The sequence below is a fragment of the Pseudomonas sp. LAMO17WK12:I1 genome, from assembly GCF_900177315.1.
GTDB classification, from domain to species: domain Bacteria; phylum Pseudomonadota; class Gammaproteobacteria; order Pseudomonadales; family Pseudomonadaceae; genus Aquipseudomonas; species Aquipseudomonas marginalis.
The window spans coordinates 1-111039 of record NZ_FWZV01000001.1 but is presented as its reverse complement, the minus strand read 5'-3'; the positions used below and the strand labels follow the sequence as shown (position 1 = coordinate 111039).

Sequence of the window (111039 nt, the reverse complement as noted above, 5' to 3'; positions counted from 1 at the left end):
ACGCCCCAACCGTTCATGTACGGGTTGAATCGAGCCAGACCGTGACACTCAGTCCGCGTTGTTGCGCGGTATCGGTAAACGACAATTGGACGCGTGCCCCGGTACGCTCGGTGATCGCCTTGACGATGGACAAACCGAGCCCCGAGCCCGCCTCATCGGTTCCCAGGCCGCGATAGAACGGATCGAATACCCGTGCCTGTTCCTCGAGGGGGATTCCAGGCCCTGAGTCCTGGATCAGCAGTTTGACCGCACCGGGCACCGACGCCACCGACAGATCGACGCGGCCGCCCGCTGGGGTATAGCGGATCGCGTTATCCACCAGGTTCTTGACCAGGGTAAACAGGTCCATCCGGTTGAAGGTGAGGTGCACATCCTGGGTGCTTTCGACGCCAATATCGAGCTGTTTGCATTCAGCCAATGGCAACAGGTCTTCCAGGACCTGTCGGTAGATTTCATGCACTGACACCACGCTTTGATCCCGGGCTGCCTCCGATTGCGCCGCGGCCAGGCTCAGCAGTTGGTCGATCAATTGGCGTCCGCGCTCGATACCCCGTGAAAGAGGCAGCAAGCGCTCGCGGGTCTGGGATGACATGTGCGTGGCGGCCAGTCGTTCGGCCTGCAGGGACAGGGCGGTCATGGGCGAGCGCAATTCATGGGCCGCGTCGGCAACGAAACGGCGTTGGTTGTCCATGGACCGGGCAACCCGTGCCAGCAAGCGATTGATGGCCACCACAAACGGGCGGATTTCGGTGGGCAGATGCTGTTCATGTATCGGGTGCAGTTCCTGTTCGGCGCGCTGATCTATTTCCGCCGACAGGCTGGCGATGGGGCGAAACAGCTTGCGCACCAGGTCGCCGACGACCAGCAACAGCACGGGAAACAGGATCAGGAACGGCAGCAGGCTGCGCCAGGCGCTTTCTCGTGCATCGTTGTCGCGGGCGTCGGACTCCTGGGCCACCGCAATACGCTCGCCGTTGGCGGTGGTCCTGACCAGTACACGGAAAGCCTCGCCCGCCACCTCGACCGTGGACAACCCTTCGGCCAAGTTGGCCGGGAATGGCAGTGGAATGACCTCATCGGTGAGACCCGAGGGATCGATACCGTCGCCAAGGTGTTGAATGATCAACCGGGACTCTTCGTCGTCGCCGTCGATGGTGGTGCCTTGCGGGTACTGCAGGGTCATGTGCTGGCGATCAAACAGGATCGCCACCTGGCGCAGGGTGTCGTCCTGCTGTTCGTGGGCTTCTTCGAAGGCTGAGACGAATGCAAACCCGCTGGCAATCAAGGCGACCAGCAAAATGGCCAGCGACAGGGCCACCGAAAGCCGCAGTTGTACCGATTCACTCAAGCGTTTCTTGACACCATCCATCCCATGCCCCTGACGTTCTTGATCACATGACTGCCCAACTTGCGCCGCAAGGCGTGAATCAGGAACTCGATGGCGTTGCTTTCAACTTCATTGCCCCAACCATACAGGCGCTCTTCCAGTTCGCAGCGCGAGAGGATCGCACCGGGACGGATCAACAGGGCTTGCAGCAGCGCGAACTCGCGGCTGGATAGCGCTATATCGCTGAGTTCGACGGTTGTCGCTTGCTTGGACAGCAAGTCCAGCGAGACCACGCCATTACTGAGCACGGGTAATGCATTGCCGCCCTTGCGGCGCAGCACGGCACGCATGCGCGCGAGCAATTCCGCCATGTTGAACGGCTTGAGCAGGAAGTCGTCGGCGCCGCCATCCAGGCCGCGCAGGCGATCATCCAGGCTGTCTCGGGCGGTAATGATCAGCAAGGGCACCGGGTTGTTACGCTCGCGGATGGTCGCCAGCACGTCGAGGCCGTCCTTGCCGGGCAGGCCAAGGTCCAGCAGCACCAGGTCATAGTGATGGGTGTCGAGTGCGGCCAGGCCGCTGAGGCCGTTCTTGACCCAGTCCGCGGCATAGCTGGCGTCGCTGAGTGCGCGCTGGATAGCATCGCCAATCATCGAATCGTCTTCGACCAACAGTATCCGCATGTCCCTCTCCGCAAAAAAACAGGCGCGGCAGGGCTGACTGTCGCGCCTGTATTGAAGCACCTGCGCGGGTATTTGTCCGCACCGGACGGTATCAGCCTTTCATCGCGTCGAATGCCTTGAGCAGGTCGTCCATAGCAGCCTTGCAATCAGCCTGTTTCGGGCTGCTGTCACGCAGTGCCGACAGGGCACGGTCGATGGCTTTGTCCAGTACATGCCAGTCACTGGCCGCGCGCGGCTTGATGCCGGCTTCGGCCGAGTCCCAGGTGGACTCCAGGTCTTTGATCCGGGCTTTCGCGCCAGGCAGGTCGTTTTTGTCGACCAGGCCGGCCACTTCGACGGCGATGCTGCGGAACTCGGACAGGTCGCCCAGTTTCGAGGCGGCCTTGCCCTGGCTGTTGGTCGAACCTGGCGTGACGGGGGCCTGGGGTTTATCGGCAGGTTTCGAGCAGCCGGCAGCGATACCCAACAACAGGATCGAAGCGGCGATTGCGGCGCGGCGAATAAGGTTTTGAACAGGGCGCATGATGAGGTCCTTGAGGGTAATTGAGTTATGGGCGCAGGGTTCTGCGGTTGCCGACGCCGATTTGTGCGACGGCCACCAACAGGACAATCACGCAGAGGAAGATCGCGCTGGTCCAGCTGGCGCCCATGCCCAGGCCGCCGTAGGTCTTGGCCTGGGTCAGCAAGTCGCCGAGGGAGGCACCGAAGGGGCGAGTCAGGATGTAAGTGATCCAGAAGGTCAGGACCACATTGGCACCCAGGCGCCAGGCGAGCAGGGTTGCGCCGATCATCAGCGCAAAAATCACCGCGCCCAGGGTGAAGCCCAGGCCCAGCGCTTCGGTGGCCAGGTCGCCGGCGGCGGTGCCGAGCGCGAAGGTGCACAACACGGTGGCCCAGTAGAACACCTCGCGCCGTGGGGTCACGATGGCCCGGATCGACAGGCTGCGTTCGGTGCGGTACCAGACCAGGAAGTTGAGGGCGAGCAGGACCGAGAAGATCACCGTGCTGGTATACAGGCTGATGTCGAGTTTATCGGTGAGGATGTCGGTGATCTGCGTCCCGACAATGCTCACCAGCACCACGGTCAGCCAGTAGATCCAGGGGGTGTAGGCTTTGGTGCGCAGCTGGAAAAACAGCGCAATGGCCAACAGGGCGGCCATGCCGATGCTGGTCCAGCCGGCACCCAGGCCCGCATCGACGGCGAGATAGTCCGCGCCGGTTTCGCCCACGGTGGTGGACAGGATCTTGATCACCCAGAATGACAGGGTCACCTCGGGTACTTTGTTCAGCCAGCGGGCTGCTGTGGCATTCATCGGGTTTACCTCTCCTGTGCGCGGTGGTGGCGCAGGGGAGAAGGTACGGCACGAAACTTAGCCGGGACTGAGGGCCGGCGACCTATGCGGAAAATACATGCGCCACGCCGATTGTCGTCAGCTGCACCGTGCTGCCGGTCAAGGGCGCCTGCAGGCCCGAACTGCGTACCAGGATCGCGCGCCCCGGTGCGCCATCGTCAGGCTGCAGCGCCACGGTCAGGGTGCAGGTGTTCCCGCCAAAATCACGCTCGGTCACCACGCCCTGGCAGCCGGCGCCTGACCCCGTGCTGACCTGCAACTGCTCGGGGCGCAGCATGATCTGTGCAACGGGACAATTGTCCAGGCTGTTGACCGCGATACGGCCCAGTTCGCAATGGGCCCATCCGGCTTCGAGCCTGGCAGGCAGGATCACTGCATCGCCCAGGAACAAGGCGGTCTGTTGGTCGCCGGGGGACTGGTACAGGTCCATCGGATGGCCGGACTGCACCAGGCGTCCCTGACGCATCACGGCCAGTTGATCGGCAAACGACAGCGCCTCACTCTGGTCGTGCGTCACCAGAATCGTGGTAATACCGGCGTCGCTCAGCAGCCGTGCGACCATCTTGCGCATCGCCGCACGCAGGCCGGTGTCCAGCGCCGAAAAGGGTTCGTCCAGCAGCATCAGGCGTGGTTGTTGCGCCAGTGCACGGGCCAGGGCCACCCGTTGTTGCTGCCCGCCGGACAGTTCGTGGGGCCAGCGCCGCGCCATGCTGGCGTCAAGGGCCACGCTGTCCATCAGTTCGGCGATGCGTGATTCGCGTTGCGGGCCCTTGGCGGCCAGGCCAAAGGCGATATTGTCGGCCACGCTCATATGCGGGAACAGCGCACCGTCCTGCGGCACATAACCGATCTGGCGTTGATGGGCCGGGACGGCGTGCGTGGCGTCGACCAGCAGTTGGCCATTGAGCGCAAGGCTGCCGCTATCGGGAAACTCGAATCCGGCGATCATCCGCAGCAGCGTGGTCTTGCCTGAACCTGACGGCCCGACGATCACCGTTCGGCTGCCGGTGGGCACCGACAGGTTGACGTCGGCCAAGGCGCGCTGGCTGCCGAAGGACTTACAGATTGCATTGAGTTCGAGGGCGTTCATCGGCCAGCCGTGCGTTTGGATTGGTGATAGAGGAGGCCGGTCAACGGCAGGGACAACAGGATCATGATCAGCGCGTAGGGGGCTGCGGCGGCGTAGTCAATTTCACTGGTCATTGCCCAGAAGCCGGTGGCCAGGGTGCGGGTGCCGTTGGGGGCCAGCAGCAATGTGGCGGTCAGCTCATTGGTGATCGCCAGGAACACCAGTGCGGCACCGGCCGCTGCACCTGGTGCGGCCAGGCGCAGGGTGATCAGCCAGAGTGCACGGGCGGGCGAGCGGCCGAGGCTGCGTGCCATGTGTTCCAGCTCCACCGGCGCCTGGGCGATCCCGGCCCGCAAGCTCACCAGCGCCCTGGGCAAAAACATCAGCAGGTAGGCGAGCAGCACGGTGATCGTGGTCTGGTAGATCGGTCGCGCGAAGTGAATGGTCACGGTCACCAGTGCCAGGGCGACGACGATGCCGGGCAAAGAGCTGGTGATGTAGTTGCAGCTCTCCAGGATGCGCTGCAAGCGCCCTGGCGCACGTATCGACAGCCAGGCAATCGGCACCGCCGCGCAGGTGGTCAGCAGCGCTCCGGCAGCGCCGAGCAACAGGGTTTGCTCGAGGGCCGGCAGCAGTTCATTCATCTGCCACACGGCCACGCCGCCGGCGACCAACCATTTGCCCAGGGTAATCAGCGGCACACCCAGGGCCAGCGCGCAGGTGAACGCTTGCAGACCAAGGGCGGCGATGCGGATGGGAGTGCCCAGGCGCAGGGTGCGCTGGTCCCGGGCACTGCCCGAGCCGACCCGTGCATAACGCGCGGCACCGCGGGCCGCCGATTCGATCGTCAGCATCGCCAGGCTGCACAGTGCCAATACCGCCGCCAGCATGTTGGCGGCCGGGCCATTGAAGGTCGACTTGAACTGGTCGAAGATCGCCGTGGTGAAGGTGTCGAAGCGGATCATCGCGTACAGGCCGTATTCGGCCAGCAGGTGCAGGCCCACCAGCAGCGCGCCGCCGCAGATCGCCAGGCGCAACTGCGGCACCACCACCCTGAAGAACACCGCCCAGGGTTTGAGCCCCAGGGATTCGGCTACGTCTTCGATAGCAGGATCGAGTCGCCGCAACGTGGCCGCCACCGGGAGGTACAGAAACGGAAAGTAGGCGATGACCGAGACCAGCACGCCCGCCGGCAAGCCATGGATCGACGGCACCAGGCTGACCCAGGCATAGCTGTGCACAAAGGCCGGCACCGCGAGGGGAGCCACTGCCAGCAATGACCACAGACGGCGTCCCGGCAGGTCGGTGCGTTCGGTCAACCAGGCCAGCGCGACGCCCAGCGCCACGCACAAGGGCAGGGTGATGACCACCAGCAATACGGTGTTGACCAGCAACTCGGCAACCCGAGGCCGGAACACCAAGGCCTCGATCTGTGCCCAGCCGATTTGCCAGGACACACCGATCACGAAGGCGATGGGCAACAGGGCCAGCAGCGAAACCAGCACCGATAAACCGGTGACCCATGCGCCGCCACGCCTGAAAAAAAGCGCGTGGCTGCGCTGTGAAGGTCGCGCGGGTATCGACCGGGCGGCAGCCGCCTCCAGGGTTTCAGGCAACAATCAGAGGAGTCCGGCCTGGGTCATCAATGCGACGGCTTTTTTGCTGTCGAGTTTGGACGCATCAACCTTGGGAGCATCGAGCTGCGTCAGCGGTACCAGTTTGGGGTTCGACTCGGCGTTCCGGCCCACGGCGTACTCGAACGAATTGCCGCTCTTGAGAATCGCCTGGCCGTCCGGGCCGGTGATCCACGCCAGGAAAGCCTGGGCCTGCTCCTTGTGTGTGCTGGAGGCCAGCACGCCGGCACCGGAGATGCTGACGAACGCGCCCGGGTCCTGGTGCTTGAAGTAGTGCAGCGCGGTGTTCTTGCTGTTTTCGCCGGTCTTGGACTGATCGACGAAGCTGTAGTAGTGGTAGATCACGCCACTGTCGACCTGGCCGGCATTGACGGCCTTGAGTACCGCACTGTTGCCGCGGTAAATGCTCGCGTTGGCTTTCATTGCCTTGAGCCAGTCGAGGGTGGCGGCCTCGCCCTTGAGTTCGAGCACGGCAGCGACGATCGCCTGGAAGTCGGCCCCGGCCGGGGAGGCGGCCCAGCGGCCTTTCCAGTGGGGAGAGGCAAGGTCCATCAGGGATTTGGGCAGGTCGGCTTCCTTGAGCGCGCCCGGGTTATACACAAACACCGTCGAGCGCGCAGCGATACCCACCCATTTGCCGTGGGCCGGACGATAGGCTGCACCGACCTGTTCCAGGGTGGTCGGCGCCACGGGGGCAAACAGCCCGGCGTTATCGACCAGCACCATCGCCGGTGAGTTTTCGGTGAGGAACACATCGGCCGGGGAGGCAGCACCTTCCTGCACAATCTGGTTGCCCATCTCGGTGTCATCGCCATTGCGGATGGTCACCGGAATCCCGGTTTCCTGGGTAAACCCTTCGACCCACGCCTTGGTCAGGCTCTCGTGCTGGGCGTTGTACACCACGATGCCAACGCTGTCGCTCGCGGCATAGACGTGCCCGGCGGCGAGCAGCGCGCCGACCAGCAGGGCTTTTTCAAGGAACGACGGAAAACCGATAGTCATGAGAGGGCAAGCTCCTGATGGTGAGGGTGTGCTTGAGGAATATAGCTGGAGATTCCTGACCAATAGGAATCATTTGCATGCTGAGGCGCGGCGAATGTAGAGCCGGGAATGAAAAAAAAACGTGAAAAAAAGGTGAGTTTTACCGAGCGCGCCCCACGGTGTTTGCAGGCATGTGTCATTCACCCGAAATGGCGCGCTACGGCAATTACTAAGTTCTGAAGCGAAGCACCAGGTCGTTCAGGTTTACAGCCAACCGTGACAGCTCATTACTTGCCGTCAGCGTCTGGCGAGTGCCTTCGCTGCTTTGAACGGCAAGGTCGCGGATGCTTATCAGGCTGCGATCCACATCACGCGCTACGTGAGCCTGTTCCTCGGAGGCGGTTGCGATCTGGATATTGCGATCGTTGATTTCGAGTACGGAATCTATGATCTGGCGCAGCGACTGGCCGGCTTGCTCCGCCGTATCTCGCGTGCTGTAGACCTCAGACGTGCTCATCTGCATCGATTCGACGGCGGCTGAGGAGCCTGTTTGAATCGTCGAGATCATCTGTTCAATTTCCTGGGTAGAGGTTTGGGTGCGGTGCGCCAGTGCCCTGACTTCGTCGGCGACCACTGCAAAACCGCGGCCTTGTTCTCCTGCGCGGGCTGCTTCAATTGCAGCGTTCAACGCCAGCAGATTGGTTTGCTCGGCAATCGCCCGGATAACGCCGAGTACCTTGCTGATGTCTTGCGCCTGGCCTGCTAGCGCTTTTACCTGCTCCGAGGAAACTTCGACTAACCCCGTCAGGCCGCGCATGGCCGTGAGCGTTTCAGTGACCCTTTTATTGCCAAGATCGGCTGCCAGGCTGGACTGCATTGCGGCTTCCGAGGTGGAGTTGGCATTGCGGGCAACCTCTTCGACAGCAGCGCTCATCTCGGTGACGGCCGTGGCAGCCTGCTCTATCTCGCTGTTCTGCTGTTGCAAGGTGCGATCAGCACTTTCCGTGATCGAAATCATTTCGACGGCAGCGCTGCTGAGTTGAGCTGAGGCGCCTGATATTTCCAGTATCGTGCTCCGGAGGTTCTTCTGCATGATATTGAGCGCATGCATCAAGCGGGATGCTTCATCCGAACCGGTGACTTCCAGGTCATGGGTAAGGTCGCCGGCCGCGATATCTTCCGCCAGTTTCAGGGACGAACTGATGGGGTTCACAATACTGTTGGTGAACAACGTGGCCAGCAGGGTAGTGAGCGCAAAAGCCACCACCAGCACAGCTATCAGTACCCTGACGCTATGGGTATAAACCTCTGCTGCATCCTGCCCCGACAAAACCGCCTGGCGTGCATTTTGCTCACGTAGAAGTGTGAGCTGCTCTTGATAGGCACTGGCCCGCTGTGCCTGCTCGGTGTTGGCGAACGTGATCGCTTGTTCATGGTCAGGCTGATCGAGGGCGAGTACTTTTTTCAGGCCCTCAATGTAGGCATCCATTGTTTGGCTGGCCTTCTCAAACTGCAGTTGATCCTGTTCGCCGGAGATCAGGTTGTCACGATAAAACGCGCTCTTCGCTTCAAGCGTTCGCATGGCCTCTTCGACCTTTGACAGCGACGCATCATGCACGTCTTTGGAGGTACTCGAGAGCATGCGGATACTCTCAAGGCGCGCATGCAGAAGGGCGATCTGAATATCGTCAATCACCTGGATGCTCGGCAGGGAGTTTTGCTCGATGTTCTGCTCCGCCGTGCGCAAATGACCGATTTGTAAATAGGAGAAGCCTGCCAAACTGATCAGCAAGAGGGTGATCAGACCGAAGCAGACGAACGCTCTGCGCGCGATATTCAAGGATCTTAGTTTCATATAGGCCTCCGAAGGCCGAGGTGTCAGGGGAGGGGGCAGCCCCTGCGTCAGTTTTTGTTGATCACGAACAAGGGCTGCCTTTGCAGGCGGCACATTGGCGCTGACTGTCATCCTGGCGGCGATGCGTACAGTGAGGAATTCAAAAAAATGAATCGAGGTGATAGTTGCGATAAATTATTGCGCGCTAATCATTAGTCTATTAAATATTTCCGTGGGCGCCTGATCCTTTGTCAAAGCGGCCGGAAATTCGTGCGAAGGAAACAAGGGCCTGCATGAGGTTAATCAGGCAAGCCCTTGATAGGTGGATGTTCAGGGTGGCGCTATGGGTCAAAACTCGGTTATGACGGTTACCCCTGCCGTCTCGAAGCGGTCCATGTTCGTCAGCGCGTCGATGGACTGTTCCAGGCTGATGGTTTTACCCACGAGTTTTTCAGGCGCCAGCTTGCCTGAGGTGATCATCTCGATCATGGCGCCATAACGATGCGCCTGCATGCCGTGGCTACCGTAGATCTCAAGTTCATGGGCGATAACCTTGCCCATGGGGATGGCCGGCGTGGCGTGATCAGCGAGCATCAGCCCGACCTGGACGTGCTTGCCGCGACGGCGCAGGTTGTTGATGGAGTTGAAACAGGTGGTTGGGTGGCCCAAGGCGTCCAGCGAGACGTGGGCACCGCCCTGGGTGACTTCCAGTACGGCTTCGGTGACGTCCGCGACGCACTGGGCATTGATGGTGGCGACAGCGCCGAGCGCACGTGCCAGGTCGAGTTTTTCCTGGGAAATATCGATGGCGATCACGTTCGCGCCAATGGCCTGGGCGATCATCACCGCAGACAGGCCGACACCTCCGCAGCCATGTACCGCGACCCACTGACCGGCGCTGACGTTGCCTTGGTCGACGACTGCACGGAACGAGGTGGCGAAGCGACAACCCAGGCTTGCAGCGGTTGCGAAGTCCATGCTCTCGGGCAGCGCGACCAGGTTCAGATCGGCCTGGTGGATGCCGACGTACTCGGCAAAAGTGCCCCAATGAGTGAAGCCCGGCTGGAATTGCGTGTGGCACACCTGCTGATTGCCGCTGTTGCACTGCGCACAAGCACCACAGCCACCCACGAACGGCACGGTCACCCGGTCACCGACCTTCCACCGCGTGACGTCGTGGCCCACCTCGGCCACGATGCCGGCCAGCTCATGACCCGGTACATGGGGCAGTTCAATGTCGGGGTCATGGCCTTTCCAGCCATGCCAGTCGCTGCGGCACACTCCGGTGCCAAGCACCTGGATCACCACGCCATGGCGTTCCGGAGATGGATCGGCCACGTTCATCAGGCGCGGCGGTTTGGAAAAGGCTTCGTAGACGACTGCTTTCATTCAAATTACCTAGGCTTGGAGGGGCGATTCAGGCATTGCCATTATGAATGAGCGCCTTGAAATTACCTTTCAATTTGCAATTGACCGAACGCAAGAATTGAAATTAACCTTCATTTTTAGGTGAGAATTTGAAGGGGTATTTCATGATTGAGCAGCTCGATAAGGCGGACGTTGCAATATCGGAGCGTTTGCAGCGGGACGGCAAGCTGTCGAATGTCAAGCTGGCCGAGCAGCTGTCCCTCAGCGAAGCGTCCTGTTGGCGCAAGCAAAGACGCCTGGAAGAATGCGGGGTTATCGAGGGATACCAGGCCGTTCTCAATCGAAAGAAACTCGGGCTGGGCCTGAAGGCGTTTGTCCAGATCTCCTGCACGGATCACAGCGAAGAAGCCACGGCAACGTTTGAAAAGATTATCCAGGCGGCCCCGCAGGTATTGAGTTGCCATAACACAACGGGGGAGGCGGACTTTCTCCTTGAGGTGGTTGCACGGGACCTGGACAGCTATAGCCGCTTTGTCGAAACAGTGCTGAGGAAGCTCCCTGGGGTTTCAAGTATTCGCTCGAACCTCTCCCTGCGAGAGATGAAGACCACTCATCGACTGCCCGTCAGCGAGCTCTTGAGCATCTGAAGGTCGTCGGGCACGTGGAGAGCCATCGTTCGTCCGGACAATCGAGCATTTCGGCACTGTTATCGAGCATTTCGGCACAGTCTCCCGGTTTTGTTCAACCTAGACTCGAGCTTCACTTTCAGACTCAGATGGAGCCGCGATGAACATCAGATTGATCCTGCCAGCACTTTCCATGGCCGTCACACTCAGTGGCTACGCTGCGGATTTCTCACTGACCAGCCGGGATATTGCTGACAACCGCCCGTTGACCCGTCGCGAAGTGTTCCAGGGCTTCGGTTGCGAAGGTGGCAACACGTCTCCTGAGCTTTCGTGGAAAAACGCCCCCGCAGGGACCAAAAGCTACGCGATCACCGTTTACGATCCCGATGCCCCCACCGGCAGCGGTTGGTGGCATTGGACGGTGGTCAACCTGCCAGCCTCCACCCATAGTTTGCCAAGCGGCGTGGGGGCGAACCTGCCTGCGGGTGCTGTGCAAGGGCGAACCGATTATGGCCAGCCGGGGTTCGGTGGCGCTTGCCCTCCTGTCGGCGATAAACCCCATCGCTATCAATTCACCGTGTGGGCCTTGAAAGCCGATAAGCTACCGCTCGACAACCAGGCCAGCGGAGCCTTGGTCGGTTACATGCTCAACGCCAACGTCCTGGCCAAAGCGACCATTACTTCCACTTACGGACGTTAAGAACCATGCGCCCTTGTGACGGCATACAGCACCGGGAAAATATTATCGATGCCTGTGTCATTCGGGCGCGACATGCCCTTACCTTGCCCAGGGTGCCGGTGTTCGTGACCACCTTGTGTCGAGTGCGGCAGGGGGAAAAACTGTTGCAATGGGATGACCGGGAAATGCGCGCAGGGCCTCGGCATCTGATTCTGATGCCGGCCGGGCGCGAGCTGGGTATCTCAAACTTCCCCGGCCCTCAGGGTCACTACATCGCCGATGCGGTGACCTTTCCCGTCTCGACATTGCGTCAATTCAGCAGTCGATATAGCCAGCAGATCAAGAGTGGTCGCGGTGCACTGAAGAGCGATCTATGCGTTCCCCTGGACAGGCACACCACCCAGGCATGGGAGCAGTTGCTGGTCGCCATCCATGCAAACGCCCCGCAGGCAATCTGCACACATTATGGGGAAGCGGTGCTGCTGAGCCTAAGCCTTGGCGGCCAGGCCGGACCTTTGCTGATGGGGCGCAACGATCCCTTGTGCGAGCGGGTGCAGCAACTGGTAATGGCCAGCCCGGAGAGAGACTGGACGGTTGCGAGCATCGCACAGCACATGAACCTGGGGGAGTCGACCTTGCGTCGCCAACTGGCGAACGAGGGTAATAGTTTCAGGAACATTCTGGAGGGCGTTCGACTGTCGACAGCATTACAACGGCTGCAGACAACGTCTCGCCCGATCGGTGAAATTGCCAGCGCCTGCGGCTACGCCTCCGCCTCCCGTTTTGCCGTGCGCTTTCGCTCACACTATGGCCTGTCACCCCGTGAATTGCGGGCTGCGATTTGAACCGTTGCGGCAGGGCTTCCCCCAGTCTGCCGGCCGGCAGTGCGAGCCAGGTGTTGACGTTTATCGGTGGGTACCGGACCAGACTGTCTGGCGATAGTGCTACTGTCTACGCAGTCCCCCCGGAGCCTGCTGGATGCCCCATCAAACTTCAGTTCACCCCATCGCAACGCCTCCAGCCGCGCCAGGCGCTGAAGAACCGCGCGCTCACCCACCTATGTGGCATGGCAATCCGGACTTACCCACCTTTGGCAGCACTGGGGCGGCCATATTGGGTTTCTGTTTTGTGCTGCTTATGTTCCTGCCGGTCATAGGGGTGATGGTGCTGATCCTTTTCGGTCTCGAAGCGATGCAAGGCGCATCGTCCAGCGATGGGGCGAGTCTCACCACGTCGCCTCTCATCCTGTTCATGCTTGGTTTTGTTGTGCTCATGGGGCTGGTTTTCGCGTGGATGTTCTCTGCGTCCAGAGTGCTGGCCTTCACCTTTGACGAGAACCGGCAACTGCTTACTCTCACCGTCACCCGTCGCGGCCGTAAACCCGCCGAAGTGCAGGTGCCCTTCAGCGATATCATTTGTATCAGCCCTTACTTGCTCGCCAGTTATGACCGCCATGGCCATTTCAGCGTCGTGTGTCAGGGGCCGAGGGGCAAGGAGTTCGAATATCGATTGGCTGAGGGGACTTCTCTGGAAGACATGGAATTTCATGCCGCATGGCTGCGCGCAATAATAGGCGAACGGATGCATGAACCAATGAATCTGGACAAATGAACGAAGCACCTCCGAGCACTATCACCTTTCAATCGCATCGATAATTGCGCCGCCGTCAGCGCCATCCAGTAAATACCCACGGCGCCGAATGGATCGAAACATGCACCGGCAGTGCCACCTTGTGCCAGTTTGGGCGCGTCCATTCGTCTGTTGCCCGGCACTCTGGTGGGCATGGCGTTTCTCAACCTTAAGCACGGATATCCCGAGCCCAAGAACGGAGAGCCAGCATGGAAATCAATGAGAATGCCCCGGGCAACATTTCACAGCAGGCTGTTACGCGCGGCACGGACAACGAGACAGGGCACGACCCGAAGCGTGATGAGGATAAGATCCCGCTGCCGCCGGACGACGATGCACCCCTTGAGGAGGATATGTCTGATGTGGACGCTGCCGATTCAGTGGCGAGCGAACACCCTGACAACTGAGGTGTTTCAGATCAACGAACCCGGCCAGGGTGTCGCAGATGGCTGGGAATCCGAAGGCGGCTGTAAAGCCGCCTTCTGGGCGATGGCTACCGGGCGTTCAGCCCGTCGAGAAACTCGGTGTGTTGCAACGTCCTGGAAAACATCGGCAGCGTGAAGCGTTCGGCTGCCTGTTGTTGTTCGTCGGTGAAGGTCGCGGTGCAATCGATCAGGGTCACCACGTTATAGCCCTTCTCATAACCTGATCGTACCGTGCCTTCGACACAGCAATTGGTCAGGAAGCCCGCCACCACCAGGGTCTGGATGCCGTTGTTGCGCAGCACCAGGTCCAGGCCCGTGGTGGCGAAACCGTCCAGCCCGCGCTTGCCCTCCACGAGAATGTCGCCGGCTTCCCGGGTAATCGCCTCGCTGATGTCGGCACCCCAGCTGCCGGCGCGGAAAGCGCTGCCATCGGCAACGCCCTTGAGAATCCCGTAGTCGCGGGTGGTCAGCTCCGGGTAGCCCTCGGCGAACTGGATCGGCAGGTGGATGATCTTCACGCCGAGCGTGCGCGCCTGTTCAACCGTGGTGGCGGTGTTCGCGAGCATATTGGACGTGTGCATGACGTCCTTGACGGCGTCATGGAACACGCCGCCTTGGGTGGTGAAGTCGTTCTGGTATTCGATCAGCACCAGGGCGGTGGTGTGTGGGTTCATGTCGGGTCTCCGATAAGTGGGTCGAGCAACAAGCGTAGAACAGCAGGCAGGGTTGGGTGGGGCGGCAGTCAAACACAAAACTATGGCTAAGAGCGCCGCATCCGTTTACAGACCGCAAGCAAAGCGGGCACTTTGATACTATGCTCATTGCCAATGCGAGCCATCTACGGGTTTCAATGTTCGGCCGCCAAGGGCTCCGACCCTGGCAAAGTCATTGACGTTGGCGACAGCCGGTGGGTGGTCTTCAGGCGTTTTCAACGGCTCACGCAACAACCCGCACGCGGCATACAGGGAAACGTTCAATGCCTGCCCCACACCTCACCTGCTTGAAAATCTCCAATGTGGGGGCCAACGGCTCCAACCAGAACACGCCGTCGATCCAGGCTGTAAGCCGGAGCGGGTGGATAACTGTTGGTAAATGCCAAGCACGATGGAGAACAGCATGAACACCCAGTCGATCCACACGATCTTGAGGCGCTTCGCCGGCTGCGTGGCGGGGCTGGCGATGGTTGCCGCCAATCCGGCCCAGGCTGCCGCCGAGGGCATCGCCAGCGGCCCTACCGCGAGCTACAGCATTGCCTTCAGCAATTCCTACGCAGGCAGCGATTTTCGCAAGGTGATGGTGCGCAACTGGCAGGAAATTGCGCTCCAGGCGCAAAAGGAGGGCTTGATCCGTGAGGCTCCCGTCGTCAGCGCCAATAACTCGGCTTCGGAACAGGCGGCCCATATCCAGGACATGATCGTCAAGGGCGTCGATGCCATCGTGATCCTCGCTGCCTCCGACACGGCCCTCAACGGGGTGATCCGCGATGCCTGCAACGCCGGCATCGTGGTGGTCGTCATGGCCAGCCTGGTCACCGAGCCCTGTGTCTATACCGTGGATTACAACTGGTCCGCCATGGGCCGTGTGGAAATGGACTACATCGCCGAGCGCCTGAAGGGCAACGGGACATTACTGGAGATCCGCGGCATCGCTGGCGATGCCACGGATAAAAACATCAGCGATGGCATTCGCAAGGCCGCCAGCGACTATCCGGGCCTGAAATTCGTCAAGACCGTTTACGGGAACTGGACGGCTTCTGTCGCCCGCAGGGAAGTGACGCTGGCGCTGCCGTCGCTGCCCACCATTGATGCCGTGGCTACCCAGGGTGGCGACGGATATGGTGCGGCCATGGCGTTCAAGGCGGCGGGACGCCCTTTGCCGATCATTGTGATGGGGAACCGTCAGGACGAACTTGCCCTGTGGAAACAGGAACGCGATGCCAATGGCTACGAGACCGTCTCTGTCTCTGCCTCCCCGAGCGTCTCCCAGATGGGGTTCTGGGTGGCCCAGCAGATACTGGCGGGCAAGCAGGTGCCGAAGTTCGTCGAAGTGCCGCTGGTACGTATTGATGCCAAAGACCTGGACGCCTGGCTTGCCACTATGCCGGTGGGCGGTGCCGCCAATCCGTTCTACGGCCAGGCTTCCGTTGCGGCGATGATCGATGCGGCCATCAACCATACGGCGCCGCCGGCGCCTTTGCCGGAGGTGACGAAACAGTAGCGGCGGGCTAGGAGGCGAGGCCCCATGTTGACATTCAAATCAGCCACGGCCAGGCCCATTGCCGTCAGGATCGGCCTGGCGGTTGCCGCACTGGTGTTGCTGATGCTGGCGGTATCGCTCGTGAACCTCTACGGCCTGCGAGGCATGGTACGTGCGGTGGATTCCGCCAGCCATTCCGCGGAAATTCTGGCCTCGGTCAACGGGGCTACCGGGCGGGTGGAAAACTTCATTGCCACCCGCGACCAGGACAGCGTGTCCCAGGCCGAGGGCTTGGTCGCGACCGCTATCAACGGCCTTAACGCCATCCCGGCGGCAGAGGCGCAATCGCTCAAGGGCAGCCTGGAGAGGCTCGCTGCGGCGATCGCGTCCTTGCGGGCGGCGACCCTGACCATGGATGGCGAAACCGAGAATATGACCGCCCATTACGCCCGGATGCGAGAGGCGACGGCCCTCGTTGAACTGGGTATCGCCGCTGGGCTGAAGGGCCTGGACTCCCGCGCCGCCGACCACCAGGCGCGGGTGAGCAACGCCCAGAGCGCCCATCGCATCCTGGATATCCTGCGCAACGGCGAACGCATCATTACCGCCAATGTGGCCCAGGTGCTGGTGAGCGGTGATGGTGCCGCCGCCACTGCGGCGCGCAACGCCTGTGCGGCGCTGCCACCTGTGGTCGAGCAATTGCGTGAGTTGATGGGGGCGCCGCAACAGGTGGCGACCCTGGAACAGTTGGCGACGGCGGTGGCAGCAGCCAGCCTGGCGCTCGAGCAGCTTGGCGAGGCTCCCAGGCTCCGGGGCGGCGAGGCTTTGCGGCATCTGGGGGCTGTTGGAGGCGTGGCAGAGCGCCTTGAAGTCATGTTGGCTGAAGTGGACGAGCACATTGCCCATGACGCCAGTGACATTCAGGCCGCCATCGGTTTGCTGCAAAACGCCGCCGCGTTGTCCAAGCGTTTCGCCGAACGTGTTGCCACCCTGGAAGCGCAGACCTTGTCGTTTCGCCTGGCGCCGTCGGCCGAGGTCGCCAGCTCTGTAGGCGTCATCCTCGATGAACTCTCCCGTCTCGCCCGGGTTCTGCCATCGTCTGTGGGGCAGCAGGCCAGCGCTACGCCCCTGACGGTCAGCGATCAGATTGCTGGCTACCGGGCGGCATTTGCCGGGTTCCATCAGGCGAGCAACGCCTTGGGCGACGCGCGCGACCAGGTTCGTATCGAGGCACGCAGCGCTGGCCTGTTGGTTGCGCGCTTCGCAGGCGAAGCGCGTTCAGACGCCTTGGTCCACAAGGATCGCGGCATGCTGGCGACAATAGTCGCTGGCGCCGTCGCCATCCTGCTGGCCGGAGCCATTGCCTGGAGCACCTCGCGGTTTGTCGCGCAGCCCATCGTCGCCCTGGCTTCGGCCATGCGCCGGCTCGCTGCCGGTGACTTGACCGCCGAAATCGCCAGTGCTGGACGCGGCGATGAGATTGGGATCATGACTCGCGCTGTCCGGGTGTTCCAGGAGAATGCCTTGCGCATCCGGGTGCTGGAGGCCGAGGCCGAAGCCGAAAGACAGCAGGTGCAGGCCTCTCTGGAGAGAATGGTCGCCGAGCGGACCGACACGCTGCACCGGCAGACCGAGGTGCTGGAGGCGCAGGCGGTTGCACTTATTCAGGCGCGCAACCAGGCCGAGACGGCCAACCAGGCAAAGAGTGATTTCGTCGCCACGGTCAGCCACGAACTGCGCACCCCTTTGACCCTTATTCTCGCCCCGTTGGAGCAGCTCTCGGTGGCGATCACGCCGCCGACGGACTGGCGCGTGCAAATCGAGCGCGCACAACGAAACGCACTGCGCCTGATGAACCGCGTGAACGATATCCTTGACTTCTCCAAGGCCGAAGCAGGCAAGTTTGAGCTGTGTCCGGCGCCCGTTGATTTGAACAAGGCGGTGGGTGTGCTGGCCGAGGACGCCGCCATGGTGGCCAAGGGCAAAGGCTGCACCTTGACCTGCAGCATCGATCCTGCCCTCGGCACCGTGTTCCTGGACCCCCGACACTTCGAGAAGATTCTGCTCAACCTGGTGAGTAATGCCATCAAGTTCACCCCTGCTGGCGGTACGGTGCATCTGGCAGTCACTGCGCTTGATGACGAGCGATTTGAGCTCGTGGTGCAAGACTCGGGCATTGGCATCGCGCCTGACAAATTACTCCTGCTGTTCCAGCGTTTTTCCCAGATCGACAATTCCGCCACGCGGCATTACAGCGGTACAGGCATCGGCCTGGCCCTGGTCAAGGATCTGGTCGAACTGATGGGGGGCGAAGTCAGTGTCAACAGTGAGCCTGGAAAGGGCTCGTGCTTCCTTGTTCGATTTCCTCGGGGAACCGAGCAAGACACGGTGCCGACCGAAGCCGGTCATCTGCATGAGGGATCGTCACCCACCGCAATGATCACAACCGAGCAGCGCCACTTGCTGTTCGACGACGGCCGCCGTGGCAGTAGCAACGACCAGGCGTCCATGGCCGATGCAGACATCGAACGGCACCCGGAACGCACCTCGCAGTCCAGGGTCCTGGTGGTCGATGACAGCCCGGAAATGCTTGGCTACCTCAGCGAGCTTTTGCGCGACGACTACAGCGTCGTCACCGCCGCTGATGGAGAACAGGCCTGGGCCATGCTGCAGCGTCAACCGATCAATGTCGTTCTCTCGGATGTGATGATGCCGGAGCTTGACGGCTTTGGCCTGACCGCCAGAATCAAGGCGAGCGCCGGTTTTGCCCATCTGCCCGTCATCCTGTTGACCGCCCGCGGCGGCAGCGAAGCTTGCATCTCCGGGCTTGAGAGTGGCGCCGATGACTATATCGCCAAACCTTTCTCGCCATTGGAGCTCAAGGCTCGCGTACGCGCGGCGCTACGCATGAGCCAGGTGCAATCCGAGCTGAATGCGAAATCCCGTCAGGCGGGCATGGCCGAGATCGCCACGACGGTGCTGCACAATGTCGGCAACGTCCTCAACAGCGTGAACGTTTCGGCCGAGTTGGTCAGCAGCCAGATGCGCACCTCCAAGGCCCAGGGCCTGGGCAAGGTGGCGCAGATGATGAACGAACACATCCATGAGCTGAGCGATTTCTTCACCCAGGACCAGCGGGGAAAGATGCTGCCCGACTACCTGCTCAAGCTGGCGCAGGCGGTGGCGGCAGAACAGCAGGGCATCATCGAAGAGCTCGAGCAACTCACCAAAGGCATTGACCACATCAAGACCATTGTCGCTGCCCAGCAGTCCTATGCCGTTGCCGTCAGTGTCGTCGAGACAATACCGGTCTCGGAATTAATCGATGATGCCTGGCGCATGAGTGCCGGCTCACGGATGAATCAGGAGGTGACGGTGGTCAAGGACATTGCCGACTTGCCCCTGCTGTCGCTGGACCGGCACCGGGTGCTGCTGATTCTGGTAAACCTGATCAGAAACGCCAGGCAGGCGTTGGACGGCGTGGTCGATCGCAGCCCGTGCATCACGTTCAGCGCCTCCCTCATCGCTGACGGGGCAGTCTTGCGTATCACGGTGGCCGACAATGGCAACGGGATTACGCCAGAGCACCTGACGCGTATCTTTTCCCATGGCTTCACGACTCGCAAAGACGGTCACGGTTTCGGCCTGCACAGCTGCGCGCTCGCCGCGCAGGAAATGGGTGGCAGCTTGACCGTGCACAGCGACGGGGCAGGGCAGGGCGCAACCTTCATTCTCGAGACCCCTCTTGATGCGCCGCAGAGTAAGCGATGAGCATCGAACAAGCGCCCTATGGGCTGGGCCGTGGATAAAGTTCTATCAGGTTCGATTTTCAAGTCAGCTGTGCGCTCCCACTCAGTTCGAATCTCGCGGGCCGGTCTTATCAGCAACCATCATTTTTCCGTACTGGTCGTTTTCGCATCATTTGACGCCTCTTTTTGAAAGCGCAGCAGGGTATCGTGATACGTTTTTCTTCGACGATGGTCCGTGTCATAGCCGCCGTTAGCGGCGACAGTGCCGGCTTGAATATGGTCCAGGTAACTGAACAATCTTCGTGCTGACAGAAAGCTGATCGCATAACCCAGCTTGACCATCTTGTCTTGTAGCGCGTATCCCGGTACCCGGTTATCCATCATGAAGCGCAAGTTATGTTGTTTAATTACATCGCAGTTCCATAAGGTGCAAAAACTTTTCAAGTGGGTTTCTCTGAAAGGCTTGGGGTTTTTAGAGGGTAGCCCCACGTAACGCATGAGTGTTCGGTAGTGGTACTTCATCAGTCGAGTGCCGAACCGCCAGGCAGTTCTTAAAAAACCGCGATTGATCTGTTCTGTACAACCGACTGCCACTGTACGCGGCGTTGCAGTGCTTTGGCTCATCATCATACTGAACACATCGGTATCAAATACAAATGTGTCCGTATGAAGCAGGAATAAGTACGGAGTTTCAACATATCCCAAAATCAGATCAAGGGCTTTACCATGCGCGATATATCCGGCTTCTCGAGGGTGGGGATCCTTTCTACCAAGTTGATCCAATCAAGTGTCCGCAAGTAGTGGATGCTTTCATCGGCGGAACCGTTATCCACTACCCAGACCGGAACTTGATGGTATATAGCGTAGTCGCGTAGCAATCCTAAGCAAAGGCGTGTCATGTGCAGCGTTTTATAATTAACCAGGGCAATACTGAACAAGGCATGTTTTGCCGAATGAGCGTTGTCGTCAGGCATTAGTGAAACACTCCAGAATGATATATCGGTCGTGCGCCGTTTGCGACCCGGCCGGCAGGCTCGATGGGTCGCCATCACCTCATGAGTTGTCGGGGCAGGAGAGGCGCATTAGCCAAGCTTAATAGGTTGTTCTGTTTGGTAGCGTTAATTTATGGTTAAGGTGGGTAAATAACAGAGTGGGAAGTAACTCGAAGCGCTCGTGGTATTTACCATAACCTTACCGACTTCTGACATTTTTCAGGCTGGGTACGTCGTAAGCTTGTTCGTGATAGTGCGCAGTAGTGCTGGCACTGCGTAACCGATAAAAGTGGAGGTGGTTATGTTGAGTAAGCAATTCGCCAATGGCCCATGTGTGTCTCGGCAGCTGGAAATATCTGGCTTGCACCAAGACAGTCTTCAGGATCAATTACGTAAGCTCCTCGGTCATGGTTTTAATTTGATGTTATTTTGCAGCGGCGGCCAATATGGTGGTCGATACTGCCATGTGCAAATACACCATGACAAAAGTGGGATTGAGCTTGAGTTGCATGGCGTATTCGACGAACGCTTCGTGCATGAGGCGTGCCTGGCCATAGAGGAAATAAAGAAGCAAGTGCGCTTGGCGATAGGACCACTTCGAGGTATACCAGCACCTGCTCGGAGAAAAGTACATACAGCCCATTATTGACGAATTACACGGGCTGGCGAAGTTACGCCGCACACGCCAACGGCGGAGCAATCAACGGTCCCAATAGCGCGCTGGTCATGGGCTGCCTGCACGTCAAGTCAATCATTGGTGCTTTCTTCACCCCTGAGTTGGCGGCTCATGGCATCGCAGCTCTGCGACCACGAGGCCAGCCATTCCGGCATCTCTGGCGACCGTTCGGGCAGTCCCAGTTCTCGAACAAACTCGCTTGGCGGAACAATACCTTTCGCTGAACGAAATAGACCTCGCATTACGACAACGCCGATCACTCTGCCTTTGCTCACAAATCGATGCTCCATGAAGCTCCACTTGTCGTCCCAGCCAAGCATCCTTGTGTGGATTTCAAACGCTTCAAACAGTCTAAGCTCACGACGAAATTTACCCCAAGTGTCTCCGACGATGGGCAGCGCCTTTGCTCTAATAGCTACTCGATAGGCGCCACTGCGCAAAACGAAATCCATGCGTCCGACATCGGCCAGGGTGAAATATCGGCCGTTGGTGACATGTCGATTGAAGTCGAGGTCCAGTGGCCAGACGCGCATTCGGATGACGGTTGATTCCAGCGCTTTTGCCGGTCTGCGCCAAGGTCGACGAAGCAGCATGAGGAGAAGTCGAAACCAGAGATTCATAAAGACGCCGATAGTTGAATGATTGGCGTACTTTAAAGTGCTGAGGGGTGAGCCAGGTAGGTCCCTAAATGACTTAATTCTGCGCAAAAGTACATTCCGATCACTCATTCTATGGTTTAAGTTTTTCTAGCGGGTTTCGCAGGCGTCTATCGCGCTATCTGCGGCCTGTGGGTTTCGCGACCTTTGTCCGCCCGTTCTCGGCGATTGCCCAAGGTGCACCGCGAGTCGCTGGGGGGCGTCCTCCCTCGACCCCCTCCAGCAAGCAAGCACCCGAAAAGCTGCAACTGGACGGCTTTTAATCAGTGCCATCTATCTCAGGTCCTCTGTTAGATTAAATATATATAGCTTGCCGAGTGCAAAGCTGTTGGAAGTCATAAGAGGGTTAAAAGGTCAGGCACTAAGCTGCCTTGTGCGAAAAAGTGTCATAAATAAAATTTCTTTTGATTCAATGGGTGAGAACAGGCAGTCAGTAACTTTAAGAAAGTCAATATGCGAAACCATGAAGTTTTATTCATGTTGGTGGCTGAGGAGCCTTGATTTGCGATGCTTGATATTGCTGCAACCCTTCAAGTACATTTCATTTAACTTCCAGTATCAACGCTCACCAACAGGAAGTTACCTTCTTCCCGCGCGCATCAAGATGGTATTGATGCGGTTACGGCGATAGGAGCAAACTGGGTAGGCATATTTTCTGGTATCAATGAAACGTCACATAAATATCGAATTAGAAAATCAAAAGCACAGATACAAGATCTCATTAACCGAGGTGTACTGTATGCAAAATCACTGGGCCTGAAAGTTCGCTACGCCGCCCGATTATCGGCGAGTACAGCTTCGTACATACCGCAAAGCTTCATGTGACCGCCGGCTCCCGAAATAGAAACTGCTATCACTGGATAGACCCGGTTTACTTGAGCGAGTAAGCCGTGCCATGAATCTTATGCGAGCACCTCAACATGATGGGGCATGAGTGGTTGACAGGCGTCGGTCTGATTTTCCTTGGAATAATAACGGGATTCGTCGGGACCAACACCGGTGGCAGTGTGTTTTTGACCGTTCCGGTGATGATCTGGCTGGGGATTGCACCTCAGTCGTCGATCGCCACTGCGCGCCTGGCCTCGGTAGGCACCATCGTTGCCGGACTGCGGCACTTCCATAACCAGGGAAAGGTCGATTATGCGCTGGCCTTTCCAGCTGCGGTACTGGGGTTGGTTGGGGCTCTGGCAGGCGCGAGCCTGCTTCTTCAAATAGATCCCGCGCTGCTGCACAAGGTAATTGGCGGGCTGACATTGCTGCTCGTCGCACTGTCTCTTATAAAAAAACCTCGTAGCGGCGAAACACCTCCCTCAGCGATCAGACGTCTGTTTGGCTATATCCTCTTTATCCCCGTGGGAATGATCGGCGGGCTATTTGGTGGGCAAGCCAAACTCTCGACGTATTTATTCATTATCTTTTTCAGAAAAACCATCAGCGAATCGGTGGGGACCCGCAAAGTCGGTGGGCTGGTTCTCTCCGTGGGTTCATTACTGATTTTCGGCGTCAGCCGCCTCATTGACTGGCAGTACGGATGTTGCCTGATTATTGGCACGCTATTGGGTGCAAATGCCGGCGCGAAGTTTGCCTTAAAGAAGGGCGACCAGTGGATGGAAGCAGTTTTCAATCTAGTCGTGGTCGCGTTGGCATTGAGGATGCTGTTCTGGTGACCAGATCGGATGGGGACTCGCAAATACGTAAATGGCCTCACCTGTTTGCCAAGCCTTCATCCACAAATGGTCATGTCCTGTCTTTCATGTATTCGATCTCACAGGCTGTAGGCGTAAGCTTTGGGTTTTGCTTGCCTGGCGGCGGTATCAGGGAGTGCCAACTAGTACATCACCCAAAATCGAACTCAGGATGTACTAGAAAAATGTTGGGGTGAGTGAGTGTGGGGGACAAATGTTGGCAACAAAAAACCTGCACAAGGCAGGTTCTATGTGGGTTTCAGCGACTTCTTGGGAGGTCGTGGAACGTAATGATGGTGCCGAACCCGGAATCATAAAAAAAATAAGCTTTTGATATGTATAGAGTATTTGCGTTTTGTGTGCTGCTTCTATCCCTAAAAATATCCTAATTTTCCAGGTCTGCTGCGTGTTCGGATCCTGGTCATTTTGTGAAGTGATTTTAGTGAGTTTTTTATTGGAAAGTCCGAAAAAAGTTTGGCTGTAAGCGTCCGCCCGACACCCTCTTGCTGATCAGACCTTTGCCTGCTTCAACCTCTGATTGATCCACTCGCAGTCAAACGCCGTCGGATCGAACCCATCATCCCCATACCACTCCGACATTGCCTCATGCTCAGGGTGATTCGGATCCGCCAACGCTGCCAGAAAATCGTCATGCCCAGGTGCACCACCAATGTCTTCCAGCGGGCGGCACGCGAACGCAAAAACACCGTTGTCATCGCTGAAAGCCATTTCGTTTCCTGCTCACTGTTTAGTGCCCGATCGTGGCACGTAAGGCCGTATGACGTAGCAGAGCGATGCCAGTTGCGATTAGGGTATTCTTCATAAGTGAGAGTCCTGCCTCAGATTCAATCTATGCGCTTAACGATACCGAAGCGGCCGTTTTTAAAGTCGCTGGCACGGAGGACATCCGGGGCAGCTTGGTCGCAGCTGTAGGTCGAGTAGCTCACAGGGGGGATTACCAAATCGATCTGAGCTACGATTCGCGCAGCCTGAAGATGAGGCAACGATGTGTAGCGGCTTGGTTATCGCTTCATTTGAGACTTGGAGCCCCATGGAGAATCTGATATTCGCCTTGTGAGCAAAGTCATTCGCTTCGTCGTGGTAATTACCAGGAACGTCGCATAGCTGCTCCAGCTGACAAATCAATCCCCATGCTGACCGCAAATATAAGCGACACGCTGCGGCTGTGAACAACATATGGGCAAGTGAGCAGGCAAGTAAGCTAGGCTGTTCGCACGACAGTCCGTCGATATTCGATGGCCTGAAAATAAAGGCGCTATCAATGTCGAAGCATTTGCTGTTGGGCTGGACCCGTTCCTTGTGCGTGCTTGCTGCCTTGAGCGGCGCGGCCACCATGGCAGTTGCTGCCCCGCCTGAAAAAACCGCTACGGCGCCATCGGACATGCAATCGGTGTCCCTGGCAGGCGGCAAGCTGAAGTTCGTGCTGGAAGGCGTCGAGGCCCGTGCCTTGAACAGCGAGAACGGCGGCACGATGTACTTCGATCCGAAAAGCGAGCGGGCCATCATCGTTACCGAAGGTCCGGCGCCGACTGCGGGCACCACCCCGGACGCTGCGTTTCGCCTTGCCGTGGATACCTTGAAGGAAAAGCAGCAGGCCGCTTCACCCAACTTTCGCATGACCAGCGAGAAGACCATTCAGGTGAACGACTTGAAGATGTACCGCCTGGACGGCACCGACGATTTCAACGGCCTGAAACTACTGATGGCCTCGTTGATGGCGATGAACGATCAGACGATCACCATCATCGAAGTGATGTCCAGCGTAAACGACCCGGCCGGCCATACCGCTGCGTTGAAGAACATTCTGGGCAAGTAAACCGCAGGTTTCCGGATAGTAGGCTGTTGGCTTGCTACGGTCTGTCCATCACAAGGAACCCGTATGAGCTCGTGCGCAAAGCTTGCCCAACTCGGTCGTTCCATAGCTTTAGCGCAATATAAAACTCAATAAATAGCTTTGCCTGCACGCGCTGATCGGATTTCTGGTTCTAAAGGGAAACGCCACGATTTGGCTGCAGCACACTTGCGCTATAGCTTCGATACGAAGCTGCCTTCTAAACTGCGGACAGACTCCTGATACTTCTTGTTGAGTTGCCGCAGTGTGTGATGAATAGAGTGCTTATCCAAGGTTTCAAGGGCACTACATCAGATGTTCGGTCTTGCCGACCACGTAACGCCAATCGGCGCCGCCCAGATCGACGTCTTCCCACCGCATCTGCACTAATTCGCCAGGGCGGACCGGCAACATGACCAGCAGGCGCAACGCTGCCGTCGTTGCAGTCATCCAGACGCAGCGGAAACCTGCCCAGGTCGACTGGCCTTTCGATTGCCGGATTGCTGGTGACGATATGGCGGATCTTCAGCTCCTCGATGTTGCTGAGCGCCACGTTGCGCTCCACCCAGCCGCAGCCCTCGGCAACCCCAGGATGGCGCGGATGATGGTGCGCACGCGCCGGGCCATGGCCAGGGTGCGTTGACGACGCAACTCGGTGATGATCGTAGTGATGTGCTCCAGCTTGATCTCGCTGACCGGTTTTTTGCCAATGGCAGGCAAGATGTGGTTGTTCAGCGCTCCGGTCGACCCGAGATGGATTTGGTCACCAGTTCGGCAGGCTTGAATGCCAACCCTTGCTTGGCCACGTACGCGAAGGTGCGCTCTTCATTGAGCAACTTTGCCTCGATCTTGGCGGTCTTGGCCTTGAGCGGGACGATGTGATTAGCCACATCGCGGCGTGCGCCGCGGGCAATGTCGCGCGCCTCCTTGAGACCAATGTCGGGGTAAGCGCCGATGGAGAAGCGGTTTTCCTTGCCATGCAGGCGATACTTCAATCGCCCAACCTTGGAAGGAGATTTGTCGACCTTTCTTGACGCCCTTACCTCCAAGTAGAGCCCAGGGACTTCGCCATCGGCGTGTTTACCCGGTTCGGCCAGCGAGCGGATCAAGGCATCGCTGAGTTTTCGTTTGAAAACAACCGCAATATCTGGGGGCATCGGTGGGGGCATCCTTTTTAAGGAACCGAAATTTGCCCCCCATTATGCCCCCAGTCACATGCGCTGCTCGAGCAATTGTGAATTCGCGCCCTAGCGGTGATCCACCGCAGTATTTGATCGGGCTCAGTGGTACAACCCCTTTGAAATTGGCAGGTTCGTCCACTTTGCAGATGCTTACTGACGGCCAGCCTGCTGCTATCTACTGATGCATCTCGGTCACGGACATAGTGAATACCAACTTGGATCTGCCAGCGTTGGAATAGGAATGGGGAACATCGGTTCTGGCCACTGCCGAACTCCCCGCAGGGATGACCAGCTCTGTTTCCCCTACCACGCATTTCAGCGTGCCTTTCTCCACATGAAACAGCTCAAGCGTGCCCTGAGGATGTCCCTGTGAAGCGAAAAATTCGCCTGGGTGCATTTCCCAACGCCACAGTTCGATCATATTAGGACCGGACGTTCCTGCCAGAAGCCGCGCCGTTCCTCCCAGGTCCCCGGTCCAGAGCGTGGGGATGTCTTGGCTGTCGATGATATGGGCGGATGGGGCTTCGGTCACGTTGACGATGTCTGCAACGGACAGGCCCAGCGCGGCGGCGATTTTGCAAAGGATGCCGATACTGGGGTTCGCCGTACATTTCTCTATTTCGACAACCATTCCTTTGCTCACCCCTGAGCGGCGAGAAAGCTCATCCAGCGTGATCTTCTGTGCTTTGCGCGCCTGTTTGAGCGTGCGCGCAACGGCCAGGCTGACGGCTTGAGCATCAGCGCCAGGGGTAATCGACAGGCTGGTATTCGTGGTCATTGATGAATGTCATGAAAAAAATGTAGTGGGATTCTCGGCCTTTACCAATTGCCCCGTCAATCTGCGCACGCGTTATAGTAGATGATATTGGTCACTATATTGACTTTATTGGTCGTCACTGACTAGCATGAAATGACATTTGGATTTCTGGAGGTTTTTGATGCTGTCCGCACTGCCGTTGATCGATCAAGCCGTTGCAGAATTGGCTCCGGAGTTCAGGGCCCTGAGCATTGTGGTGGGCGCTGCGTCACTGACCCATCCTGAGGTTGCTCAGGCAGCCCTGGACCGTGCTTGCAAGGCTGTACAGGAAGGTGGGCCAAGCTGGGGAGAAGCTCACCTGGCCGCATGGGCGGAGACATTCCGAAAGTTCGGCGCCAAGCCGCAGCGTACGCCCTGTTCAGCTGAGGCGCTGCGTAAACGGGTTTTGCGTGACGGAAGCTTGCCTAGCCTGGATCCCATCGTCGATCTCTACAACGCAATCAGTATTGAGTACGCCATCCCTGTTGGCGGGGAAAACATTGAAGCCTATGTGGGCTCCCCTCGGCTCGTAGTCGCTGATGGCACTGAGCCTTTTGACACGATGAAAGAAGGTGCTCCTGCTTTCGAATATCCAGACCCCGGCGAGGTTGTCTGGCGCGATGACAAAGGCGTGACCTGCCGTCGCTGGAATTGGCGGCAAGGTGTCAGGACCCGTCTCGGTGCTGACGCGAAGAGCATGTGGTTCATTCTGGAGAGTCTGCCGGCGATGCCGCTTGAAGCCTTGACGGAAGCGGGGGACAAACTCATCGAAGGGTTGCAGCAAATGATGCCAGGCGTCCAGATCGAAAGCTCACTGATTGGTCCTGGGGCCAAATAGTCCATAGACCACTGCAAGGAGTGATGACGATGTTTACCGGCCTTAGTGCATTTCCTCTGACGCCTATGGATGAGCAGGGTGTGGACGAAAATGCTTTTACTCGTCTTGTGCAGCAATTGGTGGCAGCCAAAGTAGATTCCATCGGGGCTCTAGGATCCACTGGGGGCTATGCGTATCTTTCTCGAGCCGAACGTTCTCGAGTTGCTCAGTTGGCAGTAGAGGCCGCGGAGGGCGTGCCAGTGATGGTGAGCATCGGTGCGCTGCGTACACGCGACGTTTTGCTGCTGGCCGAGGATGCGCAAGCCGTGGGAGTCAAAGCCTTGCTGCTGCCACCCGTGTCGTATCAAAAACTGACTCAGGACGATGTGTTTTCGATGTACGAAATGGTTTCGGCCAACGTCTCAATCCCGCTATGTGTCTATGACAATCCTGGTACCACCCATTTCGAATTTACCGATGAGTTACACGGGCGTATTGCAGAGCTACCCAATGTCAGCTCAATCAAAATCCCTGGCGTCCCCGAGGCGCCGCATCTGGCCAGGGAGCGCGTGGAGCGCCTGCGAAAATTGATTCCGAGTCACGTAACTATTGGAATAAGCGGCGATGCGTTTGCCGCTGTTGGAATGAACGCCGGCTGCGATGCCTGGTATTCGGTCATGGGCGGTTTGTTCCCCAATACGGCGCTCGCCATCACACGAGCAGCATTGTCAGGTGACGCCTTTGAGGCTACGCGCCTCTCCGAATCCTTGAAGCCGCTTTGGGCATTGTTCAGCCAATTTGGAGGTAGCTTTCGCGTGATAGCCACTGCAGCAGAGCTACGCGGCATGACTCACTCTCCGAGCCTGCCTTTGCCGCTTAGACCCATCGAAGGGGAAGGACGCAAGCAAATTGCAGCGGTGATAGACGCGCTTGAATTGAGCTGAGCACTGCGGTGAATACTCTGCCTCCTCATGGTTGAGGAGGCAGACATCCAACTGCCTACAGTTTTAAAAACGTTGTGAAATGATCTTGGTATCCCTCCAGGATTTCCCTGGGTAGGATCGTGCTAACACTTCCTCGATGCTGGAGCCCATGAGAAAGCACATGAGCAAGGATTTGCTCCTTGGTCATATTGCCCGGTTTGCCATCCTTGAAGAAAAATTCCACCGGTTCACACAGCTCTTTTGCAGTGACTGATTTTGTGTAGTCAACAAACCATTGATTTGCCTTTGTGAATGCCTCTTCCAACTGACGAATGTCTTGCTGCTGCTCAGTGACGACGTCGTCAAACTTCTCCGGTTTTCCCTGCAGTCTGGCGATGAATAGCTGGTCCACAATATTGATGTGCCTGAGCCAATAACAGGCCTTCTCCATCTCCACAGGGAAGGACTGTGCAACGGGCGCTTTCAAGCACCTGAGTAACACATCCTCAGACCATGCCTTGTACTGATAAAGCGAGTGCAGCAGATTCTTGGCACACATAGTGTTCTCCCATTTTTCAAGCATTGTCGGCCGTGGCACATCCCATGAGCTGGTGCAAAAGGGGGGCTCGTGTATCAGGAACGGAATACCGTTGGTGAGATATTATAGTCGATATATTGACTTTTTTGGTCGTTGGCTTGAAGCTGGATCAAAGGCGATTAACGCTACCGCATTGAATTCCGGCGAAGACCCAGCTTGCAGGTGGCCCGCTCGGAAATAGCTTGAGGGTGTCTTGGATCATGAAATACGTCAGCACACGGACCCCTGGTAGAACGTACGAATTCGGCGAGGTGCTGATGGGGGCGTACGCGCCTGACGGGGGCTTGTACGTGCCGCACAAGGTTCCCCGCTTCAAAAAGGAGGAGCTCTCAAAGCTCGAATGGTTGCCCTTCCATGAATTGGCTCGCTACGTAATCGAGCCCTTTCTGGGAGGTTGGATCGAGCGGGATCAGTTGTCTGGTATCCTTGAGAAGACTTTTGATTGTTTTAAAAGTAACGCAGTGACACCGCTTTACCAGACCGCGAGTAACGAGTGGATACTTGAATTGTTTCATGGGCCGTCAGGCGTCTATCAAGACGTCGGCCTTCAATTGATGGCTCGCTTTATCGATCATAATTTGCTGAGGTCTGGGAAGAAGGCGCTGGTTATAGGTTGTACCGGTGGAGATACTGGCGCTGCAGCAATAAAAGCATTTTCGGGAATGAAGGGCGTTACGCTGTTGGTATTGCATCCTTCCACGGGGTTGACGGCGGAGGACCGCCGACGCTTACTGAGTACGCACGAAGATAATGTTGTGAATGTTGAGATTGACGGAGACTATTCTGATTGTCATCGTTTGTGTGAGCAGTTCCTGAAAAAAAATAATGATGCGCAGCAGCATCTCATTTCGTTCAACTCAGTGCATTGGGTTCGCGTGCTTGCGCACCTGTCGTTCTATTTCTATTCTGCTCTTCAACTCGGTGCGCCTAAAAGAGAGATTGCTTTCAGTGTCCCGACTGGAAATTTTGGCGCCCTGTATGCTGGTTATATTGCCAAGCAAATGGGGCTGCCCATTCGACAGCTTATCGTTGCCACGAATGCTAACGCCGGACTGCATAATTTTCTCCAATCAAATTTTTACAGGCGAAATGAGATTCGTGCTACCAAAATCCCCACTATGAATGTTGCATTGGCCTCTAATTTTGAGCGCATACAGTGGAGCATCTTAAATCGATGCGGAGAAAAAGTAGCTCGTAATATGCAGCTGCTAGAAGGCGAGGGCACTATTCAGTTAGCGCAGGATGAATGGTTGGAGGCACGCAAACTGTTTGACTCACTGGCTGTGGACGATGCAGACGCATTCAGTTGTATTCATGAGGTCTTTGCAGAGAGTGGATATCTGGTCAGTCCCAATACCGCTATCGGCTTGCGCGCTGCACGTATAAGCAGACGCAGCTTGATGATCCCCATGATTTGCCTGGCAACCACACATCCGTCGAAAGTTGGCACTGCAACCCAAAAGTCAGAGGTTGTTGGCCACATAAATACTGTTGGTGCTCCTGCAGTCGCCGAACAAGACTGTACTTCAATTCCCAACGACGTCAGGTCGCTGATCTCGCTGGTCAGGGCCTTATCCAAAGACACGGAGTCTCACTCGTTATAAGTCCGGAGCCAGAGATGAAACGTGTTTTAGATAAGGTTGATGAAAAGATTTTGGAGGAGCTTACTCGTAATGCACGGTTGGCCCACAACGATATTGCCCTAAAAGTCAATTTGTCCAGGAACGCAGTCAGGCTGCGGATTGAGCGATTGGAACGCGATGGGTATGTCCGAGGCTACACAATTATTAAAGGTATGCCCTCAGCCGATGCAGGACCCATTAATGCATTAATCTTCGTTTACCGTAAGGATCGTATGCGAGATTCAGAAGTTGTTCGCTCCGTTGGTGCAATGCCTGAAGTTATTTCCTGCAATGTGATGAGTGGCGACCTCGATATTGTACTGACGGTTCAGGCGATGAATGCAGATCGTATCCACAGGGTATGGAGTGAGATCTCGACGCTGCCGGGAGTCCTGAATACCGTAACGTCTTTTGTTCTGTCGAGCACAAAATAGCAAGTTGCGCTGTTGCACGAGCATTTTGCTCGCAACAACGTTCTGTTTGCCATATTCGTAAAGTTAAGTTGGCGGCTTACTATCTCAGCACCACAACATAACAATGAGAACCCTGTCGTGACTGAATACAAAATTGCGTTGCTTGGATTTGGTGGCGTTAACCGCGCGCTGACCCAGCTTATTGCCGATAAGAATTCGCGTTGGGCCGATGAATTAGGTTTTACCTTGAAGATTGTCGGTGTCAGTGACCTTTACCTCGGTTCGATCATTAACAAAGACGGCCTGGACGCTCGTGAATTGGCAGCAGTGCCTGCTGCTAAAGGCAGTTTCAGGACCCTGGCCGGCGGGACTGCTGAGCCGGCAAACGAAACCGTTATCCGCTTCTCTGGCGCCGATATTGTCGCTGAGGCAACGTTCACCAATCCTGTGGATGGTGAACCGGCTACGACCTTCTGCCGCTGGGCTCTGGAAAAGGGCGTCAGTGTCGTGACCACCAACAAAGGGCCCGTGGCGCTGCATGCACAAAGCTTGAAGACGCTGGCCGATAGCACCGGCGCCCGCTTTGAATTTGAAGGTTCTGTCATGAGCGGGACCCCGGTTATCCGTTTGGCCAAGGAGTCACTGGCAGGCTCGGAAATCACCGGCTTCAAGGGGATCCTCAACGGCACGTCAAACTTTGTCCTCTCCAGCATGGAGACGGGGTTGGACTTCTCGAGTGCTGTCGCAAAAGCCCAGGAGTTGGGTTACGCCGAAGCCGATCCAACAGCGGATGTAGAAGGGCACGATGTGCGCTTGAAGGTCGTCATCCTCGCCAATGAACTACTGGGCGCAAAACTCAAACCAAGCGATGTCTTGTGCAAAGGGATCTCTGAAATCACGGCCAAGGATATTGCCGAGGCGACGAAAGCAAGTGCCCGCTGGAAGCTGATTGGCAGCGCAGAGAAACGGAGCGATGGTTCGATTTCGGCATCGGTGAGTCCCCAGCTCTTACCGGCGAACGACGCGCTCTCAGCCGTGAGCGGAGCCACCAACGCAATTACCTTCAACACGGCCATTCTCGGTCCCGTCACTGTAGTGGGGGCGGGGGCAGGTCGTTTTGAAACCGCCTTCGCATTGCTCGCCGACATCGTAAGCATCCACAACCACAAAACCACGTCAGGTAAGTAATCATGAATAGCTTGAGTCTCTCGCTCGCTGCTGATTATAAGGCCATTACGGTGCTCAGCCCGTTTGACGGCAGCAAAGTGGGTGAAGTGGCAGACATACCCGCATCCTCCGCTACCACGATAGTTGACACCGCCATTTTAGGCGCCTTGATTGCCAAGGATCTGCCACGCCATGAACGTGCGCGTATCTTGGAAAAGGCTGCAAGCTCAGTCGAGCGTGACAAAGACGCCTTTGCCAAACTGATCGTCGCGGAGTCGGGAAAAACGCTGAAGCAGGCGCGAAAGGAGGTATTGCGCTGCGTCAACACCTTGAAGTTGTCTGCCGAAGAAGCCAAGCGCAATGCCGGTGAAGTCATTCCTTTTGACGCCTATGTCGGGTCTGAATCCCGTCAGGGCTGGTTCACCCGTGAACCGTTGGGCGTCATCGTCGCCATCACCCCTTACAACGACCCGCTTAACCTGGTCGCGCATAAATTGGGGCCTGCCATTGCGGGAGGAAATGCAGTTGTTCTCAAGCCGTCTGAGCTCACACCGCTATCAGCGATCAAGCTGGTGGAATGCTTGATCGACGCGGGTCTGCCTCCGGTTGTTGTCACCGTCGCGACAGGCGGCGCCGCCCTGGGCAAGGCTCTTGTGGCCCACCGTGCAGTGCGCATGGTGTCTTTCACCGGCGGCTTTGTCACGGGTGAGCAGATCGCTCGTACAGCTGGCCTCAAGAAGCTGGCGATGGACCTTGGCGGTAACGCGCCGGTCATCGTGATGGCTGATTGTGACTTGGATGAAACCGTTGATTCATGCGTGTCGGGGGCTTTCTGGGCGGCCGGACAAAACTGCATCGGTACCCAACGGATCCTCATCGAAGCTTCACTCTATGAAGCCTTCAAAACGCGCTTTGTTGAACAGACCTCTAAGTTGATCGTCGGCAACCCTGCTGATGAGCCGACGGACGTAGGGCCGATGATTACCGAGGCGTCAGCCAAGCGTACCGAGGAAGTGGTCAATGACGCCATTGCCAAAGGCGCCACGTTGTTGGTTGGCAACACACGTAACGGCTCGCTCTATTCACCTACCGTGCTGGAAGGCGTCGACCGCCATTGCAAGTTGTGGTGCGAAGAAGTGTTCAGCCCGGTAGTCATCCTCCAGCGCGTCGGCTCCCTGGATGAAGCATTGGCGCTGGCTAACGAACCAGAATACAGCCTGCATGCCGGGATCTTCACCAGCAATCTGAAGGTTGCATTGACCGCCGCTAAACGACTGGAGGCGGGCGGGGTGATGATCAACGACTCTTCCGACTACCGCTTTGATGCAATGCCTTTCGGCGGTTTCAAGTACGGGAGCATGGGCCGTGAGGGCGTACGTTTCGCTTACGAAGACATGACCCAACCCAAGGTCGTTTGCATTAACGGTGTGAGTGGAAGCTAAGCAACTCACTCAACTCAAGAATGAAACACACAACAATAAAGAGGAAACGACATGCGCCCCGACAAGCACAATCTTTCGACATTATCTGCAGCGACGCTGGCTGTTCATGGCGGCAATGTCGCGGATGTCACCAGTGGCGCCGTCCGTACACCATTGGTCATGGCAAACTCCTATCTCTTGCCGGAAGATCCGGCGACCATGGACTGGTCGAGCCCGGACGGGCTCGTGTACACACGCAATCAAGGCCACAACCAGGTTTGCCTTGAGAAGAAACTCGCAGCCCTTGAAGGGTGTGAAGACGCGGTGGTATTCGCGACCGGTGTTGCCGCCTTGCACTCGGTATTTTTTTCATTCTTGAAAAGTGGTGATCACGTCATCGTCAGTGACATCACCTACCAGGCAGTCTGGCGGCTTTTCGCCGAACTACTGCCTGAACGTTACGGCATTGAGGCAACCTTCGTAGACGTCGGTGACCTGGAATCGGTACGTAACGCCATTCGCCCCAATACCAAGCTGATCCACACTGAAACGATTGCCAACCCCACCACGAAAGTTGCGGACATTGCCGCATTGGCTGAGATTGCACACGCCCATGGCGCGCTGATCTCTGTGGATGCCACATTCACGCCGCCTCCATTTTTTCGTGCAAGTCAACATGGTGTCGACTTCGTCATCCACTCATTGACCAAGTACATCAATGGCCATGGTGATGCCATGGGCGGGGTGGTGATCGGCTCCAATCCGTTGATCAACAAGATCAAGAATGATGCATTGGTTGACCTCGGCGCGACCATTTCGCCGTTCAACGCGTGGATGATCATGCGCGGTTCGGTCACGTTGCCACTGCGCTTGAAGCAATTGCTGAACACGGCCGAAAAGTTGGCCCAGTTTCTGGATGGCGACGATCGGATTGCCTATGTCTACTACCCCGGTTTGCCTTCCCACCCGCAGCATGAGTTGGCGCGTCGGCAATTTGCGGGCAAAGGCTATGGTGCTGTGATGGCGTTTGCCGTAGAGGGCGATCCTGACACCCAGAATCGCTTTGTCTCGAACCTGCGCATCATCACGTCGGCCGTTTCATTAGGGCATGACGAATCACTGATCGTGCACGTAGGGGCAGAGGGTCGAGGTGGCTTTGACAAGTACCCTGAAGAGTTCCGCGAGTATGGTCATTTGCGCTTTTCTGTCGGATTGGAAGATCCAGATGACTTGATCAAGGATATTGCGTTCGCGCTGGACGCAACATTCAAGTGATTTAGTTGATAGCGTCACGGAACTAGGGTTTGGTCAACCCGTCTTTACCCCCGTCGTCGCGGGGGTCTTTTTAATAACGTTGACGTTTTAATTGCGCCTGGCGCAGACAGTCTTTGCGTTTTTTATTGTTTGGGAGTTGCTCATGGCTTGGGTGAGTTTGATCATTGCAGGACTATTTGAAGTTGTGTGGGCTTTTTCGATGAAACAATCTGAAGGATTTACGCGGTTAGTGCCCACAGTCATTACATTTGTCACTGTGATTGCCAGTTTCGCGCTTTTATCCTTCTCGATGAAGAGCTTGCCGCTGGGTACGGCGTACACCATCTGGACGGGGATCGGCGCTGTGGGCGCTTTTGCGGCGGGTATTTTCTTCATGGGTGAACCCGCCACGCTGTTGCGTATCGTGGCGGCCGTATTGATTGTCAGTGGGTTGTTAATGATGAAGCTGGTGTCTGCTTGAAAGGCGAGCATTTTGCTCGTGATAACGTTCAATTTGCCATATTCGTAAAGTCGTCGTACTCAGGTAACGTTCAAGTCGAGACGCAGGTCTCGCTAAATAATAATGAGTGTCACGGTTAATGCTGACAGATGTTTACTGCCCTTAATCCAACTACAATATCTAGGGATGTAATTATGATTTCGCTAAAGAAACTGTATTTAGTAATGGGCTTGGCGTTGTGCACAAGTGCAGTGTCTGCCAAGGAATACTCCACCTTGCGTTTCGGCGTAGATGCCAACTACGCACCGTTTGAGTCCAAGGCCGCCGATGGCAGCCTCAAGGGATTTGATATTGACTTGGGCAACGCGATTTGCGCCAGGCTTTCAGTCAAATGCATCTGGGTGGAAAGCGATTTTGATGGCCTGATTCCGGGCCTCAGGGCCGGCAAGTTCGACGGCATCCTGTCATCCATGACCGTGACGGCCACTCGTGAAAAAGCCATTGATTTTTCAAACGAGCTTTTTTCCGGGTTCACGTCCTATGTGTTCAAGAAAGGTTCGGGCCTGAGCACAGATGTGGTGTCACTCAAAGGCAAAACGGTTGGCTATTTTCAAGGCAGTATCCAGGAAGCTTACGCCAAGGCCGTGCTGGACAAAGCCGGGGTAAAAATCCAGTCCTATCAGAACCAGGACCAGGTGTATTACGACCTGGTAGCGGGGCGGCTGGATGCATCCCTGCAGGACGCGCTTCAAGCTCAACTGGGTTTTATCAACTCACCCCAGGGCACTGATTACGAAATGAGCCCATCGGTAGAGAGCCCTTATCTTCCCTCCAAGACAGCCATCGGCATCGCCAAGGGCAATGCAGAGCTCAAGGCCCTGCTGGATAAAGCGATCCAGGCCCTTCACGACGATGGCACCTATGATTCGATCCAGAAGCAGCACTTTGGCGATCTGAATCTTTACAGCGGTAAATAACCACCCGGCGCTCGTCCGCTGGATGGGCGTTTTTCGCTATAGGTTGTTGATCATGTTCGAAACACTATTAGGCGCATTGGGGCTGTCTGCATTCAGCTTGCAAGGCTTCGGCCCACTGCTGCTCGAAGGCGCCTGGATGACCGTCAAGCTGTCCCTATCCGCCCTGGCGCTCAGCGTATTGCTCGGGCTGATTGGGGCCAGCGCCAAACTGTCCAGTCTTAGGCTGCTGCGCCTGCCAGCGCAGCTCTACACCACGCTGATTCGTGGGGTGCCCGATCTGGTACTGATGCTGTTGATTTTCTATAGCCTGCAAACCTGGCTGACGGTCATCACGGTGGCGTTGGGCTGGGAGTACATCGAAATCAATCCCTTCGTCGCAGGAATCATCACCCTTGGGTTTATCTACGGCGCCTATTTCACCGAAACTTTCCGCGGCGCCATGCTGGCGGTACCCCGTGGCCAGGTTGAAGCTGCTACCGCCTACGGGTTAAGTCGCACACAGCGTTTTCGCTTCGTGGTGTTCCCGCAAATGATGCGGTTTGCCTTACCGGGTCTTGGCAACAACTGGATGGTGATTCTCAAAGCCACCGCGTTGGTGTCGATCATTGGCCTCGCTGATTTGGTAAAGGCTGCCCAGGACGCAGGAAAAAGCACATACCAATTGTTCTTTTTCCTGGTACTGGCTGCACTGACCTACCTGATCATCACCAGCGCCTCCAATTTCATCCTGCGCTGTCTGGAAAAATACTACGCCGCCGGTTCACGGGAGGCGGTGCGATGATCGAACTACTGCAGGAGTACTGGAGGTCATTCGTCTACAGCGATGGCCAGCAAATCACTGGTCTGGCCATGACATTGTGGTTGCTCAGTGCATCGCTTTTCATCGGATTTATCGTGTCTATCCCACTGTCCATCGCACGCGTGTCGTCCAGGTTTTATGTGCGCTGGCCGGTGCAGTTTTATACCTACCTGTTCAGGGGTACACCGCTCTATATCCAGCTGCTGATCTGCTACACCGGGATCTATAGCCTGGCCGCAATACGTGCTCAGCCTGTGTTGGATGCATTCTTTCGCGATGCGATGAACTGCACCATTCTTGCCTTCGCGCTGAACACCTGCGCCTACACCACGGAGATATTTGCCGGGGCTATTCGCAACATCGCCCATGGGGAGGTCGAGGCTGCAAAAGCGTATGGCCTCTCTGGATGGAAGCTCTACGCGTTTGTGATTATGCCGTCAGCCTTGCGTCGGTCGCTGCCGTATTACAGCAACGAGGTGATCCTGATGCTGCACTCGACCACTGTGGCATTCACCGCCACGGTTCCGGACATTCTCAAAGTCGCCCGTGACGCTAACTCTGCGACCTTCTTGACCTTTCAATCGTTTGGTATTGCGGCGCTGATTTACCTGGCGGTGACCTTTGCGCTGGTCGGTTTGTTCCGAATTGCCGAACGTCATTGGTTGGCTTTCTTAGGGCCGACTCACTGAGTCCTGTGTCTGACAGGGCCGCTCCCGAACTGCTTAGAGGAAGATTGCGAACATGTACAAATTGACGGTTGACGGGCTACACAAAAGTTACGGTACCCATGAAGTACTCAAGGGTGTTTCCCTGCAAGCCAAAACGGGCGATGTCATCAGCCTGATCGGCGCCAGTGGCTCGGGGAAGAGCACGTTCCTGCGCTGTATCAATTTCCTCGAAACACCCAACGACGGCGCCATGAGTTTGGATGGCAAGCAGATCTGCATGGTTAAAAATCATGCAGGATTACGTGTGGCGGATGACCGCGAGCTGCAACGGCTGCGTACCCGCTTGGCCATGGTCTTCCAGCATTTCAACCTGTGGGGACACATGACCGTGTTGGAAAACATCACCATTGCCCCGCGGCGGGTGCTAGGCGTCAGCAAAAAAGACGCAGAAGATCGTGCCCGGCGGTACTTGGATAAAGTCGGCTTGCCTGCCCGTGTTGCCGATCAGTTCCCTGCGTTTCTTTCCGGAGGTCAACAGCAGCGGGTAGCGATTGCCCGTGCCCTTGCCATGGAGCCCGAGGTCATGCTGTTCGACGAACCCACCTCGGCGCTCGACCCAGAGGTGGTGGGCGAGGTGCTCAAAGTCATCCAGGGCCTTGCTGAAGAGGGGCGCACCATGATCATGGTGACCCATGAAATGGGGTTTGCACGCAAAGTGTCAAACCAGCTGCTGTTTCTTCACCAGGGACTGGTTGAAGAGCAGGGCGGACCTGAGATCCTGGATAATCCCAGAAGTGAACGCCTGCAGCAGTTTCTCTCCAACGGGCTGAAGTGAAATACCTTGGCTATGACCAGCGGAAGGAAGATCCACGGGCCCCCGGAGTGTTTGGGACGCATCGACGAGGCCATCGTCGATGTACTGCGCCGTAACGGGCGTATTACCTATAAAAAACTTGCCTCGCTGGTGCACTTGAGCGAGAGCCCTTGTCAGCAACGCGTTCGCAAGCTGGAGAGGCTGGGCGTCATCCGCGGCTACGGGGCATTCATTGACGAGCATAAGCTATCGCCCGGTTTGTCACTGGTGGTTCTAGTGACACTGGCAGACGACAGAGGATGCCGCACGCAAAAGATGTTTGAGGCGCTTGTCAGTGCTTGCCCGCAAGTCATTGAGTGTCACCTGGTGAGTGGTGCGCTTGATTACTGCCTGCGGATACGCTGCCGGGATATGGAGCATTTCCGATCAGTCACTGAGTCCTGGCTGGAGAGCACTGAACTGCACATCGAGAAACTGGTGGCCTATCCACAGTTGGCCGTCATCAAGCCGTCATCAACGCACCTCGGTATCGAATAACAATTACAACACCCCAAGCCTATGGATAAACCATGATGATTGCGAACCTGAAGTTCAGTCATAAGGTATTGCTTGCGGCATCATTCGTTGTTGTCGCAGCGTTTTCGCTTTTTACGCTTTACAACGACTCGATTCAACGCAAACCATCCGAACGAACCTTGAAAACCACCTCGAGGAAATGAGCAAGATCACTGCTGCAAGTGTTCAGTCCTGGCTCTCCGGGCGAATACTTCTGGTTGATCATGTCGCCCAGACGGTTGCCAATGATCCCGCGTCGCAACACATCACGCGGCTGCTGGAGCAGAAGTCGTTGCTCTCGACGTTCACCTTCACTTATCTAGGCAGTCGTGACGGCAGTTTCGTCATCAGGCCAGAGGACGATCTACCTGCTGATTACGATCCTCGCACCCGGCCTTGGTATACCGACGCAATGGCTGCCGGAGGGACAACGCTGACCGAACCTTACCTGGATGTGACGACAGGGCAACTGATGATGACCATTGCAACGCCGGTCAGTCACGATGGCCAGGCGCTTGGGGTGGTAGGCGGGGACCTGACACTTGAGACGCTGTCGACCATAGTCCGCTCGCTCGACCTGGGTGGAATGGGCTATGCCTTTCTGGTCAACGCAGATGGCAGGGTGCTGGTTCATCCCGAAAAAGAACGGGTGATGAAGCAATTGAACGATATTTACCCGCTGAACACGCCATCCCTTAGCTCTCATATCAGCGAGACGGAGCAGGACGGAAAACCTCAAGTTTTGATGTTCTCGCCGATCAAGGGACTGCCTTCGGTGAACTGGTATATCGGTTTGTGCATCGACAAAAGCAAAGCTTATGCGGCACTTGATGATTTTCGCACTTCCGCCATTTTATCGATGATTGTTGCCGTGGCGACCACGCTGCTTCTGCTGGGGCTGCTTATTCGCGTACTGATGCGGCCCCTGAGATTGATGGGTACAACCATGCGGGATATCGCCCAGGGAGAGGGCGACCTTACCCGCCGCTTGGGTGCACACTCGAAAGATGAGTTCGGAGAGTTGGCCGCAGACTTCAACCTTTTTGTGGAGCGAATCCAGCGCTCAATACGTGAGGTGTCTTCTGCCACCGAGCACGTCAATGAAGTGGTCAGGCACGTAACGCAGACCTCCAGTGCCTCCATGGCAAACTCGGACGACCAGGCCAATCGCACCAACAGTATTGCGGCCGCGATTAACCAACTCGGCGCGGCGGCCCAGGAAATCGCGCGTAACGCGGGTGATGCTTCCCTCCAGGCGTCGGATGCCCGGTGCCAGGCTGAAGATGGCCGCGAGGTAGTGACCCAAACGATAAATGCCATGGGTGCGCTCTCGGGGAAAATCCGCACGTCATGCAGCAACATAGAAGCGCTGAATGGTAAGACGGAAAATATCGGGCGGATTCTTGAAGTCATCAAAGGCATTTCCGAACAGACCAACCTGCTGGCACTTAATGCCGCGATCGAGGCCGCGCGGGCGGGTGAAGCCGGGCGTGGGTTTGCTGTTGTAGCGGACGAGGTCCGCAGCCTGGCTTACCGCACTCAGACCTCAGCCCAGGAGATCCATTCAATGATTGCAGAGCTTCAGATGGGCGCACGTGAGGCGGTACTCACCATGAACGAAAGCGAACGCTACAGTAAGGACGGTGTGATTATCGCCAACCAGGCCGGTGAGCGGCTGGGCAGTGTCAGTCAGCGCATCGGCGAGATTGACGGAATCAACCAGTCGGTAGCGACAGCAACGGAAGAGCAAACTTCAGTTATCGACTCACTGAACATGGACATCACCGAGATCAAAACCCTCAACCAGGAAGGGGTGGCAAACCTGCACGCCACACTGCTTGCCTGTGATGATCTTGAACGACAAGCCACACGACTCCAGCAGTTGGTGGATGGCTTTCGAACATAGGCCATCCCCCACAGAGGGAAGCGTTAAATCAGGTGCGGGAGAGTAGAAGCTTAAAACCTGCGGCGCCAAAGACCAACGCAAGGGTGCCTTCAATCCATCGACGCGCCCTGCGATAACCCCGAATCATCGGCGCCGTAGAGAAAACGATCGCATAACCGCAGAAAATAGAAATGCTCAACACGGCACAGCCAGCCAGGATGATCATAACTGTTTCAGGTGTCGCTTGTGGTCCCAGACCGAGCGTCATCGTGGCGATCCAACCCAGTAAAGCCTTTGGGTTGGTCAGGTGCATAAGCAAGCCCCGCCGATAGAGGCCAAAACCCGAGATAGGCGGTGCTGCGGCCAGCGCTTTCTCAATTTTCTCGTCAGGTGTCAGGGCAGAACGTCCCGCTTTCAGGGCTAGGAACAACAAGTATGCTCCGCCGACGATCTTGAGTACGAAGAGTGCCTCTGCGAATTGAAGCAGAATGGCCGAGACGCCTGTGGCGGCCATTGATCCCCAAAAAAAAGAACCACTGATGACTCCGGCTGCAAGCATCAGCGCAGGTTTTCTGCCTTGGTGCATGGCAACGCCCATGATTCGCATGTTGCTGGGGCCAGGGCTGGCAGCTCCCACAATGTAGGCTGTGAATACCAGCAGTAAGTGGTGCAGATCAAATGACATTGTTAGCCTCTGGAAGAATGCATGGCAGCCAGCAGCTTAAGTGGTTCCAACGTGCACGTCATTCCATCAGTTGCCCAAATCTGACCCGTTCTCCTCTAGTTCTTCTCGGAAATTTTTTGTTCGGAACAGCCTTTTCAGGCATAACGCTTACCCCAAAACAGACTGTCGGTGTTCAAGGGGGATGATTCAGCCCCTGCAGTTTTAAATCCTATGATCAACCCTTGATCTGCACGCGCACAGCATGGGTAGAAATACCGTAGCGATCGTGTAACGTCGGAAGCGCACCAACATCGAGAAACGTGCCCTGCAACACTATTTGTCTGAACGTCGGCGTAACCTGGCGTTAAAGGCTCTCAGGGTCGCCGAAGAACATTTTGACAGGGCTCTAGGGCGGTGTTTTCAGGTCGATAAAGCTTTTTTGGCCCCATTCGCACCGAATGTGCGAGCGATCGCGGATGGCGATCTCCGACGGACTCCAGGATGGCAGTGGCTGGTATTCAGTGCGCCTTCGTATGCTGTTGAGCAACCCGTATCTGGCAAACGGAATCGTCCCGGATTCTTTAGATACCTTGCAAGCTTTTCCACCGTTGGCTTGCACTAAGAGAGAGACCTTCTCCATCAAAAAGGTTATAAGCGCGGTCTCGCGGTTTGGCTGTTCGAAAAGCTGCGTCAGGTAGAAGAGTTGTAGTGTGCGACATAAGGGTACTACCTATTATCGAACTGACCTGTACCCCAGATCTTCCCCTTAAAAATGCCGGAATCACTTGGAAACCAACGGAACGCCATAAACGAAAAAACCCGCCAAGTGGCGGGTTTTAAAGGGTTCCATGGACTTTACTGGCTGTCAGTGGAACTAGAGATGGTGCCCGAACCCGGAATCGAACCGGGACGCCCTTACGAGCGGGGGATTTTAAGTCCCATGCGTCTACCAGTTTCGCCATTCGGGCGGTAGCGCGTTGTTGCAGGGTTGGGAATATATAGATCCAGGCGCTTCGACGCAAGGTCGGGCTGCCGCTTTCTTGCATGGACGGCGTATGAAAAAGCTTGGCAGATCAGTGATCTACATCGGCTTTAACAGGCGAACCAGAGGATTCCTACTGCACGGGAACAAGCGGCATAAATGACAGTCATAGCGATATGCCATCCCGGCCGTCTGGAAAGGAATCAGTTGATGCTCAGTGTCCGCAGGCGCTATTGGATGGTTATTGCAGGTGTCGTGGGATTGTTGGCCGGTACGGCACAGGCTGGGAGTGCGGTGAAGTGGGGGGATTTCAGCGCGTCAGGCGGTGACCGGTTGACGGGGGCTTCGCTGGAGGCGGGCAACCAGTATGTGTTGAAGGCGTCGAGCATTTCGGTGGGGGATATTGAACAGCTGCAGGCTGCGCAGAAACGTACCGAGAGTGAGGTACAAGGCCTGAAAGGCAAGCTGGAGGGGCAGGACCGCGCGTTCGATGAGTTCAAGCGCAGGGACGGTTCGAGCGCCAGTTCCAGTGACAGCCAGTTGGCGAGCCTCAAGCGCACAGTCGAGGATCAGAACAGCACGATCGAACGGCAGAAAAACGACATCGACGGTTTGAAGCGCAGCCTGGATGATCTCAAGCGCAGCCTGGATACTTTGAGCAGCAAGGTCAAGTAGCCTGGCCGCCGCGACATGCGGTCAGTCATGAGCCTGGATGCGGGTGTAAGGTAGGGCGTGCAACGCTGGGAAATCTCAGGAAAGCGAGGTGACTATGAGCGCTCCACTGCTGAAGAAGCTGCACCTGAATGGGTACGACATCGTGCAGGTCAATTTCGGGCCATGGCGGGTGTGTACGCCCCAGGATCGGCTGGCGTCCTTCAATTCCCGTGAACAGGCACTGGCGTATGCCGCCACGTTGCCGGGTTACCAGGCACGCAACAGGCCGGTGTCCAATGATGATTGATTGAAAACGAAGCCCCGGTTTGTCCGGGGCTTCTGCGTTTCTGGCTTATACGAAAGGCTGTGCGCCGAAGCCGCGGGGCAGGCGTTGCCGCCCTGGCAGGTCGGTCAGGCGCTGCGTCCAGGCACTGCGCCAGTCGGTGCTGGTGTGGGTCTTGGCCTGGCGCGAAGCACGGCGTGCGGCGTTGCGCTGGTTGCGGCGCGCTTCCTTGTAGGCATCGGTGTTGCGGCAGGTGCGGCACTTGACCCGATTCAGCTCGGTGCTGGAGGGCAGGCTATTGCCGTGATGGCCGCAGGCCAAATGCCCGGCAACCTTGAAGTGAATGACCATGTAAGCGTCTCCTTCTTATTGGGTACGCACATCGGTAAACCCACAATGCACGCGGGGAGGGCGGGGCTGAAAAGTCCCGGCACCTGAGGTTACGACCCCATGGGCGCAGCAGCGTTCGGTTTTGCCCCCGGACCTGTTCAACACCCCCGCCTCGGCGCTACCCTGCCACGCCACTGATCATGAAAAGGAGTGTGTGATGAGCGTCGAAACCCTGCCCCTGGAAGGCAGTTGCCGTTGTAACCGGGTGCGCTTCAGCGTGAGCCAGGCGCCGGTGATTACCATGGCGTGCCACTGCACCTGCTGCCAGAAGATGACCGCCAGTGCGTTCTCCCTCAGTGCACTGATTCCCGCCAGCGCGTTCACGGTGACCCAGGGCTGCCCGGTGGTCGGCGGCCTGCACGGGGTCGATCGTCACTATTGCTGCCCGCACTGCATGAGCTGGCTGTTTACCCGCCCCCATGGCATCGATGAGTTCGTCAACGTGCGTGCGACGTTGTTGGATAATGCCGCGGAGTACGTGCCCTTTATGGAAACCTGGACCCGCGAAAAACTGGCCTGGGCTACCACGCCGGCAGTCGAAAGCTTCGAGCGGTTGCCGCAACCCGAGGACTTTGCACGGTTGCTGCAGGCCTATGCCGAATTCAGCGCTCGCTGAGTTCAGTCAATCAAGGCGAGCAGGTCCGTATCGCCCACGTCCTGCCCGGCCTGGGTCAGCAGCGTGGTGGCCTGGCCTCGATGGTGGGTCTGGTGATTGAAAAAATGCACCAGCAGGGCGCCGAACGGCTTGCTGGCCGCCGCGCCGCGCATGTTGTGGTAGTGCAGGCGATGGTCGAGGTCGGGTTCGCGCAGGGTGTGTACCCAATCGATGATCAATTGGTCCAGCCAACGCCGCCGGGCGGCGAGTTCATCCAAGTCGGTGAACGCCAGTTGCTTGAGGTCCGACGGCGCGGCGAAGCTGTTCAGCGGCGCCAGCGCCGCGTAGCCGGCGGGGTGCAGGGCAAAGCGTTTGAGCCAGACGGTGTCGCCCAACGTGAGATGGTTGAGCGTGCCGAAGACCGAACCGAAAAACGCTTGGCGGTCCACGCGCAACTCATCGTCCGTAAGCCTGGCAGCCGCGTCATAGACCTTGTGGTTCATCCACTGGTTGTAGGTCGCCAGCAGCGTCATTTGTTCGATACGGTCCACGTGCTTTACCCCTCGTTGGCAATGGTGCCGCCATCATAAGGCAATTACCTGGACGACCCGCCACGGCAACTGCACCGGGAGCAGCAGGCCAGGCCTAAAACCTGAGCGTCGCACCGGTGGTCAGCCATTGATTGCGTTCACCGCCCAGGTCGCGCCCGAGCACCAGGTCGACGTCGACAAATTCCCCGAGGTGCAGGCGCGGCCCTGCTTGCCAGGCCTGGTCACCGCCTTCCTGGCCGTAACGTTCAGCGATCAGCGTAAGGACATCCATCAGTTGATACTCGACGCCGGTGCCCCAGGTCAGGCGCTGGGTTGGCTCGCCGTCGTTGTAGGCATGGGCCCAGCCGGTATTCAGGTTCAAGCGCAGGGGTGCCAGCGGTTGCCAGGTCAAGGGGAGGGTGAAGTCGGCGCCGTCGAACCCGTGTCGTCGATCAAGGGCAAGATGCGCCCCGGCGGAGATCGCCATTTCCAGCCCCAGGTCTTGCCGTGACAGCACCTGCGCCTTGAGTTGCGGACTCACCTGGGTCTCGCCCCGGCCTGCGCTGTCGGCCCGTGACAGCGCCGCGCCCCACTGCACCGAAGGCAGTGCGCTGAATGTGCACGCGGGAGACAGCGTTGCCGTGTACGTGTTGCCGGCGTGCCGGTCGGCGCTGTACCAGGCGTCGAGATTGCAGACACCCGGTGCGTTGATTGCGCCGTCATCGACCACATAGGCGCCACCGGCGGCATGGGCCTTGGACACCAGGGCGATTAACAGGATCGAACCCAGGGTGATACCGATAAAAAGCAGGTTGCGCCGCAGCGCTCGCTGTTTTGCCGGCGGCAACAGCAGCAGGGTCTGGCGCGCGCCGCGATAGTGCCGCGCACGGTATTTGGCAAACCCGTCCGGGCGCTTCGGGGTGTGTTTGTTGTGCATGATGCACCTCGCTTGAATATCAGTTCTCTACGCTCAGCACCGAAATGCCGCTGGCCCTGGCCTGGCAGACCAGCTCCGACGTGTCGTCACCACCTGGCAGCGCGATGACCACATCCGCGCGGCTGTCGGTCAGCATGAAATGGTTGCGCTGGCGCTCCGCCTGCTTGCCGTGGCGTTGCCAGTTGGGCGGGTAGCGCACCACGTCGATGCCGAGTTCCCGCGCCCAGTCCTCGATGGCGCTGCCGAGGAACTGGTTGCCGCCGTGAATCAGCACCTGCACCGGGCGCAGGCGGTGGTAAGCGTCCAGCACTTGGCGGGACTTTTTGCAGTCGGCGTAATGACGACCGGCACAGATCAAGACGCGCATGATCCTATTCCTTGTAATGCACGGTGGCGGCCGGGCGACCGCCACCGTTTAAACGGCGGGGGAACTCAGTACCACTGCTTGAAGCGGCGGATGTAGAGGGTTTTCATCAGTTGGGCCACGCAGCAATAGCTGAGCAGCGTGCCGACCAGCCACGGGAAGTACGCCAGCGGCAGCGGTTGCAGGCCTACCAGGGCGCCCAGGGGCGAGAACGGTACGTAGATGCCCAGCGCAATCACCACTCCGGTCATCATCAATACCGGCCATGCGGCCGTGCTCTGGAAGAACGGAATCTTGCGGGTGCGCAGCATATGCACCACCAGGGTTTGCGAAAGCAGGCCCTCGATAAACCAGCCGGACTGGAACAGGGTCTGCATTTCCACGCTGTTGGCGGCGAACACGTACCACATCAGGGCAAAGGTGGTGATGTCGAAGATCGACGAGGTCGGCCCGATCCAGATCATGAAGCGGCCGATGTTCCTGGCGTCCCACTTGCGTGGTTTGGCCAGGTACTCCTTGTCCATCTTGTCCCACGGCAGGGCCAGCTGGGAGATGTCGTACATCAGGTTCTGCAGCAGCAGATGGATCGACAGCATCGGCAGGAACGGGATGAATGCACTGGCCACCAGCACCGAAAACACGTTGCCGAAGTTGGAGCTGGCGGTCATGTTCAGGTACTTCATGATATTGCCGAAGGTTTCGCGGCCTTTGAGCACGCCTTCTTCCAGCACCATCAGGCTCTTTTCGAGCAGGATGATGTCGGCCGATTCCTTGGCGATGTCCGTGCCGCTGTCCACCGAGATACCCACGTCGGCATCCCGCAATGCCGGTGCATCGTTGATGCCGTCGCCGAGGAAGCCGACGGTGTGGCCGTTGGCTTGCAGGGCCTTGAGCACTCGGGATTTCTGCAGCGGCGTGAGCTTGGCAAATACCGTGCGTTCTTCCACATGGCGCGCCAGGGTGGCGTCGTCCATAAGCTCGATCTCCACCCCCAGCAGCGGCCGGCCTGGCTCGAGGCCGACCTGGCGGCAGATCTTGCTGGTGACCACGGCGTTGTCGCCGGTAAGGACTTTGACCGCCACGCCGATCTGCTGCAGGGCTGCAATCGCCGGGCCGGCGGTTTCCTTGGGCGGATCGAGGAAGGTCAGGAAGCCCTGGATCACCAGGTTGCGCTCATCGGCGGTGGTGTACTGCTGGCGGGCCAGGGCCTTGGGAATGTTGCGCGTGGCCACCACCAGCACGCGGAAGCCGTCTTCGTTGTAGTCATTGGCGATCGCCAGCAATTCCTCGCGGCGGCGCTCATCCAGAGGCACTGCACTGCCGGCCTCCATCACGTGGGTGGCAATGTCCAGCATCTCCTCGACGGCGCCTTTGCACACCAGCAGGTGGTCGTGGGCAGCGTCCTTGACCACGATGGACAGGCGACGGCGTACAAAGTCGAACGGCAATTCATCGACCTTGCTGTAGGCAAACGGCACCTGGAACCTGGGGTTCTGCTCCGAGAACTGCACCACGGCCTGGTCCATCAGGTTTTTCATGCCGCTCTGGTGGTAGCTGTTGAGCCAGGCCAGGGACAGCACCGCATCATCGCGCTGGCCGAAGGCGTTGACGTGATGCTCGAGGATGATCTTGTCCTGGGTCAAGGTGCCGGTCTTGTCAGTGCACAGCACGTCCATCGAGCCGAAGTTCTGGATCGCGTTGAGGCGCTTGACCACTACTTTGCGCTTGGCCATCGCCGTGGCGCCCTTGGCCAGGTTGGCGCTGACGATCATCGGCAGCATTTCCGGGGTCAGGCCCACGGCGACCGCCAGGGCGAACAAAAATGCATCGCCCCAGTCGCCCTTGGAGAAGCCGTTGAGGAAGAACACGATCGGTACCATCACCAGCATGAAGCGGATCAGCAGCCAGCTGACGCTGTTCACCCCGCGATCGAATGCGGTCTGTACCCGGGAGCCGACAATCGCCTTGGCCAGGGAGCCAAAGTAGGTGCGCGGCCCGGTCGCCACCACCACGGCTTTGGCGCGGCCGCTGACCACATTGGTGCCCATGAAGCAGATGTTCGGCAGGTCCAGCAGGTTGCCCTGGTCGGCGGCTACCGGCCCGGCGGATTTTTGCGTGACGTCGCCGAGGGTGTCGTACTTCTCCACCGGCAAGGCTTCGCCGGTGAGCACCGCCTGGCTGATAAACAGGTCGCGGGACTCGATCAGGCGGATGTCGGCAGGGATCATGTCACCAGCCGACAACTGCACGATATCGCCGGCCACCAACTCGCGCATCGGCACTTCGCGCAGGGTGGGCTGGCTGCCCACTTGCTCACGGCGCAGCACCGTGGCAGTGGTGCGAACCATGGCTTTCAAGGCTTCGGCGGACTTGGCCGAACGGTGCTCCTGCCAGAAGCGCAGCAGGCTGCTGAGCAGGACCATGGTCATGATAATGACGACCTTGGTGGGGTCGGCTTCCTCGCCGTCCTGCATCGGCAGCCAGCAGTCGGTGAAAAAGCTGATGCCGCCCAGGGTCAGCAACACGTAGATGAACGGGTTGTTCAGGGCCTGCAGGAATTGCACGATGGCGTGAGGCGGCTTGTCATGAGCCACTTCGTTGTGGCCTTCCCGGTGCAGGCGGGCAGTGGCGTCCAGTTCGGTCAGGCCATCCTGGGTGGCGCGTACGTTGGCCAGGGTGGCCGACAGGCCGTTGTGGGCTTCGCGGGCGGCACGCATCGACAGTTTGGTGTCGCTGGCGGTGCCGGTTTTCTTTTGCAGTGGCGTGTTTTTTACGGCGCTCATTGTCTGTGCTCCTGTCGCCAATTCTCGACAAAACATACCCGGTACTTGCCTGAATACAGGCGAGCGAAAGCATGCCGAGTCGCTGACTTCGCGATCGGTTTAAATAAGGTGCTTGGATAACTTCTACTGGCGCGTTAGTTATAAGGCGCGCAGCGAACTACAACTGGAAAGTTTCATAAAGAACTCCAGGGACTTGATCAGGAAGTTATTGTTTCAGCGGGATTGAACGGCGCGGGCGCTCTGCACTATCCCAGGCTGAAAAGCGGCGGTCTCTGCGGGTCTTTGGGGGAGGGGGCAACGCCGGGCGTGCGTCGTGGCAGAAAAACCACGCGGGCATGGCAACGCTTGGTTCGCAAGGCTGCGGCCAGTGTGGGTACATCGGGCAAAGCAAGGGTTGGGAAGGTCATAACACACCTCGGGACCGGACGGGCGACCGGCGAGGCAGTTACGGCGGAGCATCAAGCTCCAGCGCAGCTTACCGGACCGGGGAGGCGAGTCCTGTCATGTTCTGGATTGGGCGCCCGATGCCCGCCAGGGCGGTGCTCGGACAGCGACTGGATACTGTGTCCATTGGCTTCTTTTGTGAGGGTTAAAAAAGGCCCCAGTTGCGGGCAGGGGCAATCTACTCAGGCAGTTACAAAATGTCAACGTATGATTAATTAAATAGCCCGGTGTTCAGAGTTCATTCAGACAAGAGACACTCGAAAGTTACCCGATATATAACTTCATACGCCCTGTGCGGCGAGAACGGCCAGATAGATCAATACCAACCCGCAGGCGCCATAACTGATGCGTTGCCACATGGGCGATGCATTCTTGCGCAGCAGGTTCACCAGTGCGGCGATCAGAAAACATGACAGCACCGAAGCCAACATGAAGCCGGCGAAAAACATCAGCGTCTGCCCATGGCTGGGCGTAGCGCCGACGATGCCTGACAGCGCGCTGCCCAGTGCCCCCCAGTAGACGATGTTTTTCGGGTTGGCCAGGGAAATCGCCGCACCCACGGCCAGCGCGTTTTGCCGAGTACTGGCCGGCGCATCATCGGCTTCGGGCAAGTGCCAGGCGTCGATCAGGCTGCGTACGCCCAGCCACGCCAGGTACAGCGCGCAGATGATCGTCAGCGGCACGCGCACGGCGTCATGCTGGATCAGCAGTGCGATGCCGGTGAGGCCGATCACTGCCCACACGGCATCGCCTACCAGCGAGCCAAACTGCACCAGCAAGGCGGGTGTGAAACCGTGGAGCAAGCCACGGCGCAAGGTCTCCGCCAGCACCGCGCCGGGGGAGAGGCAAAACACAAAGCCGAATACCAGTGCGTAAAAAAAGATCGTCAGCATGCCCGCGTCCTTTCAGGAAAGTGCGAGAGCATACGCTGGCAGAGGGCTGGGAATCCATATCGCCGCAGCGGATCCATCCAGCCGTCAGGGTGTGTTCATGTCCAGCAGCGCTATGCGCTCGAGTTCGACCTTCAGCTCGCCAGGGCTGAGGCGGGCAAAGGGCAGGGCGAAAAACGCCCGGCAACGGCTGGCGATGGTCTCCAGCGTGGCATCGAATGCCGCCTGGATGCTGGCCTGGTCACCTTGAACCTCCGAGGGATCTGCCAAGCCCCAATGCGCCTTCACCGCCGGCCCGAAATACACCGGGCAGGCTTCCCCCGCCGCCTTGTCGCAGACGGTAATGACCACATCCGGCGGGCTGCCTTCAAACGCGTCATTGCCCTTGCTGTACAAGCCTAAGGTGCTGATGCCCGCTGCCTGCAACGTGCTCAGGCTGCGCGGCAGGACCTGGCCCTTGGGGAAACTGCCGGAGCTGACCGCGGCAAAACCCTGGGGGGCGAGGTGGTTGAACATCGCTTCGGACAAGATGCTGCGACAGCTGTTGGCGGTGCACATGAACAGGACTTTCATTGCGGTTTCTCCGTTAGATGCTCAAGCGCAACGCGAGGGCGGCGAGGGTGATCAGCAGCACCGGCAAGGTCAGCACAATCCCGACCTTGAAGTAGTAGCCCCAGGTGATGGTGATGCCCTTGCGCGCCAGGATATGCAGCCACAACAGGGTGGCCAGGCTGCCGATGGGGGTGATTTTCGGGCCCAGGTCGCTGCCGATCACGTTGGCGTAGATCATCGCGTCCTTGACCACGCCCACGGCATGGCTGGATTCGATGGACAGCGCACCGATCAATACCGTCGGCAGGTTATTCATCGCCGAGGACAACAAGGCCGTCAGCACGCCGGTGCCCATGGCCGCACCCCATACGCCGTAAGTGGCAAAGGTATCGAGCCAGGTCGCCAGGTAGGTGGTGAGGCCGGCGTTACGCAAGCCGTAGACCACCAGGTACATCCCCAGGGAAAACACCACGATCTGCCACGGGGCTTCCTTCAGCACCTTGCGCGTGGAGATCTTGTGGCCCTTGGCGGCGATCACCAGCAGGAGCACGGCGCACACCGCGGAAATCGCGCTGATGGGAATGCCCAGGGGTTCCAGGGCAAAGCAACCGATCAGCAAGATGCCGAGCACCCACCAACCGGCGCGGAAGGTGGCGCGGTCGTGGATCGCGCTGGCGGGGTCTGCCAGGTCGGCGGGGTCGTAGGCCTGGGGAATATCGCGGCGGAAGAACCACAGCAGCACCGCCAGGGTGGCGGCGACACTGACGACGTTGACCGGCACCATGACCGCGGCATATTCGTTGAAGCCGATCTTGAAATAGTCCGCCGAGACGATGTTCACCAGGTTCGACACCACCAGCGGCAGGCTCGCCGTGTCAGCGATAAACCCCGCGCCCATCACAAACGCCAGGGTCGCCGCCGGCGAAAAGCGCAGCGCCAGCAGCATCGACATCACGATGGGGGTGAGGATCAGCGCCGCGCCGTCGTTGGCAAACAGCGCCGACACCAGGGCGCCGAGCAGCACCATATAGGCAAATAAGCGCCGGCCACGCCCGCGCCCCCAGCGCGCCACATGCAGTGCCGTCCAGGCAAAGAACCCGGCTTCGTCCAGCAGCAGGCTGATGATGATCAGTGCGACAAACGTCCCGGTGGCATTCCAGATGATGTGCCAGACCGCCGGGATATCCGCCAGGCTGATCACGCCACAGGCCAGGGCCAGGATCGCGCCCATCGTGGCGCTCCAGCCCACTCCGAGACCCTTGGGCTGCCAGATGACCAGGACGATGGTGAAGATAAAAATGGCGACTGCGACAAGCATGAATTAACGCTCCGGTGGCTCAGCAGCAGGTGCTGTCTCGTTGTGGTCTGTCGCCCATGGCATCCAGACGCTGTGTGTCGTTGTGCAGCCATGGCTGGTTGGCTTGCAGGGTGACGTCCAGCACCTGGGTCACCCAATCGGGCAGTGCCGGGTTGACGCGGTAGTAGATCCATTGGCCCTGGCGACGATCCAGCAGCACACCGCAACTGCGCAGTTGCGCCAGGTGGCGGGAGATTTTTGGCTGGCTGTCGTCCAAGGCATGGATCAGTTCGCACACGCAAAGTTCGCCTTCACGCTGAATCAATAGCGTCAGGCGTGCGCGAGTGGCGTCGGCCAGGCATTTGAACAGGGTGGGCGGTGTAAGGGGTTCCGACATGACCATTGCCTACATACATATGGAAATTCGAATATACGTATATCCATATGTTTCGGTCAAATCCTGTTTCAATTGATATGGATCAAACCTCGGGAAAACTGCCACAAGTGATTGAAATTAAAATGAAACACGAATGTCCTAAAGTGCCTCCCCATTGCTGATGAAGGAAGACCCGCGTGACCCGTGCCACTCGCAACCTGCGCAAAACCCTGGATTCCGTCGCGGAAAATAACGAAACCGCGGCATTCGACCTGATGCGTGCCGTTGAAAAGCTCGGCGATGAAGTGCTGCGCCAGCGCTTGCTCAACACCATTCACCGGCTCAACCAGGACGCTCACGAACTGCGTGAAGCGCGGGACTCGGTGGAGCAGGTGTCGGTCAGGCTCGCCTGAGCAAGATCGTTCAAGACAAGCTCCATCTTGCGCTGGCATGCTTGTGGACTGTCTGTCGATGAGCCGTTTCCATGCCTGCTGCCTTACCTCATTACGCCTTCGCTCGCGGTGCAATCGCCGTCATTCCCCTGTCCCTGGCCTGTGCGCCCTGGGGGCTGCTGGCCGGTTCCATGGCCATCGATGCGCAATTCACGCCACTGCAAGCCCAGGGCTTGTCCGCCATTGTGTTTGCCGGCGCTGCGCAGTTGGTCGCCATTGGCATGGTCAAGAGCGGTGCGAGCCTGATTTCCATCGTGTTGACCACCTTGCTGCTGACCTCCCAGCACCTGCTGTATGGCATGCACCTGCGCCCGATTCTTTCGCCGCTCAAGACGCGCTGGCGCATGAGCCTGGGCTTTCTGCTGACCGATGAGTTCTTTGCGCTGGTCAACCACTATGACCGTGAAACCTTCAATCGCTGGTATGCCCTGGGCGTTGGCCTGACGTTTTATATCGCCTGGAACCTGTTCACCCTGGCCGGTATCGTGCTGGGCAAAAGCATCCCAGGCCTTGATCAGTTGGGCCTGGAGTTCTCCATCGCCGCCACCTTTATCGCGCTGATCACCCCGGTGGTACGCGATGTGCCGACGGTGGTCTGCGTGGCGGTGTCGTTGTTGTTTTCGGTATGGCTGAGCTTCCTGCACTGGGAGTCGGCGGTGGTGGTGTCGGGTGTGCTCGGCATGAGCGCAGGGTTTTTCTGCAAACGCCTGGGGGTTGGGCAGCGATGATTTACCTGATGATTGTGGCCATGGGCCTGGTGGTTTTTTTCAACCGTTATCTGTTTATCGAGCCGCGCCTGCCGGTGCGCCTCAGCCGTGGGGCACGGGAGTTTCTCGGGTTTGCGGTGCCGGGCATGCTCACGGCGATCTGCGGGCCGATTATTTTCCTGGCTGATCACCAGCTCAACCTGAGCCCGGCCAATCCGTACTTGCTGGCCGGTATCTGCGCCGTGGCGCTGATGTTCTGGACGCGCAACGTATTGATGACCGTGCTGCTGAGCATGGCGTTGTTCTACCTGTTTCGCTGGTGGCTCTGAAGCGCAGGCGAAAAAAAGCCCGCGGGAGGGAGGGCAGAAGGACACTTCTAAAAATGAGCCAGGCCACTATAGGCGGCATATTCTCCCTCCACAGTGAAACAAAATTCATGGGGGCGTCAGTCAGCCTTGCGGCAATGGTACAGTCGCGTTTTTTCCAACGAGGCAAGGGCATGCACAAGGTGGTAATGGGCGCATTGGTATTGACGGCACTGGCCGGTTGCGCGGGTTCGAAGATGAACGAGGCGCGCCTGGGGGCTCCCTACAAGGCCATGGCATCGGACAAGGCCACGCTGGTGGTTGCCGAGTGCATCCAGTTTGGCTGGCAGGATGAAAGCGTGTTTGGCGTCGACGCCGGTGGCTTCAAAGAGCCGAACGGGGCCGGTGGTTTCACCGTCTATACCACGGGTGGCGATTACTTCGTCGACGTGCAAAGCGCCGGTGCCGGTTCGTCCGTCAAGTACTACGCCGTTGAAGATACGATGCCGGCCAAGCGTCGCTTGGCCGCACTTGCGACCTGTCTGTAATCCGTTGCCTTAGTCATTTCAGGAAACGCCCGGCGGGACAGCCGCCGGACATTCGCTTATGATTCAATCCGCCCGCCCGACATGATGGCTCTTTACCAGTACACGGACGTCGAGGCCTTACCGTCGGGCGGGCACCTTTAGTCCTTATCGCGGCATAAAACCCAAATGCCAGCGCCGGGGAATCTTCAGCGACACCAGCCCCAACACGCCGGCCAATACACCGCTGACCACCAGCGCCCTCAGCCCCATGTGCTGCTCCAGCAGCGCGCCAATCACCGCGCCGACAAACATCCCCGCCCACGGAATCAGTTGCACCCGCCAACCGTTGCGGCGCTCCCCCAGCATCCAGCGTCCCAGCCCGCGCCCAAAGCGTGACAGTGCCCCGGTCACGTAGGTCAGCCCCACCGGCAAGCCGTTGACCTCTTCCACGGCTGCGTTGAGCATGCCCATCGCAATGATCGCCGCCAGCAGCGCCGGCAAGGTGTCAGCGAAGGGCAGCAAGGCTGCGCCGCAGAGCAAGGTGGCGATACACAGCAACAGGGGCAGGGCATGGCGCCGGCTGAGACGGCCGACCACTACACCCAAGGCGTTACCGGCGACAAATGTGGCGACCAGCAACAGCAGACGTGCGGTCAAGCCGAGATCCCCCACACTGATGGCCACTGCCAGGCGCGTGGTGTTGCCGCTCATGAACGAAACAAAGTCGCCGCTGGCCATGAAGCCGATGGCGTCAGTCATGCCCGCCAATACCGAAAGGCTGGCCACCAGCATCAGGCCGACGCGGCCGCGCCAGCGCTTTTGATGGGCCAGTGCGGCATTGGCATAAGGCTTGTTGGGCGAAGGCAGCATAGGGCCGGGTTCCTCGGTGAGATTATCCGGCCACTACCCTAGGACGCTTTGATTGCGCGCGCAATGACCTCAGACACACTCCAGTCGCCAACCCTCAGGTTGCCAGAGCAAACGGTGGGTTGGCCCGAACGCCTGGATGAACGCCTCATCATGGGATACAACCATCATTGCCCCGCTGAAACCCAGCAGCGCCTGTTCAAAGGCGATCACCGATTCCAGGTCCAGGTGGTTGGTGGGCTCATCAAGCAACAGCAGTTGCGCGGGTGTTTCACCCCACAGGGCAATCGCCATCGCGGCTTTCAACCGCTCGCCGCCGCTGAGTTGCGCGGTCGGTTGGGTGACCCGCCGGGCATCCAGTTGCAGCAAGGCCAGGCGCGTACGCAGTTCGGCTTCGGGCAGCGGTGTGTCGAGCAGATTGAGTTGGTCGACGAGGGAGCGTCGGTCATCCAGCAGCGCCTGGTGCTGGTTGATATACGCGCAGGGCACCGGCACCGTGCACTCACCGCTGGCGGGCTGCAATTGGCCGGCCAGTACCTTGAGCAGGGTGGATTTGCCGCAGCCGTTCGGTCCCTGCACGGCCACGCGCACCGGCCCTGTGAAGTTGAGTGTGAGGGCGGGATGCTCCAGCCAGGGCAACCGGACCTCCGTCAAGGCCACGACCTGTCGGCCATTGGGCACGACCGACCCCGGCAAGGCCAACAGGGTCGGCGTTTCATCTACCACGCGCTCGTAGGCTTGGCGCACCTGCTCATCCAGCGCGTGTTTGTACGCGTGATGGGCACTGCGCACGGTGCCGACGACTTCGGTGGCGGCGCTTTTCCAGCGCGCCTTGGTAAACCGGTCCACATTGGCCGTCTCGGCGTGCTTGCGGGAGCGCGCCGCCTGGCGTTGCAGGCTGTCATGGTCTTTCTGCACGCGCCGGCGTTCGCGGTTGCGCTCAAGGCGTGCGTGCTCCAGCGCCGCGACGGCGGCGTGCTGTTCGGTGTCGCGCTGCAGGCGATAGGCATCATAGTTGCCGCCGTAGACGTGAGGGCCGAGGGGGGACAGTTCAATGATGCGCCCGAGGGTGTTGAGTATTTGCCGGTCGTGGCTCACCACCACCAGGCCGCCACGCCATTCCTGCAACAGGTGCAGCAGCCACCGGCGGCCGGCGCTGTCGAGGTGGTTGGTGGGTTCATCGAGCACCAGCAGTTGCGGTGCGGCCAGCACGGCGCCGATCAGCCTGAGCCGCGCCAGTTGCCCTCCACTGAGTTGATCGGCCGGCGTATCCACACCCAGCTGCGCAAGGCCTGCCGTATCCAGTGCGGCGCGCAAGCGTTCGGCAAGGTCCCAGCGGTTGTCGATCAACTCAAGGTCATCGACCTGCGCCGTCCCTGCCGCCATGCGTGCCAGTGCCGCCAGCACGGGCGTGGTGCCCGTCAGGTCAGCGAGGGTGTCTCCTGCTGCAACCGCCATGTCCTGAGGGACATAGGCCACGCTGGCCGAGCGCTTGAGCGAGCCGGAGGAGGGGAACAACACGCCGGCGATCAATTGGGCGAAGATACTTTTGCCCCGTCCATTACGTCCCACAATCCCGGTGGGCGTGTGGTCGATGGACAGGTTCAGGTCGTCCAGCAAGGTCTCGCCATTGGCGAACTGGAAGCACAGGTGTTGCAGGGAAACCAATACGGGCAGCCGGTTGACGTCAGTCATCAGCACCTCCAAAAAATGTCGGACAGGCCAACAAGCGCGCCAGGCGGCTCGTTGCAGGTACATTCTGGAAGGCTTAGTGATTCACGTCGGCGGTCGTCCCGGAAGTCAGAAGGGGGCCAGAGCCTAACTCGCCTTGGCATTGCCGGGCAAGTCGGCGGCCAGTTGTTCAAGGAACATCGCCAAGGCGACTTCCTCGGCCTTCAGGCCTCTGCGCACCCGCGGCTTGGGCAACCTGGACAATTCCCCCAGGCTGAAATGCTCCAGTACGGCCGGGTGGATATAGCACTTGCGGCACACCGCAGGCGTGTTGCCCAGTTGCCTGGCGACATCCTTGACCATCGCCACCACATGTCGCTTGGCGTCGGATTCCGGTTGCCATTCCAACTCCCGCAGCACCGCCAGTGCCATGGCGGTGCCGGCCCAGGTGCGGTAATCCTTGGCAGTGAAGTCGGCACCGGTAAGGTCGTGCAGGTAGGCGTTGACGTCATGGGAGCTGACGGTGTGCCGCTCGCCGTCTTCGTCCAGATACTGGAACAGGTTCTGCCCCGGTAACTCCAGGCAGCGCTTGACCACCGTGGCCAGGCGCCGGTCCTTGACACTGACCTGGTGCTCCACGCCACTCTTGCCGCGAAACTGGAACTGGATCTCGCTGCCTTTGACATCCACATGGCGGTTGCGCAGGGTGGTCAGCCCGTAGGATTTGTTGTCTCGCGCATATTGGGTATTGCCGACGCGGATCAGCGTGGCGTCCAGCAGCAACACCACCGTGGCTAGGACTTTTTCGCGCGTGAAGCCGGGTTCGGCGATTTGCGCTTCGAGCTGTCTGCGCAGTTTCGGCAGGGCGTTGCCGAACTCCTGCAGCCGCGCGTACTTGTCGCTGTCACGCACCTCACGCCAGCGCGGGTGATAGCGGTATTGCTTGCGTCCACGGGCATCGCGGCCGGTGGCTTGCAGGTGCCCACGCGGGTCGGCGCAGATCCACACATCGGTATACGCCGGAGGGATGGCGAGGGCGTTCAGGCGCTTGATCTCATCGGCATCCCGGATGCGCTCGCCCTTGGCGTCGAAGTACTGGAACTTGTCGCGCACTCGCTTGCGGCGGATGCCGGGCTGGGTGTCGTCAACGTAATGCAGGTCGCGGGGCAGGTCGGCGGGCAGCGCGGAGTCGGGCATGGTGCGGGTTCCTTTGGCAACGGATCAGGCCGGTATTCCTGATTGACCGCAGCCGTGTGCGGTCGTGCCAAAAGGTTTCTTATGCCAGCACGGCCACCGCCTTGATCTGCGCCCACAGCGCCTGGCCGGGCCGCAATTGCAACTGGTCGCGGGAGAACCGCGTGATCCGCGCCAGCAACGGCGTGCCATCCGCGTCCAGGCGCACCAGCACATGGGCGCTGTTATCCGCCGCGATCTCCTGGGTAACCGTCACCGGCAGGCGGTTGAGGATGCTGCTGTGCTCTTCGGCCTGCAGGCTGAGGCTGACGTCGCGCGCCTGTACCTTGACCCGCAACACCTTGCCCAACGCCAGCGGTGCATGGGCCACGCGCAGGTGCTGGGCGCTGTCGGGCAGTTGCAGCGTGAGCAGACGGTAGTGATCGTCATAGGCGCTGACGCTGCCATTGATCACCACGCCCGCGTCGTCCCCCAACGCCAGGGGCAGGTCGAGCCGTGCCAGGGTTTCGCCGATGGGACCACTGGCCAGGGCCTTGCCGTCGCTGAGCAACACGATGTGATCGGCCAGGCGCGCCACCTCATCCTGGGCATGGCTGACGTACAGCACGGGGATGTCCAGTTCGTCGTGCAGGCGTTCCAGGTAGGGCAGGATTTCGCCTTTGCGCTTGCTGTCGAGGGCGGCCAGGGGCTCATCCATCAACAGGAGTCTTGGGCTGGTGAGCAGGGCACGGGCGATACCGATGCGCTGGCGTTCGCCGCCGGACAAGTGTTGGGGGTGACGCTCCAGCAGATGGCCGATCCCCAGCAACTCCGTGGCCTGGAGCATATCCACCCGGCGTTGCGAGCGCGGGATGCGCTTGAGGCCAAACTCCAGGTTGGCCCGCACCGACAGGTGGGGGAACAGGCTGGGCTCCTGGAACACGTAGCCGAGCGCGCGCTTGTGCGGGGGCACGAACAGGCCGTTGCGGCTGTCTTGCCAGACTTCATCGTTGATCTGGATAAACCCATCTTCGGCCCGCTCCAGCCCGGCAATGCAGCGCAGGCAGGTGGTCTTGCCGGAGCCGGAATGCCCGTACAGCGCAGTCACCCCTCGGCCGGGCACATGCAGGTCCACGTCCAGGGCAAAGCCTGTGTACTTCAAGTTCAGGCGCACATTGATCATCGGCATCAACTCCAGCCCATCCTGGTTTTACGGCTGGAGTAGAGCGCCAGCAACACGAGGAACGCGAACACCACCATGGCGCCGGCCAGCCAATGGGCCTGGGCATACTCCATGGCTTCGACATGATCGTAGATCTGCACCGAGACCACGCGGGTCTTGTCGGGGATATTGCCGCCGATCATCAGCACTACGCCGAATTCTCCGACGGTATGGGCAAAACCCAGGATGGACGCGGTGATAAACCCCGGGCGCGCCAGGGGCAGGATCACCGTGAAGAAGGTATCCCACGGATTGGCGCGCAGGGTCGCGGCCACCTCCAATGGGCGTGTGCCGATGGCGGAAAAGGCGTTCTGCAACGGCTGCACCACGAACGGCATGGAATAGATCACCGAACCGATCACCAGCCCGGCGAAGCTGAAGGTGAGGGTGCCCAGGCCCAGCCATTGGGTGAACTGGCCGAAGTAGCCGTGGGGGCCCATGGTCAACAGCAGGTAGAAACCGATGACGGTGGGTGGCAGCACCAATGGCAAGGCCACCACCGCGCCAATGGGGCCGCGCCACCATGAACGGGTGCGCGACAGCCACAGGGCAATCGGAGTGCCGATGATCAGCAGGATCACGGTGGTCAGTGACGCCAGTTTGAGGGTCAACCAGATTGCGGAAAAATCGGCACTCGACAGGGGCATTTACTTGCTCAGTTCATAACCGTAGGACTTGATGACGGCAGCGGCTTTCGGCCCTTTGAGGTACTCGACCAGTGCCTTGGCTGCAGCGCTGTCCTTGCCCTTGTTGAGGATCACCGCGTCCTGCTTGATCGGGTCGTGCAGGGCGGCCGGGACGATCCAGGCCGAGCCGCTGGTGACTTTGCCGTCTTTATAGATCTGCGACAAGGCCACAAAACCCAACTCGGCGTTGCCGGTGGAAACGAACTGAAAGGCCTGGGTGATGTTCTGGCCTTCGACGAGCTTGTCCTTGACCTGCTCGGTCAACCCTTCCTTGGCCAATACCTGGGTGGCGGCGAGGCCGTAAGGCGCGGCTTTCGGGTTGGCGATGGACAGGTGCTTGAAGTCATTCTTCTTCAATACCTCGCCCTTGGCGTCTACATAACCTTCCTTGGCCGACCACAGCGCCAGGGTGCCCACGGCGTAGGTGAAGCGCGAGCCCTTGACCGTGTCGCCTTCGCTTTCGAGCTTTTGCGGGGTGGTGTCGTCGGCACTCAGGAACACTTCGAACGGCGCGCCGTTCTTGATCTGGGTGTAGAACTGCCCGGTGGCGCCGTAGGCTGCGACCAGTTTGTGGCCGGTGTCTTTTTCGAAGTCGGCGGCAATCGCCTGGATCGGTGCGGTGAAGTTGGCCGCTACGGCCACCTGGACTTCATCGGCGTGGGCCGCTGCGGTCGCGAGCAACGCAACCAATGCCGCCAGGCACGTGGGTACAAAGCGAGGGGTATTGAAAGTCATGAACGGCTCCGTTTGAGAAGGTGCAGAACCTGGTGCCGATTATAGGGACGGGCGCTGCCAGGCGCTGTATGTATAGGTATATAGCGTAAAAATGGCAAGCAGAAATCCATCTGCGGAATCAATGTCTGCGCGCGGTCGAGATTTCCTCCCGTCGATACCCCCATGGCTGACAGCCAGGCGCTGGTCGCAACGCGATAGTGAGCGGCGTATTGATCTGAAACGGAAGCACATCATGGGCAAGGAATACGCTTACATCGACGTGGGCGCGACAAACACCGAGAGCAGCGAGGCTTACACGCAGGCATGGATAGAGCGTGTAGTGGCTCAATCCACGCTGGAACCCCAGGCCAAGGCACTGATCCGGGCAGACGCCCTGATCCCCGCCGAATTCTCGATATTCGATTCCGATGACAGCCAGCGACAGCCGATCATCGTCGAGCACGATTCGTTGCCGCTGTGGCACATCCTCAACGATCGGTTTCCCTGGCAGGCATATGCAGGCAAACAGCAAAACACCGACAGCGTACAAACCAAAGTCCTGATGCCGTATTTCTATGGCGAGGTGGCACGGGAGCTGAATTTCACGCGATTTTTTCTCGGTCGCATCCACGTCGGTGGGCAGATCCACGCGGGCTTTTGGGTGCAGCATGAGTTAGTGATGCCGTACCAGGCGGTACTCAAGACCGAGGTGGTGGTGCTATCGGTGTGGAACACCTACGCCGAAATGATGGCGGAAATCTGGTTCGACCTGCCTCCCACATCCCGGGGGGCCAACCAATGGCCCAAGGCGATCAGCCTGGAGTGGCCGGGCATGCGCATTGGTGCGCAATCAGGCAGCCGCTTCGAGTATTCAGCCGATACGAGCCAGAACCGGCTGTGGCTCAAACCCTTCGAAGAGCCGGTGGGGGTTGCGATCTTGAGTATCCTTCCGCGGTGGACACTCAAGGACGTGCAGCTGCCAGACACTCACATAGAGCCCAATCAATTGCTCAAGGTGACCCTCGGCAATCTTCCCGGCGGTGCGCCGGCGCTGGAATACTCGATCACCGTCGCCCAGGAATATCGAGCGTCAGGACGCTGGCAATATTATCTTGCGGTTTATTTGAATCACCGTTGTCCTTGGGTGAACTGCGGGGTGATGGATGAAGAGGGCGTGATCCGCGCTCAAAGTGACCAGCAGAATTTCTGGTTCGTGCGCAGCGACGCCTCCCAGGCGTCTTTTTCGATACAGATACTGCCTGGGGACCTGGCACAGTGGCTGGAGGGCGTGCCGACGTCGACACAGCCGGTTACGCCCCCCAAGGCCTGGCAAAAATGGGACAACCTGCTGAACAGTGTGTGGAACGCCGAACTCTCCAAGGACTATATCCAGAACCTTATCGAGCGCTGCCTGAACAAGTCCGGGCTGCCGCAACGTACCCAGGATCGGTTCAGGGACGAAAAACGGTTTCGCTATAAATACCAGGTGGGCTACCCGGTCTATTCGGCGGGCATGACCGCCTATGCGCCACCGCGCTACAAGCATTTTTCTTTCCTGCAAGTGCTGACGGGCGAGCCGCAGCGCACAGCGTATTTCCAGGAAACCATCGCCAACATCCATGTCAGCGGGGAACCGCTGTCGAGCGTGGAAGTGCGCACCCTGGGCCGCTTGCGCGACATCCTGTATGAAACCTTTGTCGCCGATATCGACGAACTGGCGCGCAACACCGACTACAAACAACTGTTTGGCGAAACCTGCGAGGCCTTGGCCAAGGTCCGCGCGGCACAATTCCTGGTCGATGATGCTGAGCAGGATGTGTCCCTGCGTGAACTCGCCCATCGTTTTCTCAAAGGTGAAGTCAAGCCGCGCCTGCTGCTGTTCCGGGAAAAAGTGGTGCCCAATGCGTTGGTGCTCAAGCTCAGTTCACAGAAGGCGCTGCTCATCTCACTGAACATGGCAGAGCTCACTTGGGCGGTGTGGCAGCCCAGCGGCGTGTCGGGGCAACCCAGTGACGACTTGATGCGGTTTATCACGCACCACCTGCCATTTCCGGAAAAACTCAGCGTGGAGCGCTCGGATTTCTATCCGCAGAAAAAGCGCTACGGCTACCACTACCGCCGCGTACCGCCGCAGCCGGTGTCTTTCCGGGAGGTGACGAACATCAACGATGCGCTGTATGAGATCGGTATCAGCGAACTCAAGCACATGATGAATTACGCGGTATTTTCCTCCGATGAAGAGCGGCGCCTGGCGAAATGGGGCATGTTCAAGGTCGCTACCCGCGCGGTGTCCAGCCTGGTGATAGCGGCGGTCGGTCCCGCATCGGGCGTCGGGGCGTTGCTGTTGTCCGGCGGTGTTGGCCTGATCGCCAATGTCGCGGACGCAAGCTTCTCCTACCAACTGGCCCGCAGCATGGACCGACCCGAGGATTACGCCGCCTATGTGTATGAGTGCAAGTTGGGCGTCTTGCTGGGCGTGGTGGAGCTGGTTGCCGACGTTACCCTGGCCCGGGGGCAACTGCGCACGCTGTTGAAACGGTCGGCCCAGACCGGGAAGTTGCTGTTGCCGGCCTTGAGATCCCGTGAGCGCCCGGCCCCCCCTGTTTCCCTGGAACAGGCAAGCGCCTCCACGTTGTTCCTGCCCACATCAGCGGATCTGCTGGGCATGCGCGGTCGTCTGGAAAAGCTGTATCGCGACGCCAATAAACTGGCCGAATTGGCGGGCGACTCCGAGGCTTCTACTACAGGCGGCTTCGTTGAGTCCAAGCGCTGTGCGGACTACCTGTCAAGCCAGTCCTGGGACGTCCAGGCTATCGGCGTCTTGCTGTTCGCCGAACCGGACGACCCGCGTCCCCAATGCCATTTTGCCCTGTCGGTTCGTAATGAAAGTGATGCGGCGGTGCTGGACACGGGGTTGGGGCGCCTGGACCCTTCGGCGCAGCAACTGGCCTATTTTGATTCCATCGCCGGCTGGGAGCAGCGCGTGCAGCAAGCACCGGCGTCGAGCGGCAAATTGGTGGTCTACAAGCTCTACGCCAATGTCATCGAGGCCAGTCTTGAGCTCAACACGGTGTTCCGGCTGGGAGTGAGTTGGGGGCGTTTCTTCAATACCGGCAGCTATTCGGTCCTCGCGTGTCCGCCGCGATTTATCACCGCTATCCAACGGCAACTGCCGAGGCTATGGGATGTACTTTCCCGGGAGCTGCCACGGGGCGCGTCGCAACTGACAACGGCGCTGCAAAGCACGCCGCAGCCGTTCGATCACGCCGGCCTGTTGTTGCAGGTCAGTAACCTGCGGGGCTTGATCGATGAGTCCGAGGATATGTTGCGCCGTACCGTTGGAGTGCCGGTCGTTGGCAACCTCAGGGCGCATCTGCTGGGGGCTTTCCGGAGCTGGCGCCACGAGTCGCTGGAAGAGTATGTGGAGCTGATGGACAGCGTTATCGCAGAAGAGGCGGAGTTGGTGCGCGGGGCATTGGCTCACCTGGATCAGTTGCAATCGGGCCTCGCCAGCCCGATTGCCACGGCGGAGAACGCCCTGGTCGATTGCGTCGACTGGATCGCACTGCGGGCCGGCCAGGAAGACGACGACTGGCGCAGTTTGCTGCGCAGCGAAATCGAACGCTATGTCACGGGGGATCGCGCCCGTGCGGACCTGTGTACAAGGTCGCAACTCGACTACCTGCACCAGACGCTGGCCGCCCATCGTGAAGTGCAGATACACCATGTACTGGGGGCCAGCTACGAACGACTCTCCATGAGCACCGGTCAGGCGCTGTTTGCTATCGGGTTGAAGTTGATCAACGCCATGGCCACCCATCGGCAGTCCGATTGCTTCTTCGCCCTGATCATGACCTGCCAGCCCTACGAGAACAGTAACGAGCACTTCGCCCGCATCATCTACGGTATCCACGCCCTGCGGCAAAAGCGCTTCATGGTACTGACCCAGGCCCACGAAAACCGCCTGAGCGGGCTACGACCTGCGGAACCTGTACAGCTCTAGTCCGGCGTGCGGGTAAGCGTCTTGAGGGCTTGCGCGGCGAGCAGCGTGGTCAGTTCGCGCGTCGACAGTGCGTGCTTGAGCCCGACGGCCTGCCCGGCCCACTGACTGCCAAAACCGGCTTCCTCCCTGGCCTTCAATGGCATCAGCGCGCCGCCTGCCAGAGGAAAGGCCGGTGCCGCCGGGTTCACCGGGCCCAGCTCACGCATCAGGCGATTCAAGAGGCCACGGGCAGGGCGCCCGGTGAACAGATTGGTCAGCGCTGTGCCACTGGCCTGGGCCGTCAGCAAGGCCAGATGGTGGGCCCGGCTGAGCGTCGCCTCCGGGGTGAACAGGTACGCAGTGCCGATCTGCACCGCCGAGGCCCCGAGGGCGAAGGCCGCGACAATACCGCGCGCATCGCCGATTCCACCGGCGGCGATTACCGGGATGCGCACTGCGTCCACCACTTGCGGGACCAGGGCCAGCGTGCCGATCTGGCTGCTCAGGTCCGAAGCCAGGAACATTCCCCGATGCCCGCCGGCCTCATACCCCATGGCGATAATCGCGTCGCAGCCGTGCCGCTCCAACCAGATCGCTTCCTCGACCGTGGTGGCCGAGGACAGCACCTTGGCTCCGGTCGCCTTGACACGTTCCAGCAGGCTTTTTTCCGGCAGGCCGAAATGAAAGCTCACGACCTCGGGGCGGTGCTGCTCCACCACTTCGCAACTGGCCGCGTTGAACGGGGCGCGATTGGAGACCGGTGTCGGCGCATCAAAATCGGCGCCCAGTTCGCGGTAGTAGGGTTCCAGCAAGGCTTTCCAGTGGCGATTGCGCTCCTCGTCCGGCTCCGGCGGCTGGTGGCAGAAGAAATTGACGTTGATAGGCCCGCTGCTGGCATGGCGCACGGTGGCCAGGGTTTCGTGCAGTTGCTCGATGCTCAGCATCGCCGCAGGAATCGAACCCAGCGCGCCGGCCTGGTTGGCGGCAATCACCATGGCGGCGCTGGTCGCACCGGCCATCGGTGCCTGGATGATGGGCACGTCGATGCCCAGCAGGTCGAGAATACGGGTGTCTGGCCAGGTGCTCATGGGACGTGTCTCCAGTATCAGTGAGGCTTGTCGCTGTTTTAACAGGGCCCTTGGCACCCGGCCAGTCTGTTTTATTCACTGGACGAGGGACGTTTTTCGTGCGCGTCAGTGGTCTCTTTCCCGCTCCAGCAGCTGCCGCTTGCGTTCAACCCCCCAGCGATAGCCGGATAGATCGCCATTGCTGCGCACCACCCGATGACACGGAATCGCCACCGCCAGGCTGTTCGCCCCGCAGGCCTGGGCCACCGCGCGAAAGGCCTTGGGCGCGCCGATGCGTTGGGCGATCTGCCCATAGCTGGCCGTGCTGCCCACCGGAATCTCGCGTAAGGCCTGCCACACCCGCTCCTGGAACGCGGTGCCACGCAAGTCCAGTGGCAAGTCCAGGCCCAGGGCCGGCGCCTCGATAAAGCCCACCACGTGCGCGATCAATTGTTCGAAACGGCGGTCGGCGCCCACCAGGTTGGCCTTGGGGAATTGATCCTGCAGGTCGCGCACCAGTTTGTCCGGGTCATCCCCGAGCAGAATCGCACACACGCCACGGGCGCTCTGCGCCACCAGGATTGCCCCCAGCGAGCATTGCCCGACGGCGAACAGAATATCGTTGTTGGTGCCGCCGGCCTTGTAGTCGCTGGGCGTCATGCCGAGCCGTTGGTTGGCTGACTCATAGAAGCGGCTGTTGGAGTTGAAGCCGGCTTCATACAGCGCATCGGTTACCGAATGCGGGCCCTTGAGCCCCTCGCGGACCTTGCGTGAGCGATGGGCGCTGGCGTAACCCTTGGGGGTCAAGCCGGTCACGCCTTTGAACACCCGGTGGAAATGGAACGGGCTCAGGCCGGCCCGGCTCGCCAGCGTGTTGAGGCTGGGCGCGGTGTCGGCGTGTTCGATCTGCCGGCACGCGTCAGCCACCAATTGCGCATGCTGCGCAGCCAGTTGTGTCTGGTCACCGGCTGCGCGTTTGCTGGCGCGATAACCGGCGGCCTCGGCCTGTGCCGGGGTGTCGAAAAACTCGATATTTTCCGGGCGAGGCAATCGCGAGGCGCTGCTCGGGCGGCAATACACACCGGTGGTTTTCACGCCGTAGACGAACAGCCCATCGGCTTTCGGATCGCGGGCAAGAATCGCAGCCCAGCGCGGATCTTGTTCGGTAGTCATGGTTGGCACTCTTGACGGATCCTGGCCAGATTAGCCGTGCTGCAGTGGCCTGGCACTCCGAAGCTTGCGGTCAAATCAGCCGGCGGTGCGAAAAGTGAGGTTGATACGTTGCGGGCCCATGATCGGGTGCACGCCTTCCTTGATCGGCATCACCCCATGAAAACGCAGCCGATCGACCCCGCCCCAGACCACCACGTCACCATGGAACAGCGAGACCTTGCGGGTCTTGTCGCTGCGGGCGTGGCCACCGAACAGGAAAACTGCCGGCAACCCAAGGGATATCGACACGACGGGCTCGCTGTAGCGACGTTCATTCCTGTCCTGGTGCAAGGACATTTTCGCGCCCGGAACATAACGGTTGATCAGGCAGGCGTCGGGGGCAAAGTCGACAAACCCGGCGTCTGCCGCGGCTTCTATGGCCAGTTGGCGCAAGGTGTCCGGCAGCGCTGGCCAGGGTTGCCGGGTGCGAGGGTCCAGGGGCGTGTAGCGGTAGCCGCTGGTGTCGCTGGTCCAGCCCAGCGCGCCGCAACTGCTCAAGGCCGCCGACATGGTAAAGCCACCGGGCGTAACCATTTGCCGAAACGGCGATTGCGCCAGCACACGACGCAGTTCTGGCAGAAGGCGCTCAATCCAGGGCAGGGCATAGCCCCTTAGCACGTAGGACTGTTCGCCGATCTGCTCACGTGCTGCGGGTTGTTGCAGGGCGTCATCGGCGAACAGGTCATCAGTGGGGCCGGGCATTGCCTTACAGCGCCTTGCTCACGTTGATGTCGGTGATGACATCGCTGGCATCGTGGATTTTCGCCAAGGCCTGCAAGGCCTCTTCCACGCTATTGTTCGTCAGTTGGGCGAACTCGAAGCGGCGTTCGCCGTTGAGCTTGTACTTGATTACGTATTTGGTGGTAGCAGTCACGGTGATTTCCTCTGGCGTCTTCGAGTCAGCTCAGCTTGGTGCTGGTGCGACGTACGATGCGAATCTTGTGGGACAGCGCCGGCTTGCGGGTGACGCTGATCGCGCGACGTGTCACCACGTCCAGGGTGATGTTCCAGAACCCGGTACTGGGTGCGGTGATCTTGGCGGGGAACGTGTCGAAGGCGCCGCCGTGGTATGTGTGGCGACCGCCATTCTTGAAGCTGCGAAAGTTCGCGTCGCTCATCAGGCGAATATTGCAAGTCTGCGAGCATTCGATGACGACAATGTCTCCCTCGTTGAGGTGCTCGCGCTGGTGGATAAATTTCATGAGGGTGTCTCCAGAAGGGCTTTTTCTGCAAAATCAGAATGATACGTAGGTTAAGATAGAGTTTATCAGCCCCAGCGCGTTTATTATCGGCCCGTCTTCAATGGCGTCGACAATTTAAAACAGTTATTTACCGAGTTATCAGGGATAAATCCTACGTGGGCGGGAGAAAATTACCATCTCCGCTGTCGTAGGGTCTTTATTGGAGGTTTTGTATGAAGTGGAGTGTGTTGGTTCTGGCCTTGGCGATAGGTGGGTGTGCTTCGGTTGCAGATATCAAGCAGACCCCGCCGACGTTGGCCGTCATTTCCGGGAAAAAACCCCAGGAGTATGCCGCGTGTGTGGTAAGGAAACTGTCGGCTACTCGTCGGCCGCCGCAGATTGAACCGCATAAAGATGGTGTGCAGGTTATCGTGCCGCAGAAATTTTCCGCCGATCCTTCGGCTATTTTCGAAATTGAAGAGCGCTCCAGCGGTAGCAGCATCAAGCTCTACGAGAGCATGTCCAACGTGCCGATCCGCCCGGGTGATGTGAAAAAAGCCGGGGAAGAGTGCATTTCCGGTTGAGGCCGCTGGGGAAAGCCGATATGAAGCGTGAACACGTCAAGGCCCGCCATGCCGAGGGTGAAATCTCGGCCACCCATGTCATCCAGAACCCCGCCGACCTGGGCGAATGGATCGTCTTCTTCAAGAAAAGCGGCGGTCGCAGCTTTTTTCTGGTGGATGATCAGGATGAAGTCGAATCCTTTGCCAGTCTTGACGAGCTGAGCGAAATCCTTCGGGAACTGGGGATCAAATTCGCCGAGATCCACCTGTAACCCCTGGGGTTATTTGCAGACCACCACCACACTGCGACTTTTGTAGTTGCCCACATCCTGGCCCAGGGTCTTGTCGCTTTCCTTCAGTGATGGCGTGCCCTCGGTGCCGACAATGCGATAGCCGGTGCCTGCGCAGGAGGCATCGGCTTTTTCGTAGCAACTGGCCCAGGAGTTGGCTTCGCCTGAACAGTCGATGGTCAGGCCTTGCTCGCCGTTCTTGAGGTAGACATCGGAAGTGGTGGTGCAGCCGGCGAGTGCCAGTACCGCAGTCAGTGCCAGAAATTTGTTCATGTGTGTTCGTCGTCGAGGGTGTGGGAGGGGCGCTGACACTGTCGTGGGGCGTTTCTTGAAGATTATAGCGAACTGCCATCTAGGTACAGGCAAAACCAAAAAAGCCCCGTGAGTCGGGGCTTTTGGCGCAGGGCTGCTGGCTTACTTGCCCTTCGGCCTTTTGCTCGACGCGTGGCCCGCTTCGTCAACAAACACTTCGGCGACCGCGATCGCCATGCTTTCGGTCTCGAAAACGCCCGCGACGCTGTCTCCATGGAAATTGATCAGGTGCCAGCCGTCTGCTCGCTTGGTGATCAGGTAGCCGTTCACGCCTTTTGGTTCTGACATCTATTAACAATCTCGTGGTCTGATTCAAGGATGCAATGATAGCGCCAAATGTTCCAGGACCGCGCAAGTTATTCCAAGTCAGTGTTCTGGGCTGAAAAGCGTGTTAAAAGGGTTGCAACCCCTTTAAACATGAGGGGACGGACTTTTTTAGCGTGCCGGCGGGGCTGCTCTTTGTGAGATCAGCGGAACTTACGCCGACATTTTTTCTCTATGATGACATCGCAACGCCAGCAGGACCCATTGTAAGGTGACTGCGGCCTGATTAGACTGCGCCGAATTCCGTACGCACAGCCCTTTGTAAGGACTTATATGATCAAGAAATGCTTGTTCCCAGCAGCCGGTTACGGCACTCGCTTCTTGCCAGCGACCAAGGCCATGCCCAAAGAGATGCTGCCGGTGGTAAACAAGCCACTGATTCAGTACGGCGTCGAAGAGGCATTGGATGCCGGTCTGAACGAAATCTCTATCGTCACCGGTCGCGGTAAGCGCGCACTGGAAGACCATTTCGACATCAGCTACGAGCTGGAAAACCAAATCAAGGGCACCGACAAGGAAAAATACCTGGTCGGCATCCGCAAGCTGCTGGACGAGTGCTCGTTCTCCTACACCCGCCAGACCCAGATGAAAGGCCTCGGCCACGCCATCCTGACCGGCCGCCCATTGATCGGTGACGAGCCGTTCGCCGTAGTACTCGCGGACGACCTGTGTGTGAACCTGGAAGGCGACGGCGTACTGACCCAGATGGTCAAGCTGTACCAGAAATACCGTTGCACCATCGTTGCGGTTCAAGAGGTCGATCCTCAAGAGACCAACAAGTACGGCGTGATTGCCGGTGACGACATTGGTGATGGCCTGATCCGCGTACGCGACATGGTCGAGAAGCCGGCGCCTGAAGATGCACCGTCGAACCTGGCGATCATCGGTCGTTACATTCTGACCCCGGACATCTTCAAGCTGATCGAAGAAACCGAGCCAGGCAAGGGTGGCGAGATCCAGATCACCGACGCCCTGTTGAAGCAGGCCAAAGACGGCTGCGTGATCGCCTACAAGTTCAAGGGTCGTCGTTTTGACTGCGGTGGCGCCGAAGGCTACATCGAAGCCACCAACTTCTGCTACGAGCACTTCTACAAGACCGGCAAGGCTTACTGATTCACGCAGGCCTGCCTTTGAAAAAGCCACCTTCGGGTGGCTTTTTCGTTTTTCAGTCCCATGTAAGTCGGTATGCTGATGTCCTGCCGAGGAGAATGAAATGGCCTACGATTTTGACCTGTATGTAATTGGCGCCGGTTCCGGCGGTGTTCGCGCGGCGCGCTTTGCTGCGGGCTTTGGGGCCAAGGTGGCCGTGGCGGAAAGTCGCTACCTGGGTGGTACCTGCGTAAACGTTGGCTGCGTGCCGAAGAAACTGTTGGTGTACGGCGCACATTTTGCCGAAGACTTCGAGCAAGCCAGTGGCTTTGGCTGGTCCCTGGGTGAAGCGAGTTTTGATTGGGCGACCCTGATCGCCAACAAGGATCGCGAGATCAATCGCCTCAATGGCATCTACCGCAACCTGCTGGTCAACAGCGGCGTGACCCTGCATGAGGGGCATGCGCGCCTGGTTGATCCGCACCAGGTGGAAATCAATGGCGAGCGCTTTACGGCCAGGCACATCCTGATCGCTACCGGGGGCTGGCCGCAGATTCCGGATATTCCGGGACGTGAGCACGCCATAGGCTCCAATGAGGCGTTCTTTCTCAAAGAGTTGCCCAGGCGTGTGCTGGTGGTAGGTGGCGGCTATATCGCGGTTGAGTTCGCCGGGATTTTCCATGGCCTGGGCGCGCAGACGTCATTGCTGTATCGCGGCGACCTGTTCCTGCGTGGCTTTGATGGTTCAGTGCGCACACACCTTAAGGAAGAGTTGACCAAGCGCGGCCTCGACCTGCAATTCAATGCGGACATCGAACGCATTGAAAAGCAAGCCGATGGCAGCCTCAAGGCGACCTTGAAAGACGGTCGCGTGCTGGAGGCCGATTGCGTGTTCTATGCCACCGGCCGGCGTCCGATGCTGGATAACCTGGGCTTGGAAAATACCGGCGTGAAACTGGATGAGCGCGGTTTCGTCCAGGTGAACGACCAGTACGAGACCACCGAAGCGTCGATCCTGGCGATCGGTGATGTGATCGGCCGTGTGCAACTGACGCCGGTGGCCCTCGCCGAGGGCATGGCCGTAGCGCGTCGCTTGTTCAAGCCCGAGCACTACCGCCCGGTGGATTACGCGATGATTCCGACAGCGGTATTCAGTCTGCCGAATATCGGTACGGTCGGCCTGACGGAGGAGGAGGCGAAGAAGAACGGACACAGGGTGCAGATCTTCGAAAGCCGGTTCCGCCCGATGAAGCTGACCTTGACCGAGTGCCAGGAAAAAACCTTGATGAAACTGGTGGTCGACGCCGACACCGACAAGGTGTTGGGCTGCCACATGGTCGGTCCGGACGCAGGCGAGATCGTCCAGGGCCTGGCGATCGCGCTCAAGGCCGGCGCGACCAAGCAGCACTTCGATGAAACCATCGGCGTGCATCCCACGGCGGCGGAAGAGTTCGTCACCATGCGCACGCCTGTGGCTGACTGATCAGGCTGGCGGTGTTGCCTCTGGCGCCGTCGCAACGGCGGCGGCCAGGCGCAACGCTTCGATAGTGGCGTGGGCCTTCATAAGCTCCAGTTCCAGGCGCTTGTTGGTGTGCCCGTGCTCAGCCAGCGCTTGTTGGCGTGACTCACTTTCAAGCAAGGCCACCCGCAGGCGCTCCTGAAGGAGAGTGCGCTCGCTGTCGATCTGGCTCACGTGTTCGCTCAGTTTCAGTTGCTGGGCCTGACCTTTGCGGGTTTCCTCCTGCAGCGCAGCCAATTCCTTTGCCGTCACTCGGTGCTCGATCAGCAGGCGCTCGTTGTCGCGGTGCAACTGGGTAATTTCGTCCTGGCGAACCATTGCACTTTGCTGGGCTTGGCGCAGCTCTGCCTGTACTTGCTGCAGCTGGCCTTCGTGGCGCCGTTGCTCCTGCTCGCGCTGCTCCTTGATCGCATTGCGATAGTGCTCCAGTGCCTCGCGGGCATGCAGGTGCTTTTCTTCCAGCGAGCGAATCTGCTCATCCTTGTCATTGATCCGCAGTTCGTAATCACTGCAGGCCTGGCTGAGGCCGGCGTTGCGCGTTTGTTCAGTTTGCAGGCTGGTACTGGTGGTTTGCAGGGCAGCGCTTTCTTCTGCCAGTGCAGCCGCCTGAATATCGAATTGTTGCTTGAGTTCGCCGTGAGCTTCTTCAAGTGCCTCGATCTGGGCGAGCAGGGCGGTTTTTTGCTGTTCGAACTGCGCCAGGGCCAGGTCAATCGGCTCTTGAGCCTTGTCCTTCAAGCGCTGCGCCAGGCGTGCAACCAGTTCGCCCAATTCGTCGTCAATCGGCGCTTCGGTGATGGTCAGGCGGGCTTCGCTGTCGTCCAGCTCCTTCAAATAGCGGTGAATGGTGGTTTTCGAGCCGGTATTGCCCATCTCGATGCGTACTGCGTCGATGCTGGGGTTCTCGCCACGGGCGAGGATCGCCAGGCGTGCCGTTTGAACTACTGCTTTATTAATGCCGCCGCGAGCCATGGGGTCTCCGTCGATTTAGTACTGTGGTATGTATTATGTAGATACATACTGTATCACGAATAAAAACCTGTTCAAATTCATGATTTAACAGATGGGATATTGGCGTATTATCCCGTGTCATAAGCGACTGGAGCGCTTACATCTCTGCCAGCAGTACAAATAGGCCTCCCATGAGCGATCTGGACCTTTACCTCAACGCAGCCACCCGCGATAACACGCGCCGCAGCTATCGTGCGGCGATCGAACACTTCGAAGTCAGTTGGGGCGGATTTCTGCCGGCCACCAGCGATAGCGTGGCGCGTTACCTGGTGGCGCATGCCGGCGTGTTGGCAGTCAACACCTTGAAGTTGCGGCTCTCGGCATTGGCGCAATGGCATACCAGCCAGGGCTTTCCCGATCCGACGAAAGCGCCGGTGGTGCGCAAGGTGCTCAAGGGCATTCGTGCCGTGCACCCGGCGCAGGAGAAGCAGGCCGAGCCGTTGCAGCTCAGGCATCTGGAGCAGGTCGTGGCCTCCCTCGAGGCTGAAGCGCGAGAGGCCGTTGAGGCACATGACCAGCCGCGATTGCTGCGGGCCCGGCGTGACACTGCACTCATTCTGCTGGGCTTCTGGCGTGGTTTTCGCAGCGATGAGTTGTGTCGCTTGAGCATCGAACATGTACAGGCCACACCCGGTGCAGGCATCCGCCTGTACCTGCCGCGCAGCAAAAGTGACCGCGACAACCTCGGCAAGACCTATCACACGCCGGCGCTGCTGCGCCTCTGCCCGGTGCAGGCCTACAGCGAATGGCTCAGCGCCTCGGCCCTGGTGCGCGGTCCGGTATTTCGCGGTATCGATCGCTGGGGAAACCTGGGGGAGGGGGGCTTGCACCCCAACAGCGTGATACCGCTGCTGCGCCAGGCGCTTGAGCGTGCGGGCATCGCCGCCGAGCAGTACACCAGTCACTCGCTGCGCCGGGGCTTTGCCACCTGGGCCCATTCCAGCGGGTGGGACTTGAAGTCGTTGATGAGTTACGTCGGCTGGAGCGACATGAAATCCGCCATGCGCTATGTTGAAGCGACGCCCTTTCTCGGCATGACATTGGCTACTCAACCGCTGCTTTGAGATTTCTTCTATTAATACCGTCACCTGATAGGGAAAACCAATCGTCAGCATCAGGTTTGCCAATGAGCCATCCGCCGGGAGAGTGGGTAGGATTCACCTCATCAACTTCTTAACCCCTGACGGAGAGTCAACGATGCCTATCATCAACAGCCAAGTAAAACCGTTCAAAGCAACTGCATACAAAAACGGCAACTTCGTAGATGTGACCGACGCTGACCTGAAAGGCAAATGGTCGGTCGTGTTCTTCTACCCAGCCGACTTCACCTTCGTTTGCCCAACCGAGCTGGAAGACCTGGCTGACAACTACGCCGAATTCCAGAAACTGGGCGTGGAAATCTACAGCGTGTCCACCGACACCCACTTTGCCCACGCTGCCTGGCACAACACTTCGCCAGCCATCGGCAAAATCCAGTACACCATGATCGGCGACCCGACCCTGACCATCTCCCGCAACTTCGACGTCCTGATCGAAGAAGCTGGCCTGGCTGACCGCGGTACCTTCGTGATCAACCCGGAAGGTCAGATCAAGATCGTTGAGTTGAACGACGGCGGTGTTGGCCGTGACGCTTCCGAGCTGCTGCGCAAGATCAAGGCCGCTCAATACGTGGCTGCCCACCCAGGCGAAGTCTGCCCAGCCAAGTGGAAAGAAGGCGAGGCCACTCTGGCGCCGTCCCTGGACCTGGTCGGCAAGATCTAAGTCTGTGAAGACGTATCAAGGGCGGAACTCCGCACTTAAGTAAGCTGCATCCGCCCTCAAAACGCCCGGGCGATAGTCGCTCGGGCGTTTTTTTGTCTGCAATAAACCGAATTAATAGGAAATCGCCCGTATGTTGGACGCCAATCTTAAAGCTCAGTTGAAGTCATACCTGGAACGGGTCACCCAGCCGATCGAGATCGTCGCCTCCCTCGACGACGGCGCGAAATCCCAGGAAATGCTCGCCCTTCTGCAGGACGTAACCAGCCTCACCACGCTGATTACCCTGAAGACCGATGGCGATGATGCGCGTAAGCCATCGTTCTCCATCAACCGCCCGGGTGCCGATATCAGCCTGCGTTTCGCCGGCATCCCCATGGGCCATGAATTCACTTCGTTGGTGCTGGCCCTGCTGCAAGTCGGTGGCCACCCGTCGAAGGCCAGTGTCGAAGTGATTGAACAGATCCGCGCCCTTAAAGGCGAGTTCAGCTTCGAGACTTACTTCTCGCTGTCCTGCCAGAACTGCCCGGACGTGGTCCAGGCGCTGAACCTGATGGCCGTGCTCAACCCGAATATCCGCCACGTCGCCATCGACGGCGCGCTGTTCCAGGCTGAAGTCGACGAGCGTCAGATCATGGCGGTGCCGAGCGTCTACTTGAATGGTGTGAACTTCGGCCAGGGCCGCATGGGCCTGGAAGAAATCCTCGCCAAGCTCGACACCAGCGGCATTGAAAAAGCCGCCGAGAAAATCAGCGCCAAGGAGGCTTTTGATGTGCTGGTCGTCGGCGGTGGCCCAGCCGGTTCCGCAGCCGCCATCTACGCCGCACGTAAAGGCATCCGCACCGGTGTTGCCGCCGAACGCTTTGGCGGCCAGGTGCTGGACACCATGTCCATCGAGAACTTTATCTCGGTGCAGGAAACCGAAGGGCCGAAACTGGCCAGCGCCCTGGAAGCCCACGTGCGTCAGTACGACGTGGACATCATGAACCTGCAGCGCGCCAGCAGCCTGGTGCCGGCGAAGAATCCCGGTGACCTGCACGAAATTCGCTTTGAAAGCGGTGCGACCCTCAAGTCCAAGACCGTGATCCTGGCCACCGGCGCCCGCTGGCGCGAAATGGGGGTGCCGGGCGAGCAGGAATACAAGGCCAAGGGCGTGTGCTTCTGCCCGCACTGCGATGGTCCGTTGTTCAAGGGCAAGCGTGTGGCGGTGATCGGCGGCGGTAATTCCGGTGTTGAAGCAGCCATCGACCTGGCCGGTATCGTCAGCCATGTGACCTTGCTGGAGTTTGACAGCAAGCTGCGCGCCGATGCGGTATTGCAGCGCAAGCTGTACAGCCTGCCTAACGTTGACGTGATCACCAGCGCGCTGACCAGTGAAGTCAAAGGTGATGGCCAGAAAGTGACAGGCCTGGCCTACAAGGACCGCGATACCGGTGAGTTCAAGACCCTCGACCTGGAAGGCATCTTTGTACAGATCGGCTTGCTGCCCAACACCGACTGGCTTAAAGGCACTGTGGAACTGACCCCCCGTGGCGAGATCATTGTCGATGCCCGTGGCGAAACTTCACTGCCAGGGGTATTCGCCGCCGGTGACGTGACGACCGTGCCGTACAAGCAGATCGTGATTGCAGTAGGCGAGGGCGCGAAGGCTTCCCTGAGTGCTTTCGATCACTTGATCCGTACCTCCGCTCCGGCCTAAGCCCAGGTCCTGAAACGAAAAACCCCATGAGTGATCATGGGGTTTTTCGTTGTGCGTTAGAAACTTACAGCGGTGCTGGCTGAATAATCTCAACCCAGTACCCATCCGGGTCCTTGATGAACGCCAGGCTTTTCATGCGGCCATCGCTCAGGCGTTTCTGGAAATCGCAGCCCAATGCTTCGAAGCGTTCGCATGCGGCGACAATATCGGGCACCGAGATGCAGATATGGCCGAAGCCCCGTGGATCGGTGTTGCCGTTGTGGTAGGCGAAGTCGGCATCGTTTTCGGTGCCGTGGTTGTGGGTCAGTTCCAGGATGCCCGGGATCGACTTCATCCATTGGGTGCGCGCGGCGGCGTCGGCCGGGATCTGGGATTTGTCCACCAGGGCCAGGAAGTACAGGCTGAATTCGGCTTCCGGGAAGTCGCGCTTTTCAACCAGGGAAAAACCCAGGACGCGGGTGTAGAAGTCCAGGGACTTGGTGATGTCCTTGACCCGCAGCATGGTGTGGTTGAACACGAAGTTCGAGGTGGCGGTGTCAGGTTGGGCGGTGACGCCCGGGAAGGTGTTCAGTTCGTGCAGGCTCATGGGCCCTCCAGAAAAAAATGGGGCAAACGCGGCTCCAGGTGCGAGGAGCGTTCCCTTGGCTTGCGGCTGGCGTCCGTGCAGCCGGGCCATGATACGCAAGGCCCGCTTGCTGCGCCAAATGAAAAAGCGCGCGCAGGTCTTGCGACCGGCCGGTGGCGGGGCTCACACTTTGTCGCTTGAACCTTGGGTGTCTTTTGCAATGATCGAATGTCGTATACCGCTGTTGAGCGCTCTGTGTTTGCTGTTGGCCAGCCCCTGGGTGTGGGCGGGCGACCCGGAAATTCACTGGCCCAGCGGCTGGCAGGTCGAGGAAGTGGTGCCCGACGGCGCCGCGCCGGCCACCCCGCAGCCGGTCTCGCGGCAGCGTGCGATCAAGAACGACGAAAATGGCAACACATTGATGGTGATGGAGTTGACGGGGACGCCGATCGAGGCCGGACATAACGTTAATCTTCAGGGCGTATTGTTGGAGATGCGCAAGTCCATCCAGAAGGATTTTGCCCAAGGCGGTTACCAGAGTGTGTGCAGCAAGATGCACTCGACAACACTGAGTCGCCTTGAGGCCGTGGAAACTACCTGTGTGATTACCGAGAATGGACGGCACGTGCTTTCACAAACATTGGTCGGGGCTGTTGATACCGAAAAAGCGTATGTTTTTTCATACGCGGGTCAAGCCGACGCTTACGAAGCCAGCAAGGATGAAGTCAGTTCGGTGCGCGCCAGCCTCAAACTTTAAGTGCGTTTCGCCCGTCGATTCTCAACAAAGTGAAATGTTATTTAAGTTCGGTTTCGAGCCCTTGAATAAAAAAGCCCCGCATGTGCGGGGCTCTTTGTTAGTGCGCTGCGATCAGCCGCGAAGCCAGGAGTCTACAGTGGCCGCGCCATACTGTTCTTTCCAGGCCTTGAGGCCACGGTGGTTACCGCCCTTGGTTTCGATCAGTTCACCAGTGTGCGGGTTGTGGTAAACCTTGACCACGCGCGCACGGCGCTGTTTGGGTGCGCTGGCGGCGGCAGCGCTGGTCTTGCCCGGGTTTGGATCAAGGATCAGGATAATGTCGCGCAGGCCTTTGCCGTAGGTTTTCATCAGTCCTTGAAGCTTTTCTTCGAATTCGATTTCTTTCTTCAGGCCGGCGTCGTTCTTCAGGGACTCCAGCTGGGCGAGCTGCTCTTGAAGGGCTTTTTCTGCTGCGCGAAATTCGGCGAGTCTGGACAAAATCTATACTCCAATAGTGTATTTGGCTGATGTCAACTACAGACAAAGCTATAAGCCAATAGCGTTAAGGCGACTCACAGAAGAAGTCGTCCTGCGAGTTCTGCACAGGCAAGAAAAATTGTAGTAGTTAATCCGTCAAGAGTAAATCACGTCTTTTGTCGTATTAACAATATTTCAACGCCGCTAGTGCGTGCCTATTGAATGGCTGGCCAGGTTTTTAATGAAATCATCGCAAGGTAAAGGCCTTCCAAACAGGTAACCCTGGAGGAAATCCACACCATGAGCGGCCAAATATTCGCACTGCTCGGCAGTCTCTACACCCTCGGCAACGATGCCCAGGTCCAGCTTGCCGGACAATTCGATGATGCTGTCCAGAATATGCCGCGATAGTGCATCGGCACCGATCATGGCGACAAAACTCTGGTCGATCTTCAAGTAGTCCACATTGAAGTTACGTAAATAACCCAGGCTGGAGTGACCGGTACCAAAGTCATCGATGGCAATCATCACGCCCAGTTGATGCAGGGCGTCGAACAGTCGACGGGTAATATCCGTGGGCTCGATCAACTCGCGCTCGGTCAGCTCCAGCACCAAGGTCACCTGGCCCGGCGCAAAGGCGGCGAGAAATTCACGGCAATCCTCCACCAGTGCAAGGTCGTGGCAATGGCGCGCGGTGATATTCACGCCGATATGGAAGCCCGGGGTGAACTGCGTCGCATGGGGCGCCAGTTGGACGGCGGTCTGGCGCAGCAGGGCGCGGGTCATCGGTACGATCAGGCCGGAATGTTCGGCCAGCGGGATAAACAGATCGGGCCGGACCAGGCCTTCCTTGGGGTGCTGCCAGCGCATCAGCACTTCGCAGCCGGCCCATTCGCGGGTGTCACCGCGCACCACCGGCTGGAAGTACGGGATGAACTCATTGGCCCCCAGCGCCCGTTGCAGCTCATGGGTGGGCGCCGAGGAACGCTTTTGCAGCCAGTGCGCAAGCAGGCCCGCGAGGACGCCAAAGAACACCACCAGGCTGAACAGCGCCGGGTAACGTGCCAGCATATAGCGCCACACTTCACCGGCCGGCATGCCGGCGTCGACGCTGTAGCGATAGCGCTCGGACGCCAGGTGATGATGGGCCACGGCAAATACCGGGACGGCGGTGTCGTGCACGTTGCCATCGGCGCCGAGCCAGTGAGGCCCGACTTGCAGCACAAGCTGGGCATAGCGGCTGATCAGGCGCAGGGCGTTGGTCAGGTGATAGCCGTCGATCGAGGCAAACGCCGCTTTGTCCCCGTCGACCAGGCGGTAGACCAGCAGCGCGGTATCCGGCGTAACCGGGTTGCCGTTCATCAGCCACAGGCGGCCATCGACGTAGTCATCCGGGTTTACCGGTGACTCGTAGTTGCTGCCGAACAGGGAGCTGCAATAGATATTTTTCTGCCAGGACAAGGTCGTCGCCCGCACAAACGGCCGGCGCGTGACCTGTTCACGCAACGCCAGTTGCGCGCCACTGTCACACGGTTGTCCGGCCAGGGGCAGCAAGGCCTGGGCGGCGAGGGCGGTATTGTCGAGCATCAGGTCGAATTGACGTACGGCTTCCTGGGCGGTTTGCGCCGTGCTTTGTTCAAGGGTGCGTTCGGCTTGCCAATACAGGATGGCCGCACCCAGCAGGATCGGCAGCACACCCGCCAACAGGCTGATCGCATAGCGGGTAAGAAGTCTTCGCGGGCCTTTGACAGTGAGGGGCATGGGTTCAGGCCTGTTGCGCAGGGAGAGGGCTTTACCGGCAGGCCGGCGGGGAATGTTCCGATGATAGATGGCCCGCTTGGAATTTGCTCGCCCTGACAAGGCCTTGCGCAATCTCGATAAAGGCCAGGGTGGCCGGTGACGACTGCCGACGATCCAGCACCGCCAGGCCGATCTGGCGCGGCACACGGGGCGAAAGGGGTCGCTTCACATAGCGCGGATCAAGTGCCTGGGGCAGCGACGCTTCGGCGACGATGCTCAGGCCATCGCCACGGCTGACCGCTTCCAGGGTGCTCAGCAGTTGTGCGCAGCGATAACGAATCCTTGGTCGCAGTTGTCCGGCGTCGAACAGGCGGGTGACCAGTTCCGAGGAGCCGGCTTCGGTCAGGATAAAGGCATCGTCGCACAAGTCCTGCAGGGCCAGGGTGTCCCGCGCAGCCAATGGATGATCTGCCGGCAGCAGCGCCACCATCTGGTCCTCGAACACGGCAAAGGTGTCGTAGCGCTCCTGTTCCAGCACCACAAAGCCCACATCGATCCGTCGCTCATCCAGCCACTGCAGCACCTGGCGGTCGGGGCCTTCGTCCACATGCACCTCAATCCCCGGATGGGCGCTGCGAAACTGGCTGAGGATGGCGGGCAGCAGGCGAATCGACGCGGTCGGCCCGAACGAGCCGATGCGCAAGGTACCGCGTCGCATGCCACGGGCATCGGCCGCTTCTTGTTGCAGGGTGTTGGCCAGGCCGAGCATGGCACGGGCACGTCCGAGTAATTGCCGGCCGATGTCGCTGAGTTCTACCTGCGACTGGTGGCGGCGAAACAGCTCCACACCGAGCTCCTGCTCCAGGGCCTTGATGGCATGGGACACCGCCGACTGGCTGATGCCCAGGCGGTGGGCGGCACTGGTGAAGCCCTGCAGCTCGGCGACCAGCGAGAAGATTTCCAATTGGGTCAGGGTCATGAGTGAAAGCTCATTTTACGATGATCAGTTATTAGCTGAAGAATACGCCAATTCTCTCCGTACCTAGAGCCATCCCCATGCATCCCGCCTCCGATTACCTGACTTATTGCAAGCTCGCCGCCGTCACCATGATCTGGGGCGGTACCTTTGTCGCCGGGCGCTTCCTGGCCGACCACCTCAATCCGCTGCTGGCCGCCAGCCTGCGTTTTATCCTCGCCAGCCTGGCGTTGTTGCTGTTCATGGCCTGCGCGCGTATTCGACTGTTACGCCCGAACCTTCGGCAGTTTGCGCAACTGGCGGTGCTGGGCTTCTGCGGGATTTTTTTCTACAACCTGTGCTTCTTCTATGGGTTGCAGTACATCAATGCGTCGCGGGCTTCGCTGATCGTGGCGTTGAATCCGGCGGTGATCGGCCTGGCGAGCTGGCTCTTATTCAAGGAGCGGCTGAGTCGGATCAAGCTGCTGGGGATCCTGCTTTGCCTGGTCGGTGCCGGGACGGTCATTGTCAGCCGTAACCCGCAGGTGTTGCAGGCCACCGCCGATGCCTGGATCGGCGACCTGCTGATCCTCGGCTGTGTGGCAGGGTGGGGCGTTTATTCGCTGTGTGCCCGTGGGCTCAACCAAAGCCTGGGGCCATTGCAGACGGTCACCTGGTCGGTGCTGCTGGGCACGTTGATGTTGACCAGTACCGCGTTTGTTACCGCAAGCGTCAGCGTAGAAGCGCTCGGCCGCTTGCAGCTCACCCAGTGGCTCAGCCTGGCCTACCTCGGCGTGTTGGGCTCGGCGCTGTCGTATATCGGTTACTACGACGGCATCCGGCGCATTGGCGCGACGCGCTCCGGCGTGTTTATCGCACTCAACCCGCTGACGGCAGTGATCTGCGGTGCCTTGCTGCTGGGGGAGCAACTGACGGCGCCCATGCTGGCGGGCGGGGCCGTCATCCTGCTGGGCATCTACCTGTGCAACAAACCCCTTGCACAGCCCAGGGCAATGGGGATTTGATAAGAGTACGGACAAATACCGTTACGCTGTGTAGAATCGATTTACGCATACAAGAATATGGACTTGCGCTCACGCAAGCCTCGGCCGTCAGAGACTGATGTAACCATGAAGCTACTCGGCTCCCCCCTCATCTTTGGTGACTTCCTCGCCCGCAGTGTGCGAGGCCTTTCCTGCGCGCCGCCCTCCGACCTCATCCTTGCTCGCACATAACCAATTGCTACCCACAAGAATGATGAGGCGCCGGCCATGACCGACCACTATGAAAACCCAATGGGCCTGATGGGCTTTGAATTTATCGAATTCGCATCGCCGACCCCGGGCACCCTGGAGCCGATCTTCGAGATCATGGGCTTCACCAAAGTCGCGAATCACCGCTCCAAGAACGTCCAACTGTTCCGCCAGGGCGAGATCAACCTGATCCTCAACAACGAGCCCAACAGCATCGCCTCCTACTTCGCCGCCGAGCATGGCCCGTCGGTGTGCGGCATGGCGTTCCGCGTCAAGGACTCGCAAAAAGCCTACAACCGCGCCCTGGAACTGGGGGCCCAGCCCATCCATATCGAAACCGGCCCGATGGAGCTGAACCTGCCGGCCATCAAGGGCATCGGCGGCGCGCCGCTGTACCTGATCGACCGTTTCGGTGAGGGCAGCTCGATCTATGACATCGACTTCGTCTACCTCGACGGCGTCGAGCGCAACCCGCAAGGCGCCGGCCTCAAGGTCATCGACCACCTGACCCACAACGTCTATCGCGGGCGCATGGCCTACTGGGCCGGCTTCTACGAGAAACTGTTCAACTTCCGTGAAGCGCGCTACTTCGATATCAAGGGCGAATACACCGGCCTGACGTCCAAGGCCATGAGCGCCCCGGACGGCATGATCCGCATCCCGCTGAACGAAGAGTCGTCCAAGGGCGCCGGGCAGATCGAAGAGTTCCTGATGCAGTTCAATGGCGAGGGCATCCAGCACGTCGCGTTCCTCACCGACGACCTGGTCAAGACCTGGGACGCACTCAAGAAGATCGGCATGCGCTTCATGACCGCACCGCCGGACACCTACTACGAAATGCTCGAAGGTCGCCTGCCGAACCACGGCGAACCGGTGGATCAGCTGCAGGCGCGGGGCATCCTGCTGGACGGCTCGTCCATCGAAGGCGACAAGCGCCTGTTGCTGCAGATCTTCTCGGAAACCCTGATGGGCCCGGTGTTCTTCGAGTTCATCCAGCGCAAGGGCGATGATGGGTTTGGCGAGGGCAACTTCAAGGCGCTGTTCGAGTCCATCGAGCGGGACCAGGTACGTCGTGGTGTGTTGACCGCCGACTGATCCATGTGGGGCCTGGCAGGCTGCCCAGGTGCTTGACGAACATGCTCCGTATCCCAAGGTACGGAGCATTTTTTTTGCCTGCCAATTCAGAACGAGCTTGAAACAAACGACTTTTCCAGGCCTGGGAACCCGATTGATCGCGATATCCACACATGGGGGGCGCAAGAGCTGATGTTCTCCTGTGTCGCAACCGTGCATTCCGCGAACCCAACTTTAAGGAAAGACTGACTATGACAAAACAAACTCTGGCGGCTGCAGTGCTGGCCTTTTGCGGCTTTGCCGCCAGCTCCGCTTATGCGGCAGACGGTACCATCACGATCACGGGCTCGGTCAGTGGCACCACCTGCACCATCAGTGGCGGTACCGGGGCCTCGCCAGGTTCGGGCGCCAACTTCCCGGTAGTGCTTGACCGAGTGCAAACCTCGGCCCTCAAGGCCGCAGGCGATACGGCCGGCGCCAAGCGCTACTTTGTCTATGTCGGCGGCTCGGGCGGATGCCCGAACGGTACCAAGGTCGCCGTACGTTATGAGCCGACCAGCCCTGGCATCAACCCGGCAACCGGCAACCTGCGTAACACGGCCACGGCAACGCCGGCCTCGCGGGTTGAGGTACAAATCCTCGATGGTGCGACCTCCACGCCGATGGACTTGCGCACCGGCAACAACTCGACCGTTGCCACCGTTACCAATGGCCTGGCGACCTTGCCGTTCTACGCACGCTATATCGCCAACGGTGGCGCGGCGGGCGCGGGTAATGTCACCAGCAGTGTGCAGTACTCGGTCACCTTTCCTTGATGCAGCCACGCAGATGACCATCGCCTGAGATCCTCGCTCGACCCGGCGGTCGGGCGCAGGACAACTGTTATCAAGGATTACCCGATGCAGGATTTACTGATGATCTTAAGTCGTCGAGCGATGTGCGTGGCGCTGAGCCTGTCCTTGGGGATGGCCTCGCACATGGCGCACGCGGGCGTGGTTATCGACGGTACGCGACAGATTTACCCCGAGCAGCGACGCGAGGTCACCCTACGAGTGACCAATGATGACAAACATGCACCCCGCCTGGTCCAGGCATGGCTGGACGCCGGTGACCCAGAGGCAGCGCCGTCGCTGAGCGATGTGCCTTTCGTGCTGTCTCCGCCGGTATTTCGCCTGGACTCAGGCAAAAGCCAGTCCATGCGCCTGTCCTACACCAAGGCACCGCTGCCTGCGGATAGAGAGTCGCTGTTCTGGTTGAATGTACTTGAGGTCCCTGGTGCGACCAGTGAGTTTGATCCCACGCTTGAAGACGATCAGCGGAACCACTTCAAGTTCGCGTTCCGTATCCGCACCAAAGTGTTTTTTCGTCCGGCGCAGTTATCCGGAACACCCGAGGAGGCGCCCGGGCTGTTGCGCTGGTCCCTGGCGCGGGTCGCCCAGGGCAACGAGATACAGGTGCATAACCCATCGGCGTATCACGTCACCTTCAACGACATTGCCCTGCTCATGGGCGCCGATCCAAACGCGAAAAAACTGATCCTGCCGGAAGGGATGGTGGAACCAGGAGGCACGTTGAAGGTAGCGGTGCCGAAAGCCGCGAAGGCAATACCTGCCGATGCACGGGTGAGTTTCACCTACATCAACGATTTCGGCGGCTTTTCATCGGTGCAGCCTGCTGTGTTGCACCGCTGAACGCGTCCCCGGAACGTTGATGATGGCAAGCAAACGTACATTTCCCAGCGTCCACTGAAGTCATAACTATGCCTAGTCACATCCAGGTAAGGGTGCATCGTTGCGCCCCGATTTTGCCATTCCAGCCTCGCACGATGATGTTGGGTGGTTTGATGAGTGCGGCCGTGATGGCAAGCGATGCCGCGCTTGCGTCTGAGTTGAGCTTTGATCTGAACGCATTCTCCAGTGGCCTGGCGTCGTCGGTCGACACGTCACGGTTCAACACCGGCAACCCGATGAGCCCCGGCCTGTACCGCGTAGATATCGTGGTCAACGGCCAGGCATTGGGGCGCAGGGAGGTGGAGTTCGTCGCAGCCCAGGCAAAGGCCGGCGCGCAGCCGTGCTTGAGTCGCGAAGTGTTGGAAAAGATCGGTATCGCGATGGATAAAGTCGATACCGAGGCCCATGGGCGCGAGGTCGGCAACCCTGCCGCAGCCGGCCAGTACTGCGGCGACCTGGGGCAGTGGATTCCGATGGCATCCAGCACCTTCGACCCGGGTGCGCTCGAGTTGGCCGCCAGCGTGCCGCAGGCCTATATGAAGCGTTCCATGCGTGGCTACATTGACCCCGAGTCGCTGGATGAGGGGATTGCCGCAGGGTTACTCAATTACAACTTCAGCACCAGCGCAGTCACCGCCGGTGAAGGTGACGGTCGTACTTACCTGGGCCTCAATGCGGGGATCAATCTGGGCGCCTGGCGCTTGCGGCACCAGGGCGCACAGGCCTGGAGCAATCGCACAGGCTTCGAGACTTATCAGAACACGTCCACGTATGTGCAGCGCAGTATCATTCCTTGGCAGTCACAACTGACCCTGGGAGACACCTTCAGCAACGGACAGATCGTCGACGGGGTCCGCCTGCGAGGCGTGACCCTGGCTACCGACGACCGCATGCGCCCGCAGACGCAGCAAGGCTATGCACCGCAGGTACGGGGTGTCGCCGACAGTAATGCAACGGTCACGGTCAGCCAGAACGGCTACACCATTTATGAGACCACGGTGGCGCCTGGCCCCTTTGTCATCAGTGACCTGCATGCCACCGGATACGGCGGTGACTTGATCGTCAATGTGACCGAAGTCGACGGGCGTCGGAACACCTTCGTCGTGCCGTATTCAGTGGCCCCGCAGCTGCTGCGGGCCGACACGACGAAATACAGCGCCACCCTGGGTGAGGTGCAGCAAAAGGGCATCGATGCCAAAGGTGCGAACGTCTTTCAAGGCACTCTGCAACGCGGCTTGACCGATGACCTGACGGTGTATGGCGGCGGCAGTCTTTCCAAAGGCTATGAGCAGGGAAAGGTCGGTGTTGCGTTGAATACGCCCGTCGGCGCCTTTTCGCTGGACACCGCCACCTCACGTACCGCGGTGCCAGAGCATGGACGCCTGACCGGGCAAAGCCTCGGGCTTGGCTACAACAAAAGCCTGCCGGCCTCGGGGACGCATTTTGCGCTGGGCGCGTATCGATTCTCCACGGAGGGATACCTGAACCTTCCGGATGCCCTGAATGTGCGTGAGATCGCGAGCCGCTCCGGTGATGTCAACGGCTATGCCCGGCAAAAAAGCCGGCTCGACCTGACCATCAGCCAGCAACTGGGCATCGGCACCCTGAGCCTGTACGGCAGCTCTGTCGACTATTGGGGCGAGAACGAGGGCCGCCAGGTTTCATTCACCGCCAGCTACGGCTCGACCTGGAACAAGCTCAACTGGAACCTTTCGGCGCAACGTTCGAGGGTCCAGGACACGCGACAACTGACCCAAAGCGAACTCAGTGACGATGTGTTCTTCGGGCGTATCGGTCAACCCGGGCGCATCGATAACCGCTACATGCTCACGCTATCGATGCCCCTGGGGAGTGAGTCGAGGTCGCCGACGATCAATACTTCGCTGTCCCGGGATACCGGCGATACACGGGGCAGCCAGCAGCAGGTGGGCATCAACGGCTTCCTGGGCGAGAACGCCGAGGTCAACTACGGTGTTTCCGCCCACCGTGCGACCAGTGATAGCACGCGCTCCAGCCAGTTCAACACCTATGCGGGTTATCGCACCGATGCCACCCACCTGCGCGCCGGATATGGCCAGAGCCGCGATAGCTCGCAGCTTTCGTTCGGCGCCGACGGCGGAGTAGTCGTGCACGCCGACGGTGTGGCGTTCTCGCAAAGCCTGGGCGAAGCCTCGGCGCTGGTCCATGTGCCGGGAGCCGAAGGCGCCCGGCTTGGCGGTGGCGGCGGTACACGGGTCAACAGCAAGGGATACGCCGTCGTGCCCAATCTGACGGCGTTCCAGAACAATACGGTGGAGATCGATCCGGAAGGCATGTCGCTGGATGTGGAGCTTCAGGAATCGACCCGCAACGTCGTACCGACCTCGGGTGCGGTATCGCTGGTCAAGTTCGACACGGTCAATGGCCGGGCAGTGGTGGTCAAGGGCGTTCGCGAGAATGGCAGCCCGCTGCCATTTGCTGCACAGGTATTCGATGGGCAAGGGCGTGAGGTCGGTGTGGTGGGGCAGGCCAGCAAAGCCTTCGTCCGGGACATCCCGCAGGAAGGCCGCCTGACCGTCAAGTGGGGCAGCAAAATCGCCGAGCAGTGCGATATCCACTATCACATGCCGGCGGTGACCGCCGGCCAGCGACAGGTCACTACCGATTTCATGCAAGGGGTATGCGTGGCGAGCCAGGCTCGCCAGGTGGCGGGCCAGCCATGAGCGAGCGCCGATTCATGACTGATGCGATGCAAGACTTATCCGATATGACAGAGGTGTTGTTTTCATGACTAGGTATTCGCTTGCCGGCGTGGTGCTGGGAGGATGGATGGTGGCGCTGGAGGCTCGAGCGATCACCTGCGCCCCCGGCCCGTCGGTGAATATTACTATTCCCCCGATCACCGTTGCGGCCGGGCAACAGGTAGGACAAGTGATAGGGTCCGCCAGCGGCTATCGCTTTGACAGCCCTCCAGGATCTGCGCTTCGGTGTACCACTGGCATTGCTTTTGGGGCACAGGCCAGGCTGGCGCTGGTCAATAGCCCGCCGACGGGCCAGACATTTTCCGCCAACGGGCTTTCAATGCCGGTGCACGCCACCAATGTGCCTGGGGTCGGGTTTGCCATGATGGCGAGGGACCCGAATCGGCCGTTCATGCCTATCAACACGGCGGGTGTCACACTGATTGTTGGAGATATCAGGGCAAGGCCCATCGTCCTCGGGCTTGATACCCGTATCTACTTTGTAGCCACGGGCCCCATCACCGGCGGCACGATCGCCGCCAGGAACCTTGCAAGGTATACGATCACCGGCACGCCCATCAGCGGGGCCGGCTATTACGCGGTGAACTTTTCCAATATCACGATCAATGCGCCCCGCAAACCCACCTGCAGCGTCACCACGCCTTCGGTTGCAATGCCCATGCCGGCCGTGGCTGCACGTGACTTTCGCGGGGTGGGCAGCTTCGCCGGCAGCGTGACCCGTAACATCACACTGTCATGTACGGGCGGCACCAGCGGTGCTACGCGTGACGTATTTATAACGGTGACAGACCAGACCACGCCGGCCAATCGCAGCGATGTGTTATCCCTGACCCCGACCTCCGTGGCCAGCGGCGTCGCACTGCAACTACTGCGGGGGAGCACACTGGTGCGTTACGGCGCCGACTCCACGACCATTGGCAACCCGAACCAGTGGCTGGTCGGCACAACCGGCAATGCAACCGTGCAGATTCCTTTGACTGCACGTTATATCCAGACGGGCTCATCGATCCGGCCCGGCAGCGCGAACGGGTTGGCGTCCTTCACAATGAGCTACCGATGAGCATCGCGCTGTGGAGCAGGGGCCTTGGCGTGCTGATGAGCCTGCAGGCGATCGTCGCGCAGGGTGAAATCGTGATTGACCGCACACGTGTCATCTATCCGGGCGCCGCGCGCGCGGTGGTGATCAACCTGCACAACGAGGCTGACAGTCCGCGCCTGGTGCAGGCGTGGATCGATGACGGCGATGCGGCGGCGGCGCCCGAAAACAGTGATGTGCCGTTCACGATTACGCCACCCATCGTTCGCATGAATGCAAGCACCGGACGCGCCTTGCGGATCATGCATTATCAAACGCCGAAGCCGATGGCTGACCGGGAGTCGGTGTACTGGCTGAACGTGCTGGCAATCAGGCCGAGTGTTGAGGCCTCGGCTGAAACCAACGTCCTGCAATTTGCCTTTCGTACGCGGATCAAGCTTTTCCTCCGGCCCGCCGAACTGCCGGGGCAGGTGCAGGACGCGGCTCACGCGCTGCAATGGTCCGTAAGCGGTGGAGGCGAGGCGGGGTTGGAGGTGCTTAACCCCACGCCCTATCACGTGACCTTGTCCGGGGTGGTACTGACACTCCGCGCAGTGGAGCATCGCAGTGAAGATCCGCCGATGGTCGCGCCCTATGGGACTGCACGGATTGCGATGCCCGGGCTGCCTCACGAGGGCCTGACCGGCACGCCAGTAGAATTCACCACCCTGGACGATGAGGGTGCCACTCAACACCATCAGGCGCTGTTGCGGCCTGTCGCCTGTTCGTCGCTCAAGCCCTGCGCTGACGCACCAGGTGCTTGACCCCTTCGAACACAAGGACCATGACCGCTATCCAGATCGGGATGTAGGTCAACCATTCGCCGGCCTTGATGCCTTCACCCAGCAGCAGCGCCACCACCAGCAACAGCACCGGCTCGACATAACTGAGCAGTCCGAACAGGCTGAACGCCAGCAGGCGGCTGGCGATGATATAGCTCACCAGCGCCGAGGCGCTGATCAGGCCCAGTATCGGGATCAACCCGTACAGCTTGGGGTGGGCATCCATCACCGCAAAGCCCTGTTCGCCGCTTTGCACAAACCACCAGGCCACCGGCAGCATCAGCGCCATGTCCAGCCAGAGTCCGCCCAGGTGGTCGGTCTTGAGGTATCTGCGCGCAATGAAATACAGCGGGTAACCGATGATCACCACCAGCGTCGCCCAGGAGAACCCGCCGGCCTGGAACAACTCGTTGAGTACCCCGAGGCCGGCAAAAAACACCGCGATCTTTTGCAGGTAGGACAACTGTTCGCCCCATACCAGGCGCCCGGTCAGCACCATGGTCAGCGGCAGCAGGAAGTAACCCACCGATACATCCAGGCTGCGCCCATTCAGCGGCGCCCACATGAACAACCACAACTGCACGCCCAGCAACGCCGACGACAGCACCACACCGCCGATCAGCCGAGGCTTGGCCGCCAGCACTCGCAGCAATTCCCAGACCCGCCGCCATTCGCCGCTGACGATCATGAACACCGTCATGCACGGCACGGTCAGCAACATGCGCCAGCCGAAAATTTCCAGCCCGCTCAATGGCGTCAGCAATGACGTGAAGTAATACATCACGGCAAACAACACCGAGGCCGACACCGATAACACAACACCTTTAGACACGCTGTCCTCGCGAAAACCGATTTCAAACAAGTAGGGGGAATTTCAACAGGGGATTATGGTGCTTTTGAAGCGAGAGGGTTGCGCTGTTTTGGGGCGTTTTTCAGGAAAATGTCTCGCTGCCGCCGCTTGGGTCTGCCTGGCAGGGGCAGTCGGGGTGTTGTTGTTGTTGTTGTTGTTGTTGTTGTGGTTGTTGTGGTTGTTGTGGTTGTTGTGGTGAGCGGGCTTGCCCCGCGCTGGGCTGCGAAGCAGCCCCAATAACTGGCGACGAGGTTTTCCTGGAAAAACGCGACGGCTTTAAAGGGCTGCTGCGCAGCCCAGCGCGGGGCAAGCCCGCTCACCACAGCAAGCCCGCTCACCACAACAAGCCCGCTCGCCGCAGTAAGGCCGCTGCGCAACCCTTACTTGGTCAATCAGCCTACGCGCGCGTCACCCGGCCCGAGACAAAATGGCCCACATCGTTGAACCCTGGCGTAGAGGAATGCCCCGGCGTTACCAACGAATCAATGAACGCTTCATCCTCAGCCGTGATCTTCACGTCCAGCGCGCCGGTGTAGGCATCCCACTGCGCCTCGGTGCGTGGCCCCACGATCGCCGAGCTCACCGCCGCGTTGTTCAGCACCCAGGCGATGGCAAACTCGACAATGCCCACGCCACGGCCCTGGGTGTATTGCTGGATCTGCTGGGCGATGCGCAACGACTCCACGCGCCATTCGGTTTCCAGGATGCGCTTGTCCTGGCGTGCCGCACGGCTGCCGGCTTCGGGTGTCACGTCCGGTGCGTACTTGCCGCTGAGCACGCCGCGGGCCAGTGGGCTGTAAGGCACGACGCCCAGGCCGTACGCGGCAGCGGCGGTGATCTGTTCGACTTCAGCCTGGCGGTTGACGATGTTGTACAACGGCTGGCTGATCACCGGTTTGTCCACGCCCAGGCGTTCGGCGACGCGGATCACCTCGGCAATTCGCCAGCCGCGATAGTTGGACAGGCCCCAGTAGCGGATCTTGCCCTGGCGAATCAGGTCGCCGATGGCTGATACCGTCACCTCCAGCGGGGTGTCGTGATCTTCGCGGTGCAGGTAGTAGATGTCGAGGTAGTCGGTATCGAGGCGGGTGAGGCTGGCTTCCAGCGCGTTGAAGATGCGCTTGCGGCTCAGGCCACTGCGGTTGGGCAGGCCCTCGGTGGGGCCAATGGCGACTTTCGACGCCACCACCCAATCCTGACGATGGCGAGCGATGGCCTCGCCGACGATTTCCTCGGAGCGCCCGCCGGTGTAGACATCCGCCGTGTCGATAAAATTGATGCCCTGGTCCCAGGCCTTGTCGATGATGCGCAGCGAGTCCTCGGTGTGGGTCTGTTCGCCAAACATCATGGTGCCCAGGGTCAAGGCGCTGACCTTCAAACCGGACTGGCCCAATGTGCGGTAAATCATGCAAAGCTCCTTGCGGCAGTGAGACGTGCCCTATGCAATACCAGACTCGCAGGCTCTGGAACAAGCCCTGGGGGCGTTTCTTCATGCACTCAGCAAGGCCTGGCAACGCCCTTGCAGAAATCGGTGCAGCGCTTTCACCCGCTCCGACACTTGCAGGCGGTGCGGGCACATCAGGTTGAACGGGGTGGGTTCGCCCTGCCAGTCCGGCAACAGGTGCACCAGCCGTCCGGCCTTGAGGTCCCGGGCGATGTCGAGGTTGGCCTTATAGGCAATGCCGTGGCCGGCCAGTGCCCAGCGCCGCACAATCTCGCCGTCATCGCTCAGGTAGTCGCCCGTCACTTCGACTTCCTGCAACGTGGTGCCCTGGCGAAAGTACCAGGTGCTGTTGGCCCGGCCCTGGCGCATGTACCGCAGCGTATTGTGCTGCGCCAACTCCGCCGGGATGCGCGGCGTGCCGTGACGCGCCAGGTAGTCGGGGCTGGCGCAGGGCAGGCGTTGGTGATCGGGCACCACCGGCAGCGCCACCAGGCTGGAGTCCCGTGGGACGCCAAAGCGCAGGGCGATGTCGACGGTGTCGCGGAACAGGTCGGCATTGCTGTCGTTGAGCAGTAGTTGCAGGCGGATGTGCGGGTGTTCCAGCTTGAACTCATCCAGCCAGCCCAGCACCACATTGCGGCCGAAATCCGAGGGTGCGGCCAACTGCAACAAGCCGGTCAGGCCCTGGCTCTGCTGCTTGAGCGCTTGCTCGCCTTCGGCCAAGGCGGCCAGGGCCTCGCGCACGCTGTTGAGGTAACGCCGGCCTTCTTCGGTCAGGCGCATGCTGCGGGTGGAGCGTGCCAGCAGGCGGGTACCCAAGCGGGTTTCCAGGCGCTTGAGGGCAATGCTGGCCGCTGCGGGGGTCAAGCCGAGCCCGCGTGCGGCGGCAGACAGGCTGCCGGTGTCGGCGGTGCGTGCGAACACTTCGAGGTCGAGGATTGAGCTCATTTATAAAAATCCTTTAAAGATCCTGTCGTTTTACCGGGATTTTTCGTTGATTGCCAAGCTGGGATGATGAACGCTCACTTTCTGACCCAGGACACTTCCCCATGAATTCCTCACTCAACGGCAAAACGGTGATCGTCATCGGCGGCAGCAGCGGCATCGGTGCAGCCGTGGCCAAGGCCGCAGCCGCACGCGGTGCCCAGGTGGTGCTGGCGGGGCGGCGCCTATCGTCTGGCCGCGATAACGGCCTGCGCAGCGAACCGGTGGACGTCACCGACGCCGCGTCCCTGCAACGGTTGTTCGAAACCGTCGGGCGCTTTGACCATCTGGTGTACACCTCCGGCCCCTCGGTACGCGCCAAGGCCCTGGCCGAAACCGACCTGGGCGAGGCCCAGGACAACTTCAACGTGAAACTCTGGGGTGCCTTGCGGGCGATCCAGCACGCGCTGCCTTTCCTCGATGAGCACGGCAGCATCAGCCTGACCTCCGGGCAACTGGGGCGCAAATTGGCACCGGGGCAGTTCATCAAAGTCGGTATCAACGCCGCCACTGAAGCCCTGGGCAAGCAGTTGGCAAAAGAATTGGCACCGCGTCGGGTCAACGTGGTGAGCCCTGGGGTGATTGATACCCCGGCGTATGCGGGGTTGGCCGAGGACCAGCGCCTGGCGATGTTTGCCAAGGCAGGTGGCGCGTTGCCGGTGGGACGTGTGGGGCAGGCCGAGGAAGTGGCGGCGGGGTATGTGCTGGCCATGGAAAATGGCTACATGACCGGTGCTGTCATTGATATCGACGGCGGTGGCCTGCTGTAAACGCAGGCTAAATGTGGGAGGGGGCAAGTCGAATCGTCGCACCGCCCCTCCCACATGGACCGCGTTATACCTTCAAGGTCCGCGTCATCCGCAACGCCAGCACACTGCCCGCCACAATCACCGCCGCCAGCAGGTACAGCGCCATATCCGTGGACCCGGTGGCGTCCTTCACAAAACCGACGATATACGGACTGAGGAAACCGGCCATCTGGCCCATGGAGTTGATCAGCGCCAGGCCGCCGGCCGCTGCGCCTGCACTGAGCATGGCGGTCGGCACCGGCCAGAACATCGGCAGGCCGGTGAGGGCGCCCATGGTGGCGATGGTCAGGCCGAGGATGGCGATGGCCGGCGTGGTGGCGAAGTTCACCGCGATCACCAGGCCGATGGCGCCCATCAGCATCGGCACCACCAAGTGCCAGCGACGCTCCTTGCGCAAGTCCGCCGAGCGGCCCACCAGCAACATGAAAACCGCTGCCAGCAGATACGGAATCGCACTGAGCCAACCTATTACCAGGTTATCGCTGAAACCCAGGTTCTTGATGATCGACGGCAGCCAGAAGTTGATGGCGTATACGCCACTCTGAATGCAGAAGTAGATCAGGCCGAACGCCCAGATCGCCGGGTTCTTGAACACTTCGGCGAGTGAATCGGTGGTGGTTTTCGGCTTGTTGGCCAGGTCGGTGGCCTGGTCGGCTTCCAGCACGGCGCGTTCGTGGGGCTTGAGCCACTTGGCATGGGCAAAGCTGTCGCTGAGCAGGAAGTAGGCGAGGGCGCCGAGGATCACGGTCGGGATGCCTTGCAGCAGGAACATCCACTGCCAGCCCGCCAGGCCGCCCTGGCCGGCGGCGAAGTGGTTGAGGATCCAGCCGGAAAACGGGCTGCCGAGCAAACCGGACACCGGGATCGCCGACATGAACAGCGCCATGATCCGCCCACGGCGGAACGTCGGGAACCACTGCGAGAGGTACAGCACCACACCGGGGAAGAAGCCGGCTTCAGCCGCACCGGTAAACAGGCGCAAGGTGTAGAAATGCGTCGGCGTGGTGACGAACAGCAGGCAGGTGGACAGTGTGCCCCAGACGATCATCATCAAGGCAATCCAGCGCCGTGGACCGAACCTGGTCAGCGCCAGGTTGCTCGGCACGCCGCACAGCACGTAGCCGATAAAGAAGATCCCGGCACCGAGGCCGTATACGGTTTCGCTGAATTCCAGCGCATCGAGCATCTGCAACTTGGCAAAGCCAACGTTGACCCGGTCGAGGTAGTTGAACAGATAGCAGATGAAAATGAAGGGGATCAGACGCAGGGTAATGCGCTTGTAGATGGCGTTTTTATCGTCATCGGTGGCCAGTGTGACAGCGGCGCTCTGTGACATGGGAGTCTCTCTTTATTATGATTTTTCGCGATGCGAAGGTAACGTTGATCGCCCAACGAGTCTCGGCCAGGTGGCGGGGTGCTGTCTTTGTGCTTGCGCACAGTGATGCATGCTTTGCGCTGTGCCGATGAACAACCACGCTTTTGAGGACTTTCTTTCAAGGAGATGGCCGCATGTTCGAGCTGGATCATGACCTGGCGCAGGATATTGTCGATAGGACCATGGCGATCCTGCCCTACAACGTCAATGTCATGGACAGCCAGGGCCTGATCCTCGGCAGCGGCGAACCCGAGCGCATCAACACCCGCCACGAAGGAGCACAATTGGTGCTGGCTAATGGTCGCGTGGTCGAGATCGACGGCCAGACCGCCAAGCATCTCAAGGGCGTGCAGCCGGGCATCAACCTGCCGCTGATGCACGATCAGCGCCTGATTGGCGTACTGGGCATCACCGGCGAGCCCGAGCTGTTGCGCACCTATGCCGAATTGGTGCGCATGACCGCCGAAATGCTCGTCAGCCATCGTCATCAGCAAGCCGAGCAGCAATGGCGGCGCCAGCGTTGCGATGATCTGCTGGCGTTGCTCCTCGCCGACAGCGGCGACTCACCACGCCTGGTCGACGAAGCCCAGCAATTGGGCCTCAAGCCGCAGCTGGCACGCACGCCGTACCTGTTCGAACTGGGCGCGGGCCAATCGGCGGAGGCCTTGAACACCTGGCTGACCTCGCGCTACCCGGACAGTTGGTGCGTGAGCTCGGCGCAATTCTCGCTGCTGTGGTGCCGACCGGCGGCGCAGCAGGTGGACAATCCACGGTTGCTGGAAAAGCTCCAGGGCCTGGGCTGGAACATCCTGCGGGTGGCCGTCGGCGGGCAGGCGGATGGCCTGGCCGGATTGCGCCGTTGCTATCGTCGCGTCGGCGACTTGCTGGCCTACGGTCGCGATGTACTGCCGCACTCGCAGCTGTTGACACTCAACCGTTACCGCTTGCCCGTGATGCTCTGGCGTCATCGCAACGACGATGCCCTCGACGAACTGCTCAACCCCTTGCGCAAGGTGCTGGCCAAGGACAATAACGGGCAATTCCTCGCCACGCTGCGCAGTTGGTGCGAACACGACGGGCAAAGCCAGGCCTGTGCCGATGCCCTGGGCATCCACCGCAACAGCCTGCGCTACCGCATGGAGCGCATCGCCGAACTCAGCGGCGTCGACCCGTTGACCCTGGAAGGCATGCTGGCGCTGTACCTCGGCGTGCAGCTGTTGCCCCAGGCTTTGTCGGAATGAACAACAAACCTTACCCGCACTTGTGCATCGGACCGGCGTCATCGGCGGTGCCAACTGGCAGCATGGGCGTCATAAAAACCGGAGAAAGCCCATGAAAATCATCATCGCCCCCGACTCGTTCAAGGACAGCCTGAGTGCCGAGGGCGTCGCCCAGGCCATTGCCGAAGGGTTGGCGCAGGTCTGGCCGGATGCACAGGTGATCCAGTGTCCGATGGCAGATGGTGGTGAAGGTACGGTGGACGCGGTACTCGCGGCCTGTCACGGCCAATTGCGCCGCCAGGCCGTGCGTGGGCCTCTGGGCGCTGCGGTTGAAGCGCGCTGGGGCTGGTTGGCAGACAGCCACACCGCAATCATCGAAATGGCCGAAGCCAGCGGCCTGCAGTTGGTCCCTCCAGGCCAGCGCGACGCATGCACCACCAGCACCTATGGCACTGGCGAGCTGATCCGCGCGGCCCTGGACCTGGGTGCCCAGCGCATCATCCTGGCGATTGGCGGCAGCGCCACCAACGATGGCGGTGCGGGTGCGATGCAAGCCCTGGGTGTGCAACTGTTCGACGCTGCGGAACAGGCCTTGCCGCCCGGAGGCCTGGCCTTGTCACGGCTGGCGCATATCAACCTGGAAAAACTCGACCCGCGCCTGGCCCTGGTACGCTTTGAAATCGCCGCCGATGTGAACAACCCGCTGTGCGGCCCCCACGGCGCCTCGGCGATTTTCGGCCCGCAAAAAGGCGCCAGCCCCGGGCAGGTGCAACAACTGGACGTCGCCCTCGGCCACTTCGCCGATCACTGCGCCAACGTCCTGCTCAAGGACGTGCGCGACGAACCCGGCAGCGGCGCCGCCGGCGGCCTGGGTTTCGCCGCCAAGGCGTTCCTCGGTGCGCAGTTCCGCGCGGGCGTGGAAGTCGTCGCCGAGCTGGTAGGCCTTGACGACGCCGTACGCGGCGCCGATCTGGTCATCACCGGCGAAGGCCGCTTCGACGCCCAGACCCTGCGCGGCAAAACCCCCTTCGGCGTGGCCCGTATCGCCCGGCAACAAAGCGTCCCGGTGATCGTCATCGCCGGCACCCTGGGCGACGGCTATGAGCAGATGTACGCCCATGGCGTGGATGCAGCCTTCGCCTTGCCAAGCGGCCCGATGAGCCTGGAGCAGGCCTGCAGCGAGGCCCCGCGTTTGCTGCGCGAGCGCGCGGCGGATATTGCGCGGGTGTGGCGCGTGGCGGCGCGGGGCTGATAGAGGCAGACCTTGGCGTCGTGACAGATCTGTCGATAATTACTATGATCCGTGCTTACTTTGAAGACTGGCTGACCTGGCCGGGCACGTTGGAAGCCGATCATGCAGATCAAGCGTTTTACTCTCGTCAATTTTCGCGGCATCGAGCACATGGAACTCGACTTCGAGGGTAAGAAGACTGTTGCTTTGGTGGGCGTCAATGGGGTGGGCAAGTCTTCGATTCTGGATGCGTTGGCGATTACGCTTTCGAATTTGACGGCACGGATTGTTAATCAGGCTTCGAAGTCCAGAGCAATATCAAAAGATGACATCAAGACTGGCGCCGAATACACACGACTGAAGGTTGTCGTCGGGTTCCAAGATGAGCACGATGTCGATTGGGCAATAGCACTTAACCGAAAATCAGGAAAACACCCAAAGGAACGTAGTAGTGATTTGACTTTGGTGAAAGAGACTGCTGCGTCTTTTGAAATAAATGCCCTTCACTACGAGCTCATTGGTGACAAGCCTATTCAGTTGCCTCTTGCAGTTTATTACGACGTTCATCGGGCTGTTTTAGATGTTCCGTTACGTGTTCGTGAGCGTTTGGTGAACACAATCGATGAAGGTTACGACGACGCACTTGGTCATGGCGGCGCTGACTTTAAAAGATTTTTCATCTGGTTTCGCAACCAGGAAGATCTCGAAAATGAAATTAGTCGAGACCTTCCTGGATTCCGTGACCATGAGCTTTCAGCAGTTCGGCGAGCAATTGAAATATTCACAGGATTCAAGGACATTCGAGTACGTCGCAAGCCAACACTTAGGATGACCGTTCTCAAAGGTAACCTCGAATTCAACGTCCTGCAGCTTTCGGATGGAGAGAAATGCTTGTTGGCAATGGTTGGCGATTTGGCTCGAAGACTTACATTGTTAAATCGCGAAGTGCCTGACCCATTGGAGGGCAAAGGTGTCGTCCTTATTGACGAGTTGGATCTTCACCTTCATCCAGGTTGGCAACGCACCGTTGTCGCCAAGTTGGAACGAACATTTCCCAACTGCCAATTCATCATTACCACCCACTCCCCGCAAATATTGGGTGAACTTCCTGCTGAGGCGGTGATGCTGCTCAAGGAAGGCAAGTATATCGGTCATCCGGAGCGCTCACTGGGCCTTCGAAGTGGGGAGGTCATAGAGGAACTGATGGGGGAATTGGCCCAAAACCAAAACGTCAGCCAGCAACTCAGAACAATCTACCGTGACCTCGACGACGACAATCTTGAATCCGCCCAGGCTAAACTTGCGAGATTGCGCGAACAGGTCGGCAAAATCCCTGATGTCCTTGAAGCCCAAGCCAGTATTGACTCTCTGAGGTCGCTAAAAGAGGGCGGCGCGTGAGGTCTATCAAAAAAGGCGCCGAGCCACGGGCGCTGATTGAATGGAAAAGAGAAAACCGCAATACGCCGCATAACCTTTACTACGGCAAGGGAAGCAGCTTTCCGAGCGAGTCCGTTCGCCAGGCGCTCTTGAAGGAGCAGTTCCATTTATGCGCCTACACCTTGCGGCGGTTGCCCACTGCGACCGAATGCCAGGCAAAGGGACAGGGCACACAATTCAGCTGCCACATTGAGCATGTCCTTGCACAAACGCATCACGAGGCTGACAGCATCGCCTACGACAATTTGGTGGCGTGTTACCCCTCCAGCCAAACCAAGATGGCTTGTGGTTATGGTGCCGTGGAAAAAGCCGACTACGACGTGGCCCGAAAGCCCTTCGTTTCTCCGTTGTCAGCCAATGTCGAGCGCCAGTTTCGATATTCCAGTGATGGCTACGTAGAAGGTCTGACGCCTGACGCTATTGCCACCGTCGAGGTCCTTAAACTCAACCATCCAACGCTGGTAAACGATAGGGCCGCCGTTATCAGAGGCCGATTGCGACCACGCGGCACTCCGATCACTGCCGCTGCTGCCCGGCGCCTGGCAGACGAAGTCGACTCACCCGATGCCCAGCATTGCCTCCCCGAATACTGCCAGGCACTCAAGCAACAGGCCGAACGTCACGCACAACGTCTCGAAAAGTACGCAGCCCGTGTTCGCGGCCAAGCCAGGCCCTGAGTACTACCGTCTTAAATAGTGAACATGGGACAATCCGCGTCATTTTTCGACACGGAGAGTCCCCATGCTGCGCCCCGTACTCCTGGCCCTGCTGCTGACCGGCAGCGCCACCCAGGCCTTCGCTCAACCGCCCGCTGAAACCGTACCGCTGCTGCGGGAAATCAAGAACTGGGTCACCGGGTGCGACAACCTGCGCAATTGCCATGCCCTCAGCGCGCCCAGTGGCGTCGATGAAGAAGACTACAGCTCCCTGACCTTGCATATCTGGCATCAGGCCGGTTCCGAAGGGTATCTGCGCCTGCGCTTCGACCACCGTGGCGAAGCGCTGGACCTGTCGACCTTGCTGTTGGACGGTCAGCCGCTGGGCCTGGAGCTGACCCGGGATCTGCATGTGGAACTGGACGATCAGGGCGGCGATCCCGAGGTGCAGTCTTACGGTGTGATCGAGGACGCTGCGGCGCGTCGCTGGTTGCAGCGTTTGCGCAATGGCCAGCGCCTGCAATTGCCGGGCGACGAACAGGCCCATGTGTCGCTGAGCGGCCTGAGCGCTTCGCTGCTGTTGATGGATGCGGTGCAGGGGCGGGTGGATAACGTGACGGCCCTGGCACGCCCCGGAAAAGCGCCGGCCCGTGAGGTGCCGCCACGTTTGCCGACGCCGGTGTTGCGCAAGTTCCCTGCGCCGCCGACGTTGACCGCGCAGGAACAGGCCGGGCTGGTGGCCGCTGCAGTGCAGGCCGTGACCTCGGAGGAGGGTGAGCCCGAGGCAAAGGCCGGGGCGCTGACGGCGCAACAGGCAATGACGGTGGTGCGTTACGACTGCGCGGCCTACAACTGTGAGTTCGACGTGGTCAGCCGCCAGCGTCAGGCGCCCTATGCGCAAACGCCCCTGGAGATTGAGCCCTTGCCGTTGGACGGTGCTGCGCTGCAAGGCTCGGTGGGCTATGACGAAGCCACCGGCACCTTGAGTTATTTCTACAAGCAGCGCGGCATCGGTGACTGTGGCGGCGGTGGTGTCTGGGTGTTTGACGGCAAGGCGTTCCAGCTCAGTGAGTTTCATAGCATGCCGCGCTGCACCGGTGTCGGTTACGGCGACTGGCCGTCGTTATGGACGACCGTGCCGGCGCCCTAGCCAGGGAGCAGGCATGGCCTCTACACTGGCCGGCCACGTGTCTTTCAAAGGATGAAACCCCATGCACGCACCTGAGCCCCATATCGTGATCCAGCGCTTTACCGAGGCCCACCTTGAAGGTGTGGCGGCGCTCTATAACGAACCGGCCGTGTGCCGGCAGGTGCTGCAGATGCCGTTCCAGTCGGTGGATGTCTGGCGCAAACGCCTGGTCACCGACAACGAGCGGCGCCTGCAACTGGTGGCGGTGCACGGCGGCGAGGTGATCGGCCAACTGGGCCTGGAACAGTACCTGCGCGTACGCCAGGCCCATGTCGGTTCGTTCGGCATGGGCGTGGCGACGGCCTGGCAGGGCAAGGGCGTAGGCTCGCGGCTGTTGACGGCCGCGCTGGACGTGGCCGACAACTGGATGAACCTGCACCGGGTGGAACTCACGGTGTACGCCGACAACGAAGCCGCGCACCACCTGTACCGCAAGTTCGGCTTCGAGATCGAAGGGCGCTTGCGTGACTACGCCCTGCGCGATGGGGTGTTTGTCGACACCCTGAGCATGGCACGCCTGCGCCAGTCGGCTTGACCCTCCAGCGCAAACGCCACCGCAGCCTGCGCATGCAGCTCGGTGGTGTCCAGCAGCGGCAGGTCGCTGTGTTCGGGCTTGACCAGCAGGCTGATTTCCGTGCAGCCGAGGATGACCGCCTGGGCACCCCGTGCGGCCAGGGACTCGATGACCCGCAGGTAAACCTGGCGTGATGCATCGCTGATCACGCCGACGCACAACTCCTCATAGATGATCCGGTGCACGGCGCGGCGCTCCTCCGCGTCCGGCACCAGCACGGTGAGGCCCTGGGCGGCCAGGCGCGACGTGAGAAAATCCTGCTCCATGGTGAACGCGGTGCCGAGCAAGCCGACGGTCAGGGTGCCGGCTGCCACCGCCGCCGCAGCGGCCGCATCGGCGATATGCAGGAACGGAATCGACACCGCCGCCTCGATACGCGGCGCCACCAAATGCATGGTGTTGGTACACAGCACCACACACTCGGCGCCGCCGGCCTGCAAACGGCGCGCGGCGTCTTCCAGGATCAGCGCGGTGTCATCCCAGCGCCCGGCGTGCTGGGCCTGTTCCACCGGGCCGAAGTCCACGCTGTACATCAACACCTGGGCCGAGCGCAGCGGGCCGAGCTGGTCACGCACGCGCTGATTGATGATGCGGTAGTACTCGGCGCTGGACTCCCAGCTCATGCCGCCGATAAGGCCGATGGTGCGCATGCGATGCTCCTGACAGGGAAAGTCGCTTCACCTTACCCATCGGCCGCTGAATAGTCATACGCAGTTACCCGCCAAATGACCGGAGCAGTTTCACATGTCCAGGTTGACCCATCCCGGCCGGGGTTGCTCCGCGGCAATGGCGTGGATGGGTTTACCCGTGGCCTGCTCCACGCGCCGCGCCACCTCCGGGTCGTCGGCGAACGGCAACATGCTGGCTTCGTCCAGGCTCGTCTCGGTCTGCCCGCGCAGGCAATACTCCACCGCAGCGTACAGGCACACCACGATCAGCACGCTCCACATATCAGGCGATCCGCGCATCGAGCCGGGCCACGCTCAAGTCTGCGACCCGCACCGTGCGCCACGTGTTGTAGGCCATCAGCAACATGCCCGTGAGGAAAAACACGCCGCCGGCAAACCGCACCACAAACCCCGGATGGCTGGCCTGCAAGGCTTCGACAAACGAGTAGGTGAGGGTGCCGTCGTCGTTCACCGCTCGCCACATCAGGCCTTGGGTAATGCCGTTGACCCACATCGAGGCGATGTACAGCACCGTGCCGATGGTCGCCAGCCAGAAGTGCAGGTTGATCAGCGCCACGCTGTGCATCTGCTCGCGGCCGAAGACCTTGGGGATCATGTGGTACAGCGAGCCAAAGGTGATCATCGCCACCCAGCCCAGGGCGCCGGCGTGTACGTGGCCGATGGTCCAGTCGGTGTAGTGGGAGAGGGCGTTGACGGTCTTGATCGCCATCATCGGGCCTTCGAAGGTCGACATGCCATAGAACGCCAGGGACAGCACCAGGAAACGCAGGATCGGGTCGGTGCGCAACTGATGCCAGGCCCCCGACAAGGTCATCATGCCGTTGATCATGCCGCCCCAGCTCGGGGCCAGCAGGATCAGCGACATCGCCATGCCCAGTGACTGCGCCCAATCGGGCAAGGCGGTGTAGTGCAAATGGTGCGGGCCGGCCCAGATGTACAGGGTGATCAGCGCCCAGAAGTGCACGATGGACAGGCGATAGGAGTACACCGGCCGGCCCACCTGCTTGGGCACGAAGTAATACATCATCCCCAGGAAACCGGTGGTCAGGAAAAAGCCCACGGCGTTATGCCCGTACCACCACTGCACCATGGCATCGGTCGCGCCGGAATACACCGGGTAGGACTTGAACCAATCCACCGGGATCGCCAGGTGATTGACCACGTGCAACATGGCGATCACCAGGATAAACGCGCCGAAAAACCAGTTGCCCACGTAGATATGTTGGGTCTTGCGCCTTACCACCGTGGTGAAGAACACAATGGCGTAGGCCACCCACACCACGGTCATCCACACCGCGCCGGAAAACTCGATCTCGGCGTATTCCTTGGTGGTGGTGTAGCCCAGGGGCAGGCTGACCAGCATGATCACGATCACCGACTGCCAGCCCCAGAAGGTAAACGCAGCCAGGCGGTCGGAAAACAGGCGCACCTGGCAGGTCCTTTGCACCGCATAGTAACTGGCGGCAAATTGCGCACTGCCGGCGAAGCCAAAGATCACCAGGCTGGTGTGCAAAGGCCGCAACCGGCCGAACGTGGTCCAGGGCAGGTCCAGGTTCATCTGCGGCCAGACCAGTTGCGAGGCGATCCACACGCCCATGGCCATGCCCACCACGCCCCACACAAGGGTGGCGATCACGAATTGACGGACGACTTTATAGTTATAGGCCTGCCCGGTTGTTGCTGTGCTCATGCTCAGTCCTCCCACGGTTCCAAGTGGCGGGCACTGTAGGAAACGCGGGAAAAACAAAACAGGCTCAGAAAAAGCTCATTACAGCGGATCAGTCGACAGGCACGCCCACAGGCCTGTCAGCGTTAATCGTACGGTGAGTGGCCGCATCTGCCATGATCCGGCATCGCAACCTGGCACACCCAAGGAAATCCGCAATGGACGATGTACAGCAACTGGGCGAGATGCTTCGTCATTACGCCGATAGCGAAGCGCACAAGAAGCAACAGTTCGATGTGCAGTCGGCGCGCTGGACGCACAAGCTCGACGAGCTGTTCGGGCAGATCGAGCAATGGCTGGAGCCGGTCAAGACTGTCGGCCTGCTGGAGGTGCACCGTGAAGCCTATGTCGCCAGCGGGCCGGGCGTGCCGGTGGAGACCTCGACCTTCAAGACCGAAAAGCTGCTGGTGCAGATCACCGGCAAGACCGTGGAGTTCGTGCCTGAAGTCATGGGCGTGGGCGGCGTGATCTCGCTCTCGGTGATGGGCTTGACCGCTGCCCGCCACGGCAGCGTGTCGCTGGTGCTGCCGGCCGACAAAAACGACTGGCTGTGGAAGAAAACCAATGGCCTCAAAGACCCGGACACCTTTGGCTTCGACGCCAATTTCCTGGCCTCGCAGTTGCAGAGTCTGATTCCGCGCGAACGCGGCTGAGGGGCTCCCGCTTCGCGCAACGTCGATGGGGGACGCCGGTGTGTCAAACACTGGGTGGAAATACGCATTTTTTGCCCAGGATTGGCTATACCTACAGCTCCATGTTTCGATGATGATCGCCAGGGAGTTCAATGATGAAACTAAGGCTAATGATCAGTACGCTGTGCGTGGCCTCCATCGCAATGGCCGGCTGCGCCAGCAAGGTCACCCAACCGGACGAGTATTCAGGCTTTCTGTCCGACTACAGCCAACTCAAGGAAGCCAAGTCGCCTTCGGGGGTCGAGGTGATGCGCTGGGTAGACCCCCAACTCGACCTGAGCCGCTATACCGCGGTGTATATCGAACCGACGCAGTTCTACCCCAAGCCCCAGGCCACCACGAAAATCCCCGAAAGCACCCTCAATGGTATCAACACCTACTTCAACCAGGCGCTCAAGCGTGAGCTGGGCAAATCACTGCCCCTGGCCAACGGGCCCGGTCCCGGTGTGATGGTGGTACGTGCGGCGATCACCGCCGTCAGCAGCAAGACCGAAGGCCTCAAACCCTATGAATTCGTGCCGGTGGCCCTGGTGGCGGCAGCGGTGAGTACCGGCACCGGCATCCGCGACCAGGAAACCACCCTGGGCACCGAGGCGCAGTTCCTCGACGGCGCCAACGGCAAGGTGCTCGCCCAAGTGGTGCGCAAGGGCACGGGCAAGCCGCTGTCCAACGACTCGCAGGTGATGAAGGCCGATGACGTGAAAGGCGTGATCGATGGCTGGGCGTCGGACCTGCATCAGTCGTATGTGAAGCTGAAAAAACACTAGGGACTAGAACGCATTCCTGGCGGGTTTGTTGTAGTAGCTGAGCAGGGCGTCGTAGCGACGGGTGATGAGGTAGTAGTCATCACTCAGTTGCTGCGGCGAGGCGTGTTCCCGCCAGTCCCGATGCAGGGTACGCAACGCCTGGAGGTACGCGTCGGCTGACGAGCGGGTGGCATACCAGAGGTGAGTAGCCTCATCCTCCCGTTTGCTGCGTGGCATTTTAACCAGGAAGGCCTTGCTGGCATCGCTGGCCTGTTGCAGCGTCTCGGTCAAACTGAGCAGTTGCTGGGGCGTCAGGCTGGCGTCGCGTACACCCTGGTCAATCTGGTTCATCGCCTGGCGAGCCGCGATCATATGGTTGAGCAGGTGCCAATGCAGGTCCCGGCCGAAGCGCGATTCGATTCGCGCCAGTTGTACCGGACGCAGATGGATGTCTTCGTTTTCCAACTGGGTGCGTAACTCGGCGGATGCCCTCAGGTATTCTTCGCCCCGCTGAGCCAGTTTCCCTTCCAGACTCTTGTTCATGGCCTGCGCCACAAACTGGCGCATGTTCGACGGCATACCTTCGGTTTGTATCGGGTCAACCATGTCCGCCAGCGAGGTGAATTTATTCAGCTTGTCGGCATACACCGTGGCGAGAGTACCGAGGTGGCTTCCGGGCTGCTGGCGCTCTAGTTTGAGTGTGTACAGCTGCGAACAGACCGCCGCCTGGATAAGGCGTGGCTCGGGCTCGTCACGGTCGCCAAACTTATCCTGGGTGGGCGCTTCGGGCTGTGTCGAACGCATACGGTAGTACGCCAGGCGCGTATCGCGATCAATGCGGTTCACGCAGTCAATGATCGGCGCCAGTGCGCTGGCCGTCGCGGTGGCAGGGCTGTCCCGTTGGTCGAGCCATAATTGCACGCGTTGCAGCGGTTTGGTGGCGCCGGCCACACCGAGCAATCCCAGGCCCAATACCAGGCTGATGGGTAACAACCATTTCGGATTCATTGCGCGGCCTCCTGGCCATACCACTGTGCCTGGGTGGCGGGCGCCTGACAGTCGGGGGCGGTGCGAGGCATGCGGCTGCACAGGCGTTCGGGCCACTGTTGCAGGCCCTGATTACGGGTCACGTGTTGCTGGTTGTCGAGCACCGTCAAGCCGGCGTACAGCACAATCCCACTGGTGACCAACAGCACCATGCCCAGGGCCGTCCAGCGTGGGTGGCGGGCGGTCCAGGGGGTGTGGCTGTTCATGAAGGGCCGCTTGATGACGCCGGTAACCGCCAGGGTCGCGACCAGCGCCAGGCTGGCAAACGGGCCGAACGCGTAACCCAGCGCTGCGGCAAGGATCAGCCCTGGCAGCAGGTCCCGTATCGGCAGCAACGGCAGGTGAGTAGGGCTGAACCAGCGCGGCAGGCGCTCACTGAATCGTTCATCGAGCACGCGGTACTGATGAGCCAGCGGGCGCCAGACCTGCCAAGCCAATCCCGCGCCTATCACGGCGCTCAACGCCCACAGCAGGCCGTAGCCCAAGGTCGGCAGCACATTGCCGGCCAGGGGCTCGGCATTCACCAGCACGCCCACCAGGCAGCTCAACACCAGTGCGACAATCCAGGGCCAGGTGTCCATGGTCGTGTCCCAGCCTTGCCAGAAATACACGGTACCGCCGGGCATCGCTTCGGCTTCGGCCACATGGTCGGCGTAGATATCTGCGCTGAGTGCCTGGCAAGCTTTCCAGTCATGTTCATCGAAGCGTTGGGCGAAGGCACGGCGCTGCCCCAGGCTCATCGGTGCCAATAGCAGCCGGGCGGCACGTTGTTGCGGGCTGTTGGGCGCTTCAGTGGCCAGTGCCCGTTGACGTGCCATGAAGACCGGGCCTTGCTGGCGTTGCAACAGCCGCGCCCAATCCCCCGCCGGGCAGTCATGACCGGCGCCGCCATGCCAGTGCTGGCCGGCGCACACCGCGTCGAACACCGCGCTCGACCAGTAGTGACTCTGCGCAAGCAGGCGGGCCAGCCATTGGTTGAACCACTCGGCATGCGGGTGATTGTTCACCCAGGGATGCTCGGAGCGCGCGGCATAGGCAGCCAGGAACGCAGCCTCGTCCTTTTGCTCAAGGGCCTGGCGCAAGGGTTGCTGCAAGGCGCTGCGGTGCTTGCGCTCGAGTCTTTCGATCAGCTCGCCGGGCAACTCCAGGCGCTGCCAGGCCGTCAGCCAGTTGAAGGTTTCAAAGGCCCAGCGGGTGTCTTCGGGGTTGAGATGCCCCTCGATGTCGCGCAACAACAGCTGGATTTCAAAGTGCAGCGCATTGCCATGGGCCATGGCCGCCTGGTAGTGGTCGGCAAGGCTGTCGCCCCGGATGTCGATGATCACTTCGTCGACTTCCTGCAGGCTCTGGCTCCACGCCAGTGCGGCCTCATAGGCTTCGCGCAGGCGCTGGAAACCCTCGGGGTCATCATCCGGCCGGGTTTTCTTCAGCAGGGCGGCGTATTGGCGCTTGATCGCGCGGCTATCGGCATCCGGGGCCAGGCCGAGGACATTCCAGCAAGTCATGTGCAGTGCAACTCCGTAGGCAATCGCGCGCACATTACCTGTTTTACGGGTTGATAAACCAGCGGTAGTAGGGGGTAGGGCTCGCGGTAGGACTGGCCCGGTCCAGCCCTGCGGCGACCGGGCACGTGGTGTTACTTAAGCGGCGTCAACGGCGGCAGCTTCCACTGGCCGTTACCCACCTCAGGCGTGGGCAGGTAAATCCGCAGGATTGCGTAGAACGGACCGGGTGGGGCCGGCAACCAGTTGCTCTGCTCGGCTTTAGGCGGCTCGTGGTGCTGCAGGGCCAGGGTCAGGCCGCCATCGGCGTCGCGCTTGAGGCCGGACAGCATGTGCGAGTTGATCAGGTAGCGTTTCTTGTGGTTGGGCACCAGTTGCTTGGTCTTGGCGTCGTACATGGTCAGCGACCAGAACGCATCGGCCGGTGGCAACTGGTCCTTGGCGAAATGCACGGTGTAGCTGTGGCGTGCGCCGTTGGCAGGCTTGCCCTCGCTGTCGATGACGTAGCTCAGGTACGCGACCTCATCGCCGGAGTTACCGAAAACCCCCATGTCCGCACCGGCGTAGCGGTACAGGTAATTGTTGTTCAGGTGGTCGCGGCTGCCGTACAAATCGGCACTGGAGACCTGATGCGTGTCGACCTTGTCCTTTTTGAACGCGGCAAACTCGGCACGGGCATCGGAGATACCGTCTTCCAGGGCCTTGCGCTGTTCAGCGGTCAACGCCTTGACCTTGAAGGGCGCGCCTGGGGCGATACCGATCTTGGCGAAGCGCGCCAGCAGGTCTTTCTCGCTGTCCTGGGGCGCGGCGAAGGCCAGCATGAAGTTCAGGTAGCGAAACAGTTGCGGGCCTTCGGTCATGGTCGCCATGGGCTTGGGCCACTCCACTTTCGGAGCCTTGGCCGGCGCGGCTTGCTTCACGTAGCTGCTCAGTGACTGCACTTTGTAGCCGTTCTGGATCTGCTTGACCTTGTTCAGGTCCTTCTCGTCGAACAACTGCGTACGGTAGAGGGCGTAGGCGATGTTGCTTTCGCTGTACACCACCCGGTCCACGTTGACCGGCTGCTGACCTTTCCAGTCAGGGCCGGCGATCATGTAGTGGCCGCCGTTGTTGCCGGTGCTGCGGGTGCCCAGGTAGGCGATGTTCTGCGTGTAGAGATCGATCAACTGCACCGAGTAATAACGGTTGTCTTCGATCCTGGGCAGTGTCAGGACCTGGGGCTCGCTGCGCAGGTCCAGCCAGACGAAGGAGTAGGGCGTGTCCAGGTTCGGGGTGGCGAAGGCGGTGTCCTTGGGAGTGACGATCTGGGCAGTGTTGCCGATGTGGTTGAACGGTGCCTTGAAGTTGGCACCGCCCTTGTCGACGGCCTGGGTGTAGAGCGTCTTGTACATCTCCACAACCGGGTAGCCATACAGGTAGGCTTCCTTGGCGATGGCCCGGGCTTCGCTGGGGGTGGCGGTAAAGTCGGCCCAGGCGCCGGTACTCATGAGTATCGAGAGGCTCGCCAACAGCAGGCGCGTCGGTTTTCCAATCATGTTGTCGCGTCCTTCCAAAGTGCGTTTGACTGACGGGGAATAAAGGCGATGAGTTTCCTGTTTTATTTCCCGAACGTCACGTTAATCCCTGCGAATTATGCGAACTCATCAATGCCGATCCGTACGGCGGCTTGAACCTGTGGGTAAAGACGCACAAATAGCCGCCTCGATGGGCGGCATTGTGTAAAAGAGGGGGGGGGTCAGGCGGGTACAAACCGGGGACATCGTTTACATTTCTAACCGGGGACATGGTTTACAGGCTAATACGCATGATCAGGAGGTAACTGATCATGCCCTGGAACCAAGAGTCCCCCATGAATCAAAGAATCAAGCTGGTAGCTGATTGGCTTTCTGGCAACTTCACTAAAAG

Annotated in this window: 111 protein-coding genes, 1 tRNA gene and 5 pseudogenes (1 of these 117 only partly in view); 58 read left to right on the top strand and 59 right to left on the bottom strand. The window is 59.5% G+C overall.

What is annotated here, in order from left to right:
- From B9N88_RS00560 to B9N88_RS00515, 10 genes are all read right to left on the bottom strand, one after another.
- Window positions 1–17: the 5' end (the start) of a cysteine hydrolase family protein gene (locus B9N88_RS00560; RefSeq protein WP_223841593.1), read on the bottom strand. Its footprint begins 328 nt before the window's first position; only the first 17 of its 345 coding nucleotides appear in the window; its start codon is at window positions 15–17; the stop codon falls past the left edge of the window.
- Window positions 14–1369: an ATP-binding protein gene (locus B9N88_RS00555; protein ID WP_027606659.1), complete on the bottom strand. Its 1356-nt coding sequence runs from the start codon at window positions 1367–1369 to the stop codon at window positions 14–16. Before B9N88_RS00555 ends, B9N88_RS00560 begins: the two co-directional genes overlap by 4 nt.
- Window positions 1345–2010, bottom strand: a complete 666-nt coding sequence (locus B9N88_RS00550; protein ID WP_027606658.1) for a response regulator — start codon at window positions 2008–2010, stop codon at window positions 1345–1347. The genes B9N88_RS00555 and B9N88_RS00550 overlap by 25 nt, the downstream gene beginning before the upstream one ends.
- A 91-nt stretch (window positions 2011–2101) precedes the next feature.
- The gene (locus tag B9N88_RS00545; protein ID WP_027606657.1) at window positions 2102–2533 is read right to left on the bottom strand and encodes a hypothetical protein; all 432 of its coding nucleotides are present in this window, start codon (window positions 2531–2533) and stop codon (window positions 2102–2104) included.
- Between the two features lie 25 nt (window positions 2534–2558).
- Window positions 2559–3323 carry a COG4705 family protein gene (locus B9N88_RS00540; RefSeq protein ID WP_027606656.1) on the bottom strand — a complete coding sequence of 255 codons (765 nt, stop codon included), beginning with the start codon at window positions 3321–3323 and terminating at the stop codon, window positions 2559–2561.
- Window positions 3324–3405: 82 nt separating this feature from the next.
- Complete coding sequence (locus B9N88_RS00535; protein ID WP_027606655.1) at window positions 3406–4452, bottom strand: ABC transporter ATP-binding protein; 1047 nt, start codon at window positions 4450–4452, stop codon at window positions 3406–3408.
- Window positions 4449–6047, bottom strand: coding sequence for an ABC transporter permease (locus tag B9N88_RS00530; RefSeq protein ID WP_027606654.1), 1599 nt, complete (start codon window positions 6045–6047; stop codon window positions 4449–4451). Before B9N88_RS00530 ends, B9N88_RS00535 begins: the two co-directional genes overlap by 4 nt.
- A 3-nt stretch (window positions 6048–6050) precedes the next feature.
- A complete protein-coding gene (locus tag B9N88_RS00525) occupies window positions 6051–7067 on the bottom strand; it encodes an iron ABC transporter substrate-binding protein (RefSeq protein ID WP_027606653.1) in 1017 nt (338 codons plus the stop codon).
- Window positions 7068–7275: 208 nt separating this feature from the next.
- On the bottom strand, window positions 7276–8901 hold the full coding sequence (locus B9N88_RS00520; protein ID WP_027606652.1) for a methyl-accepting chemotaxis protein: 1626 nt from the start codon (window positions 8899–8901) through the stop codon (window positions 7276–7278).
- 327 nt (window positions 8902–9228) lie between these two features.
- Window positions 9229–10269: a zinc-dependent alcohol dehydrogenase family protein gene (locus B9N88_RS00515; RefSeq protein WP_027606651.1), complete on the bottom strand. Its 1041-nt coding sequence runs from the start codon at window positions 10267–10269 to the stop codon at window positions 9229–9231.
- Window positions 10270–10412: 143 nt separating this feature from the next.
- Between B9N88_RS00515 and B9N88_RS00510 the strand changes: the two genes are divergently transcribed.
- The 5 genes from B9N88_RS00510 to B9N88_RS00490 all read left to right on the top strand — a co-directional run bounded on the left by B9N88_RS00510 (window position 10413) and on the right by B9N88_RS00490 (window position 13589).
- The gene (locus B9N88_RS00510; RefSeq protein WP_027606650.1) at window positions 10413–10895 is read left to right on the top strand and encodes an Lrp/AsnC family transcriptional regulator; all 483 of its coding nucleotides are present in this window, start codon (window positions 10413–10415) and stop codon (window positions 10893–10895) included.
- 139 nt (window positions 10896–11034) lie between these two features.
- Window positions 11035–11574 carry a kinase inhibitor gene (locus B9N88_RS00505; protein WP_027606649.1) on the top strand — a complete coding sequence of 180 codons (540 nt, stop codon included), beginning with the start codon at window positions 11035–11037 and terminating at the stop codon, window positions 11572–11574.
- A 5-nt stretch (window positions 11575–11579) separates the two neighbouring features.
- The gene (locus tag B9N88_RS00500) at window positions 11580–12398 is read left to right on the top strand and encodes a helix-turn-helix transcriptional regulator (protein ID WP_027606648.1); all 819 of its coding nucleotides are present in this window, start codon (window positions 11580–11582) and stop codon (window positions 12396–12398) included.
- 133 nt (window positions 12399–12531) lie between these two features.
- Complete coding sequence (locus tag B9N88_RS00495; protein ID WP_043293638.1) at window positions 12532–13164, top strand: hypothetical protein; 633 nt, start codon at window positions 12532–12534, stop codon at window positions 13162–13164.
- 227 nt (window positions 13165–13391) lie between these two features.
- Window positions 13392–13589, top strand: coding sequence for a hypothetical protein (locus B9N88_RS00490; protein WP_027606646.1), 198 nt, complete (start codon window positions 13392–13394; stop codon window positions 13587–13589).
- A gap of 86 nt (window positions 13590–13675) precedes the next feature.
- Here the strand turns inward: B9N88_RS00490 and B9N88_RS00485 are convergent, their stop codons facing one another.
- Window positions 13676–14281 (bottom strand): cysteine hydrolase family protein, encoded by a 606-nt coding sequence (locus B9N88_RS00485; protein WP_027606645.1) that lies wholly within the window; start codon window positions 14279–14281, stop codon window positions 13676–13678.
- A 442-nt stretch (window positions 14282–14723) separates the two neighbouring features.
- On the opposite strand from B9N88_RS00485, the gene B9N88_RS00480 reads away from it, so the two are divergent.
- The 4 genes and pseudogenes from B9N88_RS00480 (at window position 14724) to B9N88_RS33090 (ending at window position 19574) form a co-directional block, all read left to right on the top strand.
- Window positions 14724–15824 carry an ABC transporter substrate-binding protein gene (locus B9N88_RS00480; protein WP_027606644.1) on the top strand — a complete coding sequence of 367 codons (1101 nt, stop codon included), beginning with the start codon at window positions 14724–14726 and terminating at the stop codon, window positions 15822–15824.
- A gap of 24 nt (window positions 15825–15848) precedes the next feature.
- Window positions 15849–18161, top strand: a pseudogene (locus B9N88_RS33100) (ATP-binding protein); the annotation flags it as partial.
- Between the two features lie 78 nt (window positions 18162–18239).
- A pseudogene (locus B9N88_RS33095) lies at window positions 18240–18710 on the top strand (response regulator transcription factor); the annotation flags it as partial.
- Window positions 18711–19574 carry a sensor histidine kinase gene (locus B9N88_RS33090; protein WP_371263383.1) on the top strand — a complete coding sequence of 288 codons (864 nt, stop codon included), beginning with the start codon at window positions 18711–18713 and terminating at the stop codon, window positions 19572–19574.
- 119 nt (window positions 19575–19693) lie between these two features.
- Here B9N88_RS33090 and B9N88_RS00470 read toward each other — a convergent pair.
- Both B9N88_RS00470 and B9N88_RS00460 read right to left on the bottom strand, forming a co-directional pair.
- Window positions 19694–20526 (bottom strand): annotated as a pseudogene (locus tag B9N88_RS00470) (glycosyltransferase family 2 protein).
- 765 nt (window positions 20527–21291) lie between these two features.
- A complete protein-coding gene (locus B9N88_RS00460; protein WP_027606639.1) occupies window positions 21292–21840 on the bottom strand; it encodes a thioesterase family protein in 549 nt (182 codons plus the stop codon).
- Between the two features lie 956 nt (window positions 21841–22796).
- Between B9N88_RS00460 and B9N88_RS00455 the strand changes: the two genes are divergently transcribed.
- Window positions 22797–23543, top strand: coding sequence for a sulfite exporter TauE/SafE family protein (locus tag B9N88_RS00455; protein ID WP_027606638.1), 747 nt, complete (start codon window positions 22797–22799; stop codon window positions 23541–23543).
- A 528-nt stretch (window positions 23544–24071) separates the two neighbouring features.
- Here B9N88_RS00455 and B9N88_RS00450 read toward each other — a convergent pair.
- Window positions 24072–24290, bottom strand: a complete 219-nt coding sequence (locus B9N88_RS00450; protein ID WP_027606637.1) for an IS1096 element passenger TnpR family protein — start codon at window positions 24288–24290, stop codon at window positions 24072–24074.
- A gap of 553 nt (window positions 24291–24843) precedes the next feature.
- On the opposite strand from B9N88_RS00450, the gene B9N88_RS00445 reads away from it, so the two are divergent.
- Window positions 24844–25398 (top strand): DcrB/PsbP domain-containing protein, encoded by a 555-nt coding sequence (locus B9N88_RS00445; RefSeq protein ID WP_027606636.1) that lies wholly within the window; start codon window positions 24844–24846, stop codon window positions 25396–25398.
- Window positions 25399–25719: 321 nt separating this feature from the next.
- Here the strand turns inward: B9N88_RS00445 and B9N88_RS32540 are convergent, their stop codons facing one another.
- From B9N88_RS32540 to B9N88_RS00430, 4 genes are all read right to left on the bottom strand, one after another.
- Window positions 25720–25863, bottom strand: coding sequence for a hypothetical protein (locus B9N88_RS32540; RefSeq protein WP_155954380.1), 144 nt, complete (start codon window positions 25861–25863; stop codon window positions 25720–25722).
- A gap of 75 nt (window positions 25864–25938) precedes the next feature.
- The gene (locus tag B9N88_RS32175) at window positions 25939–26133 is read right to left on the bottom strand and encodes a phage integrase central domain-containing protein (RefSeq protein WP_158277068.1); all 195 of its coding nucleotides are present in this window, start codon (window positions 26131–26133) and stop codon (window positions 25939–25941) included.
- Between the two features lie 11 nt (window positions 26134–26144).
- Window positions 26145–26570: an Arm DNA-binding domain-containing protein gene (locus tag B9N88_RS00435; RefSeq protein ID WP_051429375.1), complete on the bottom strand. Its 426-nt coding sequence runs from the start codon at window positions 26568–26570 to the stop codon at window positions 26145–26147.
- Window positions 26571–26769: 199 nt separating this feature from the next.
- Window positions 26770–27372 carry a helix-turn-helix domain-containing protein gene (locus tag B9N88_RS00430; RefSeq protein WP_027606634.1) on the bottom strand — a complete coding sequence of 201 codons (603 nt, stop codon included), beginning with the start codon at window positions 27370–27372 and terminating at the stop codon, window positions 26770–26772.
- A 160-nt stretch (window positions 27373–27532) separates the two neighbouring features.
- On the opposite strand from B9N88_RS00430, the gene B9N88_RS00425 reads away from it, so the two are divergent.
- Together B9N88_RS00425 and B9N88_RS00420 are read left to right on the top strand one after the other, a co-directional pair.
- Window positions 27533–28228, top strand: a complete 696-nt coding sequence (locus B9N88_RS00425) for a B3/B4 domain-containing protein (RefSeq protein ID WP_027606633.1) — start codon at window positions 27533–27535, stop codon at window positions 28226–28228.
- Between the two features lie 29 nt (window positions 28229–28257).
- Window positions 28258–29151 (top strand): dihydrodipicolinate synthase family protein, encoded by an 894-nt coding sequence (locus tag B9N88_RS00420; RefSeq protein ID WP_027606632.1) that lies wholly within the window; start codon window positions 28258–28260, stop codon window positions 29149–29151.
- A 55-nt stretch (window positions 29152–29206) separates the two neighbouring features.
- On the opposite strand, the gene B9N88_RS00415 is transcribed toward B9N88_RS00420, so the two are convergent.
- On the bottom strand, window positions 29207–29689 hold the full coding sequence (locus B9N88_RS00415; RefSeq protein ID WP_027606631.1) for a DinB family protein: 483 nt from the start codon (window positions 29687–29689) through the stop codon (window positions 29207–29209).
- A 239-nt stretch (window positions 29690–29928) separates the two neighbouring features.
- Here B9N88_RS00415 and thrC point away from each other — a divergent pair, with 239 nt between their 5' ends.
- The 13 genes and pseudogenes from thrC (at window position 29929) to B9N88_RS33080 (ending at window position 41784) form a co-directional block, all read left to right on the top strand.
- Window positions 29929–31332, top strand: coding sequence for a threonine synthase (gene thrC / locus B9N88_RS00410; RefSeq protein ID WP_027606630.1), 1404 nt, complete (start codon window positions 29929–29931; stop codon window positions 31330–31332).
- 14 nt (window positions 31333–31346) lie between these two features.
- Window positions 31347–31784 carry an Lrp/AsnC family transcriptional regulator gene (locus tag B9N88_RS00405; protein ID WP_027606629.1) on the top strand — a complete coding sequence of 146 codons (438 nt, stop codon included), beginning with the start codon at window positions 31347–31349 and terminating at the stop codon, window positions 31782–31784.
- A gap of 117 nt (window positions 31785–31901) precedes the next feature.
- Window positions 31902–32951: a homoserine dehydrogenase gene (locus tag B9N88_RS00400; protein WP_027606628.1), complete on the top strand. Its 1050-nt coding sequence runs from the start codon at window positions 31902–31904 to the stop codon at window positions 32949–32951.
- 2 nt (window positions 32952–32953) lie between these two features.
- Window positions 32954–34372, top strand: a complete 1419-nt coding sequence (locus B9N88_RS00395) for an aldehyde dehydrogenase family protein (RefSeq protein WP_027606627.1) — start codon at window positions 32954–32956, stop codon at window positions 34370–34372.
- Between the two features lie 51 nt (window positions 34373–34423).
- Entirely contained in the window at window positions 34424–35626 is a 1203-nt protein-coding gene (locus B9N88_RS00390) for a trans-sulfuration enzyme family protein (protein ID WP_027606626.1), read from the top strand.
- Between the two features lie 142 nt (window positions 35627–35768).
- On the top strand, window positions 35769–36086 hold the full coding sequence (locus B9N88_RS00385) for a DMT family transporter (RefSeq protein ID WP_027606625.1): 318 nt from the start codon (window positions 35769–35771) through the stop codon (window positions 36084–36086).
- Between the two features lie 173 nt (window positions 36087–36259).
- The gene (locus B9N88_RS00380; protein ID WP_027606624.1) at window positions 36260–37042 is read left to right on the top strand and encodes a transporter substrate-binding domain-containing protein; all 783 of its coding nucleotides are present in this window, start codon (window positions 36260–36262) and stop codon (window positions 37040–37042) included.
- A 52-nt stretch (window positions 37043–37094) separates the two neighbouring features.
- Window positions 37095–37823, top strand: a complete 729-nt coding sequence (locus B9N88_RS00375) for an ABC transporter permease (protein WP_027606623.1) — start codon at window positions 37095–37097, stop codon at window positions 37821–37823.
- Window positions 37820–38530, top strand: coding sequence for an ABC transporter permease (locus B9N88_RS00370; protein ID WP_027606622.1), 711 nt, complete (start codon window positions 37820–37822; stop codon window positions 38528–38530). Before B9N88_RS00375 ends, B9N88_RS00370 begins: the two co-directional genes overlap by 4 nt.
- A 52-nt stretch (window positions 38531–38582) precedes the next feature.
- Window positions 38583–39344, top strand: a complete 762-nt coding sequence (locus B9N88_RS00365) for an ABC transporter ATP-binding protein (RefSeq protein ID WP_027606621.1) — start codon at window positions 38583–38585, stop codon at window positions 39342–39344.
- 12 nt (window positions 39345–39356) lie between these two features.
- Window positions 39357–39860, top strand: a complete 504-nt coding sequence (locus B9N88_RS00360) for an Lrp/AsnC family transcriptional regulator (protein ID WP_051429374.1) — start codon at window positions 39357–39359, stop codon at window positions 39858–39860.
- A gap of 178 nt (window positions 39861–40038) precedes the next feature.
- Window positions 40039–40878 (top strand): annotated as a pseudogene (locus B9N88_RS33085) (cache domain-containing protein); the annotation flags it as partial.
- 141 nt (window positions 40879–41019) lie between these two features.
- Window positions 41020–41784 (top strand): methyl-accepting chemotaxis protein, encoded by a 765-nt coding sequence (locus tag B9N88_RS33080; protein WP_371263382.1) that lies wholly within the window; start codon window positions 41020–41022, stop codon window positions 41782–41784.
- Window positions 41785–41812: 28 nt separating this feature from the next.
- Here B9N88_RS33080 and B9N88_RS00350 read toward each other — a convergent pair whose 3' ends face one another.
- The 3 genes and pseudogenes from B9N88_RS00350 to B9N88_RS00345 all read right to left on the bottom strand — a co-directional run bounded on the left by B9N88_RS00350 (window position 41813) and on the right by B9N88_RS00345 (window position 43395).
- Window positions 41813–42448: a LysE family translocator gene (locus B9N88_RS00350; RefSeq protein ID WP_027606619.1), complete on the bottom strand. Its 636-nt coding sequence runs from the start codon at window positions 42446–42448 to the stop codon at window positions 41813–41815.
- Between the two features lie 214 nt (window positions 42449–42662).
- Window positions 42663–42785 (bottom strand): annotated as a pseudogene (locus tag B9N88_RS32770) (transketolase family protein); the annotation flags it as partial.
- A gap of 523 nt (window positions 42786–43308) precedes the next feature.
- A tRNA-Leu gene (locus B9N88_RS00345) sits at window positions 43309–43395 on the bottom strand.
- Window positions 43396–43646: 251 nt separating this feature from the next.
- Here B9N88_RS00345 and B9N88_RS00340 point away from each other — a divergent pair.
- The gene (locus tag B9N88_RS00340; protein WP_223841591.1) at window positions 43647–44084 is read left to right on the top strand and encodes a hypothetical protein; all 438 of its coding nucleotides are present in this window, start codon (window positions 43647–43649) and stop codon (window positions 44082–44084) included.
- A gap of 94 nt (window positions 44085–44178) precedes the next feature.
- Window positions 44179–44370 (top strand): hypothetical protein, encoded by a 192-nt coding sequence (locus B9N88_RS00335; protein WP_027606617.1) that lies wholly within the window; start codon window positions 44179–44181, stop codon window positions 44368–44370.
- Window positions 44371–44415: 45 nt separating this feature from the next.
- Here the strand turns inward: B9N88_RS00335 and B9N88_RS00330 are convergent, their stop codons facing one another.
- Window positions 44416–44697 carry a hypothetical protein gene (locus tag B9N88_RS00330; protein ID WP_027606616.1) on the bottom strand — a complete coding sequence of 94 codons (282 nt, stop codon included), beginning with the start codon at window positions 44695–44697 and terminating at the stop codon, window positions 44416–44418.
- 196 nt (window positions 44698–44893) lie between these two features.
- Between B9N88_RS00330 and B9N88_RS00325 the strand changes: the two genes are divergently transcribed.
- The gene (locus B9N88_RS00325; protein WP_027606615.1) at window positions 44894–45352 is read left to right on the top strand and encodes a GFA family protein; all 459 of its coding nucleotides are present in this window, start codon (window positions 44894–44896) and stop codon (window positions 45350–45352) included.
- Between the two features lie 2 nt (window positions 45353–45354).
- On the opposite strand, the gene B9N88_RS00320 is transcribed toward B9N88_RS00325, so the two are convergent.
- From B9N88_RS00320 to B9N88_RS00285, 8 genes are all read right to left on the bottom strand, one after another.
- On the bottom strand, window positions 45355–45882 hold the full coding sequence (locus B9N88_RS00320; RefSeq protein WP_027606614.1) for a DinB family protein: 528 nt from the start codon (window positions 45880–45882) through the stop codon (window positions 45355–45357).
- A gap of 94 nt (window positions 45883–45976) precedes the next feature.
- Window positions 45977–46798 carry a hypothetical protein gene (locus B9N88_RS00315; RefSeq protein ID WP_027606613.1) on the bottom strand — a complete coding sequence of 274 codons (822 nt, stop codon included), beginning with the start codon at window positions 46796–46798 and terminating at the stop codon, window positions 45977–45979.
- A gap of 19 nt (window positions 46799–46817) precedes the next feature.
- Entirely contained in the window at window positions 46818–47165 is a 348-nt protein-coding gene (locus B9N88_RS00310) for a DUF2493 domain-containing protein (RefSeq protein WP_027606612.1), read from the bottom strand.
- A gap of 65 nt (window positions 47166–47230) precedes the next feature.
- Window positions 47231–49945 carry a magnesium-translocating P-type ATPase gene (gene mgtA, locus B9N88_RS00305; RefSeq protein ID WP_027606611.1) on the bottom strand — a complete coding sequence of 905 codons (2715 nt, stop codon included), beginning with the start codon at window positions 49943–49945 and terminating at the stop codon, window positions 47231–47233.
- A 725-nt stretch (window positions 49946–50670) separates the two neighbouring features.
- Window positions 50671–51282 carry a LysE family transporter gene (locus B9N88_RS00300; RefSeq protein WP_027606610.1) on the bottom strand — a complete coding sequence of 204 codons (612 nt, stop codon included), beginning with the start codon at window positions 51280–51282 and terminating at the stop codon, window positions 50671–50673.
- A gap of 84 nt (window positions 51283–51366) precedes the next feature.
- Window positions 51367–51852, bottom strand: a complete 486-nt coding sequence (locus B9N88_RS00295; RefSeq protein WP_027606609.1) for an arsenate reductase ArsC — start codon at window positions 51850–51852, stop codon at window positions 51367–51369.
- Window positions 51853–51865: 13 nt separating this feature from the next.
- Window positions 51866–53149: an arsenic transporter gene (locus tag B9N88_RS00290; RefSeq protein WP_027606608.1), complete on the bottom strand. Its 1284-nt coding sequence runs from the start codon at window positions 53147–53149 to the stop codon at window positions 51866–51868.
- A gap of 19 nt (window positions 53150–53168) precedes the next feature.
- Window positions 53169–53525 (bottom strand): metalloregulator ArsR/SmtB family transcription factor, encoded by a 357-nt coding sequence (locus B9N88_RS00285; RefSeq protein ID WP_027606607.1) that lies wholly within the window; start codon window positions 53523–53525, stop codon window positions 53169–53171.
- Between the two features lie 176 nt (window positions 53526–53701).
- Between B9N88_RS00285 and B9N88_RS00280 the strand changes: the two genes are divergently transcribed.
- The 4 genes from B9N88_RS00280 (at window position 53702) to B9N88_RS00265 (ending at window position 55516) form a co-directional block, all read left to right on the top strand.
- Entirely contained in the window at window positions 53702–53917 is a 216-nt protein-coding gene (locus B9N88_RS00280; protein ID WP_025856028.1) for a hypothetical protein, read from the top strand.
- A gap of 71 nt (window positions 53918–53988) precedes the next feature.
- On the top strand, window positions 53989–54684 hold the full coding sequence (locus tag B9N88_RS00275) for an AzlC family ABC transporter permease (protein WP_027606606.1): 696 nt from the start codon (window positions 53989–53991) through the stop codon (window positions 54682–54684).
- Window positions 54681–54992: an AzlD domain-containing protein gene (locus B9N88_RS00270; RefSeq protein WP_027606605.1), complete on the top strand. Its 312-nt coding sequence runs from the start codon at window positions 54681–54683 to the stop codon at window positions 54990–54992. The genes B9N88_RS00275 and B9N88_RS00270 overlap by 4 nt, the downstream gene beginning before the upstream one ends.
- Window positions 54993–55162: 170 nt before the next feature.
- On the top strand, window positions 55163–55516 hold the full coding sequence (locus B9N88_RS00265; RefSeq protein WP_027606604.1) for a hypothetical protein: 354 nt from the start codon (window positions 55163–55165) through the stop codon (window positions 55514–55516).
- 144 nt (window positions 55517–55660) lie between these two features.
- On the opposite strand, the gene B9N88_RS00260 is transcribed toward B9N88_RS00265, so the two are convergent.
- The 6 genes from B9N88_RS00260 to modA form a co-directional block, all read right to left on the bottom strand.
- Window positions 55661–56365 carry a YoaK family protein gene (locus B9N88_RS00260; protein WP_027606603.1) on the bottom strand — a complete coding sequence of 235 codons (705 nt, stop codon included), beginning with the start codon at window positions 56363–56365 and terminating at the stop codon, window positions 55661–55663.
- Between the two features lie 69 nt (window positions 56366–56434).
- Entirely contained in the window at window positions 56435–58057 is a 1623-nt protein-coding gene (locus B9N88_RS00255) for an ABC-F family ATP-binding cassette domain-containing protein (RefSeq protein WP_027606602.1), read from the bottom strand.
- 123 nt (window positions 58058–58180) lie between these two features.
- The gene (locus B9N88_RS00250; RefSeq protein ID WP_027606601.1) at window positions 58181–59230 is read right to left on the bottom strand and encodes a DNA topoisomerase IB; all 1050 of its coding nucleotides are present in this window, start codon (window positions 59228–59230) and stop codon (window positions 58181–58183) included.
- A 79-nt stretch (window positions 59231–59309) separates the two neighbouring features.
- A complete protein-coding gene (modC, locus tag B9N88_RS00245; RefSeq protein WP_027606600.1) occupies window positions 59310–60389 on the bottom strand; it encodes a molybdenum ABC transporter ATP-binding protein in 1080 nt (359 codons plus the stop codon).
- Window positions 60390–60394: 5 nt separating this feature from the next.
- On the bottom strand, window positions 60395–61075 hold the full coding sequence (modB, locus tag B9N88_RS00240; protein ID WP_027606599.1) for a molybdate ABC transporter permease subunit: 681 nt from the start codon (window positions 61073–61075) through the stop codon (window positions 60395–60397).
- Window positions 61076–61849, bottom strand: a complete 774-nt coding sequence (gene modA, locus B9N88_RS00235) for a molybdate ABC transporter substrate-binding protein (RefSeq protein ID WP_027606598.1) — start codon at window positions 61847–61849, stop codon at window positions 61076–61078.
- Window positions 61850–62081: 232 nt separating this feature from the next.
- On the opposite strand from modA, the gene B9N88_RS00230 reads away from it, so the two are divergent.
- Window positions 62082–65831, top strand: a complete 3750-nt coding sequence (locus tag B9N88_RS00230) for a hypothetical protein (protein WP_027606597.1) — start codon at window positions 62082–62084, stop codon at window positions 65829–65831.
- Here the strand turns inward: B9N88_RS00230 and B9N88_RS00225 are convergent.
- From B9N88_RS00225 to B9N88_RS00210, 5 genes are all read right to left on the bottom strand, one after another.
- Entirely contained in the window at window positions 65828–66898 is a 1071-nt protein-coding gene (locus tag B9N88_RS00225) for an NAD(P)H-dependent flavin oxidoreductase (protein WP_027606596.1), read from the bottom strand. The genes B9N88_RS00230 and B9N88_RS00225 overlap by 4 nt on opposite strands.
- 105 nt (window positions 66899–67003) lie before the next feature.
- Window positions 67004–68050, bottom strand: a complete 1047-nt coding sequence (ada, locus tag B9N88_RS00220; protein ID WP_027606595.1) for a bifunctional DNA-binding transcriptional regulator/O6-methylguanine-DNA methyltransferase Ada — start codon at window positions 68048–68050, stop codon at window positions 67004–67006.
- Between the two features lie 75 nt (window positions 68051–68125).
- A complete protein-coding gene (alkB, locus tag B9N88_RS00215; RefSeq protein WP_027606594.1) occupies window positions 68126–68791 on the bottom strand; it encodes a DNA oxidative demethylase AlkB in 666 nt (221 codons plus the stop codon).
- 4 nt (window positions 68792–68795) lie between these two features.
- A complete protein-coding gene (locus B9N88_RS32625) occupies window positions 68796–68963 on the bottom strand; it encodes a hypothetical protein (RefSeq protein ID WP_092357951.1) in 168 nt (55 codons plus the stop codon).
- 25 nt (window positions 68964–68988) lie between these two features.
- Window positions 68989–69291 carry a DUF1883 domain-containing protein gene (locus B9N88_RS00210; protein WP_027606593.1) on the bottom strand — a complete coding sequence of 101 codons (303 nt, stop codon included), beginning with the start codon at window positions 69289–69291 and terminating at the stop codon, window positions 68989–68991.
- Window positions 69292–69503: 212 nt separating this feature from the next.
- On the opposite strand from B9N88_RS00210, the gene B9N88_RS00205 reads away from it, so the two are divergent.
- Both B9N88_RS00205 and B9N88_RS00200 read left to right on the top strand, forming a co-directional pair.
- Window positions 69504–69854: a hypothetical protein gene (locus tag B9N88_RS00205; protein ID WP_027606592.1), complete on the top strand. Its 351-nt coding sequence runs from the start codon at window positions 69504–69506 to the stop codon at window positions 69852–69854.
- Window positions 69855–69874: 20 nt separating this feature from the next.
- Window positions 69875–70105 carry a hypothetical protein gene (locus B9N88_RS00200; RefSeq protein ID WP_027606591.1) on the top strand — a complete coding sequence of 77 codons (231 nt, stop codon included), beginning with the start codon at window positions 69875–69877 and terminating at the stop codon, window positions 70103–70105.
- 9 nt (window positions 70106–70114) lie between these two features.
- Here the strand turns inward: B9N88_RS00200 and B9N88_RS00195 are convergent, their stop codons facing one another.
- Both B9N88_RS00195 and B9N88_RS00190 read right to left on the bottom strand, forming a co-directional pair.
- Window positions 70115–70396 (bottom strand): hypothetical protein, encoded by a 282-nt coding sequence (locus B9N88_RS00195; RefSeq protein ID WP_027606590.1) that lies wholly within the window; start codon window positions 70394–70396, stop codon window positions 70115–70117.
- 141 nt (window positions 70397–70537) lie between these two features.
- Complete coding sequence (locus B9N88_RS00190; protein WP_017528082.1) at window positions 70538–70723, bottom strand: hypothetical protein; 186 nt, start codon at window positions 70721–70723, stop codon at window positions 70538–70540.
- A 309-nt stretch (window positions 70724–71032) separates the two neighbouring features.
- On the opposite strand from B9N88_RS00190, the gene galU reads away from it, so the two are divergent.
- Both galU and gorA read left to right on the top strand, forming a co-directional pair.
- Entirely contained in the window at window positions 71033–71872 is an 840-nt protein-coding gene (galU, locus tag B9N88_RS00185; RefSeq protein ID WP_003212579.1) for a UTP--glucose-1-phosphate uridylyltransferase GalU, read from the top strand.
- 100 nt (window positions 71873–71972) lie between these two features.
- Window positions 71973–73331 (top strand): glutathione-disulfide reductase, encoded by a 1359-nt coding sequence (gorA, locus tag B9N88_RS00180; RefSeq protein ID WP_027606589.1) that lies wholly within the window; start codon window positions 71973–71975, stop codon window positions 73329–73331.
- Here the strand turns inward: gorA and B9N88_RS00175 are convergent, their stop codons facing one another.
- The gene (locus B9N88_RS00175) at window positions 73332–74339 is read right to left on the bottom strand and encodes a DNA-binding protein (RefSeq protein WP_027606588.1); all 1008 of its coding nucleotides are present in this window, start codon (window positions 74337–74339) and stop codon (window positions 73332–73334) included.
- 170 nt (window positions 74340–74509) lie between these two features.
- On the opposite strand from B9N88_RS00175, the gene B9N88_RS00170 reads away from it, so the two are divergent.
- The 3 genes from B9N88_RS00170 to ahpF all read left to right on the top strand — a co-directional run bounded on the left by B9N88_RS00170 (window position 74510) and on the right by ahpF (window position 77835).
- Window positions 74510–75442, top strand: a complete 933-nt coding sequence (locus B9N88_RS00170) for a site-specific integrase (RefSeq protein WP_027606587.1) — start codon at window positions 74510–74512, stop codon at window positions 75440–75442.
- A gap of 133 nt (window positions 75443–75575) precedes the next feature.
- Window positions 75576–76139, top strand: a complete 564-nt coding sequence (gene ahpC, locus B9N88_RS00165; protein ID WP_003173835.1) for an alkyl hydroperoxide reductase subunit C — start codon at window positions 75576–75578, stop codon at window positions 76137–76139.
- 130 nt (window positions 76140–76269) lie between these two features.
- A complete protein-coding gene (gene ahpF / locus B9N88_RS00160) occupies window positions 76270–77835 on the top strand; it encodes an alkyl hydroperoxide reductase subunit F (RefSeq protein ID WP_027606586.1) in 1566 nt (521 codons plus the stop codon).
- A gap of 64 nt (window positions 77836–77899) precedes the next feature.
- On the opposite strand, the gene gloA is transcribed toward ahpF, so the two are convergent.
- Window positions 77900–78421: a lactoylglutathione lyase gene (gloA, locus tag B9N88_RS00155; RefSeq protein ID WP_027606585.1), complete on the bottom strand. Its 522-nt coding sequence runs from the start codon at window positions 78419–78421 to the stop codon at window positions 77900–77902.
- Window positions 78422–78620: 199 nt separating this feature from the next.
- Here gloA and B9N88_RS00150 point away from each other — a divergent pair, with 199 nt between their 5' ends.
- Window positions 78621–79157, top strand: a complete 537-nt coding sequence (locus tag B9N88_RS00150; protein WP_027606584.1) for a DUF4946 domain-containing protein — start codon at window positions 78621–78623, stop codon at window positions 79155–79157.
- Window positions 79158–79268: 111 nt separating this feature from the next.
- Here B9N88_RS00150 and B9N88_RS00145 read toward each other — a convergent pair whose 3' ends face one another.
- The 3 genes from B9N88_RS00145 to B9N88_RS00135 all read right to left on the bottom strand — a co-directional run bounded on the left by B9N88_RS00145 (window position 79269) and on the right by B9N88_RS00135 (window position 82332).
- Window positions 79269–79634, bottom strand: coding sequence for a histone-like nucleoid-structuring protein, MvaT/MvaU family (locus tag B9N88_RS00145; protein ID WP_027606583.1), 366 nt, complete (start codon window positions 79632–79634; stop codon window positions 79269–79271).
- A 183-nt stretch (window positions 79635–79817) separates the two neighbouring features.
- Complete coding sequence (locus tag B9N88_RS00140; protein ID WP_027606582.1) at window positions 79818–81374, bottom strand: EAL domain-containing protein; 1557 nt, start codon at window positions 81372–81374, stop codon at window positions 79818–79820.
- Window positions 81375–81405: 31 nt separating this feature from the next.
- Window positions 81406–82332: a LysR family transcriptional regulator gene (locus B9N88_RS00135; RefSeq protein WP_027606581.1), complete on the bottom strand. Its 927-nt coding sequence runs from the start codon at window positions 82330–82332 to the stop codon at window positions 81406–81408.
- A 77-nt stretch (window positions 82333–82409) separates the two neighbouring features.
- Here B9N88_RS00135 and B9N88_RS00130 point away from each other — a divergent pair, with 77 nt between their 5' ends.
- The 7 genes from B9N88_RS00130 to B9N88_RS00100 all read left to right on the top strand — a co-directional run bounded on the left by B9N88_RS00130 (window position 82410) and on the right by B9N88_RS00100 (window position 90945).
- Window positions 82410–83333, top strand: a complete 924-nt coding sequence (locus B9N88_RS00130) for a DMT family transporter (RefSeq protein ID WP_027606580.1) — start codon at window positions 82410–82412, stop codon at window positions 83331–83333.
- 246 nt (window positions 83334–83579) lie between these two features.
- The gene (hppD, locus tag B9N88_RS00125; protein WP_027606579.1) at window positions 83580–84656 is read left to right on the top strand and encodes a 4-hydroxyphenylpyruvate dioxygenase; all 1077 of its coding nucleotides are present in this window, start codon (window positions 83580–83582) and stop codon (window positions 84654–84656) included.
- A gap of 230 nt (window positions 84657–84886) precedes the next feature.
- Window positions 84887–85450: a fimbrial protein gene (locus tag B9N88_RS00120; RefSeq protein WP_027606578.1), complete on the top strand. Its 564-nt coding sequence runs from the start codon at window positions 84887–84889 to the stop codon at window positions 85448–85450.
- Between the two features lie 84 nt (window positions 85451–85534).
- Window positions 85535–86326 carry a fimbrial biogenesis chaperone gene (locus B9N88_RS00115; RefSeq protein WP_256221284.1) on the top strand — a complete coding sequence of 264 codons (792 nt, stop codon included), beginning with the start codon at window positions 85535–85537 and terminating at the stop codon, window positions 86324–86326.
- A 152-nt stretch (window positions 86327–86478) separates the two neighbouring features.
- Complete coding sequence (locus B9N88_RS00110; protein ID WP_256579696.1) at window positions 86479–89067, top strand: fimbria/pilus outer membrane usher protein; 2589 nt, start codon at window positions 86479–86481, stop codon at window positions 89065–89067.
- Between the two features lie 64 nt (window positions 89068–89131).
- Window positions 89132–90166: a fimbrial protein gene (locus B9N88_RS32165; protein WP_141543026.1), complete on the top strand. Its 1035-nt coding sequence runs from the start codon at window positions 89132–89134 to the stop codon at window positions 90164–90166.
- Window positions 90163–90945, top strand: a complete 783-nt coding sequence (locus B9N88_RS00100) for a fimbrial biogenesis chaperone (protein WP_051429372.1) — start codon at window positions 90163–90165, stop codon at window positions 90943–90945. Before B9N88_RS32165 ends, B9N88_RS00100 begins: the two co-directional genes overlap by 4 nt.
- Here the strand turns inward: B9N88_RS00100 and rarD are convergent.
- From rarD to B9N88_RS00085, 3 genes are all read right to left on the bottom strand, one after another.
- Window positions 90914–91795, bottom strand: a complete 882-nt coding sequence (rarD, locus tag B9N88_RS00095) for an EamA family transporter RarD (protein WP_027606575.1) — start codon at window positions 91793–91795, stop codon at window positions 90914–90916. The two genes, B9N88_RS00100 and rarD, sit on opposite strands and share 32 nt — an antisense overlap.
- 415 nt (window positions 91796–92210) lie before the next feature.
- Window positions 92211–93221 (bottom strand): aldo/keto reductase, encoded by a 1011-nt coding sequence (locus B9N88_RS00090; protein WP_027606574.1) that lies wholly within the window; start codon window positions 93219–93221, stop codon window positions 92211–92213.
- 81 nt (window positions 93222–93302) lie between these two features.
- Window positions 93303–94205, bottom strand: a complete 903-nt coding sequence (locus tag B9N88_RS00085) for a LysR family transcriptional regulator (RefSeq protein ID WP_027606573.1) — start codon at window positions 94203–94205, stop codon at window positions 93303–93305.
- Between the two features lie 101 nt (window positions 94206–94306).
- Between B9N88_RS00085 and B9N88_RS00080 the strand changes: the two genes are divergently transcribed.
- Window positions 94307–95011, top strand: a complete 705-nt coding sequence (locus B9N88_RS00080) for an SDR family oxidoreductase (protein ID WP_027606572.1) — start codon at window positions 94307–94309, stop codon at window positions 95009–95011.
- 64 nt (window positions 95012–95075) lie between these two features.
- On the opposite strand, the gene B9N88_RS00075 is transcribed toward B9N88_RS00080, so the two are convergent.
- Window positions 95076–96386 carry an MFS transporter gene (locus B9N88_RS00075; RefSeq protein WP_027606571.1) on the bottom strand — a complete coding sequence of 437 codons (1311 nt, stop codon included), beginning with the start codon at window positions 96384–96386 and terminating at the stop codon, window positions 95076–95078.
- Between the two features lie 173 nt (window positions 96387–96559).
- Between B9N88_RS00075 and B9N88_RS00070 the strand changes: the two genes are divergently transcribed.
- The 6 genes from B9N88_RS00070 to B9N88_RS00045 all read left to right on the top strand — a co-directional run bounded on the left by B9N88_RS00070 (window position 96560) and on the right by B9N88_RS00045 (window position 102693).
- Entirely contained in the window at window positions 96560–97666 is a 1107-nt protein-coding gene (locus B9N88_RS00070; protein ID WP_027606570.1) for a sugar diacid recognition domain-containing protein, read from the top strand.
- A 91-nt stretch (window positions 97667–97757) separates the two neighbouring features.
- Window positions 97758–98897 (top strand): glycerate kinase, encoded by a 1140-nt coding sequence (locus tag B9N88_RS00065; RefSeq protein ID WP_027606569.1) that lies wholly within the window; start codon window positions 97758–97760, stop codon window positions 98895–98897.
- A gap of 102 nt (window positions 98898–98999) precedes the next feature.
- Window positions 99000–100274, top strand: coding sequence for an AAA family ATPase (locus B9N88_RS00060; RefSeq protein WP_027606568.1), 1275 nt, complete (start codon window positions 99000–99002; stop codon window positions 100272–100274).
- The gene (locus B9N88_RS00055; RefSeq protein ID WP_027606567.1) at window positions 100271–100990 is read left to right on the top strand and encodes an HNH endonuclease family protein; all 720 of its coding nucleotides are present in this window, start codon (window positions 100271–100273) and stop codon (window positions 100988–100990) included. Before B9N88_RS00060 ends, B9N88_RS00055 begins: the two co-directional genes overlap by 4 nt.
- Window positions 100991–101054: 64 nt before the next feature.
- On the top strand, window positions 101055–102119 hold the full coding sequence (locus B9N88_RS00050) for a DUF1176 domain-containing protein (protein ID WP_027606566.1): 1065 nt from the start codon (window positions 101055–101057) through the stop codon (window positions 102117–102119).
- 61 nt (window positions 102120–102180) lie between these two features.
- Window positions 102181–102693 carry a GNAT family N-acetyltransferase gene (locus B9N88_RS00045; protein ID WP_027606565.1) on the top strand — a complete coding sequence of 171 codons (513 nt, stop codon included), beginning with the start codon at window positions 102181–102183 and terminating at the stop codon, window positions 102691–102693.
- On the opposite strand, the gene B9N88_RS00040 is transcribed toward B9N88_RS00045, so the two are convergent.
- The 3 genes from B9N88_RS00040 to ccoN form a co-directional block, all read right to left on the bottom strand.
- Window positions 102627–103382: an aspartate/glutamate racemase family protein gene (locus tag B9N88_RS00040; protein ID WP_223841589.1), complete on the bottom strand. Its 756-nt coding sequence runs from the start codon at window positions 103380–103382 to the stop codon at window positions 102627–102629. The two genes, B9N88_RS00045 and B9N88_RS00040, sit on opposite strands and share 67 nt — an antisense overlap.
- Before the next feature lie 90 nt (window positions 103383–103472).
- Complete coding sequence (locus tag B9N88_RS00035) at window positions 103473–103682, bottom strand: hypothetical protein (protein WP_027606564.1); 210 nt, start codon at window positions 103680–103682, stop codon at window positions 103473–103475.
- Window position 103683: 1 nt separating this feature from the next.
- Window positions 103684–105111 carry a cytochrome-c oxidase, cbb3-type subunit I gene (ccoN, locus tag B9N88_RS00030; RefSeq protein ID WP_027606563.1) on the bottom strand — a complete coding sequence of 476 codons (1428 nt, stop codon included), beginning with the start codon at window positions 105109–105111 and terminating at the stop codon, window positions 103684–103686.
- Between the two features lie 194 nt (window positions 105112–105305).
- On the opposite strand from ccoN, the gene B9N88_RS00025 reads away from it, so the two are divergent.
- Both B9N88_RS00025 and B9N88_RS00020 read left to right on the top strand, forming a co-directional pair.
- Window positions 105306–105800: a hypothetical protein gene (locus B9N88_RS00025; protein ID WP_027606562.1), complete on the top strand. Its 495-nt coding sequence runs from the start codon at window positions 105306–105308 to the stop codon at window positions 105798–105800.
- A gap of 134 nt (window positions 105801–105934) precedes the next feature.
- Complete coding sequence (locus tag B9N88_RS00020; protein WP_027606561.1) at window positions 105935–106606, top strand: DUF3313 domain-containing protein; 672 nt, start codon at window positions 105935–105937, stop codon at window positions 106604–106606.
- A gap of 3 nt (window positions 106607–106609) precedes the next feature.
- Here the strand turns inward: B9N88_RS00020 and B9N88_RS00015 are convergent, their stop codons facing one another.
- The 3 genes from B9N88_RS00015 to B9N88_RS00005 form a co-directional block, all read right to left on the bottom strand.
- On the bottom strand, window positions 106610–107593 hold the full coding sequence (locus B9N88_RS00015; RefSeq protein ID WP_027606560.1) for a DUF3829 domain-containing protein: 984 nt from the start codon (window positions 107591–107593) through the stop codon (window positions 106610–106612).
- Window positions 107590–109137 (bottom strand): J domain-containing protein, encoded by a 1548-nt coding sequence (locus tag B9N88_RS00010; RefSeq protein ID WP_027606559.1) that lies wholly within the window; start codon window positions 109135–109137, stop codon window positions 107590–107592. The genes B9N88_RS00015 and B9N88_RS00010 overlap by 4 nt, the downstream gene beginning before the upstream one ends.
- A gap of 131 nt (window positions 109138–109268) precedes the next feature.
- A complete protein-coding gene (locus B9N88_RS00005) occupies window positions 109269–110669 on the bottom strand; it encodes a DUF1254 domain-containing protein (RefSeq protein ID WP_027606558.1) in 1401 nt (466 codons plus the stop codon).
- Window positions 110670–111039: the final 370 nt, after the last annotated feature.

What these genes read in the sequence shown, in the direction of transcription:
- B9N88_RS00300 (WP_027606610.1), bottom strand. Translation starts at nt 51,282, where the DNA reads ATGCTGACGATCTTTTTTTACGCACTGGTATTCGGCTTTGTGTTTTGC.
- B9N88_RS00535 (WP_027606655.1), bottom strand. Translation starts at nt 4,452, where the DNA reads ATGAACGCCCTCGAACTCAATGCAATCTGTAAGTCCTTCGGCAGCCAG.
- modC (WP_027606600.1), bottom strand. Translation starts at nt 60,389, where the DNA reads ATGATCAATGTGCGCCTGAACTTGAAGTACACAGGCTTTGCCCTGGAC.
- B9N88_RS00025 (WP_027606562.1), top strand. Translation starts at nt 105,306, where the DNA reads ATGGACGATGTACAGCAACTGGGCGAGATGCTTCGTCATTACGCCGAT.
- B9N88_RS00140 (WP_027606582.1), bottom strand. Translation starts at nt 81,374, where the DNA reads ATGCCCCTCACTGTCAAAGGCCCGCGAAGACTTCTTACCCGCTATGCG.
- B9N88_RS00090 (WP_027606574.1), bottom strand. Translation starts at nt 93,221, where the DNA reads ATGATTTACCGCACATTGGGCCAGTCCGGTTTGAAGGTCAGCGCCTTG.
- B9N88_RS00540 (WP_027606656.1), bottom strand. Translation starts at nt 3,323, where the DNA reads ATGAATGCCACAGCAGCCCGCTGGCTGAACAAAGTACCCGAGGTGACC.
- B9N88_RS00085 (WP_027606573.1), bottom strand. Translation starts at nt 94,205, where the DNA reads ATGAGCTCAATCCTCGACCTCGAAGTGTTCGCACGCACCGCCGACACC.
- B9N88_RS00035 (WP_027606564.1), bottom strand. Translation starts at nt 103,682, where the DNA reads ATGTGGAGCGTGCTGATCGTGGTGTGCCTGTACGCTGCGGTGGAGTAT.
- B9N88_RS00060 (WP_027606568.1), top strand. Translation starts at nt 99,000, where the DNA reads ATGCAGATCAAGCGTTTTACTCTCGTCAATTTTCGCGGCATCGAGCAC.
- B9N88_RS00525 (WP_027606653.1), bottom strand. Translation starts at nt 7,067, where the DNA reads ATGACTATCGGTTTTCCGTCGTTCCTTGAAAAAGCCCTGCTGGTCGGC.
- B9N88_RS00325 (WP_027606615.1), top strand. Translation starts at nt 44,894, where the DNA reads ATGAGCGTCGAAACCCTGCCCCTGGAAGGCAGTTGCCGTTGTAACCGG.
- B9N88_RS00510 (WP_027606650.1), top strand. Translation starts at nt 10,413, where the DNA reads ATGATTGAGCAGCTCGATAAGGCGGACGTTGCAATATCGGAGCGTTTG.
- B9N88_RS00495 (WP_043293638.1), top strand. Translation starts at nt 12,532, where the DNA reads ATGCCCCATCAAACTTCAGTTCACCCCATCGCAACGCCTCCAGCCGCG.
- B9N88_RS00415 (WP_027606631.1), bottom strand. Translation starts at nt 29,689, where the DNA reads ATGTGTGCCAAGAATCTGCTGCACTCGCTTTATCAGTACAAGGCATGG.
- B9N88_RS00195 (WP_027606590.1), bottom strand. Translation starts at nt 70,396, where the DNA reads ATGAACAAATTTCTGGCACTGACTGCGGTACTGGCACTCGCCGGCTGC.
- B9N88_RS00390 (WP_027606626.1), top strand. Translation starts at nt 34,424, where the DNA reads ATGCGCCCCGACAAGCACAATCTTTCGACATTATCTGCAGCGACGCTG.
- B9N88_RS00100 (WP_051429372.1), top strand. Translation starts at nt 90,163, where the DNA reads ATGAGCATCGCGCTGTGGAGCAGGGGCCTTGGCGTGCTGATGAGCCTG.
- B9N88_RS00010 (WP_027606559.1), bottom strand. Translation starts at nt 109,137, where the DNA reads ATGACTTGCTGGAATGTCCTCGGCCTGGCCCCGGATGCCGATAGCCGC.
- modB (WP_027606599.1), bottom strand. Translation starts at nt 61,075, where the DNA reads ATGCCCCTGTCGAGTGCCGATTTTTCCGCAATCTGGTTGACCCTCAAA.
- B9N88_RS00045 (WP_027606565.1), top strand. Translation starts at nt 102,181, where the DNA reads ATGCACGCACCTGAGCCCCATATCGTGATCCAGCGCTTTACCGAGGCC.
- B9N88_RS00330 (WP_027606616.1), bottom strand. Translation starts at nt 44,697, where the DNA reads ATGGTCATTCACTTCAAGGTTGCCGGGCATTTGGCCTGCGGCCATCAC.
- ccoN (WP_027606563.1), bottom strand. Translation starts at nt 105,111, where the DNA reads ATGAGCACAGCAACAACCGGGCAGGCCTATAACTATAAAGTCGTCCGT.
- B9N88_RS00265 (WP_027606604.1), top strand. Translation starts at nt 55,163, where the DNA reads ATGCACAAGGTGGTAATGGGCGCATTGGTATTGACGGCACTGGCCGGT.
- modA (WP_027606598.1), bottom strand. Translation starts at nt 61,849, where the DNA reads ATGACTTTCAATACCCCTCGCTTTGTACCCACGTGCCTGGCGGCATTG.
- B9N88_RS00425 (WP_027606633.1), top strand. Translation starts at nt 27,533, where the DNA reads ATGCTGTCCGCACTGCCGTTGATCGATCAAGCCGTTGCAGAATTGGCT.
- B9N88_RS00230 (WP_027606597.1), top strand. Translation starts at nt 62,082, where the DNA reads ATGGGCAAGGAATACGCTTACATCGACGTGGGCGCGACAAACACCGAG.
- B9N88_RS00555 (WP_027606659.1), bottom strand. Translation starts at nt 1,369, where the DNA reads ATGGATGGTGTCAAGAAACGCTTGAGTGAATCGGTACAACTGCGGCTT.
- B9N88_RS00150 (WP_027606584.1), top strand. Translation starts at nt 78,621, where the DNA reads ATGATCGAATGTCGTATACCGCTGTTGAGCGCTCTGTGTTTGCTGTTG.
- B9N88_RS00550 (WP_027606658.1), bottom strand. Translation starts at nt 2,010, where the DNA reads ATGCGGATACTGTTGGTCGAAGACGATTCGATGATTGGCGATGCTATC.
- B9N88_RS00435 (WP_051429375.1), bottom strand. Translation starts at nt 26,570, where the DNA reads ATGCCCCCAGATATTGCGGTTGTTTTCAAACGAAAACTCAGCGATGCC.
- B9N88_RS32165 (WP_141543026.1), top strand. Translation starts at nt 89,132, where the DNA reads ATGACTAGGTATTCGCTTGCCGGCGTGGTGCTGGGAGGATGGATGGTG.
- B9N88_RS00050 (WP_027606566.1), top strand. Translation starts at nt 101,055, where the DNA reads ATGCTGCGCCCCGTACTCCTGGCCCTGCTGCTGACCGGCAGCGCCACC.
- B9N88_RS00205 (WP_027606592.1), top strand. Translation starts at nt 69,504, where the DNA reads ATGAAGTGGAGTGTGTTGGTTCTGGCCTTGGCGATAGGTGGGTGTGCT.
- thrC (WP_027606630.1), top strand. Translation starts at nt 29,929, where the DNA reads ATGAAATACGTCAGCACACGGACCCCTGGTAGAACGTACGAATTCGGC.
- B9N88_RS00080 (WP_027606572.1), top strand. Translation starts at nt 94,307, where the DNA reads ATGAATTCCTCACTCAACGGCAAAACGGTGATCGTCATCGGCGGCAGC.
- B9N88_RS00310 (WP_027606612.1), bottom strand. Translation starts at nt 47,165, where the DNA reads ATGCGCGTCTTGATCTGTGCCGGTCGTCATTACGCCGACTGCAAAAAG.
- B9N88_RS00255 (WP_027606602.1), bottom strand. Translation starts at nt 58,057, where the DNA reads ATGACTGACGTCAACCGGCTGCCCGTATTGGTTTCCCTGCAACACCTG.
- B9N88_RS00290 (WP_027606608.1), bottom strand. Translation starts at nt 53,149, where the DNA reads ATGCTTGTCGCAGTCGCCATTTTTATCTTCACCATCGTCCTGGTCATC.
- B9N88_RS00250 (WP_027606601.1), bottom strand. Translation starts at nt 59,230, where the DNA reads ATGCCCGACTCCGCGCTGCCCGCCGACCTGCCCCGCGACCTGCATTAC.
- B9N88_RS00375 (WP_027606623.1), top strand. Translation starts at nt 37,095, where the DNA reads ATGTTCGAAACACTATTAGGCGCATTGGGGCTGTCTGCATTCAGCTTG.
- B9N88_RS00115 (WP_256221284.1), top strand. Translation starts at nt 85,535, where the DNA reads ATGCAGGATTTACTGATGATCTTAAGTCGTCGAGCGATGTGCGTGGCG.
- B9N88_RS00190 (WP_017528082.1), bottom strand. Translation starts at nt 70,723, where the DNA reads ATGTCAGAACCAAAAGGCGTGAACGGCTACCTGATCACCAAGCGAGCA.
- B9N88_RS00295 (WP_027606609.1), bottom strand. Translation starts at nt 51,852, where the DNA reads ATGAAAGTCCTGTTCATGTGCACCGCCAACAGCTGTCGCAGCATCTTG.
- B9N88_RS00275 (WP_027606606.1), top strand. Translation starts at nt 53,989, where the DNA reads ATGCCTGCTGCCTTACCTCATTACGCCTTCGCTCGCGGTGCAATCGCC.
- B9N88_RS00075 (WP_027606571.1), bottom strand. Translation starts at nt 96,386, where the DNA reads ATGTCACAGAGCGCCGCTGTCACACTGGCCACCGATGACGATAAAAAC.
- B9N88_RS00455 (WP_027606638.1), top strand. Translation starts at nt 22,797, where the DNA reads ATGATGGGGCATGAGTGGTTGACAGGCGTCGGTCTGATTTTCCTTGGA.
- B9N88_RS00505 (WP_027606649.1), top strand. Translation starts at nt 11,035, where the DNA reads ATGAACATCAGATTGATCCTGCCAGCACTTTCCATGGCCGTCACACTC.
- B9N88_RS00070 (WP_027606570.1), top strand. Translation starts at nt 96,560, where the DNA reads ATGTTCGAGCTGGATCATGACCTGGCGCAGGATATTGTCGATAGGACC.
- hppD (WP_027606579.1), top strand. Translation starts at nt 83,580, where the DNA reads ATGACCGACCACTATGAAAACCCAATGGGCCTGATGGGCTTTGAATTT.
- B9N88_RS00210 (WP_027606593.1), bottom strand. Translation starts at nt 69,291, where the DNA reads ATGAAATTTATCCACCAGCGCGAGCACCTCAACGAGGGAGACATTGTC.
- galU (WP_003212579.1), top strand. Translation starts at nt 71,033, where the DNA reads ATGATCAAGAAATGCTTGTTCCCAGCAGCCGGTTACGGCACTCGCTTC.
- B9N88_RS00485 (WP_027606645.1), bottom strand. Translation starts at nt 14,281, where the DNA reads ATGAACCCACACACCACCGCCCTGGTGCTGATCGAATACCAGAACGAC.
- B9N88_RS00225 (WP_027606596.1), bottom strand. Translation starts at nt 66,898, where the DNA reads ATGAGCACCTGGCCAGACACCCGTATTCTCGACCTGCTGGGCATCGAC.
- B9N88_RS00370 (WP_027606622.1), top strand. Translation starts at nt 37,820, where the DNA reads ATGATCGAACTACTGCAGGAGTACTGGAGGTCATTCGTCTACAGCGAT.
- B9N88_RS00315 (WP_027606613.1), bottom strand. Translation starts at nt 46,798, where the DNA reads ATGCACAACAAACACACCCCGAAGCGCCCGGACGGGTTTGCCAAATAC.
- B9N88_RS00420 (WP_027606632.1), top strand. Translation starts at nt 28,258, where the DNA reads ATGTTTACCGGCCTTAGTGCATTTCCTCTGACGCCTATGGATGAGCAG.
- B9N88_RS00500 (WP_027606648.1), top strand. Translation starts at nt 11,580, where the DNA reads ATGCGCCCTTGTGACGGCATACAGCACCGGGAAAATATTATCGATGCC.
- B9N88_RS00545 (WP_027606657.1), bottom strand. Translation starts at nt 2,533, where the DNA reads ATGCGCCCTGTTCAAAACCTTATTCGCCGCGCCGCAATCGCCGCTTCG.
- B9N88_RS33090 (WP_371263383.1), top strand. Translation starts at nt 18,711, where the DNA reads ATGAGCCAGGTGCAATCCGAGCTGAATGCGAAATCCCGTCAGGCGGGC.
- B9N88_RS00260 (WP_027606603.1), bottom strand. Translation starts at nt 56,365, where the DNA reads ATGCTGCCTTCGCCCAACAAGCCTTATGCCAATGCCGCACTGGCCCAT.
- alkB (WP_027606594.1), bottom strand. Translation starts at nt 68,791, where the DNA reads ATGCCCGGCCCCACTGATGACCTGTTCGCCGATGACGCCCTGCAACAA.
- ahpC (WP_003173835.1), top strand. Translation starts at nt 75,576, where the DNA reads ATGCCTATCATCAACAGCCAAGTAAAACCGTTCAAAGCAACTGCATAC.
- B9N88_RS00520 (WP_027606652.1), bottom strand. Translation starts at nt 8,901, where the DNA reads ATGAAACTAAGATCCTTGAATATCGCGCGCAGAGCGTTCGTCTGCTTC.
- B9N88_RS00015 (WP_027606560.1), bottom strand. Translation starts at nt 107,593, where the DNA reads ATGAATCCGAAATGGTTGTTACCCATCAGCCTGGTATTGGGCCTGGGA.
- B9N88_RS00515 (WP_027606651.1), bottom strand. Translation starts at nt 10,269, where the DNA reads ATGAAAGCAGTCGTCTACGAAGCCTTTTCCAAACCGCCGCGCCTGATG.
- B9N88_RS00490 (WP_027606646.1), top strand. Translation starts at nt 13,392, where the DNA reads ATGGAAATCAATGAGAATGCCCCGGGCAACATTTCACAGCAGGCTGTT.
- B9N88_RS00350 (WP_027606619.1), bottom strand. Translation starts at nt 42,448, where the DNA reads ATGTCATTTGATCTGCACCACTTACTGCTGGTATTCACAGCCTACATT.
- B9N88_RS00380 (WP_027606624.1), top strand. Translation starts at nt 36,260, where the DNA reads ATGATTTCGCTAAAGAAACTGTATTTAGTAATGGGCTTGGCGTTGTGC.
- B9N88_RS00020 (WP_027606561.1), top strand. Translation starts at nt 105,935, where the DNA reads ATGAAACTAAGGCTAATGATCAGTACGCTGTGCGTGGCCTCCATCGCA.
- B9N88_RS00460 (WP_027606639.1), bottom strand. Translation starts at nt 21,840, where the DNA reads ATGAATCTCTGGTTTCGACTTCTCCTCATGCTGCTTCGTCGACCTTGG.
- B9N88_RS00385 (WP_027606625.1), top strand. Translation starts at nt 35,769, where the DNA reads ATGGCTTGGGTGAGTTTGATCATTGCAGGACTATTTGAAGTTGTGTGG.
- B9N88_RS32540 (WP_155954380.1), bottom strand. Translation starts at nt 25,863, where the DNA reads ATGACTGCAACGACGGCAGCGTTGCGCCTGCTGGTCATGTTGCCGGTC.
- B9N88_RS00405 (WP_027606629.1), top strand. Translation starts at nt 31,347, where the DNA reads ATGAAACGTGTTTTAGATAAGGTTGATGAAAAGATTTTGGAGGAGCTT.
- B9N88_RS00130 (WP_027606580.1), top strand. Translation starts at nt 82,410, where the DNA reads ATGCATCCCGCCTCCGATTACCTGACTTATTGCAAGCTCGCCGCCGTC.
- B9N88_RS00005 (WP_027606558.1), bottom strand. Translation starts at nt 110,669, where the DNA reads ATGATTGGAAAACCGACGCGCCTGCTGTTGGCGAGCCTCTCGATACTC.
- B9N88_RS00430 (WP_027606634.1), bottom strand. Translation starts at nt 27,372, where the DNA reads ATGACCACGAATACCAGCCTGTCGATTACCCCTGGCGCTGATGCTCAA.
- B9N88_RS00200 (WP_027606591.1), top strand. Translation starts at nt 69,875, where the DNA reads ATGAAGCGTGAACACGTCAAGGCCCGCCATGCCGAGGGTGAAATCTCG.
- B9N88_RS00285 (WP_027606607.1), bottom strand. Translation starts at nt 53,525, where the DNA reads ATGTCGGAACCCCTTACACCGCCCACCCTGTTCAAATGCCTGGCCGAC.
- mgtA (WP_027606611.1), bottom strand. Translation starts at nt 49,945, where the DNA reads ATGAGCGCCGTAAAAAACACGCCACTGCAAAAGAAAACCGGCACCGCC.
- B9N88_RS00065 (WP_027606569.1), top strand. Translation starts at nt 97,758, where the DNA reads ATGAAAATCATCATCGCCCCCGACTCGTTCAAGGACAGCCTGAGTGCC.
- gloA (WP_027606585.1), bottom strand. Translation starts at nt 78,421, where the DNA reads ATGAGCCTGCACGAACTGAACACCTTCCCGGGCGTCACCGCCCAACCT.
- B9N88_RS00170 (WP_027606587.1), top strand. Translation starts at nt 74,510, where the DNA reads ATGAGCGATCTGGACCTTTACCTCAACGCAGCCACCCGCGATAACACG.
- B9N88_RS00445 (WP_027606636.1), top strand. Translation starts at nt 24,844, where the DNA reads ATGTCGAAGCATTTGCTGTTGGGCTGGACCCGTTCCTTGTGCGTGCTT.
- ada (WP_027606595.1), bottom strand. Translation starts at nt 68,050, where the DNA reads ATGACTACCGAACAAGATCCGCGCTGGGCTGCGATTCTTGCCCGCGAT.
- B9N88_RS33080 (WP_371263382.1), top strand. Translation starts at nt 41,020, where the DNA reads ATGGCAAACTCGGACGACCAGGCCAATCGCACCAACAGTATTGCGGCC.
- B9N88_RS00175 (WP_027606588.1), bottom strand. Translation starts at nt 74,339, where the DNA reads ATGGCTCGCGGCGGCATTAATAAAGCAGTAGTTCAAACGGCACGCCTG.
- B9N88_RS00135 (WP_027606581.1), bottom strand. Translation starts at nt 82,332, where the DNA reads ATGACCCTGACCCAATTGGAAATCTTCTCGCTGGTCGCCGAGCTGCAG.
- gorA (WP_027606589.1), top strand. Translation starts at nt 71,973, where the DNA reads ATGGCCTACGATTTTGACCTGTATGTAATTGGCGCCGGTTCCGGCGGT.
- ahpF (WP_027606586.1), top strand. Translation starts at nt 76,270, where the DNA reads ATGTTGGACGCCAATCTTAAAGCTCAGTTGAAGTCATACCTGGAACGG.
- B9N88_RS00270 (WP_027606605.1), top strand. Translation starts at nt 54,681, where the DNA reads ATGATTTACCTGATGATTGTGGCCATGGGCCTGGTGGTTTTTTTCAAC.
- B9N88_RS00480 (WP_027606644.1), top strand. Translation starts at nt 14,724, where the DNA reads ATGAACACCCAGTCGATCCACACGATCTTGAGGCGCTTCGCCGGCTGC.
- B9N88_RS00360 (WP_051429374.1), top strand. Translation starts at nt 39,357, where the DNA reads ATGACCAGCGGAAGGAAGATCCACGGGCCCCCGGAGTGTTTGGGACGC.
- B9N88_RS00110 (WP_256579696.1), top strand. Translation starts at nt 86,479, where the DNA reads ATGAGTGCGGCCGTGATGGCAAGCGATGCCGCGCTTGCGTCTGAGTTG.
- B9N88_RS00365 (WP_027606621.1), top strand. Translation starts at nt 38,583, where the DNA reads ATGTACAAATTGACGGTTGACGGGCTACACAAAAGTTACGGTACCCAT.
- B9N88_RS00395 (WP_027606627.1), top strand. Translation starts at nt 32,954, where the DNA reads ATGAATAGCTTGAGTCTCTCGCTCGCTGCTGATTATAAGGCCATTACG.
- B9N88_RS00040 (WP_223841589.1), bottom strand. Translation starts at nt 103,382, where the DNA reads ATGCGCACCATCGGCCTTATCGGCGGCATGAGCTGGGAGTCCAGCGCC.
- B9N88_RS00120 (WP_027606578.1), top strand. Translation starts at nt 84,887, where the DNA reads ATGACAAAACAAACTCTGGCGGCTGCAGTGCTGGCCTTTTGCGGCTTT.
- B9N88_RS00450 (WP_027606637.1), bottom strand. Translation starts at nt 24,290, where the DNA reads ATGGCTTTCAGCGATGACAACGGTGTTTTTGCGTTCGCGTGCCGCCCG.
- B9N88_RS00335 (WP_027606617.1), top strand. Translation starts at nt 44,179, where the DNA reads ATGAGCGCTCCACTGCTGAAGAAGCTGCACCTGAATGGGTACGACATC.
- B9N88_RS00340 (WP_223841591.1), top strand. Translation starts at nt 43,647, where the DNA reads ATGGTTATTGCAGGTGTCGTGGGATTGTTGGCCGGTACGGCACAGGCT.